The organism is Cupriavidus sp. 2TAF22, from assembly GCF_052115045.1.
GTDB lineage: Bacteria > Pseudomonadota > Gammaproteobacteria > Burkholderiales > Burkholderiaceae > Cupriavidus.
In genome coordinates, this window is the sequence record NZ_JBFRFX010000034.1 from 1 (window position 1) to 81,897 (window position 81,897).

72 protein-coding genes and 3 pseudogenes are annotated in these 81,897 nt (G+C 63.9%); 34 read left to right on the forward strand and 41 right to left on the reverse strand.

Annotation, left to right across the window (positions count from 1 at the left end):
• Together AB4Z48_RS30595 and AB4Z48_RS30600 are read right to left on the reverse strand one after the other, a co-directional pair.
• A pseudogene (locus AB4Z48_RS30595) lies at positions 1-157 on the reverse strand (ABC transporter permease); the annotation flags it as partial.
• Between the two features lie 24 nt (positions 158-181).
• Positions 182-307 carry a hypothetical protein gene (locus AB4Z48_RS30600; RefSeq protein ID WP_269148712.1) on the reverse strand — a complete coding sequence of 42 codons (126 nt, stop codon included), beginning with the start codon at positions 305-307 and terminating at the stop codon, positions 182-184.
• Between the two features lie 380 nt (positions 308-687).
• Between AB4Z48_RS30600 and AB4Z48_RS30605 the strand changes: the two genes are divergently transcribed.
• The 3 genes from AB4Z48_RS30605 (at position 688) to AB4Z48_RS30615 (ending at position 3,077) form a co-directional block, all read left to right on the forward strand.
• Positions 688-1,542 (forward strand): GNAT family N-acetyltransferase, encoded by an 855-nt coding sequence (locus AB4Z48_RS30605; protein WP_441620964.1) that lies wholly within the window; start codon positions 688-690, stop codon positions 1,540-1,542.
• Positions 1,543-1,546: 4 nt separating this feature from the next.
• Positions 1,547-2,485 carry a 2-hydroxyacid dehydrogenase gene (locus AB4Z48_RS30610; protein WP_441620966.1) on the forward strand — a complete coding sequence of 313 codons (939 nt, stop codon included), beginning with the start codon at positions 1,547-1,549 and terminating at the stop codon, positions 2,483-2,485.
• Between the two features lie 97 nt (positions 2,486-2,582).
• A complete protein-coding gene (locus tag AB4Z48_RS30615) occupies positions 2,583-3,077 on the forward strand; it encodes an Lrp/AsnC family transcriptional regulator (RefSeq protein ID WP_013956719.1) in 495 nt (164 codons plus the stop codon).
• Here the strand turns inward: AB4Z48_RS30615 and AB4Z48_RS30620 are convergent.
• The 7 genes and pseudogenes from AB4Z48_RS30620 to AB4Z48_RS30650 form a co-directional block, all read right to left on the reverse strand.
• A complete protein-coding gene (locus AB4Z48_RS30620; protein WP_441621079.1) occupies positions 3,041-3,529 on the reverse strand; it encodes a helix-turn-helix domain-containing protein in 489 nt (162 codons plus the stop codon). The two genes, AB4Z48_RS30615 and AB4Z48_RS30620, sit on opposite strands and share 37 nt — an antisense overlap.
• Before the next feature lie 414 nt (positions 3,530-3,943).
• A pseudogene (locus AB4Z48_RS30625) lies at positions 3,944-4,351 on the reverse strand (hypothetical protein); the annotation flags it as partial.
• Between the two features lie 9 nt (positions 4,352-4,360).
• On the reverse strand, positions 4,361-6,154 hold the full coding sequence (locus AB4Z48_RS30630) for a methyl-accepting chemotaxis protein (protein WP_441621081.1): 1,794 nt from the start codon (positions 6,152-6,154) through the stop codon (positions 4,361-4,363).
• A gap of 1,521 nt (positions 6,155-7,675) precedes the next feature.
• Positions 7,676-7,801, reverse strand: a complete 126-nt coding sequence (locus tag AB4Z48_RS30635; RefSeq protein WP_441620968.1) for a hypothetical protein — start codon at positions 7,799-7,801, stop codon at positions 7,676-7,678.
• Positions 7,802-7,804: 3 nt separating this feature from the next.
• The gene (locus tag AB4Z48_RS30640) at positions 7,805-8,641 is read right to left on the reverse strand and encodes a D-2-hydroxyacid dehydrogenase family protein (RefSeq protein WP_441620970.1); all 837 of its coding nucleotides are present in this window, start codon (positions 8,639-8,641) and stop codon (positions 7,805-7,807) included.
• A 30-nt stretch (positions 8,642-8,671) separates the two neighbouring features.
• Positions 8,672-8,857, reverse strand: a complete 186-nt coding sequence (locus AB4Z48_RS30645; RefSeq protein WP_441620972.1) for a hypothetical protein — start codon at positions 8,855-8,857, stop codon at positions 8,672-8,674.
• Between the two features lie 88 nt (positions 8,858-8,945).
• Entirely contained in the window at positions 8,946-9,575 is a 630-nt protein-coding gene (locus tag AB4Z48_RS30650; protein WP_441620974.1) for an isochorismatase family cysteine hydrolase, read from the reverse strand.
• 133 nt (positions 9,576-9,708) lie between these two features.
• Here AB4Z48_RS30650 and AB4Z48_RS30655 point away from each other — a divergent pair, with 133 nt between their 5' ends.
• Positions 9,709-10,602 (forward strand): LysR substrate-binding domain-containing protein, encoded by an 894-nt coding sequence (locus AB4Z48_RS30655; RefSeq protein ID WP_441620976.1) that lies wholly within the window; start codon positions 9,709-9,711, stop codon positions 10,600-10,602.
• 180 nt (positions 10,603-10,782) lie between these two features.
• Here AB4Z48_RS30655 and AB4Z48_RS30660 read toward each other — a convergent pair whose 3' ends face one another.
• The 3 genes from AB4Z48_RS30660 to AB4Z48_RS30670 form a co-directional block, all read right to left on the reverse strand.
• Entirely contained in the window at positions 10,783-11,169 is a 387-nt protein-coding gene (locus AB4Z48_RS30660) for a tautomerase family protein (RefSeq protein WP_441620978.1), read from the reverse strand.
• 95 nt (positions 11,170-11,264) lie between these two features.
• Complete coding sequence (locus tag AB4Z48_RS30665) at positions 11,265-11,915, reverse strand: nucleoside-diphosphate sugar epimerase (RefSeq protein ID WP_441620980.1); 651 nt, start codon at positions 11,913-11,915, stop codon at positions 11,265-11,267.
• Positions 11,916-12,126: 211 nt separating this feature from the next.
• Complete coding sequence (locus AB4Z48_RS30670) at positions 12,127-13,035, reverse strand: LysR family transcriptional regulator (RefSeq protein ID WP_441620981.1); 909 nt, start codon at positions 13,033-13,035, stop codon at positions 12,127-12,129.
• A gap of 127 nt (positions 13,036-13,162) precedes the next feature.
• Between AB4Z48_RS30670 and AB4Z48_RS30675 the strand changes: the two genes are divergently transcribed.
• The 6 genes and pseudogenes from AB4Z48_RS30675 to AB4Z48_RS30700 all read left to right on the forward strand — a co-directional run.
• Positions 13,163-14,167, forward strand: coding sequence for a Bug family tripartite tricarboxylate transporter substrate binding protein (locus AB4Z48_RS30675; RefSeq protein WP_441620983.1), 1,005 nt, complete (start codon positions 13,163-13,165; stop codon positions 14,165-14,167).
• Positions 14,160-16,256 carry an acetate--CoA ligase family protein gene (locus AB4Z48_RS30680; protein WP_441620985.1) on the forward strand — a complete coding sequence of 699 codons (2,097 nt, stop codon included), beginning with the start codon at positions 14,160-14,162 and terminating at the stop codon, positions 16,254-16,256. Before AB4Z48_RS30675 ends, AB4Z48_RS30680 begins: the two co-directional genes overlap by 8 nt.
• Positions 16,257-16,259: 3 nt before the next feature.
• Entirely contained in the window at positions 16,260-17,030 is a 771-nt protein-coding gene (locus tag AB4Z48_RS30685; RefSeq protein ID WP_441620987.1) for an enoyl-CoA hydratase/isomerase family protein, read from the forward strand.
• Positions 17,027-18,442, forward strand: a complete 1,416-nt coding sequence (locus AB4Z48_RS30690) for an aldehyde dehydrogenase family protein (protein WP_441620988.1) — start codon at positions 17,027-17,029, stop codon at positions 18,440-18,442. The genes AB4Z48_RS30685 and AB4Z48_RS30690 overlap by 4 nt, the downstream gene beginning before the upstream one ends.
• 38 nt (positions 18,443-18,480) lie before the next feature.
• Positions 18,481-19,299, forward strand: a complete 819-nt coding sequence (locus AB4Z48_RS30695; RefSeq protein ID WP_441620990.1) for an enoyl-CoA hydratase — start codon at positions 18,481-18,483, stop codon at positions 19,297-19,299.
• Between the two features lie 68 nt (positions 19,300-19,367).
• A pseudogene (locus AB4Z48_RS30700) lies at positions 19,368-19,538 on the forward strand (helix-turn-helix domain-containing protein); the annotation flags it as partial.
• Between the two features lie 11 nt (positions 19,539-19,549).
• Here the strand turns inward: AB4Z48_RS30700 and AB4Z48_RS30705 are convergent.
• From AB4Z48_RS30705 to AB4Z48_RS30740, 8 genes are all read right to left on the reverse strand, one after another.
• Complete coding sequence (locus AB4Z48_RS30705; RefSeq protein WP_441620992.1) at positions 19,550-20,320, reverse strand: IclR family transcriptional regulator; 771 nt, start codon at positions 20,318-20,320, stop codon at positions 19,550-19,552.
• Positions 20,321-20,407: 87 nt separating this feature from the next.
• Positions 20,408-21,745, reverse strand: a complete 1,338-nt coding sequence (locus AB4Z48_RS30710) for an MFS transporter (RefSeq protein WP_441620993.1) — start codon at positions 21,743-21,745, stop codon at positions 20,408-20,410.
• Positions 21,746-21,818: 73 nt separating this feature from the next.
• Entirely contained in the window at positions 21,819-22,841 is a 1,023-nt protein-coding gene (dmpG, locus tag AB4Z48_RS30715; RefSeq protein WP_441620994.1) for a 4-hydroxy-2-oxovalerate aldolase, read from the reverse strand.
• Between the two features lie 13 nt (positions 22,842-22,854).
• Entirely contained in the window at positions 22,855-23,796 is a 942-nt protein-coding gene (locus AB4Z48_RS30720) for an acetaldehyde dehydrogenase (acetylating) (RefSeq protein WP_441620996.1), read from the reverse strand.
• 665 nt (positions 23,797-24,461) lie between these two features.
• On the reverse strand, positions 24,462-25,823 hold the full coding sequence (locus tag AB4Z48_RS30725) for a sigma-54 interaction domain-containing protein (protein ID WP_441620998.1): 1,362 nt from the start codon (positions 25,821-25,823) through the stop codon (positions 24,462-24,464).
• A 107-nt stretch (positions 25,824-25,930) separates the two neighbouring features.
• The gene (locus AB4Z48_RS30730; protein WP_441621000.1) at positions 25,931-27,544 is read right to left on the reverse strand and encodes an MFS transporter; all 1,614 of its coding nucleotides are present in this window, start codon (positions 27,542-27,544) and stop codon (positions 25,931-25,933) included.
• 41 nt (positions 27,545-27,585) lie between these two features.
• The gene (locus tag AB4Z48_RS30735; RefSeq protein ID WP_441621002.1) at positions 27,586-28,371 is read right to left on the reverse strand and encodes an alpha/beta fold hydrolase; all 786 of its coding nucleotides are present in this window, start codon (positions 28,369-28,371) and stop codon (positions 27,586-27,588) included.
• A gap of 488 nt (positions 28,372-28,859) precedes the next feature.
• Positions 28,860-29,729 carry a LysR substrate-binding domain-containing protein gene (locus tag AB4Z48_RS30740; RefSeq protein ID WP_441621004.1) on the reverse strand — a complete coding sequence of 290 codons (870 nt, stop codon included), beginning with the start codon at positions 29,727-29,729 and terminating at the stop codon, positions 28,860-28,862.
• A 288-nt stretch (positions 29,730-30,017) separates the two neighbouring features.
• Between AB4Z48_RS30740 and AB4Z48_RS30745 the strand changes: the two genes are divergently transcribed.
• Positions 30,018-30,983 (forward strand): Bug family tripartite tricarboxylate transporter substrate binding protein, encoded by a 966-nt coding sequence (locus AB4Z48_RS30745; RefSeq protein ID WP_441621005.1) that lies wholly within the window; start codon positions 30,018-30,020, stop codon positions 30,981-30,983.
• Positions 30,984-31,132: 149 nt separating this feature from the next.
• On the opposite strand, the gene AB4Z48_RS30750 is transcribed toward AB4Z48_RS30745, so the two are convergent.
• Positions 31,133-31,570 (reverse strand): HU family DNA-binding protein, encoded by a 438-nt coding sequence (locus AB4Z48_RS30750; protein WP_441621007.1) that lies wholly within the window; start codon positions 31,568-31,570, stop codon positions 31,133-31,135.
• A 327-nt stretch (positions 31,571-31,897) separates the two neighbouring features.
• Positions 31,898-33,091, reverse strand: coding sequence for an MFS transporter (locus tag AB4Z48_RS30755; protein ID WP_441621009.1), 1,194 nt, complete (start codon positions 33,089-33,091; stop codon positions 31,898-31,900).
• 142 nt (positions 33,092-33,233) lie between these two features.
• On the opposite strand from AB4Z48_RS30755, the gene AB4Z48_RS30760 reads away from it, so the two are divergent.
• Positions 33,234-33,707, forward strand: a complete 474-nt coding sequence (locus tag AB4Z48_RS30760; protein ID WP_441621011.1) for a winged helix-turn-helix transcriptional regulator — start codon at positions 33,234-33,236, stop codon at positions 33,705-33,707.
• 144 nt (positions 33,708-33,851) lie between these two features.
• Here the strand turns inward: AB4Z48_RS30760 and AB4Z48_RS30765 are convergent, their stop codons facing one another.
• Positions 33,852-34,040 (reverse strand): hypothetical protein, encoded by a 189-nt coding sequence (locus AB4Z48_RS30765; protein WP_441621013.1) that lies wholly within the window; start codon positions 34,038-34,040, stop codon positions 33,852-33,854.
• 206 nt (positions 34,041-34,246) lie between these two features.
• Between AB4Z48_RS30765 and fumC the strand changes: the two genes are divergently transcribed.
• Complete coding sequence (gene fumC / locus AB4Z48_RS30770) at positions 34,247-35,647, forward strand: class II fumarate hydratase (RefSeq protein WP_441621015.1); 1,401 nt, start codon at positions 34,247-34,249, stop codon at positions 35,645-35,647.
• Between the two features lie 198 nt (positions 35,648-35,845).
• Here the strand turns inward: fumC and AB4Z48_RS30775 are convergent, their stop codons facing one another.
• From AB4Z48_RS30775 to AB4Z48_RS30785, 3 genes are all read right to left on the reverse strand, one after another.
• On the reverse strand, positions 35,846-36,139 hold the full coding sequence (locus AB4Z48_RS30775; protein WP_441621017.1) for a hypothetical protein: 294 nt from the start codon (positions 36,137-36,139) through the stop codon (positions 35,846-35,848).
• Between the two features lie 84 nt (positions 36,140-36,223).
• Positions 36,224-37,801, reverse strand: a complete 1,578-nt coding sequence (locus tag AB4Z48_RS30780; protein ID WP_441621019.1) for an aldehyde dehydrogenase (NADP(+)) — start codon at positions 37,799-37,801, stop codon at positions 36,224-36,226.
• Complete coding sequence (locus AB4Z48_RS30785) at positions 37,798-38,442, reverse strand: isochorismatase family cysteine hydrolase (RefSeq protein ID WP_441621020.1); 645 nt, start codon at positions 38,440-38,442, stop codon at positions 37,798-37,800. Before AB4Z48_RS30785 ends, AB4Z48_RS30780 begins: the two co-directional genes overlap by 4 nt.
• 224 nt (positions 38,443-38,666) lie before the next feature.
• Here AB4Z48_RS30785 and AB4Z48_RS30790 point away from each other — a divergent pair, with 224 nt between their 5' ends.
• Both AB4Z48_RS30790 and AB4Z48_RS30795 read left to right on the forward strand, forming a co-directional pair.
• Positions 38,667-39,167: a winged helix-turn-helix transcriptional regulator gene (locus tag AB4Z48_RS30790; RefSeq protein WP_441621022.1), complete on the forward strand. Its 501-nt coding sequence runs from the start codon at positions 38,667-38,669 to the stop codon at positions 39,165-39,167.
• A gap of 186 nt (positions 39,168-39,353) precedes the next feature.
• Positions 39,354-39,995, forward strand: coding sequence for a DsbA family oxidoreductase (locus AB4Z48_RS30795; protein WP_441621024.1), 642 nt, complete (start codon positions 39,354-39,356; stop codon positions 39,993-39,995).
• 174 nt (positions 39,996-40,169) lie between these two features.
• Here AB4Z48_RS30795 and AB4Z48_RS30800 read toward each other — a convergent pair whose 3' ends face one another.
• Entirely contained in the window at positions 40,170-40,856 is a 687-nt protein-coding gene (locus tag AB4Z48_RS30800) for an ABC transporter substrate-binding protein (RefSeq protein WP_441621083.1), read from the reverse strand.
• A 327-nt stretch (positions 40,857-41,183) separates the two neighbouring features.
• The gene (locus AB4Z48_RS30805) at positions 41,184-42,707 is read right to left on the reverse strand and encodes a glucan biosynthesis protein G (protein WP_441621085.1); all 1,524 of its coding nucleotides are present in this window, start codon (positions 42,705-42,707) and stop codon (positions 41,184-41,186) included.
• Positions 42,708-42,980: 273 nt separating this feature from the next.
• Between AB4Z48_RS30805 and bglX the strand changes: the two genes are divergently transcribed.
• On the forward strand, positions 42,981-45,269 hold the full coding sequence (gene bglX / locus AB4Z48_RS30810; protein ID WP_441621087.1) for a beta-glucosidase BglX: 2,289 nt from the start codon (positions 42,981-42,983) through the stop codon (positions 45,267-45,269).
• 142 nt (positions 45,270-45,411) lie between these two features.
• Here the strand turns inward: bglX and AB4Z48_RS30815 are convergent, their stop codons facing one another.
• From AB4Z48_RS30815 to acnA, 3 genes are read right to left on the reverse strand one after another with little or no spacing between them, the layout of a single operon-like run.
• Positions 45,412-46,149, reverse strand: coding sequence for an ABC transporter substrate-binding protein (locus AB4Z48_RS30815; RefSeq protein ID WP_441621026.1), 738 nt, complete (start codon positions 46,147-46,149; stop codon positions 45,412-45,414).
• Between the two features lie 18 nt (positions 46,150-46,167).
• Complete coding sequence (locus AB4Z48_RS30820) at positions 46,168-47,064, reverse strand: GntR family transcriptional regulator (protein ID WP_441621028.1); 897 nt, start codon at positions 47,062-47,064, stop codon at positions 46,168-46,170.
• A gap of 28 nt (positions 47,065-47,092) precedes the next feature.
• Positions 47,093-49,729 (reverse strand): aconitate hydratase AcnA, encoded by a 2,637-nt coding sequence (gene acnA, locus AB4Z48_RS30825; RefSeq protein WP_441621030.1) that lies wholly within the window; start codon positions 49,727-49,729, stop codon positions 47,093-47,095.
• A gap of 155 nt (positions 49,730-49,884) precedes the next feature.
• Here acnA and AB4Z48_RS30830 point away from each other — a divergent pair, with 155 nt between their 5' ends.
• Both AB4Z48_RS30830 and AB4Z48_RS30835 read left to right on the forward strand, forming a co-directional pair.
• Complete coding sequence (locus tag AB4Z48_RS30830; protein WP_441621089.1) at positions 49,885-51,036, forward strand: lactonase family protein; 1,152 nt, start codon at positions 49,885-49,887, stop codon at positions 51,034-51,036.
• Between the two features lie 74 nt (positions 51,037-51,110).
• On the forward strand, positions 51,111-52,436 hold the full coding sequence (locus AB4Z48_RS30835; protein WP_441621031.1) for an MFS transporter: 1,326 nt from the start codon (positions 51,111-51,113) through the stop codon (positions 52,434-52,436).
• A 117-nt stretch (positions 52,437-52,553) separates the two neighbouring features.
• On the opposite strand, the gene AB4Z48_RS30840 is transcribed toward AB4Z48_RS30835, so the two are convergent.
• The gene (locus tag AB4Z48_RS30840; RefSeq protein WP_441621033.1) at positions 52,554-53,744 is read right to left on the reverse strand and encodes an MFS transporter; all 1,191 of its coding nucleotides are present in this window, start codon (positions 53,742-53,744) and stop codon (positions 52,554-52,556) included.
• A gap of 185 nt (positions 53,745-53,929) precedes the next feature.
• On the opposite strand from AB4Z48_RS30840, the gene AB4Z48_RS30845 reads away from it, so the two are divergent.
• Positions 53,930-54,904, forward strand: coding sequence for a GlxA family transcriptional regulator (locus AB4Z48_RS30845; RefSeq protein WP_441621035.1), 975 nt, complete (start codon positions 53,930-53,932; stop codon positions 54,902-54,904).
• Between the two features lie 208 nt (positions 54,905-55,112).
• Here AB4Z48_RS30845 and AB4Z48_RS30850 read toward each other — a convergent pair whose 3' ends face one another.
• Positions 55,113-55,940: a hypothetical protein gene (locus AB4Z48_RS30850; RefSeq protein WP_441621037.1), complete on the reverse strand. Its 828-nt coding sequence runs from the start codon at positions 55,938-55,940 to the stop codon at positions 55,113-55,115.
• 263 nt (positions 55,941-56,203) lie between these two features.
• On the opposite strand from AB4Z48_RS30850, the gene AB4Z48_RS30855 reads away from it, so the two are divergent.
• The 10 genes from AB4Z48_RS30855 to AB4Z48_RS30900 all read left to right on the forward strand — a co-directional run bounded on the left by AB4Z48_RS30855 (position 56,204) and on the right by AB4Z48_RS30900 (position 67,036).
• Positions 56,204-57,262, forward strand: a complete 1,059-nt coding sequence (locus tag AB4Z48_RS30855) for a porin (RefSeq protein ID WP_441621039.1) — start codon at positions 56,204-56,206, stop codon at positions 57,260-57,262.
• A gap of 228 nt (positions 57,263-57,490) precedes the next feature.
• The gene (locus AB4Z48_RS30860) at positions 57,491-58,678 is read left to right on the forward strand and encodes an alpha/beta hydrolase (protein ID WP_441621091.1); all 1,188 of its coding nucleotides are present in this window, start codon (positions 57,491-57,493) and stop codon (positions 58,676-58,678) included.
• Between the two features lie 42 nt (positions 58,679-58,720).
• On the forward strand, positions 58,721-60,427 hold the full coding sequence (locus tag AB4Z48_RS30865) for an AMP-binding protein (protein WP_441621041.1): 1,707 nt from the start codon (positions 58,721-58,723) through the stop codon (positions 60,425-60,427).
• 14 nt (positions 60,428-60,441) lie between these two features.
• The gene (locus AB4Z48_RS30870; RefSeq protein ID WP_441621043.1) at positions 60,442-61,317 is read left to right on the forward strand and encodes a VOC family protein; all 876 of its coding nucleotides are present in this window, start codon (positions 60,442-60,444) and stop codon (positions 61,315-61,317) included.
• Positions 61,314-62,474: an FAD-dependent monooxygenase gene (locus AB4Z48_RS30875; RefSeq protein WP_441621045.1), complete on the forward strand. Its 1,161-nt coding sequence runs from the start codon at positions 61,314-61,316 to the stop codon at positions 62,472-62,474. Before AB4Z48_RS30870 ends, AB4Z48_RS30875 begins: the two co-directional genes overlap by 4 nt.
• Positions 62,471-62,920 (forward strand): acyl-CoA thioesterase, encoded by a 450-nt coding sequence (locus AB4Z48_RS30880; RefSeq protein ID WP_441621047.1) that lies wholly within the window; start codon positions 62,471-62,473, stop codon positions 62,918-62,920. The genes AB4Z48_RS30875 and AB4Z48_RS30880 overlap by 4 nt, the downstream gene beginning before the upstream one ends.
• Positions 62,921-62,938: 18 nt before the next feature.
• Entirely contained in the window at positions 62,939-63,697 is a 759-nt protein-coding gene (locus AB4Z48_RS30885; protein ID WP_441621049.1) for a maleate cis-trans isomerase family protein, read from the forward strand.
• Positions 63,698-63,763: 66 nt separating this feature from the next.
• The gene (locus AB4Z48_RS30890) at positions 63,764-65,023 is read left to right on the forward strand and encodes an MFS transporter (RefSeq protein ID WP_441621051.1); all 1,260 of its coding nucleotides are present in this window, start codon (positions 63,764-63,766) and stop codon (positions 65,021-65,023) included.
• A 275-nt stretch (positions 65,024-65,298) separates the two neighbouring features.
• Positions 65,299-65,916, forward strand: a complete 618-nt coding sequence (locus AB4Z48_RS30895; RefSeq protein WP_441621053.1) for a TetR/AcrR family transcriptional regulator — start codon at positions 65,299-65,301, stop codon at positions 65,914-65,916.
• A 154-nt stretch (positions 65,917-66,070) separates the two neighbouring features.
• The gene (locus tag AB4Z48_RS30900; RefSeq protein WP_441621055.1) at positions 66,071-67,036 is read left to right on the forward strand and encodes a Bug family tripartite tricarboxylate transporter substrate binding protein; all 966 of its coding nucleotides are present in this window, start codon (positions 66,071-66,073) and stop codon (positions 67,034-67,036) included.
• 120 nt (positions 67,037-67,156) lie between these two features.
• On the opposite strand, the gene prpR is transcribed toward AB4Z48_RS30900, so the two are convergent.
• Positions 67,157-69,160 carry a propionate catabolism operon regulatory protein PrpR gene (prpR, locus tag AB4Z48_RS30905; protein ID WP_441621057.1) on the reverse strand — a complete coding sequence of 668 codons (2,004 nt, stop codon included), beginning with the start codon at positions 69,158-69,160 and terminating at the stop codon, positions 67,157-67,159.
• A 146-nt stretch (positions 69,161-69,306) separates the two neighbouring features.
• On the opposite strand from prpR, the gene AB4Z48_RS30910 reads away from it, so the two are divergent.
• Both AB4Z48_RS30910 and AB4Z48_RS30915 read left to right on the forward strand, forming a co-directional pair.
• Positions 69,307-70,284 (forward strand): Bug family tripartite tricarboxylate transporter substrate binding protein, encoded by a 978-nt coding sequence (locus AB4Z48_RS30910; protein ID WP_441621059.1) that lies wholly within the window; start codon positions 69,307-69,309, stop codon positions 70,282-70,284.
• A 50-nt stretch (positions 70,285-70,334) separates the two neighbouring features.
• On the forward strand, positions 70,335-71,327 hold the full coding sequence (locus tag AB4Z48_RS30915; protein WP_441621061.1) for a quinone oxidoreductase family protein: 993 nt from the start codon (positions 70,335-70,337) through the stop codon (positions 71,325-71,327).
• 208 nt (positions 71,328-71,535) lie between these two features.
• On the opposite strand, the gene AB4Z48_RS30920 is transcribed toward AB4Z48_RS30915, so the two are convergent.
• From AB4Z48_RS30920 to argH, 3 genes are all read right to left on the reverse strand, one after another.
• Positions 71,536-71,961 (reverse strand): RidA family protein, encoded by a 426-nt coding sequence (locus tag AB4Z48_RS30920; RefSeq protein WP_441621063.1) that lies wholly within the window; start codon positions 71,959-71,961, stop codon positions 71,536-71,538.
• Between the two features lie 204 nt (positions 71,962-72,165).
• Entirely contained in the window at positions 72,166-73,128 is a 963-nt protein-coding gene (locus tag AB4Z48_RS30925) for a Bug family tripartite tricarboxylate transporter substrate binding protein (protein ID WP_441621064.1), read from the reverse strand.
• 19 nt (positions 73,129-73,147) lie between these two features.
• The gene (argH, locus tag AB4Z48_RS30930) at positions 73,148-74,686 is read right to left on the reverse strand and encodes an argininosuccinate lyase (RefSeq protein ID WP_441621066.1); all 1,539 of its coding nucleotides are present in this window, start codon (positions 74,684-74,686) and stop codon (positions 73,148-73,150) included.
• A 171-nt stretch (positions 74,687-74,857) separates the two neighbouring features.
• Between argH and AB4Z48_RS30935 the strand changes: the two genes are divergently transcribed.
• Complete coding sequence (locus AB4Z48_RS30935) at positions 74,858-75,754, forward strand: LysR substrate-binding domain-containing protein (protein ID WP_441621068.1); 897 nt, start codon at positions 74,858-74,860, stop codon at positions 75,752-75,754.
• Between the two features lie 95 nt (positions 75,755-75,849).
• Here AB4Z48_RS30935 and tolA read toward each other — a convergent pair whose 3' ends face one another.
• Together tolA and AB4Z48_RS30945 are read right to left on the reverse strand one after the other, a co-directional pair.
• Complete coding sequence (gene tolA / locus AB4Z48_RS30940) at positions 75,850-76,596, reverse strand: cell envelope integrity protein TolA (protein WP_441621070.1); 747 nt, start codon at positions 76,594-76,596, stop codon at positions 75,850-75,852.
• Between the two features lie 218 nt (positions 76,597-76,814).
• On the reverse strand, positions 76,815-78,149 hold the full coding sequence (locus AB4Z48_RS30945; RefSeq protein WP_441621093.1) for an aminotransferase-like domain-containing protein: 1,335 nt from the start codon (positions 78,147-78,149) through the stop codon (positions 76,815-76,817).
• 94 nt (positions 78,150-78,243) lie between these two features.
• Between AB4Z48_RS30945 and AB4Z48_RS30950 the strand changes: the two genes are divergently transcribed.
• Positions 78,244-78,846, forward strand: a complete 603-nt coding sequence (locus AB4Z48_RS30950) for a DJ-1/PfpI family protein (RefSeq protein WP_441621072.1) — start codon at positions 78,244-78,246, stop codon at positions 78,844-78,846.
• Between the two features lie 82 nt (positions 78,847-78,928).
• Here the strand turns inward: AB4Z48_RS30950 and AB4Z48_RS30955 are convergent, their stop codons facing one another.
• Entirely contained in the window at positions 78,929-79,900 is a 972-nt protein-coding gene (locus AB4Z48_RS30955) for a tripartite tricarboxylate transporter substrate binding protein (protein WP_441621074.1), read from the reverse strand.
• A 109-nt stretch (positions 79,901-80,009) separates the two neighbouring features.
• On the reverse strand, positions 80,010-80,891 hold the full coding sequence (locus tag AB4Z48_RS30960) for a fumarylacetoacetate hydrolase family protein (protein WP_441621075.1): 882 nt from the start codon (positions 80,889-80,891) through the stop codon (positions 80,010-80,012).
• 182 nt (positions 80,892-81,073) lie between these two features.
• Between AB4Z48_RS30960 and AB4Z48_RS30965 the strand changes: the two genes are divergently transcribed.
• A complete protein-coding gene (locus AB4Z48_RS30965) occupies positions 81,074-81,769 on the forward strand; it encodes a FadR/GntR family transcriptional regulator (protein WP_441621077.1) in 696 nt (231 codons plus the stop codon).
• Positions 81,770-81,897 lie beyond the last annotated feature (128 nt).

Below are 81,897 nucleotides of genomic sequence, written 5' to 3' on the forward strand. Positions count from 1 at the left end.
GGCGTCCTGGCCGAGCGGCGTCCTGGCCGAGCTGTTCCTGCGCGGCATCGCCGGGCAATACCGCGGTGATGGCGAAGACGATGGCCGAGACGGCCAGTAGCGAGATCAGCGCCAGACCGATGCGCCGCGCCAGCAGACGCAAGATGAACAGGTTCATGGTGTCTCTCCTTTCCAGTCCGGATCAGGCGGCAAGCCAGATACGGAACCTCTGGATGTCGCGCCGGCTGGCGCCATGGCGCAGGGCGGCTATGACCCGCGTGGATTCAGCAGGGCCGATGAGGCCGTCGAGCGGCTTCTTGTCTGACATGGCAATAGCTCCTGGGGGGCCGGAGTTCGGGGGATCGCGAAAGTGAAAGCGCACGACCATGCGGCGCGGGGCAAGCTCTTGCTTTGGCAGCACGGGCGCGCAATGTGTCATCCCCTGCCATTGAAGCATGTGGGACCGATGGCTTTGTGGGGTATTGCAGGCCGTAGCAGTAAAACCTGCGGTTTCGCGAGGGCGGTTTGGCATTGCCTGCCATGCGCACTGCGTACGTGCATGTGCACCGCAACAATCCTCGGGATTACCCTAGGCGTGGCACTGCATCGGTGCACCATCCGACGTAGCAAATTTTTCCTATCCGGGCCTTGCCTGTTCATCGCATCATCAGGGCTCTCTGGCTTCGTCCGGCGCTGACACTTACTGCAATGAACTCCGCGCAGCTTCCAGCCATCCGCGTGATGGCACAGTCCGATCTGCCCGTCGCGCTTTCGCTTTCCGAAGATGTACGCTGGCCGCACCGCCCCAGCGACTGGAAGCGGCTGTTCCAGATGGGCGAGGGCCGCGTCGCCGAAGTCGGCGGCGCGGTTGTCGGTGTCGGCATGCGCTGGCTATGGGACGAGCGCGGCGCATCGGTCGGACTGCTTATCGTCGCCCCGGCTTTCCGCGAGCGGGGCATTGGCAGCTTGTTGCTGGAGGCGCTGTGTGCCGGCCTGGAAGGCCGCACTGTGCTGCTTCACGCCCCCGGGAAGCTGCATCGCTTCTACGCGCGCATGGGGTTCGAGCGCATCGGTGAGGTGCATCAATACGAGGGTAAAGCGTTGCCCGCACCGTTGATGGCGCTGCCTGAAGGCTGCCGCCTGCGGCCTGGCGGGCGCAATGACCTGCAACTTCTGGTCGGGATGGAGCAGGGGGCCCGCGGTGTTGCACGGCCGTCCCTGATCCAGGCCTGGCTGAGCCAGTCGATCGGCACGGTGGTGATCGATCACGCCGACGGGCCCCGCGGCTTCGCGATCCTGCGGCGCTTTGGCCGCGGCGCGATGGTCGGCCCCGTGGTCGCACCCTGCGCGATGTCGGCCAAGGCCATGATCGCGCACCTGGCCGGCCTGGTGACCGGGCGCGTGCTGCGCCTGGACGTCCACGCCGATGGCGAACTCGAGGACTGGCTCGGCTGCATTGGCCTGGCGCACGTCGCCGACGCGACGGTGCTGGCCCGCGGCACCCCGGCTTCGCCAACAGCACCATTTCTTCCCTTTGCGCTGGCCGACAAGGCCCTCGGATAAAACAATGCATCAAGACACGACATTTCTGTACAAGGCGGATCCCGTGCGCGGCCGGGACTGGGCCAAGGTGTTTGCGCGCGAGGCGCCTGGCATCGATTTCCGCATCTGGCCCGAAATCGGGGATCCCGACAAGGTCCGCTACCTGGCAGCCTGGGAGGCGCCAGACCGCATCGCAGAGCGGTTCCCGAACCTGCAGGTACTCTTTTCGACCGGAGCCGGCATCGACCAGTTCGACCTGGACGCGCTGCCTGCGCACGTACCGCTGGTGCGGATGATCGAGCCCGGCATCGTCGATGGGATGGTGGAGTACGTGGTGTTCTCGGTCCTTGCGCTGCATCGCGACATGCCGGCGTACCGGCGGCAGCAGGCGCAGGAAGCCTGGAAGCCCCTGCAGGTGCGCGCGGCACACGAGTGCCGCGTAGGCGTGCTTGGCCTGGGCTCGCTGGGCCAGGCCGTGCTGGAGCGGCTGCGGCTGTTCGGGTTCGACTGTGCCGGCTGGGCAAGGTCGCCGCACAGCCTGGAAGGGGTTCAGTGCTATGCCGGCCCGCAGACCCTGGACGCGTTCCTGGCCCGCACCGATATCCTGGTTTGCCTGCTGCCACTGACGGATGAAACAAGTGGAGTATTGAGCGCCCGCGTGTTTGACGCCCTGCCACATGGGGCAGGGCTGGTGCATGTCGGGCGCGGGCAGCATCTGAACGATGCCGACCTGCAGGGCGCGCTGGATGCGGGGCAGATCGGCGAGGCCATTCTCGACGTCACGCACCCCGAGCCGCTGCCTGCCGGCCACCCGTTGTGGCGCCACCCCAGGGTATGGCTCACGCCCCATATTGCCAGCATGACGCAGCCGGGCACCGCTGCGCGGGTCGTACTCGACAATCTGCGCCGCCTGCAGCGCGGTGAGCCCCTGATCGGGCTGGTGGACCGTGCGAAAGGATACTGAAAGGCGATGCGAAACCTTACTTTCCGGGCGTGCCCCGATTGCCCCCGCTGAACCATGCGGGGACAATGTGATCCAGTCATTCCAGTCTTGAAAGCCCATGTCCGCCCCCATCAAACTCGACCGACTCGACCTCCGCATCCTTGCCCAGCTGCAAAAGAACGGCCGCATGACAAACGTGGACCTCGCCGATGCCGTGGGTCTTTCTGCAAGCCCGTGCCTGATTCGCGTCAAGCGGCTGGAGCAGGCCGGCTATATCGGCGGATACAGCGCCCAGATCCGGATGGACAAGCTGGGCGATATTCTCACGGTGTTCACCGAGATCACGCTGGAGGACCACCATCGCGAGGACTTTGCGCGCTTCGAGAAGGCAGTGTGCGCGGTGGACGAGATCGTCGAATGCCACCTTGTCAGCGGCGGCTATGACTACCTGCTCAAGTTCATCACCCGTGGAGTCAACCACTACCAGGAACTGATGGAAAGCCTGCTGGAGCGCAATATCGGGATCGAGAAGTACTTCAGCTTCATCGTGATCAAGTCGCCTTTCATCAAGACGCACTATCCGATCGAACGCCTGTTTCCATCGGCAACTTGAGCCCTGGGCATTGGCGGGCTGCGGCCCATATCGGCGGGGAGCGGGGCACTTGCCGTCTGGAACTGCCGTGGCGTCATGCCGCAGGCGCTCTTCAGGCAGCGCGTCAGGTGGCTCTGGTCATAGAAGCCGCACTCGTGCGCCGTCAGCGCTGGAGAGTGGCCGTGCCTGAGCAACCACTGTGCGTGCCGGACGCGCTTCAGGCTGATGTAGCGGTGCGGCGTCATTCCGACCGTCAGCCGGAACACGGTCACGAATCTTCCGACGCTGAGCTGGACCAGGTCGGCAAGCAGCGGCAGTGGCAGCGGTTCGCCCAGATGCTGGTGAATATAGGCCAGTGCGGCGCCCAGGCGGGGATGATCAGGGGCATCCGCAGTGGGGCCTGGGGCGTGCGGTAGAGAGGATGCAACGGTCTTACTCATGCAGTCGAGCATAAGTGCAACGTTGCCGTGCATCACGCTGATCTTGCCGATCTAGTCCATATCGAATTGCAAACTGAGCTGTCCGGAACGCAGAAACTGCGGTACGGGTGTAGCCGGGGCGATCCGGTGATCCTCAATCCGTCGTGCGTGACGGAGCCTTTTAATCTCGCTGCAGTGCTGCGGGAGGATCTTGAATCACTCGCTTGAGCTTCTCGTGGAACGGTACTATGTTGGAGCCATGCTGGAGGGAGAGCGTGCCCAGGGCTGTCGCTTTCCTAAACTGATCTGGCAAGAACTCAAGCAGCGAGGGTATATGGGCAGTCGCGCCTCCGTGCTGAGTTGCGTGGTCCGCCTTCTCTTTCCGCAAGGCAAGGCACCGCTTGTCCAGATACCCGTGCGCACGATGCCGCGATTACTACACTCCGAAAACGTGTCAATTCCAATCAGCAACGCGAGAAACTGCGGCGCGAAGCGCACGAGTTGCGCCGTCGGGTCCCCGCGTCTGCGGCCGCTGATGGCAAGGTTATAGCTGCCATCGCTGCGGCGGGTGATCGACACGCGCGCGGTATGCAGGGCGTCGGGGAGGTGCTCGGCCACCCCGGACACGCGCACGATGGACTGGCGAACGGTTGCTTGGGGAAAGCGAATGCCCAATTGGCGGCAGAACGAGGACTCCCTAGCGCCGCCCGCGAACACCGCGATGCGGGCCTTGATGGTTCCAGCTTCGGTGACGACGTCCTGCCTGCTTCCCAAGGCAATCTCTGCAACAACGTCTTGCGTCGAAGGGTTGGTGACGGCCGCGCGGACTTGCCAGACGGGTCGAACCCACTCGCCGTCGATGAAGATTCTGTCCACGTTAAAGCGTCACTCCACTTTGAACTGACCGATCGCTGATGCCAGAGCATTTGCCTGTTCCTGTAGCGCGGTTGACGCGGCAGCAGACTGCTCCACGAGGGCCGCGTTCTGCTGGACCATCCCGTCCAACTGCATGACAGCGTGATTGACCTCCTGGATGCCTTGCGTCTGCTCGGTGGCCACACGGGCAATTTCAGAAATGCTGGCCTGGACATCTGCTGCATTCGCGACAATCTCTGTCATCGTCGCGCCGGCTTGGCGTACCTGATTTGAACCTGCGGTGACGCTTTCGACGTTGGAGTCGACGAGGTGCTTGATCTCGCGCGCAGCGTGTGCGCTTCGTTGCGCAAGGCTACGGACTTCCTGCGCGACAACGGCGAAACCGCGACCTTGCTCGCCTGCTCGCGCCGCCTCGACCGCAGCATTGAGCGCCAGGAGATTGGTCTGGAAGGCAATGCCGTCAATCACGCCGATGATTGCACCGATACGGTCGGATGCCTCTTCGATTCTTGCCATGGTGCCAACCACATCCGCCACCACCTCGCCGCCCCGTGACGCAATCCTTGTGGCTGCGGTGGATCGTCTATCGGCATCGCGCGCCGCGGCGGCTGATTGGTCCACCATGCCCGAGATCTCGTCCATCGACGCAGCCGTTTGCTGAAGGTTCGCCGCCGCAGACTCAGTGCGCGACGAAAGGTCGAGGCTTGCCGCGGCGATCTCGCTCGCAGCAGCACGAACAAGTTCGCCGCTATCGCGGATGCGCAGCATTACGCTCTGAAGTTTATCGACGAACTGATTGAAAGATCGCGCGATTTTGGCAACTTCATCCCGGCCGTCGGCCGGCAAACGCTGGGTCAGGTCGCCATTGCCAGAGCCGATCGTCGCCATTGCTTGGCATACGTCGCGAAGGCGTCGGAACGCTGTCGTGGTAATGGCTCCCACGATGACGGAGGCAATGCAGACGACGATAACCAGACACGACAGCGAGGCAATCATCAGCGAACGAAGTCCAGCAGTCGCCTCGGACTTGTCTAGCGCAACCACAACCTGCCAATCCGTGCCCGGAACCGGTTGAGCGCGCACGAGCTTTTTCGCTCCATTGACCGCGAGTTCGAACGTGCCTTTGGTCGTTCCTGAAGCACTTGCTGTGATGCGAGCGAAATCCGCGGCAATTTCAGTAGCAGGTTTGAACCTTAGCTTTGGATCCGGATGCGCGATGATGCGGCCGGTGCCATCGATCAGCATGCCGAAACTTGCGGGTGTTGGGCGAATCGATTTGATGCCGTCGACCACGCTGTTTAACGCAATATCGCCAACGACCACAGCCTTCATCACACCGTCGCGCGTCACCGGTACGCCCAAGGCGACGAGCAACGCACCGCTAGTACTGACGTATGGCGTCGCGACCGGTTTGCCGGCTTGCTCGGCGGCGCTGTACCAAGGGCGAGTGGTAGGGTCATAGCTGGACGGGATGTTAGGCCAGTCCGTGAACTTCGCTGTCTTGTTCGGATAGCCGACGCCCACATCCCAGAACCCTCCCGCGGCAGCGATCTGGTAAAGGAAAGGCATCGATTCAGGTGTCAGGACCGCATCCTGAAGCGATGCGATCATGTGGGTTTTGCCGGCGACCCACTCGCCAATGGCCACGGCACGGTTATCCGTGATCGAGGCTAGGTTGCGATCGATGGCCTCGTTGAGGCTGGCCCTCGCGATGAAGTAGTTTGCGAGCGTGCAGCAAACAATCGACAGAGCGACAAGAACGATGCTGGTACAGACAACGCGTGTGCGGATGGACGAGCGCATCATATAGCGAAAAGGTCGGGCGAATATGCCGACAAGATGGTACGTCCGCATGCTGCGCAAATATCACCGACAAATGGCGCGAAACCGCAGATCCCCCGCGTTTTTTTCTCTGCTATAGACGAACTTGCTTCACGGCACGACGGTGCTCAAGCATCGCTTCGATGGGGCGGCAGAAACGGCCATCGGGCGAAACGCTGCAGTCGTTAACAAAGTTCTAAGGAGGGCAGGTACGCGATACGCCAACAAGCGATCGAGTCGCGCGGCATCAAGCGGTTCCGTCTCAATAACGAAGGCCCGGACCGAAATCATGCGGCGCTGGACAAAGGGGAACGGGCGCTGCGAGCGATTCGGTTGGCAGAAGGTGCCCGCATTGCGGAGCGTATCGCCGCATTCAGGCCGAATCGAGCGAGAGGGTAGGATGACCAGGCGATTCGCCTGCGCAATTCCCGCACCAGCGCACTCCGTCCGGAAGCCCAGTCATGTCTGAAACGCGGACCCCATATGGCAAGGTAGATGCCGAGGCGCTGCAAGCGCTTCCGGACAGGTTCGACACGACCGCCATCTTGCGCGTGGTGGATCATCGACGCCATCCGCCCGCGTAGCTGTGATCCGGCCGGCTCGCGCGACGACCTGCTACGCTTGCACGGCATGGCGCACTCGGTCATCAACGGCGCGGCGTTGTCGTGTTCGACCAGCGGCCTGACCAGCTTGACGACTGGATTCTGCAGCTCAAGCACGCCGTGCAAGCCCTACGTCCGTTGGAGGCTCCTCGCCCTGGTGACGATGGCTGACCCAGGCTGGCCGCCCGCCCGTATCGGTCGCTGCTGCTTGCGGCCACGACCCGTGAGCCGCAGTATCGTGGTGAGCGACCGTACAGGTCAGGCTTCCTTTGTGATGTCATCACCGACGTGCGAGAAATTTCTCCATCGCGACGAAGCGACTCGACATGTAAATGGCCGCTGAATTCCTACCATGCCATGCAATTGGGTGCCCCACCGCCCAGGGGTATCGCCACAACGCACCCGTATGCACGATCAAGTTCTGGAGTTCCGCCGGGAACCTTCTCCTGGGGAGAGCCCCCATAGGGGTGTTCGGGGCTGTTTTCTCTCACTACTGCGAGCAGCGCAGGCATGCTTTGGATGTAGAAGTCTTGGCGGGGCAATTACAAGGTGCGTTTATCGCGGCGCCGCATGCTTGCCCCCGAAAAGCATTGTGGCATCTCGATCGGGGTCTTCTACCAATTCGGCGTCAATGCCTTCCTTGCACGCAAAGCGCAACGAGTCAAAATCAATAGCACCGTCGGTAGCCGTCCCCCCTGGGTGTACGCTCGGCGAGCCGCCATTCGTGACAGGTATCACGCACAAGTGGTCGTCATATTTCTGCGCGGTAAAGTAGGTGCCACTACCAGTCCGGCGGCCTTCGGGCTTAGCGCACAGATGCGTCCTTTCCACAGACCGCAACTTGGCGCTCCCAATGACTCTAATCACCAGCCGGAAGCCGAGATGTGACACGCCCCCGCCACTACTCGATGGCGCCGGCCTGGCGATCGAGCCAGTTGACGATATTCGAGACCGAGTCCTGATAGAACGTGTGATAGAGACCCTCTGTCACATAGCCGACATGAGGCGTAGCCAGGACGTTTGGCAAGACTCAGAACGGATGATCGTGCGGGAGTGGCTCATGATCGTAGACATCGATCGCCGCGCCGGCAATCGCCCTGCGACTGAGAGCATCGACCAGATCTTTCTCCACAACGATCGGCCCGCGCGAAGTGTTGACCAGCCGCGCGGTCGGCTTCATCAGCGCGAGCTCTTGTGCGCCAATCATGCCACGCGTGCGCTGGCTGAGAATCAGATGGATCGACACGATATCGGAGGACGAAAACAATGCCTCCTTGGACACGCACTGCGCGCCATGTGCCGCCGCCTTTTCGGACGTCAGGTTCTCGCTCCATGCCAGCAGCCGCATGCCGAACGCACGACCGATCCGGGCCACCTCGGAGCCGATGTTGCCAAGGCCGACGAGACCAAGGGTCTTGCCCGCCAGGTCGCTGCCAATCCCGACCTGCCAGCCGCCATCGCGCAACGACGCGTTCTCTCCCGCAATGTTCCGCATGCTCGCCAGAATCATCGCCCAGGTGAATTCAATCGTGGGCGTGGACGTATAGCCCGTATGGACGACCTCGATCCCGAGTTCCTGCGCTGCATTGGCATCTATCGCGGCGTTCCTCGCCCCGGTGGATGCAATCAGCCTGAGCTTCGGAAGCCGCTCCATCAAGGCGCGTCGGAAGGGCGTGCGTTCCCGCATGACGCATACCACATCAAAATCACGCAGTCGCTCGACGATGATGTCCTCGTCGTCGACGTGGTCGTCAAAGACAACGATCTCCGTCCTCTCCTTCACTGCAGACCAGTCGGCCACCGTGAGGGCCGCGCTCTGGTAATCATCCAGGATGGCAATTTTCTTCTTGGCGGAGGTCGTCGTCATGCCATCTCCAATCAGTCTGGTTCATTTGACTCAAAATGCTCCGGAAAGCACATAACCTGCATTCTGGATCTTGGCCTTCAGGCTAGGCGTCTTCAGCATCTGGGACGCCGTGAAAGTCACTGCCGAGAGCACGGGGCTGTCGAGCCAGTCTTCTACGGCAAGGTCTGCCCATCCAGTCTCATCTAGAGAATCCACCGGATACGATTCTACGATCATGCCAACGACCTCGCGGCGCCGTCGACCACTGCTTGCGATAGATGGGCCGTGCGACCATTTCCGTTGCGGAAGACGATTGCGATGTTGCTCATGTGTTCTCCCCAGTCACGCTACTCAGGAATTCGTCAATGGTCTGCGTCGCGTGTCCGAACGTTGGATAGGACAGCTCAATCGCCGCCCGATGCGCTTGCTCGGTGAAGTCGGCCACGCCATCGCTGAGAAAGGTGACATGGAAGCCGGCTTCAAGCGCATGGCGGCCGGTACCCTCCACGCACGTGTGCGACGTCAGGCCGGCCAGCACCACGTACTCGATGCCATTGGCACGTAGTTGCTCCTCGAGATTCGTGCCAGCGAAGGAGTCGAACATCCGGTGCTGACTGATGATCACTTCGTGCGGTAACGGTTTGAGCGGTGCGTAGAAGTCGGCTCCCGAGGTGCCTTTCCAGAACACCTTGTTGTCGATCCCAAACTGGAATCGTGGATGCACATGTGGCACGTCGTCAAAGCTATGTTCGTCCACGCCGTGTGGTGAAAAGAACACCTTGAGACCCATCTTGCGGCTGCCAGCCAACAGGCGCTGGAGTTTCGCGACGAGGTCGGTCTTCACCAACATGGGCTCGATCATTGGGTGAAGCTTGCCATCGACGGAGAGAAAGTCGTTCAGCACGTCGACCAGGATCAGGGCCGTCGCGTTCTTTGGATAGTTGTGCATGCTCATTACTGCTCCTTCAGAAGGCTTCCGCAAGTGGCTGGCCAGATGGCCTTGGGGCGTCAGCCGTTGATCAAAGTTTGAGGCTTCGGCCTGTGCGTTACTATCCGGCGCAGGTGAACAACAAATATTCGTCCCGCAAATGAGTGACAGGTTTCTGGAACTGAAGGTGTTCATCCGGGCTGCGGAGTCGGGCAGTTTTTCCGTTACTGCGCGTGAGCTTGGGTTGTCCCAGCCATCCGTTTCGCGGATCGTCTCCGAGCTGGAAGAGCGGCTGGGCGTGAGACTCCTTTTGCGCAGCACGCGCAAGATCGTTCCGACCAATTCAGGCACAGTCTTCCTGCAGAAGGCGCGCCAGATCCTGATCGAACTGGAGGAGGCCGAGGCCTCCGCGCGGGACGAAGACAGCCTGCAAGGCGTTCTGCGCATTGCAATGCCATCCATTCTCGCCACTCGCGTAGTTTTGCCAAACCTGGCCCGCTTCGTGCATCCGCATCCGCTGCTGAAGGTGGAACTGTTGACCGCTGACAGCTTGCAAGACTTGGTGGCTGAAGGCGTGGATGTGGCAATACGCTTTGGGCGGCTCAAAGACTCCGACTTTGGCGTCAAGAAGCTGACCACGCTGGACCGGTTGCTGGTAGCCGCGCCAGCCTATCTGGCCGAACACGGTGCGCCGGAGTCTCCCGAAGCTCTGAAGTCCCACGATTTGATCGTTGGCCCCACGAACTCGCTTCGCTGGCCATGGACCTTCACACAAGGTGCCAGCACCGAGACCATCGACGTCGAACCGCGCTACCTGCTTACTTCCACAGAAGCGGCAATCGTGTGCGCTCGTGAAGGATTGGGCATCACGAGGGCCGCAGCGCTGATGTGCCAAGCCGAACTCGCTGCAGGCCAGCTTGTGCCTGTGCTGGCCGACTATACGCTGGCACGAGTGGATGTGAATGCGGTCTATCCGGCCGGAAGGTTTCCCTCGCCAAAAGCGCTATCCTTCGCTGCATTCGCAGCCGAGATTCTGGCCACCAAGCATCAATGACGCGCGATTGCACGGTGTGACGCGTAGCATCAGGCGCGCGACATTCCGGTGCTCAAACTTGCGCCGAGGATACAAGCGATTCAGCCCCGGATTTCCTCGAAGGACCAAAAATTTGTCACTCGCCCAGTGGTAAATTGCCTGTGTCCCGCGCCTTGAAGTACGGGAGATAACGCGGAGTAATTACTTTGGCGCATACTGCATTTCGCCATTCCCGAACGACCAGTTTTCCGGCTCGACCTCGACAAGACTGATCCAGACGTCCTCGATCCGGACGGGCGTCTCCCGGTTGATTCCCTCGGCGACAGCCTTGTAGAATTTCTTCTTTACTTCGGTGGTACGGCCGACATTCCAGGTCACCTGGATGAATACGATATTGGGTGTGTAGCGAATACCCAGGTAGCCATCCAGGGGGTAAACAAGTTCACCATCCGCATGCCGATGGACAATCTGAAACTTGTCGTTCCGTGGCACATTGGCAACGTCGATCATGGCCTGGTAGATGACCTCGCTGATTGTTGGCAAGCGACCTAGGTTCTCATATTCTCGCCAACGCAACTTGCCTGCCATTGTCCCTCGGAAGTCAACGGATCGAGCAGCAGGCCCAGGCCGCCCGCACGCGGATTGATTGCCCGGCCAGCGAAAGCGCCGGGTGTTGCCGCACATTATGTCTTTGGCTGCATGGAACCGGAGGACAGAATGGTCTTGCCCTTGGATGACGGGACGGCGGCCAGCAGCGCCTTTGCAACCGCAGCCGCCTCGATTGGCCGGTAGTTGGCTGGAATCAGGAAGCCAAGCGCGTTGCCGAGTGCGAATCCTATTTCCTCGCCGCGCCGGGTCGGTTGACCGAGAGACTCCCGGTCCCCGACCAGCAGGGACGGACGCGCGATGACCAGCCGTTCGACTGGCATCTGTGTCAACGCTTCCTCCATATCGCCCTTCACGCGGCTATAGAAGACCCTGGAGCCGGCGTCAGCGCCCATCGCACTGACCACGCCGATCCTTCTTGCGCCGGCAGAGAGCGCCGCGCCGGCCACGGCCAGGTTGGCGTCGTAGTCGACCGCGCGGAATGCTTCCTGACTGCCCGCGACCTTGATTGTCGTTCCAAGCGCCAGATACAACTCGTCCGCATGAGGCAACGGCGGCAATGCGGAAAAATCGACGATCCGGTTCGTCAGCTTGGGATGTCGGATCGCCGGCATTCTGCGTACCAGGCTGTGCACCTCCGTCACCGTGTCATCGGCCAGCAGGCCACTCAGAATTTCCCTGCCGACCAAGCCAGTAGCGCCTGCGATGATGACGATTCGGTTTGCCATGGGTAGATACTCCGCGAGGGAACTTGTCGACGGGCCGTTGCCTGCGCGCAGAGACGAAAGGGCTGCCAGGCCAACCGGGTTTCACAAGCGGAGTCTACCTAACAATTCTCTGCATCAGCGGTGCATACGATCAGCAGCGCGAACCCTTGCCGGTCCGCGCTTCTTCGAAATTGGCGTCGCTCTCATCGGGCGGATGCCATGCACAATCGAGCTAGGCAGTACTGCTCCTTGCGACTTCGGGCACCAAGTCATGAAGGCGAGAAAGAACGAGTCGTGCTGCGCGGGACAATGGATGATGGCGCGTGACGCCCATGGCAATGGTCCGCGGCAAGCGCGGTTCGACAATCTCGACTGCGCATAGACGTCCGGCGGCAACTTCGCTATCGACCGCGAGCATCGGAAGTATCGTCAACGCGCCACCCGAAAGCGCAACTTCCTTCATCGTATTCAGCGATTCGACTTCCAGTTGCACATCCAGCGAGATGCCGAGCTGACGTGCGTGCTGGTCGAGAATCGATCGCAGGCCGTTGGGGGCCGGTGGCAGGACAAGCGGGAGTCCAGCGAGCTTGCGGATGGGCACCTTCGGCACGCCGGCGAGCGGATGCCCGGGTGCGCAGATCAGGTAAGTGGCGACCTCCGCAAGCACGTCTTCGCCCTGGCGGGGCCCGGGACCATAGCGGTTGATGACCGCCAGGTCCAGATGGCCCGACTCCAGTTCCTCGTCGAGTTGTCCACTGAAGCCTTCGGCCACGCGCAGCCGGACACCTGGCGCCGTGGCGCGCAGGTCCTCGAACAGCGCCGGTATCAAGCGTGGCGCCATTGACGGCAGCACGCCGATTCTCACCTGCCCGAACGGAACGCCCGCCGCGTCCTTGACCTCGTCGCGCAGCCGTGCCGACTGGGCCAGCAGCAACTGGACATGCGGGAAGATTCGCTGGCCGAATTCCGACAGCACCACGCCCCGGCCGGTTCGTTCGAACAGCCGGTCGCCCCATTCCGCCTCGATCTGGGCAATCGCACGGCTCACCAGTGATTGGGCAATCCCCAGCGAGCGTGCCGCACGTGACAGCGATCCCACTTCGGCCACCAGCGCCACGGTTTCGAGCTGTTTCAGGTTCACACTGGCACTCCATCCAAAAAATGGATATCAGATATCGATGATTATACTCTTTTGAGTTGGCTTAGGACTCCATACACTAAGGACATCCCTCCCTGCAGAGAGGGCTTACGCAACATCTGGAGACAACATGCCGTGCTATTCCGCTGTGCTTCGCGCATTCCGGCGACCGTTATGTGCCTTGCTGTTCGCTGCCATCCCGGCCGCCTTCAGTGCCGCCGCTGCCGCCTCGACCGGATATCCCGCCAAACCGATCCGCCTGGTCGTGCCGTTTCCGGCCGGCGGGCCCACTGACGCGATGGCGCGACTGATCGGCCAGCACCTGTCGCAGCAGCTTGGACAGCCTGTGCTGGTCGATAACCGCGGCGGCGCCGGCGGCACCATCGCCACCGAGGCCGCTGCGCAGGCGGCTTCCGACGGCTATACGCTCTTCTTCTCCACCACCGGCACTATGGCGATCAACCCGTGGCTCTACCGCTCGCTGAAGGTGGACCCCCTCAAGGCGTTCGATGCCGTGGGCTCGGTGGCCTCCACGGTCAACGTACTGGTGGTGTCGAACAACCTGCCGGTCGGCAACATCAAGGAGCTGATCTCGCTGGCAAGGCAGAAGCCGGGCACGCTGACGTTCGGCTCTGCCGGCAATGGCAGCTCCAACCATCTGTCCGGCGAACTGTTCAAGTCGATGGCCGGAATTGATATCGTCCATGTGCCATACAAGGGCTCGGCCGCGGCGTTCACTGATCTGCTTGGCGGACGCATCTCGATGATGTTCGACACGGTGTCGAGCCAGGGGCAGTACATCAACGCGGGCAAGGTCAAAGCGCTAGGCGTGACCGGCGCGACCCGTTCGGAAGCGCTACCCAAGGTGCCGACGATTGCCGAGGCCGGCCTGCCGGGCTTCGACGTGACCATCTGGTTCGGCCTGTCGGCACCGAAAGGAACCACACCAGACGTGATCCGCCGCGTGAACAGCGAACTGCAGGCCGTGCTCGCGCAGGCAGACGTGCAGAAGCAGCTTGCCGCGCTGGGTGCCCGGCCGCTGCCGGGTACGCCCGCGGACTTCTCCAGGCTGATCCAGCATGACGCGGGCAAGTGGGCGCCGGTGGTCAAGGCATCGGGAGCGAGCCTTGACTGAGACCACTGCAACCTTCGACGCCCTGTTCTCGCCGGCCTCGGTGGCCGTGATCGGCGCCTCGGACAACCCCAACAAGGTAGGCGGACGGCCGATCCACTACATGCGCACCTTCGGCTACACGGGCGAGGTGTTTCCGGTCAACCCGGGGCGCGCGGTCATCCAGGGCTATCGCGCGTACCCTGATCTCGGTGCGATCGGCAAGGCGCCGGACGCCGTGGTGATTGCCGTGTCCGGCGATGCCACGCTTGAACAGGTGCGTCAGTGCGGCGCCGCTGGCGTCAAGGCTGCCGTCATCATGGCGTCCGGTTTCGCCGAGACGGGAGAGGCGGGACGCCAGCGGCAGCAGGAACTGGTGGCGGTGGCCAGAGACAGCGGCATGCGGCTGGTGGGGCCGAACGCGCAAGGTACGGCCAACTTCGCCAGCGGAGCGGTGCTCAATTTCTCGACCATGTTCATGGAGGTGGCGCCCCAGGACGGCCCGATCGCGATCATCAGCCAGAGCGGCGCGGCGAGCGTCATGCCCTATGCGTTGCTGCGCCAGGCCGGCTACGGCGTGCGCTACCTGGTAGCGACGGGCAACGACGCCGATCTCGACGCCTGCGCGATGACCGCGGCCGTGGCGGCGGACCCGGAGGTGCGGCTGATCCTGGTCTACCTCGAATCGGTGTCCGACCCTGCTCAGCTTGCCCGCGCGGCGGAGGTGGCCCGAGTGCGTGGCGCGAGCATCGTGGCGATCAAGGCCGGCAACAGCCAGCGCGGTGCCATGGCGGCAGCCTCGCATACCGGTGCGCTGGTCGGCAACGACGCCGCGATCGATGCCTTCCTGGCCCGTCACGGCATCTGGCGTGCGCGCGATATCGGCGAACTGGTCCGCGCGGTGCCGCTGTATTTGCAGCAGCGCGCCCCGGGGCAGGGCCGCACGGTCGTGATGAGTCATAGCGGCGCCGTGGGCGTGATGGCGGCCGACCTGGCCGAACGGCACGATCTGCCGCTGACCGAACTCCAGGCGGCAACGCTGCGCGAACTGGGCGCGATCCTGCCCGAGTTCGGCACGGCCAGCAATCCGCTCGACATGACCGCGGCGCTGCTGGGCAAGGGCGACATGTTCCCGCGCGTGCTCCAGGCGCTGGGCGCCGATCCGCAGGCCGACATGGTGATGGTCGGCATTCCGGTGGCAGGTCCCGGCTACGACGTCGAGGCACTGGCGCGCGACGCCGCCGCCTTCAGCGCGAACCAAGCCAAACCGTTGGTGGCCAGCGCGCCGCAACAGTCGGTCCGCGAGGTCTTTGTGCGACACGGCGTGCCGGCTTTCGTCACTGAAGCCGATGCCATAGCAGCGCTGGCGCAATACGCCGCGCATCATCGGCTGGCCGAGGCGGCACCGGCGACGGCGCCGCTCTGCCCCGACGCACTGCAGCTCGACGGCAGCGGCTTGCAGGATGAAGCCCATAGCCTGGCCTTGCTCGCCGAAGCCGGCGTACCGACCGTGCCGCACTGGCTATGCGACAGCGTGGATGCGGCGGTGACGGCGTTTAACGCGCTCGGCGGGGTGCCTGTGGTGGTCAAGGGCTGCGCGGCGGAGGTCCCGCACAAGAGCGAGCATGGCCTCGTGCACCTTCGAGTCACCGATGCCGCGAGCGTGGCCCGCGCGACGCAGGCCTGCCTCGACACGCTGCAGCGGTTGGGCGTGGCATTGCCACGGGTGGTCGTGGCGGCGATGGTCAAGGGCCAGCATGAGTTCGCGCTGGGCGTCTCGGTCGATCCCGTGTTCGGGCCGCTGGTCATGATCGGGGAGGGAGGCACGCTGCTCGAGCTCCGCAAGGACGTCGTGACACTGCTGGCGCCGTTCACGGCGCAAGACGTCAAGGCGGCCTGCGCGCGGCTGCGCCTGGCACCGCTGTTCGACGGCTATCGCGATATCCCGGCGCTCGACCTGGAGGCGCTGGCGTCGTCGGCGGTCGCGCTCGGCGACTGGGCATTGCGTCACCGGACTGCGCTGGCATCGGTCGACATCAATCCGCTGATGGTGATGGCAGCCGGTGAAGGCGTCATGGCGGTCGATGCCGTGGTGGAACTCAAGGGGAGTTGAAGCATGGAAGCTGTACGTGTCGAACAGGATGACGAGATCGCCATCGTCACGCTACATCGCCCGGCCCGCATGAACGCGGTCAACGACGCCCTGCGCGGCGAGCTGATCGAAGCGCTGGGCCGGCTCAACGCCGATCCGTCCGTGCGCGCCGTCATGCTGACCGGTGCCGGCGAGCGGGCGTTTTGCGCCGGGCAGGACCTCGATGAGGCCGCCACCGTGACCTGGCAGCAGCTCGTGCCTTGGCTGAACCGGCAGCGGGCGATGTACCAGGCTGTCCGCGACCTGGACAAGCCCTGCGTGGCAGCCGTGCGGGGCGTGGCTGCCGGCGCGGGTTTCCAGTTGGCGCTGTGCGCTGACTGGCGCCTGACCACGGCGGATAGCCGCTGGGGACAGCCGGAGGTCAAGGCAGGCCTGGCGAGCATCGTCGGATCCTATCTGATGACGCTGCACGTGGGGCACACGCATAACGTGCAGATGTCGCTGTCGGGCGAACTGGTCAGTGGCCAGCGCGCCTTCGACATTGGCCTGGTGACGGCGCTGTGCGGCGAGACCGAGCTGATGACGCAGGCGCTCGTACAGGCCAGGTCGCTCGCGGCGCTGCCGCCGACCGCCGTGCGCCTGTCCAAACAGCGCTTTCGCGCCATGACGCAGCCGGGTTTCGATGAGGCCTGTGTCGCCGGCATCCGGGCGCAGCTCGAGTGCTATGCCGACGGCGAACCGCAGCGTGTGATGGCAGCGTTCCTCGATCAACGCAAAACAAGGGAGTCGCAGTGAAGCAGTTGACCCAACACTATATCGACGGCGCACGTCGCACGATGCGAGGCGGTGAATCGATCCGCGTCTACGATTCAGCGACCGAAGCCCCGTTGGCCGAGGTCCGTCTCGGCACCGCAGACGATGTGGCCGAAGCAGTGGCGGCGGCCGCGCGGGCACAGCCAAACTGGCAGGCGCTGGGCGCAGCCGGGCGGGCGCCGTATCTGCATGCGCTGGCCGACGCGCTGGAAGGCTGCGCGGCGGAACTCGCCAATGACATCTCGCGCGAAGTCGGCATGCCGCAGAAGCTGTCACGCCGCATCCAGGTGGATGCACCGATCGCGGCGTGGCGCGCCACGGCGGCGCTGGCCGACACATTCGACTTCGTCCGTACGCTCGGCAATTCCCGCGTGACGCTGGCACCGGTTGGCGTGGTGGCCGCCATTACGCCGTGGAACTACCCGTTGCACCAGATCACTGCCAAGCTGGCGCCCGCTTTGCTGGCCGGCTGCACGGCGGTCCTGAAGCCGTCAGAGTTGGCTCCCGCCGTCACGGAACGGCTGATGGCCGCGTGCGAGCAGGCGAAGCTGCCGCCGGGCGTCCTCAATCTCGTGCTGGGTGGCGCGGCGGTCGGTGAGGCGCTGGTCTCGCATCCCGACATCCACATGGTGTCGTTCACCGGCTCCACGGCGGTCGGCCGCAAGGTCGCCGCGCAGGCGGCCGGCGACATGAAGCGCGTGTCGATGGAGCTGGGCGGGAAGTCGGCGGCCGTCGTGCTGCCGGGCGCGGATCTCGCCAGGGCAGTCAAGGCGACGATCAGTTCCTGCTTCCTCAACTCGGGGCAGACCTGCAGCGCCACCACCCGGATGATCGTTGCACGCGAGGACTATCCGCGCTGCCGGCAACTGCTGGCCGAGGCTGCCGCAGCGATGAAGCTCGGCGACCCCGCCGATGGCGAGACCCGGATCGGCCCCTTGCTGTCGGCGCTACAGCGTCAGCGCGTGCATGCGCATATCGCAGAAGCGGAAGAGGCCGGCTTCGACCGGATCTCCGGCGGTGCCGACGCACCCGTGCCAGCGACCGGCTATTTCGTCGCGCCGACCATCTACGGCAACGTCGCGCCAGACAGCCGGCTGGCGCAGGAGGAAGTCTTCGGGCCGGTGCTGGCGGTGCTGTGCTACGACAGCGTCGACGAGGCGATCGCTCTGGCCAACGGCACGCGCTACGGGCTGGCCGCCACGGTCTGGGCTGCCGATGACAGCGCCGGCGAAGCGCTCGCCAACGCGCTGCGGGCGGGCCAGGTGGACGTCAATGGCGCCCGCTTCAACCCCGCGGCACCATTTGGCGGCTTCGGCCTGTCCGGCGTCGGGCGCGAAGGCGGTGCCTATGGGCTGGAAGAGTTCCTGGAGCCGCGATCCGTTCAGCTCCCCTAAGTCACGACATCGACATCGACATCGAAAGGAATCGCACTATGTACAGTCAGGTTACCGTTGCTCGCGCCGGAAAAAGCGAGCGGATCGCCGTGGTCACCATGAACCGGCCGGACAAGCTCAACGCGCTGACCAAGGTCATGGAGGCCGAACTGCGCGACGCCATGGAGGCCGCTGATCGCGACGACAACGTCCGCGTGGTGGTGCTGACCGGCGCCGGCAAGGGCTTCTGCGCCGGCATGGACATCAACGAACTCGAAGTGCTGCCGCCTGGCGACATCCGCGCCGCCCAGTGGATGCGCCCGTTCGACATGAACCGGCGCGCCGACTATCAGACGCGCTATGGCTACTTTCCGGCCATGCGCAAGCCCGTGATCGCGGCGATCAATGGTGCGGCAGCGGGACTGGGGCTGGTGTTCGCGCTGTACAGCGACATGCGCTTCGCCAGCGCCAACGCCGCGTTCAGCACTGCGTTCGCGCGTCGGGGCTTGATTGCCGAGCACGGTATCTCCTGGCTACTGCCACGCGTGGTCGGCCCCGGTCGCGCCGCCGACCTGCTGTACTCGGCGCGAAAGGTGCTGGCTGACGAGGCGCTGCGGATCGGCCTGGTCGACCGTGTGGTCGATGTGGACACGCTCATGGCTACGACGCTCGACTATGCCGACGACTTGGCAGAGAACGTTTCGCCCCGATCTATCCGCGTGATGAAGCGGCAATTGTGGGAGCAACCGTTCCAGTCATTGGCCGAAGCAACTCGGGTTGCCAATGCCGAGATGTTCGAAAGCATCCAGAGCGAGGACTTTACGGAGGGGGTTGCGCATTTCATCGAGCGCAGACCTGCCCGATTTACCGGCCGTTGACCGGTAGTCGTTCCCGCGCCCGACGACACTCGGATGCTCGGTCGATCGAACACCAAGCCTTGCAGACAATGGGGCAGCGGGCGGTTAAGGCGATTCGCGAAGTCCAGACGGCGGGAGACGTGGCTGCGGCCTTTGGTGTCAATCTGCGCAACGTCTATCGCTGGCTGGCCGACTTTGCCAACGGCGGGAAGAAGGCGCCACTGGCCACGGCGATACCCGGCCGCCCACCGAAGATCAGCGCGAGGGCTGCTTACGCCAGCCTGCCGCCAATCCTTTCGCTGATGGATGCCGCGACCCGCCGCACCATTGGAATCAGGGCTCGCAGTTGTGCTTCGTCGGTGTAGTCGGCCGTGCCCGTGACGCTGATGGCCGCCACGGTCTGGCCGCTGGCGTCGCGGATCGGCACCGCCACGCAGCGAATGCTGGGGGCGTCTTCCTCCAGGTCGAAGGCATAGCCGCCCACTGCGTAGCCGCGCATGCCGGCCAGCCACTTGTCGAGTGGGACGTGGACGTTGTTCCGCTGGGCATCGTAGGCGTAGCGCGCACGCCACTTCTCCTCGCTCTCGTCCAGGATCAGGGCCTTGCCCACGCCGGTCGAGCAGACCGGCTTGCGGCCGCCGATGCGGGAATTCACGCTGATCGCGCGCTGTCCGCCGATCTTGTCGAGGTAGATGATCTCGTCGCCGTCGAGCTGGGCGAGGTGGACGGTGTCCTTGGTCTGCTCGGCAAGCTGCTCCATGCCGGCGCGCGCGCTGCGTGTGATGTCCGAGTCGCGGTACGCAGCGAAGCCGAGCTCCAGCAGGCGAGGCCCCAGCCGGTAGCCGCGCCGGGGTTCGAAATTCAGGTAGCGAACCTGCACCAGCGCCGACGCCAGCCGGTGCGTCGTGCTGAACGGCAGCCCGGTGCGATCGGCGATTTCTTGCACGGTCAGGGCGCCGGCCGCGACGGCATCGACGACGTCCAGGCCGCGGAAAAGCGTCTGGCTGGCAAGGGTGCGAGTGGGGGAAGTCGTGTCGGTCATGCCATAAGTGTAACGCCGCCGGACCAGTGGTCGCGGCGGCGTCGGGGGGAACGGCTCAGGAAATTGCGTGGGCAGCTAAAGCCGGGCTCAGTCGTCCAGCAACTGGCCGCTGCGGTCCTTCGTGAAAGCTACGGCGACCAGTGAGACCGCGCCGCACAGGATCACGAACAGGCTCACCGGGATGTAGCTGCCGCCGTAGTACGCCAGCAGGGCCGTGGCGATCAGCGGCATCGGGCCGCCCACGATAGCCGCGCCGACCTGGTAGCCGAGCGAGACGCCGGTGTAGCGCACGTCAGGCGGGAAGCTCTCGGCGAAGAACGTCCCCAGTACCGAACCGTAGATCGGCCAGATCAGCGCGAAGCCGACGATCACCGCCAGCGCGCACAGCCACACCGAGCCCTGGTTCATCAGCCAGAAGAACGGCAGCACGTAGGCCATGGCGGCGACAGTGCCCAGCACGAACATCGTCTTGCGGCCGATGCGGTCCGACAGGCCGCCGTACACCAGCATCATCGGCGAGCCGATGACGGCGGCGGCCAGCACCATGTTCAGGGCATCGACGCGGGCATAGTGCAGGCCCACCAGGTACGACACCGTGAACGTGGCGAACAGGAAGAAGGTCGACGTCTCGACGAACTTGGCGCCGATCACCACCAGCACCGCGCGCCAGTGGTTCGTCACGGTCTCGACCAGTGGCACCTTCCTTTCGGTCTTGCTCGCCATCACGCGCTTGAATGACGGGGTTTCGTCCACGGTGTTGCGGATCCACATGCCGACCAGCACCAGTACGATCGACAGCACGAACGGAATGCGCCAGCCATAGGCATAGAACGCTTCCTCCGAGAAGGCGACGCTCAGGCCCGAGGTGATCAGATTGCCCAGCGCCAGGCCGACCAGTGCGCCGATCTGCGGCACCGCGCCGTAGAAGCCGCGACGCTTGGGCGGCGAATATTCCACCGCCAGCAGCAGGCCGCCGCCCCACTCGCCGCCCAGTGCCAGCCCTTGCAGCAGGCGCAGCAGCGTCAGGATGATGGGCGACCACACGCCGATGCTCTCGTAGGTCGGGGCCAGGCCGATGGCGACGGTGGACACGCCCATGATGCCAAGGGTCATGGCCAGCGTCTTCTTGCGGCCGATGCGGTCGCCGATATGGCTGAAGACGATGCCGCCGATCGGGCGGATCAGGAAGGCGAGCGCGAACGAGGCCAGGGCCAGCAACTGGCTGGTGACAGCGTCGGTCGCGGGAAAGAACAGCTTGCCGAACACCGTGGCCGACATGGTGCCGTACAGGAAATAGTCGTACCACTCGATGGTGCTGCCCACCGCGCTGCCCACCAGCGCGCGGCGGCGGTCGGTCGACGTGATCAGGGACTCCCTGGGTGCAGCCATGCCGCCCACATTGGAGCCGGTTACAGTCTGTCTCATTGTTCGTGTCTCTTTTGTATTGATGCGTTGCGCCCCGTCGGTTGTGCCACCGGGGCGCGGCGGATGCGGCAGGTTATGCCTTGTTCAGCAAGTCCAGTGCGACGTCGACGATCATGTCTTCCTGGCCGCCGACCATGCGGCGCTTGCCCAGTTCGACGAGGATGTCGACCGTCTTGATGCCGTACTTCTTCGCGGCGACTTCCGAGTGGCGCAGGAAGCTGGAGTACACGCCGGCGTAGCCCAGCGCCAGGGTCTCGCGGTCGACTCGTACCGGGCGGTCCTGCAGCGGACGGACCAGTTCGTCGGCGGCGTCCATCAGCGCGTAGAGGTCGGTGCCGTGGTCCCAGCCCATGCGGTCGGCGGCGGCGATGAACACCTCCAGCGGTGCGTTGCCGGCGCCGGCGCCCATGCCGGCCAGGCTGGCGTCGATGCGGTCGCAGCCTTCCTCGACGGCGACGATGGAGTTCGCCACGCCCAGCGACAGGTTGTGGTGCGCGTGCATGCCGGTCGTGGTCGACGGGTCGAGCACGGCCTTCAGGGCGCGGAAGCGGGCGCGCACGTCGTCCATGCCCAGCGCGCCGCCGGAGTCGACCACGTAGATCGTGGTGGCGCCGTAGCTTTCCATCTTCTTGGCCTCGACCGCCAGGTTCTCCGGCGTGGTCATGTGGCTCATCATCAGGAAGCCGACCGTGTCCATGCCAAGTTCACGGGCGCGCTCGATGTGCTGGCGCGAGACGTCGGCCTCGGTGCAGTGCGTGGCCACGCGCACGATGCGCGCGCCGGCCTTGTAGGCGTTGTCCAGGTCGTGGATGGTGCCGATGCCGGGCAGCAGCAGCGTGGCGATCCGCGCGTGCGAGATCTCGCCGGCCACCGCCTCGATCCACTCCAGGTCGGTGTGGGCGCCGAAACCGTAGTTGAAGCTGGAGCCCTGCAGGCCGTCGCCGTGCGCGACCTCGATGGAGTCGACGCGGGCCTTGTCGAGCGCGCGGGCGATGTCCCTGACGTTCTGGATCGAGTACTGGTGGCGGATGGCGTGGCTGCCGTCGCGCAGCGTCACGTCGGAAATGTAGAGCTTCTTGCCGGGGTTGAAAGGCATGGCGGGTGTCTCCTCAAGCGGTCAGAACGGACTGCGCCATGCGCTCGGCGGTGGCCAGCGCGGCGGAGGTCATGATGTCGAGATTGCCGGCGTAGGCAGGCAGGTAGTGGGCGGCGCCCTCGACCTCCAGGAAAACCGAGGTCTTCAGGCCGCTGAACTTGCCGAGGCCGGGGATGTTGAGCGGGGCGCTGGCCGGGATCTCGTCGAACTGGACCTTCTGCTTGAGGCGGTAGCCGGGCACGTACTGCTGCACGGCGGCGGCCATTTCCTCGATGGAGGCTTCCACTTCCACACGGTTGGCGGCGGCGCTCAGCACGTAGACGGTGTCGCGCATGATGAGCGGCGGCTCGGCGGGGTTCAGCACGATAATGGCCTTGCCTTTGGCGGCGCCGCCGATCACCTCGATGGCCCTGGAGGTGGTTTCCGTGAATTCGTCGATGTTGGCGCGCGTGCCGGGACCGGCCGACTTGCTGGAAATCGACGCAACGATCTCGGCGTAGTGCACCTTCGCCACGCGCGACACGGCTGCCACCATCGGGATCGTGGCCTGGCCGCCGCAGGTGACCATGTTGACGTTCAGCGCGTCGAGACAATGCTCCAGGTTCACCACGGGCACGCAGTACGGGCCGATGGCCGCGGGCGTCAGGTCGATCATGCGGATGCCCGGCTTGACTTCGCGCAGGCGGGCGTCGTTCTTCACGTGGGCGCCGGCGCTGGTGGCGTCGAACACGACGTCGATGTCGGCGAATCCCGGCAGCCCGATCAGACCTTCCACGCCCTCATGCGTGGTCGCCACGCCCATGCGGGCGGCGCGCGCCAGGCCGTCGGATGCCGGGTCGATCCCGACCATGGCGCCCATTTCCAGGTGCTTGCCGTGGCGCAGGATCTTGATCATCAGGTCCGTGCCGATGTTGCCCGATCCGATGATCGCGGCCTTGAGTTTCTTCGTTACCAATTGAGCCTCCTTTGGTGCACCGCTGCTGCCTGCCCTTCTTGCGGGTGCCGGGGGTGAGTCAGCCGTGTGCGGATTCGCGCTGTGCGTTGGCGGGTCTGTACTGCGGGCGAAGATTAACCCGCGGCTTCGTAATTATCAACTTATGAGAAACTTTCTTATATGTTGAGAAATTAAAGGTGCGAATAGTGCCCGCGAAGCAGAGGGTCAGCTGAAATAGTGGTACGTAGGACACTCAAACGGAGCGCGGGGCGGGGGCTTTGCGACGGCGGCGGGTAGCGTCGGAGGAGGAAATCATTTCCGCAGGCTTTGCCGCCGGCGGCGCGGTTTGCATCGTTCCCGAATCGGACGCTCTCCAGTCGACAGGCTCGACACCTTCAATGCACGGCCGAGCATCTACAAGCCCGAGTCGATGGCGGTGGGAACTCCCAAAGCAATATCGTGGCCGCCCTCATCACAAGGAATACGTAGAGCGGCTCATGCGCCGGAGACGGTGGCACCACCCTTGGGTCTTCAAGAGCCTGCTTCGTTCAGGCGGGGCGGTGAACCCGCCGACCCCCGCTGCCGCCGGCACCGATTGCTGAAATCCACGCTTGGACTCCTTCGGTCGCCCCGTCACGCCCGTCTGGCTGCGGCCAGCGGCTGGACCGCTTCCGAAGTGCCTTAGGTCACTGCCGAGGGCGGGCTGCCTGTAGTTCCCGATATAGGGACGCACGGCTGATGCCAAGCAACGCTGCAGCCTTGTTACGGTCCTGGCCGCAATGTCGAAGCGCGGTCTGGATCATGGCGTGCTTCTGCCGTTCGAGGTGCGTGTGAAGGTCGAAGGTCGCCACTTCTGTCGCCGATTGAGGGGGGGCCGCGCCCTGAGCGGCGGGGATATCGACTTTCCCGTCAAGGTTGTAGCGAATCAATACCCCTTCTAACTCACGCACATTGCCTGGCCACCGATGCTGCAGCAGTGCTTCCATTACGTCGTCTAGCAAGGGCCTGGGATCCAGGCCGTGCCGCGCAAGGAGCCGTGCATAGATCTGGGTGACCAGTCCCCGCAGATCGCTGCGGTCCCGCAGCGGCGGCAACAAAACACGGAACATGGAGAGCCTGTAGTAGAGATCCGCTCGGAAACGGCCGGTCTCGACAGCTTGCGCAAGGTCGCGGTGGGTGGCGCAGATGATGCGAACGTCGATGTCCAGCGGAGATGTCCCGCCCACGCGTACTATCTGCTGGTGTTGAATGGCACGCAGTAGGCTGGTCTGCAGCGCCATAGGCATGTCGCCGATCTCGTCGAGGAACAGCGTGCCGCCGGAAGCCAGTTCAAACTTGCCCGGCTTTCCGCGACTCGACGCACCAGTGAACGCACCCCCCTCGTAGCCGAACAGTTCCGCGTCGATCAATTGCTCAGGGATCGAGGCGCAGTTGACCCAGACAAAAGGCCGCTGGGCACGATCCGAGCCGCTGTGGATGGCATGCGCGGCAAGCTCCTTGCCGGTGCCGGTCTCTCCTTGCAAGAGGGTCGGAAACGCATGCGAGGATGCCACGCGGATCTGTTGCCGCAATGCGTCCATCTCCGGGCCGGTGCCAAGGATATCGTCAGCCGTATGCTGGGTGGTCCAGCCGCTGCGGGCATTCTGCAGAGCGATGCCTGGCGTAAATGCCAGGGCGTAAGTGCGCTTGAGCAGTTCGTAGTTGGAAAAGAGCGCGAGGCCAACGGCACCGACGATACGCCCCTCATGCAGGACCGGAACCTGCCGGGTGATCAGCTTGCAGCCCCGAACCTGCAGCGGCGCGCCGCCCACCACTTCCTCGCCGCGCGCCACCTTGTGCAGGCGCGTGTGCGGAGAGACCACCTCAGTGATATGCCGTCCAAGAAAATCCGCCTCAGTGCCGCCCAGCAACTTGCAGTAAGGCTCATTGATCAGAACGATCTGTCCTTCGGTATCCACCGCAACGAGGCAGTCAGAGACATGATCGAGCACGAGCTTCAGGAATGACGCCTGGCTGTCACTGTTGCCGGAAAGTTCGGGGAAGGGCATGGCACACTATCTCAATGATGAGACGCCTCGTCTCGCTCTTTAGATTAGGCAGCCATCGGCGGGCAGTCAACAGGAGGCATGCCGACCGCCCGCGCCTTGTCGCCGCGTTAGGCGCGCATGTCGCGCCCGCGCGTCTCTGGCAGCCGCCATGCGCCGATGACGAAACAGACCGCAGCCACGATGACGGTATAAAGCAGGCCGTCAAAGATATCGCCGGTCCGCACCACGACCGCCGTCGCGATGAACGGCGCGAAGCCGCCGATCCAGCCATTGCCAAACTGCAGTGCTACTGATACGCCGCTGTAGCGCACCTGCGTGGGAAACAGTTCGACCAGGCACGCGCCGAGCGGGCCATAGACCATGGTCGCGAGCAGTACCAGAACGAACAGCAGTCCGATCATGCGGGGCGCATCAACGCGCGCCGGATCTGCTTTCAGCGGCATGCCCGCGGCCACCAGGTCAGCCTTGAGCCGAGTCTCATCAAAGCCCGCTGTGAGCTTGCCATTCAGGACGATTTCAAGCGGGCCGTCGCCGGGCTTGGCAACATAGGGCACGGCATTGGCGGAAAGAAAGGCTTTGGCGCGCGTGCACGGCGTGGTCAGCTTGGGATTGAACAGTTGGCCGAGAAAAGACTGCTCCTCCCGGCAATCGCCGCCCTGGACCACCACGCTGGTTCGCTCGCGAAACTCGGCGAGTTGCGGATTCCCATAGGTAGTCAGCCCCTTGAAAATCGGTATGAACAGCAGCGCAGATAACAGGCAGCCTGTCAGCATGATCCACTTGCGGCCAATCCGGTCTGACAGCCGGCCGAATACGACGAAAAACGGTGTGCCTAGCACCAACGCGACGGTCAGGTACAGGTACGCCGACTGGTAGTCAAGCTTGAGCGTCGAGGTCAGGAAGTAGAGACTGTAGAAGTGGCCGGTATACCAGATCACCGCCTGGCCTGCGACGATGCCAAAGATCGCCAGCAAGACTAGCCGCAGGGTCTTGCGATCGCCGAAGATGTCCCGGATCGGATTGCGCGAGGTCTTGCCATGGGCCTTCATTTCGGCAAACACAGGCGACTCATGCAGGCGCAGTCGGATATACAGTGAAACCACCAGCAGTCCGATCGACAGCACGAACGGGATGCGCCAACCCCAGGCCGCGAACGCGGTCTCGGACATGATCTGCCGCAACGCCATGATGATCAACAGTGACATCAGCAGCCCTACGGTTCCCGTGATCTGCAGCCAGCTTGTCATCAGGCCGCGGTCCCTTGCCGTCGAATGCTCGGCAATATAGGTCACCGCGCCGCCAAACTCACCCCCGACCGCCAGGCCCTGCAGAAGCCGCAGCGTGACCAGCGTGGCAGGGGCCAGCCAACCGATGGTCTCATAGGTGGGCAACAATCCGACGGCCGCGGTAGCCAGTCCCATGATCAGCATCGTCACAAGGAAGGTGTATTTGCGGCCAATGGTGTCGCCGAGCTTGCCGAACACAATGGCACCGAACGGGCGCAGCACAAAGCCCGCGCCGAAGGTGGCCAGCGACGCAAGCACCGCCGCGGTTTCGTTGCCCTTGGGGAAAAACAAGCTGCCGAAGAATACGGCGAGGCTTCCATAGATAAAAAAATCGTACCACTCGAATACCGTGCCCAAGGCTGCGGCCAGGACGACCTGGCGCGATTCCCGGGTGTTGACTGCCGACGGCTGCGCGGCGATGGTTCCTGCTGACATGATGGAGCTCCTAAATGGCAGGTATGCGTGAAGAGGGCGCTTCAGCAGGTCTGTTCGGCAAGGAACGCGCCGAGGACGGCATTGAATGCCTGCGGCGCTTCCAGCATCGGGAAGTGGCCGGCGCCTTCAACCATGTGCAGCCTCGCTCCGGGAATGCCTGCAGCGAGTTGCACGGACTCCCGCGGCGGTGTGATGGTGTCTTCGGTCCCGCAGATGACGAGCGTAGGCAATGCGATGCCCGACAGGCGATCGCGCGTATCGCTGCCGTTCAGCGAAACGATTGCCTGACGGGCGACATGCTCAGGTGTCTGCACTACCTCGCCCTTGCCGAAGTCGATGAGTTCGCGGCTGGCCGATGGCGCGAACGACCGCTCGATGACGTTCTGGCTCGCCTTGGCAACGCCGTACACATCGATGGCCTCCAGCACGCGCGCCGCGTCGACGTCTTCGCCCAGGCCATGCGGGGTTGCACCGACCAGAACGAGTCCCCGCAGCAGCGATCCATGCTTGAGCGCGAAGAGCTGCGAAACTGTGCCGCCCATCGACAGTCCCACTAGGACCGCGTCCTTGAGACCCAGCGTGGTGAAAACCGCATGCAGGTCGTCTACGAAAGCTGCCATCGTATAGGCACGCTCACGCGGCGCCGGTGAGATCCCATGGCCGGGCAAGTTGATGCAGACCACCGTGTGGTTCGCCGACAGGTCCTCTGCCTGCGACTTCCAAAACTCACTGGTGGTGGTGAATCCATGACAAAACACCACTGCCGGGCCTTGCCCGGACACCCAAGCACACACATCGCCGATTGCCACGAGTTTCTTCTGGACCATTGCTTGTCACCTCCATTTTGTGCGCATGTTCGGCACGCGCACTATGCGCGGGCCGGCTGCCCAAGGGACTTCGCAATCGGCATGCCACCGCCGTCGGTAATGTTATGTTTTTTGGTAAGCCATTGATTCAATGGTGATTATTTAGTTTTGGAGGCGCCACGTATGAGCCCATACGTGTGCGATGGCAACGCGATTATCCAAGAGCTGCGACTGGATGCGTCTCAAGACCGAGACAAAACTTGCCGGCGCCCGGCGAGCAAGGCCACTTCAGCGACGCGTGCTTGTGTAGGGGCGAGCAGGTTCACTAGACCCGTGCGAGCCCACAGGTGCACTACTGTGTCCAGTTGGTGCTATCGCGTTGAGCTTGGCTTGCGAGTAGGCAGATAGGTCGGCTCCTTTTGCTGGCTTCCCTTCTCATTCTCTATTGCCGACCCGACCCGTTCCAGCGCGCCGCATCCACTGTGCAAGACTGAGGCGACTGCCTGCGCCTAGCCAGAGCCCGCCTCTTCCAGCAACCATTCCTTGAACGCCTGTACCGGTGCATGCTGGGCGCTCTCCTTCCTGTGAACTAGGTAGTACGCTAACTCGCACCCCTGAACGTATTCAAAGGGCTTTATAAGGCGCCCCTCCGCCAGGTCGCGCTCGACCAGCGTTGTTCTGCCAAGTGCGACGCCGTGTCCAGAGATTGCTGCCTGAACCGCCATCGCGGAATCATTGAGTTGAAGGCCGCGGTCGGTATCGACAACATTTCCATACCCCGCGTGGAGTAGCCACGAGCGCCACGAGGGAAAGATGCCGAAGCCAATCATCGACGTGTCATGTATCAAGGCATGATGCTTCAGGTCGCTCGGCTCTCGCAATGCGCTGGGACCCTGTAAAAGGGTTGGGCTGCATACCGGAAAGAACTCGTCGCGCAGCAGAAACGTCGACGTGACATCCGGCGATGCGCCAGCACCATATCGGATGCCGATATCGATCCGTTCGGAGGTGAAATCGACCAAGCGGCCACTGGTCTCGATCCGCAGATCGTAATAAGGATGGCGCCGCTGAAAGCGGTCAACCCGCCACAGGAGCCATTTTTCCGCAAATGCCGGCGGGACCGTCACGGTAAAGATAATGCGTGACTTGCTCGCTTTCAGTCTCTCTACCGCGTTTGAAAGGAGATCGAAGCCGCCTTGAAGGTCTGGCAGCGCAGCACGTGCGGCATCCGTTAATGCCAGTCGCGACGGCCCGGAGCTGGAACGGTGGAACAGTTCAATATCGAATAGCTTTCGAGGCCGCGAATGAGTTGCCCGATCGCCGCGGGCGTCACGTTCAACTCTGCATTCCACCCATCTCTTGAGATGAAGGTTCGACAAGTGAATATCTGCTTGAGCCCATTCCTATAGAATCGGGATCATGTCAAAGAAACGGGCTTCAATGGAGTGGATAGGGCTAGGGCTGATCCCGCCTGACCCTCAGGGACTGCCCAGACTGTCCAGTGCAAGACGTCCACCGTTGCTCTCTGCGAAGTCGCGCAAAGTATGCCGCTCGGTAAAGCATCGGCGGGGTCACGGGGACATGATGGGCTGCCGATTGCCTCCTGTCCCCTTAAGCCTGGTCGCCGTTTTGCCGTTAATACAGCGATGTCCTTGACTCGCGTGACTGTGCAATTCGTATACGGCGCCCTGCTGGCGATGGCGGCGGTGCTCACCGCGCCTGCCTGCGCGTTCGCATTCCCCGATCGCCCCGTGCACCTGGTTGTCCCCTTCAGTCCTGGCGGGACCAGCGACACGATTGCGCGCGTGCTGGCCGACAAACTACAGGACAGGCTAGGCAAGCCAGTTCTGGTGGAGAATCGGCCCGGCGCATCCACCGTGACCGCGGCGGAGCGGGTGGCAAAGGCGCTGCCAGACGGGTACACACTGCTGCTGGCCAGCTCGACGACATTCGCCTTGCTGCCTGCCCTGCGACCTCATCTGGCCATCGCCGCGGAAGGCGCGTGGGCGCCTGTCGGCCTCGTCGCGGAAACGCCGGTCATCTTGTCGGTCAGGACCGGCTCGGATATCCAGTCCTTTGCCGGACTGCTGGCACAAGCGCGCGCCCGGCCGGGCATGGTCACCTATGGCACCACTGGCCCAGGGACGGCGCCACACCTCATCGGCGCCATGATTGCCACTACGTTTCAGCTCGATATGCTGCCCGTCGCTTATCGGGGCAGCACGCAAGTGCTTGCAGACGTCCTGGGCGGGCGGATCGATCTGAGCATTGACCCGGTCGGTACCGCGAGGCGCTATATCGATACGGGCTCGCTGCGACCGCTGGCGACCAGCGCTACGGCACGGCTATCTCAGTATCCGGAAGTCCCCACCTTTGCCGACCTTGGCATAGCGAACCCTTGCGGTTCGTTCTGGTTCGGCGTGGCAGGCCCGCGCGGCATCCCGCAGATGGTGCTGCAACGGCTGCAATCGGAACTGCAGGCGGTGCTGAATGACCCGGATCTGGAGAAGGCGCTCGCCCGGCACTCGATTGCCGTCGTGCGAGGCGATGCGGAGGCCTTCCGCCGGCGGGTCCGCGTCGAGACCGCTCGCTATCGGCAGTTGGCAGAGGACGCCGGGATCGTTATTGAGTAGGTTCTGCTCCGCCGGGAATGGGTAGCCCGATTGGCCCCCGATCACCTTGCTCGCCTTTCGACACGGACCTGGTCGTCGCCACTCGCGCGCATTCCATAAAAAAAGGGCAGCGTGAGCTGCCCCTTCTTGCGTCTGGGAGGTCGCGCTGCTTACAGCGCGGCGTCCTTCAGCTTCTTCATGGCACGGACCTTAACCTTCACGGTTGCCGGCTTGGCTGCGAACCACTGGTCTTCGCCGGTGAACGGGTTCTTGCCGAAGCGCTTCTTCGTCGCCGGTACCTGCGTGGCCACGACCTTCAGGAGGCCCGGCAGGGTGAATTCACCGGCGCCCTTCTTGTGCACGGCGCTCAGGATGGTGGTCTCCAGATGCGCGAGCACGGTCTTGACGGTCTTGGCATCCAGTTCGGTCTGGGCGACCAGGTGGGCCAGCAGACTGGACTTGTTGAACGTGTCCTTCAGCGGCTTGGCAACCGGCGCAGCGGCTGCGGCCTTCTTGGCCGGTGCGGCTACCGTCTTGGCCGGGGCAGCGGCCTTCTTTGCAGCGGGCTTGGCAGGGGTCTTCGCGGTGGGTTTTGCTTTGGTTGCCATGTGGGCAGGATCCTCGGATAAGCGGAAATGGCCGCCGGCGGCGGCTAGGCGAGAATATAGCGAATTTTTCGCATCGTGGGCAGACGTTTGTGTCGTCAGGCCGCCTGTAGCGTGGCGGCAATGCGTTCGCAGGTGCGATTGCCCGAAGGCCCCGGCAGCTCGCCGACGCGCTTCGCGAGAGCGTCCTTCCTGCGAGCAAAGCCGGCGGCAATAGGTGTCGGGCGCAATGCGAGGGCGCATCTCGTCGACTTCGAGATCGATCGCTGCGGGTGCCACACGGCGGATCCCCCCCGGGCTCATGCCTTCCTGCCGGAGAGTTCCACCGCTTCAGCGGGCCGCGACCGGCGGCGCGGCAGGCGTGCCGGCCGGCGCGCGATCGGTTCGCGCGATGCGCCGTTGCGCCCATTCGGCGACGAACAACGCCACCGTGATGAAGACCGCGCCGACCAGGCCGAGGGCGTGACGGTCGAACAAGGTGATGGCGGCCCCGCCGATAAGACCCGACATCGACACGCCGACGTAAATGGCGGCCGAGTTCAGCCCCAGCAGGAGCGGCGCCGCGCTGGGCGTGACGCTGATCAGGCGGTGTTGCTGTGGCACCAGCAGGCCCCAGCCGCACAGGCCCCACACGATGAGGGCGGGCACGGCTGTCACAAGCGAGGCCGAGGTCCATGGCAACAGCACGAAGTCCAGCGCGACGATGGCGATCGCAGCGTTGATGATGCGGCGGCCGCCGAAGCGGTCGGTCAGCCTGCCCGCAGCCAGGTTGCCGGCCGTCGCGGCCACGCCCCAAAGCAACAGCAGCACCGCCAGCACGCGCGCGTCGCCGCCCGTGGCGCGGTCGAAGCTCAAGCCGATATACGTGTAGACCAGGAACAGGCCCGCGTACACCAGCCAGGTGGTCAGAAGCGTCAGCAGCACGCGCGCCTCACCCAGCGGCGCGAGCCGGCGCGCGAGGCTGACGGCCGGCGGCGTCGGGATGTCCGGCAAGCGCCAGGCCACGCCCAGCGCGGCCACCGTGCCGACGGCGGCGACGAACCACATGGTCGCGCGCCAGTCCAGCCAGCCGCCGATGAAGGTGCCCAGCGGCGCGCCCAGCGCCGTCGCGCTGGACAGGCCGGCGATGACGATGGCGAGTGCCCGGCCACGCTGCTCGGGCGGCACCAGCGACGCGCCGGTGGCCGTCGCCGTCGGGCTGAACATGGCTGCGCCCAGGCCAGCCAGCAGCCGGCTCGCCAGCACGAGCTCGATGCCTGGCGCCAGGGCGGTCACGACATTGCCGAGCACGAAGATCGCCAGGCCGGTGAGCAGCAGCCGCTTGCGCGGCCAGTGCGCGGCCGCCGCGGCGATGACCGGTGACAGCAGCGCATAGCTCAGCGCGTAGAGGGTGACCATCTGCCCGGCGAGCGCGACGGACACGCCTAGCGAGGCGGATACCTGCGACAGCACGCCGGCAACGACAAAGCTGTCGGTGCCGATGGCGAACATGCCGCAGGCCAGAACGAGGAGGCGTCTATCCATGGGGAAATCCTTGGCGGCGCGCGGCCGCTTGCAGGCTGTCAGCCTGATAAGTTTTGTGACGAAACTTACGATATCAGGTCAAGTTGCGTCGTGCAACTTTTTTACTTAACATGGCTCCATGTACCGAAAAACCTTTGATGGCATGAACTGTTCGATTGCCCGCGCGCTCGAACAGGTCGGCGAGTGGTGGACTCTGCTCATCGTGCGCGAATGCGCGCTGGGTACGACACGCTTCGACGACTTCCAGGACCACCTGGGCATCGCGCGCAACGTGCTCACCGCGCGATTGAACCGCCTCATCGAGCACGGCGTGCTGGACAAGGTGCTGGCCGAGGGCAGCGAGCGGCGCACCGAATACCGGCTGACGGAAAAGGGCGAGGCGCTCTATCCGGTGCTCATCGCGCTGATGCAATGGGGCGACAAGTGGTGCGGACATGAAGCGCCGCTGCGGCTCGTCGAGCACAGCAGCGGCCTGCCCGTCGAACCGATAGGCCTGCGCGTGGGAGAGCGCATGCTTGGGATACGCGACGTGCGGGTCGAAGCCGGCGAGGGCGCGACGGCGAAGACGGCGGAGACGATCAAGGCCCGCAACCGGGCCATCCTCGGCGTGGAGTGAGCCACTTTCCCCCGGCAGCCGATTGCCGGGGCGCCGGCGCTTGTCTCATGAGTTGCGCCGGGTGGACTTGCCGGATCCGGCCTTGGCCGGTTCCGGGTTCCTGCCGCCGCGTCCAGCCGCCCAGCCGTTCTTCTGCCCAGCCGTTCAGCGGTTCAGCCATTCAGCAATGGCAACGGCAATGTCGTCGCCACCACCAATCCCTCCATGCCTTTCGGGCTGGCTTTCATGGCCGGCTTCCGTCTCCATACGCCTTTCTCGCTTGCGTATCGTCGGCCAGTTGCCGCAGGCGGTCGTTGTCGCCGCGGTGGCGACGAACTTGCCTTGACCTTGCACGGGGCGTGTCGAGAATGGCTTGCGGGACGATCAGCGGATCGTCCATTGATGCGTGGCGACTTACCCCTTTCACCCGTCGGGGTACGCGTGCTAGTGACGGCAACGTGCGCTATCGTTTCACGTTAGCTTGATCTTTGACCGCGAGACGCCATCCCTCGTCCAGAGCGGGAGGGCGTTGGCCTAACCTTGTTTGGGGAGCAACTCAGATGTCCGAATTCCGTTCCGAAACTGACTCGATGGGCGCCATCGACGTCCCCGCAGATCGATACTGGGGCGCGCAGACGCAGCGTTCCACCATCAATTTCCCCATCGGCGTAAGCCGGTTCCGCTGGCAACGGCCGGTCATCCGTGCCCTGGGGATCCTCAAGCGGGCGGCGGCCGAGGCCAATGCCGAGCTGGGCGAGTTGCCCAAGGATCTGGCCAGCCTGATCGTGCGGGCGGCGGACGAAGTCATCGCCGGCAAGCTGGACGATCACTTCCCGCTGGTGGTGTTCCAGACCGGATCCGGCACGCAGTCGAACATGAATGCCAACGAGGTGATCTCGAACCGGGCCATCGAGATTGCCGGCGGCGAGCTGGGCAGCAAGAAGCCGGTGCATTCCAACGACCACGTGAACCGTGGCCAGAGCTCCAACGATACCTTCCCCACGGCAATGCACATCGCGGTGGTGGAGCAGATCTACACCAAGCTGCTGCCGGCGGTGGAAGCCCTGCGGGACACGCTCGCGGCCAAGGCCACGGCGTACAAGGATATCGTCAAGACCGGCCGCACCCACCTCCAGGACGCCACGCCGATCACGCTCGGCCAGGAGATCAGCGCCTGGGTCGCGCAGATCGATTTCGGCCTGAACGCGGTCAAGACCGCGCTGCCAGGCCTGCTGGAACTGGCGATCGGCGGAACGGCCGTGGGGACGGGCCTGAATGCGCATCCGCAGTTCGGCGCGCGCGCGGCGGCCTATATTGCCACGCTGACCGGCCATCCTTTTGTCGATGCGCCCAACAAGTTCTTTGCCCTGTCCGCGCACGATGCGCTGGTGCAGACCTCGGCCGCGCTGCGCACCCTGTCCGGCGGCCTGATGAAGATGGCGAATGACGTGCGCTGGCTGGCATCGGGGCCGCGTTGCGGCATCGGCGAGCTGAATATTCCCGAGAACGAGCCGGGTTCGTCGATCATGCCGGGCAAGGTCAATCCGACCCAGTGCGAAGCGATGACCATGGTCTGTGCGCAGGTGTTCGGCAACGATGCCACGGTGGCGTTCGCCGGCAGCCAGGGCAACTTCCAGCTCAATGTGTACAAGCCGGTGATGGTGCACAACGTGCTGGAAAGCATCGAGCTGATTGCCGACGCAAGCCTGGCCTTCAACGACCATTGCGCGGTCGGCATCGAGCCGAACCTGCCGAAGATCGCGGAGAACCTCGACAAGAACCTGATGCTGGTGACGGCATTGAACCGCCATATCGGTTACGACAAGGCAGCGGCAATCGCCAAGAAGGCGCACAAGGAAGGGCTGACGCTCAAGGCGGCGGCGCTGGCGCTGGGCTATCTGAGCGAGGAAGAATACGCCCGCTGGATCGTGCCCATCGAGATGACGCATCCGAGCGCCTGATACCTCAGGCGCGCCGGATCCGGATCCGGACCCACGGCCCGGCTGCCCGACGTAACGGGCGGGCTGGGCCGCGTTGATGCGCAGCGCAACGACAAGCGCCTCGATCAGCTTGGTTCCGTTCAATTCTTCCGTTCGGTTCAGATCGGAGTCATCCCTGACGTTGGCCAGCGCCTCGGCGGCATCACAACATCCTGTCGATCAAGGCGCAGCCCTGGGGCCGAAGCCCGAATAGGGCTTCAGCGCGATCACCGTGGGCGCTTGCAGGAAACCGGATTTCACCAGCGGAAGGGCGGAGAACGAGCGCTCCAGGCTTTGCGCATCGTCGCTCTCGGCGATGATGCAGGCGCCCCCGTCGCCGCGCAGCCAGATTTGCCTGACGACGCCATCCAGGTAGAGATGGCGGATGACCTCGGACTCGGCTTCGCGCTCCGCGAGGGTGGGGATGTCTTCAGGGATGGGCGAGGTACGGGCAACCAGAACAAGAAACTGCATGGGTATCTCCTGTGTGCGGATCGTTTGCTGCTTGCGAAGTGGCGCCGCCCGCGCCGTTGCGGCGCGGACGGGTGCCGGGCGGGATCAGGCCTTCGACAGTTCGCCGTCGGTCAGCCGCCAGAGGCCGCGCGGGTTGTCGTGCCGGAGCGCCTCCGGCAACAGCTCGTCCGGGAAGCCCTGGTAGCAGACGGGCCGGAGAAATCGTTCGATCGCACTCATGCCAACCGACGTGAACCGGCTATCGGAGGTGGCCGGAAACGGACCGCCGTGAATCGATGCGTAGGAAACCTCCTGCGGATGCGCGAACGCATTGATGACGATGCGGCCGGTGCGGCGTTCGAGGATGGGCAAGAGCCGCGTAGCCAGCGCATGATCGGCGCGCTCGAGATGCATCGTCGCCGAGAGCTGGCCCCGGAACCGCCTGGCGATGGCGATCAGTTGCTCGTCGTCCTTGACGCGCACCAGCAGTGCCGCGGGTCCGAAGACCTCTTCGAGCAATGCCGGCTCGTCGAGCAGGCGCGCGCCGTCCACCTCGAACAGGAATGACTGGCCGTCCCACTCGCCTTCGGGCCCGGCGCCCGCCGCGATCTCTTCTGCGCCTGCGTCGAGCTGACGACCCACGTTCTTGCGGTACGCCATGTTGATGCCTGGCGTGAGCATCGTGCGAGACCGCATCGCCTTGACGCGGGCAATCATCGCCTGCTTCAGTTCGCTGTAGCCCACGCCGTCGATGGCGAGCAGGATTGCGGGCTTCAGGCAAGCCTGGCCCACGTTCACCAGCATGCGTTCGGCAAAGCCGTCGCCAATCTCACCGGCACGCGAGAAGAGCGCGATAGGCAGCACGAACGTGGGATTGACGCTGGTCATCTCGGTGAAGACAGGGATCGGATCCGGACGCTGCTGTGCACGCCGGTATAGCGCCATCCCGCCAGCCTCCGAGCCGGTGAAGGTCACGCCCTTGACGAGCGGATGATCCACCAGCGCTTCGCCGATCGCATTGCCACCGCCGCGCAGCAGGGAGAAGACACCTTCGTGCAGGCCCGAGTCTCTTACGGCCTGCTGGATGACGCGGCCCATGATTTCCGATCCGCCGGGATGCGCGTTGTGTGCCTTCAGGATGACGGGACATCCGGCTGCCAGCGCCGATGCCGTGTCGCCGCCGGCGACCGAGTACGAGATGGGGAAATTGCTTGCCCCGAAGATTGCAATCGGACCGAGGCCGATCTTCTGCATGCGGTGATCCATGCGCGGGCGCGGTTGACGCTCCGGCTGCGCGGGATCGATCGTCGCCTGCCGGAAGCGCCCCTGGCGCACCACCGTCGCAAACTGCCGGAACTGGGTAGCGGCCTTTGCGGCTTCCCCGGCAAGCTGGGCGGCGGGCAGGCCGGTTTCCAGCGCGGTGCGTTCGGCCAGCGCCTGGGCATTGGCGTCGAGTCCGTCGGCAATGCGTTCCAGGAACGCTGCGCGCACCTCCAGGCTTGTGCTGTTGTAGCTGTCGAACGCGTCGTCGGCCAGTTGCGCCGCGCGATTGACTTCATCGAGTCCGCCGAACGCGAAGGCTGGCGCGAACTCGAGATTGCTTGCCGGGTTCAGCGCCTGCATGCTGCCCGCCGTGGCGCCCACTTCCTGCGCGCCGATGAGGAGATTGCCTGTGAGGTTCATGCTGCGTTCTCCTGCGAGGCGACGGGAAGGGCGGTAACCAGTTCGGCGGTGGTCAGGATTTCGTGGGCAAAGGTCGGGCCGTTCAGATGATGCGCGGCATGCATCATTTCCTTGCTGAAAGCAGCCGTGGCATCGCGCACGAGCGTGACGTGATAGCCAAGCTCCATGGCGAAGCGTGCCGTCGACTCGATGCAGGTGTTGGCCAGCAGGCCCACGACGATCACATGCGTGATGCCGTGCTGCTTGAGCTGGAAGTCGAGGTCGGTATTGGCGAACCCGCTCTGGCCCCAGTGTTCCTGGATGACGATGTCACCATCCTGCGGCACGAAGTCCGGATGCCATTCGCCGCCCCACGTGCCCTTGGCGAAAGTGTGGCGCTGCTGGACCAGGCGCTGCGTGGGATTCGGGTGGTCCCAGTTGTCGTAATCGCCTGGCTGCCAGCGCCGATGCGGTACGTAGAACACCTGGATGCCGGCGTCGCGCGCTGTCGCCACGGATGCGCGCAGGTTGTCGAGCAGGCGAACGTCGTCTGCCACGTTCCTGAGCATCGGGAACAGCTTGCCGCCGTCGGATAGGAAATCGTTATACGGATCCACCAGCAGCAGGCCGGTGCGCTCCGCGGGATACACGGGATTAGCCATTTCAGTACTCCATTCAGAAAGCATGTGCGACCGGGGTCGCATTTCGCAGTGGCGCCGGACTGCTTTGTTCGGGATGGGCGACGTCTCGCGCATCGGTACGTCCCAGTATAACTATGAAAATCATAGTGTCAAGAAACACAAGGCTTGCAGCCCGATCAGGGAGCAGATAGCAAGTCCAGGAACTGTGTTACTATGAAATCAATAGTTAGTGTTGGAGGGTGGTCGTGGCACATGCAACGCAGGAGAGGGCGGATACGGTATGCCCGGTGGCGCGCTCGGTAGATGTCGCGGGCGACCGGTGGACGATCCTTGTACTGCGGGAGCTGTACATGGGCGCCACGCGGTTCGAGGAAATTCAGATCCAGACCGGCGCTACGCCACAGATGCTGACTTCGCGGCTCAAGGCGCTTGAAGCGGATGGCATGGTCGAACGCCAGCCGTACAGCGAAAAGCCGTTGCGCCACGAATACCGCCTGACGGACAAGGGGTGGGCGTTCTACCCGGTGATCTACGCGCTACGGGCGTGGGGCGAAACGTGGTGCAAGGACAAGGATGAGGAAGTGGCGATGCATTTCGTGCATCGCGCATGCGGCCACGATGTCGGCCTGGCCAGCGTATGTCCGCACTGCGGCATCCCCGTGGAGCGCAAGGATCTCGTGGCTTCGACCGGCCGTCATTTCGCGGCGGAACGCGAAGCCCGGCGCGTTGCCTTCAAGTTGAAGTAATCGCGCCAGCGCCCGGCGCTGTCGAAGCGTCCTTGACGCTCTAGCGGCCCCGGCCCCGGCGGCGGCGGCTGCGGGCATGCGCGGCGACACGAGCCTGCAAGCATTGGCAATCCGGGCTACTCTCTGCGCTTCCAGCCTTCATATCGGACGGGTCGCGCAGCATGTCCGCCGCCCGCCAGGAAAACCATGAAACAACCGCTCAGAATCGATTTTGTCTCGGATATCGCATGCCCATGGTGCGCTATCGGCCTGTCCTCGCTCCAGCTTGCGCTATCGCGCCTCGGCGACGCCGTCGACGCCGAGATTGTCATGCATCCCTTCGAACTGAATCCGCAGATGGGGCCGGACGGTGAGGACATCGTCGACTATCTCGGCAAGAAGTATGGGCGCACGCAGGCCCAGATCGCCGAGACCCAGGCCACGATCCGCGAGCGTGGCGCCAGCGTCGGCTTTGCCTTTGGCCCGCGTACGCGGGTCTACAACACCTTCGATGCGCACCGCCTGCTGCATTGGGCCGGCATGGAGGGCAGGCAGTTGCCGCTCAAGCTGGCACTGCTGCAGGCTTACCATGGCGAGGGAAAGGATCCAAGCAGCCACGATGTCCTGGTCGAAGCGGCGGAATCGGCAGGACTCGACGCCGCGCAGGCGCGCCACATATTGCAGAGCGGTGACTATGCCGATGAGATTCGGGCCGAAGAACGGGAATACCAGGCAATGGGTATCCAGTCGGTGCCCTCGGTCATTTTCAACAACCGCTACCTGGTGACCGGCGGACAACCCGTGGAAGCCTTCGAGCAAGCCATCCAGCGGATCCTGGCCGAGGCGTAGCCGCGAGATCTCCGCGCCGCAACGGCGGCTCGCCACACCAGGGCTGCCCGCGGGCGGGATGCTGACCGGAATGCGCCGGCCCGATCGGCCCGGTCTTCTGTCTGCTCCGCCGCCTCAAGTGCATTGTCTGCTTCGATGCCGGGATAGCGCATGGCGCTCTGCGCCCGCCTCTATCTACGCCCCCGCACGCGGTGCCACGCCGGCGCCCTCGATGCCGTGGCGTCGCAGCGCATCGGCGACGAAGCCCGAAGCCTTCATGTCTTCGATGAAGCTGCCGAGCCAGGCCCGCGCGGCGCCGCGCCCCTTCGGTACACCCATGGCCTGCTCGATCACCATGAAGCGGCCGGGCAGCAAGCGCACGCCACCAACGCGCCGGGCATCCGCCTCAAGCTGCTGTTTCACGCCGGCGGCAACGTCCAGGCGCTGGGCAAGGAACATGTCGGTGACTGCCGGCGAGGTCGGCGCGCGCACCAGCGTGGCCGCCTTCAGTTCGCGCGTGAGGAACAGATCGTAGGCACTACCGCGGCCCACCACTACCCGGGTTCCCGCGTGGTCCACCTCGTCGTTGCGCTGCAGGGCCGAATCGTTGCGCACAAGGTAGGCGCCTTCGATGATCACGTATGGCGCCGTGTATTCGATATCCGCCGCGCGGACCGGGTCGATCGCAACGAACGCGAGGTCCACTTGCCGGGCCTTGACGGCGTCAACCACGCTGCCTGCCGAAGCAAACGGCACCAGCTCGAGCGCCAGGCCGAGGCGGCGCGCTGCTTCACGCGCGAGATCTACCGATACACCCTGGAGCTCGCCGTTCGCGGCGCGGCTCGCGAGGATCGGATTGCCGAGGTTGATGGCCGCGCGCATTGTTCCGCTGCCGCCCAGTTCGGCGATCGCGCCCGTGCGCGAATCGGCGCCCGCCGGGGCCTGGGAGGCGGCGCACCCGGCCAGGGCCATTGCGGCGGCGGCCGGGCCGAGCCTGCAGATCGAACGTCGGATGCGGTTCATCGGAAGCCCGCCTGCTGGCGAGGTTCGGGAACGACCGGGTTTGTCGTGGCGCAAGCGCCGAAGGCCAGGGGAAATCCGGCCAGCGCCCCGCGAGCGAGGAGTGGAAGGCGGCGTCTGATCATGTTCGTCCCTTGCGTGAGCTTTGGCGACATCTCAATCATGCCACCCCGATGCGCCGCGGCAATCTTATTGCCCCTCGACCGAAAATGGCGGCAGCTGGTAGCTCCACGTCTCGCTCAGCGTCCTGGCGCCAGACACCAGCGCGGCGCGCATCTCCACCGCCTTCTTCGGATCCCTGACCTTGATGCGCAGATTCAGCCGCCAGCCTTTGATGACGGGGTTTGGCTCCAGGACATTGGCCAGCAGCTCGGCGTTGTCGCCAACGCTGACTTGTGCGGCGACCTGCGTGCCGGAGGGAAGGTTTGCGAGGACGGGGCCTTCGAAATCGACGACCAGGCCGGTGCTGCCATCGAGATGGCGGATCAGGTTGGCCTGCGTGATTTCTCCTGCCGAGCGCAGTGTCTGCTTGACCCAGGCCAGATCCTTGTCGAACAGGGCGCGCTCGTTCATGGTCCAGTGCATCGTGTAGTCGGCCTGCAACGGCTGGCCCCTGGGCGGCAACTGGTCCGGCGTCCAGAAGGCGACCATGTTGTCGTTGGTTTCGTCCGGCGAGGGGATTTCCACGAGTTCGACCTTGCCCTTGCCCCAATTGCCCTGCGGTTCGATCCAGGCGCTCGGGCGCAGGTCATAGCGGTCCTTCAGGTCCTCATACGCGGAAAACTCGCGCCCGCGCTGGAGCAGCCCGAAGCCCCTTGGATTGGTCACCTGGAAGGTGCTGATGGCGAGGTTGCGCGGGTTGTTCAGCGGCCGCCACAGCCATTCGCCATTGCCCGCGTGGATGGCGAGACCGTTGGAGTCGTGCAGGGCCGGCCGGAAGTTGTGCGGATCGCGTTGCTGGTTCGGCCCGAACAGGAACATGCTGGTCAATGGCGCCACGCCGAGCTTGGCAACGGCTCCGCGCAGGAAGATACGCGCCTGCACCTTGAGGATCGTGTCCTCGCCCGGGATGAGGTCAAAGCGGTAGGCACCGGTGGCGCGTTGCGAGTCAAGCAGGGCGTAGAACACCAGGTGCTTGTCCTGCGGGTCGGGCCGTGCGATCCAGAACTCGCGGAAGGCCGGAAACTCTTCCGCCACCGGCATCCCGGTGTCGATGGCCAGGCCACGGCTGGACAGGCCGTACACCTGGTTCTTGCCGAGCACCCGGAAATAGCTCGCGCCCAGCACGCTCATGATCTCGTCGAGCTTGCCGGGGCGGTTGATCGGATACAGCACCCGGAAGCCGGCATAGCCAAGGTTGCCGGTTGCGGACGCGTCGAACTTCAGGTCGCTGAAGTCGAACCGCGCCGGGCTGTACTTGATCTCATGGACCGCGCTGCCGACGATCTCGTTGATGCGAACCGGGCTGCTGAACTGCATGCCCTGGTGGTAGAAGCCCAGGCGGAACGGCGTGCCCTGGTCCTTCCACTCCATCGCGTCGGCTCGGGGCTGGATCTTGATGTAGTCGGCAAACTGCATCTGGCTGAACACGGGCGGCAGGTTGCTGACCGGCGCGGCATATGGCGTGTTGGCCAGCGTCCTGGCGCGCAGCGTCACGTCATCCAGGGAGAACGCGCAAGCCTGGGCGCCATACAGCAGCGCCCAGGCGGCCATGAGCGCGCCCAAGGCGGCTTGTTTCCTGGTACGTAACGACACGGCGATGGCGGCAAGAACCACGAAAATCTCCAGAAAATGCAACTTAAGTCATGCTGCCGCGGCACGTGCGGCGAAAGCCGCTGGCGTGGGGGCGGTAAACTGCGGGCACAGTGCAGAAAGATAACGTATTTCGCTTTGCACACCTCCGGAACCGGGGGAAGGCCCCAATCGCGGAGTGGCTGCCTGTCGCGCCGCATGGTCCCGTGGACACTTGGATAACTATTGATGAGAATGCTTTCTTCGCTGGTCCTGCTGGCCAGCCTGGCCTGTTCGTCGGCGCTTGCCGGTCCCGCATCGGATTCCCGCGGCGACAAGGACGCATTGATCGCCGATCTCATGAGCCGGATGACGCTCGAGGAAAAGATTGGCCAGATGCGCCTCATCAGCATCGGCGACGACATGCCGCAGCCCCAGTTGCTCAAGGAGATCGCGGCGGGACGGGTTGGCGGCACCTTCAATTCGGTACGGCGCCAGGACAACCGGCCGATGCAGGACGCGGCGGTCAAGCACAGCCGCCTGAAGATTCCCATCTTCTTTGCGTACGACGTGGTGCACGGGCACCGCACCATATTCCCGATCAGCCTGGGCCTCGCGTCGAGCTGGGATATGGAGGTAGTCGAGCAGGCCGCCCGTATCTCGGCCATCGAAGCCAGCGCGGACAGCCTCGACATGACCTTTGCGCCGATGCTCGATATTTCGCGGGATCCGCGCTGGGGGCGCACCTCAGAAGGATTCGGCGAAGATCCCTATCTCGTCTCGCTGTGCGCCCGGGCCAGCGTCAAGGGGTTGCAGGGAACCTCGCCGGCCAACGCCGACAGCGTGATGGCCGTCATCAAGCACTTCGCGCTATACGGGGCCGTGGAAGGCGGGCGCAACTACAACACGGTCGACATGAGCCCGCTGCGCATGTTCCAGGACTATCTGCCGCCGTACCGGGCCGGCATCGACGCCGGCGCCGGCGGAGTCATGATTGCGCTGAACTCGATCAACGGCGTGCCGGCCACCTCCAACAGGTGGCTGCTGCGGGACCTGTTGCGCAAGAACTGGGGGTTCAAGGGCATCACGGTGAGCGACCACGGGGCAATCGACGAACTGCCGCTGCATGGCGTGGCAAAGGACGGGCGCGAGGCCGCCAGGCTCGCCATCCAGGCCGGCGTCGATATGAGCATGCACGACTCGGCCTACCTGGGGTACCTGCCCGGGCTGGTGAAATCGGGCGAAGTCGCCATGCGCGACGTCGACGATGCGGTGCGCGAGGTGCTAGGCGCCAAGTACGACATGGGCCTGTTCCAGGACCCTTACCGGCGCATCGGTGTCGCGCAACAGGACCCGCCGGACGTCGACGCGGAGAGCCGCCTGCACCGGGCGGCGGCACGCGCCGCCGGGCGCAAGTCGCTGGTGCTGCTCGAGAACCGCGGTGGCACGCTGCCCCTGAAGAAGACCGCCACGGTTGCGGTCGTCGGGCCGCTGGCGGACGCGCCCATCGACATCATGGGGAGCTGGTCGGCGGCAGGCAAGTCCCAGCAATCGGTCACGCTGCTGCAAGGCATGCGCGATGCCGTTGGCGACAAGGGCCGCGTGGTCTATGCCCGCGGCGCGAACGTGACCGACGACGCCGAGGTGGTCGGGTACCTGAACTTCATGAACTGGGACAAGCCGGAGATCGTGCAGGACAAGCGTTCGCCGGGCGACATGATTGCCGAGGCCGTGGCGGCAGCGCGAAGCGCCGATGTGATCGTGGTGGCGGTGGGCGAGTCGCGCGGCATGTCGCACGAGGCGTCGAGCCGCACGAGCCTGTCGTTGCCGGGAAGCCAGGAAATCCTGCTCAAGGCGCTCAGGACGACCGGCAAGCCGCTGGTGGTGGTGCTGATGAACGGCCGCCCGCTGGATCTCAACTGGGAAAAGGCGAATGCCGACGCGCTGCTCGAAACCTGGTACGCCGGCACCGAGGGCGGCCACGCCATCGCCGACGTGCTGTTCGGCGACTACAATCCGGCGGGCAAGCTGCCCATTTCCTTCCCGCGCTCGCTCGGGCAGATTCCGACCTACTACAACCATCCGCGCATCGGGCGCCCGTTCGTGCAAGGCAAGCCAAGGAACTACACCTCCCAATATTTCGAGGAGCCGTCCGGCCCGCTGTACCCGTTCGGCTACGGCCTGAGTTATACGGAATTCAGCATGTCCGACGTCACGCTGTCGAGCCGGACCATGCCACGCAATGGCCGGATCGAGGCCAGCGTGACCGTGAAGAACACCGGGCAGCGCGACGGCGAGGCAGTTGTCCAGCTTTATGTCCAGGATGTCGCGGCCTCCGTGGTCAGGCCGGTGAAGGAGTTGAAGGACTTCCGCAAGCTTGCGCTAAAGGCGGGTGAGGAGCGCGTGGTGCAATTCACCATCGATGAAGAGAAGCTGAAGTTCTTCAACGCGGCACTCGAGTATGTCGTCGAGCCGGGTGATTTCAATGTCCAGATCGGGCTCGACTCGCAAGCGGTGCGGGAACAGCGCTTCGCGCTCCAGTAGCATGCTGGTCCGCCTTGGCGGATCGCCTTCGGGCCTGCGGGACGCCGGTTCCCGCAGGGCAGGGCTTGAGGGATGTCCGCTCTGGCGTGTGGATTCAACCGGTTGAATCCGCACGGCGAAGCGGACGCTCGCGGCGCTTGCCTCAGGAAGGCGATGCCGGTGCGACCGTGGCCCCCTGGATTCCGTGGTGCCGCAACGCGGAAGCCACCATTCCCGAAGCTTTCATCTCTTCGATAAAATCCGCCAGGAAGGTGGCGGCTCGTTCACCGCGCGCCTTCGGAACACCCATGGCCTGGCGGATCACCATGAATCGCTCGCCCAGGAGACGCAACCCGGACAGCCCGGCAATGTCTGCCTCGAGCTGTTGCTTGACGCCGGCGGCCACGTCGAGGTTTTGTTCAAGGAAGGTCTTGACCACGGTGGGCGATGTTGGCGAGCGCACAATCTGCGCGTGCTGCAGTTCACGTGTCAGGTACAGGTCGTACGCACTGCCTTTGCCCACCACCACTTGCGTGCCGGCGCGGTCGACATCGGCATTGGTCCGCACCTCGGAATCATCGCGCACGAGGTAATAGCCCTCGATCAGGACATAGGGAGCAGTGAACGCAATGGCGGCGCCGCGCTTCGGATCGATGGCAAAGAAGCCCACGTCGGCCTGTTGATTCGACACGATATCGACAGACTTCCCCGCGGCGTCGACGACGACAAGCTCCAGCGGCACGCCAAGGCGCTCTGCGAGCGCATGCGCCAGGTCCACCGATACCCCGCCGGCACTCCCGTCGCCAGCACGGTGCGCGAGGATCGGATTGCCGAGATTGATCGAAGCACGCAATACCCCGGTGGGCGCGAAGGCGTCGAGCAGTTGCTTGTCTGCAGTCATGTTGTTCCAGTCGTGAAACTAAGGTTCGAGAATTTCGCTGATCCGGGCCAGCGCGGCAAGGGTGTGGTCAAGGTGTTCGCGCATGGCCTGGGACGCCTCCACGTTGCGTTCCCGCTCCAGCAACTCCAGCAGGTGCAAATGCTGCCTTGCATGCTCCTCATACCGTTCTCGATCACGCATCGAGCGGTAGGACAGGAGCCGGCGCACGCGATTGACGCGCCGGATCGCGTCAATGAAGAACGGGTTGCCCGAGGCCTCGACAAGCGATTCGTGAAAGCGGACGCCACGCTCATGCAGCTGGTCAGCCGTGTCCGTCTCGATGCCGCCGTTGAGCAGGTGGAGTTCTGCCGTGCGCAGCCTTTCGATGGTGCGCGCATCGAGTCGATAGCCAGGTTCGAGCAAGGCGGCCGGTTCGAGCGCCAGCCGCATCCGGTACGACTGGAGCAGCGAGTCAGGCGTGGTCAGCATCGTGGAGAACTCCCAGCCGTAGCCCGGCTTGCGTTCTCCCCAGCCCTCCTGTGCGATGCGTTTGAATACCGTGTTGAGCTGCGTGCTGGTCAGCCCGTAGCGCGTCCTGATGGCTTGCTCCGAGACTTCCGTGGGCAGTGAGCCTTTCAGCAGGTCTTCCGCAATCTGGAAATAGGCGGCACCGACGACGTCGGGCTCCGCCAGGCCCAGTTGCGAAGCAAGCTCCGTAGCCGGCGTGCTTACCGGCTGTGCGAGAAAGAATCCCCGGTTCTTCTCGCGCGTGAGAATGCCTTTCTCGTGCAGCAGCGCAAGCGCTTCGTTGACGGGAGAGCGCGAGACGCGCAGCTTGTCGGCCAGCATTTGTGCCGGAAGGTGAGCGCCGGCAGGCAGCCGCTCCGCCTGGATCAGTTCGACGATCTGCGTCGCGATGGATCTGTCGTGATTCATGATGTCCGAGCCGCCGGGGGAGGGGCAATCATGCCGTGGCAATGGCACCCCCCTGTTGTTCCAGCGTCTTGTGCAAGATCGATGGGATGACGCCACCGCGCCGCAGCAGATCGACTTCAAGCCGGGTTTCCACGGCAGCGGTGGCTTCGAATTCATCCACCATCCCGTCCCGGCGCACAATGCTGACCGGCACCTTGCAGCGTGGCGAGAGGTCTTGCGCAGGCGCGCCGATATGGACCTTGTCCCCAGGCTGGATTGCCAGTGCTTGCGGATCGACGCCCGAAGGCATGCGCAACGGCAGGATGCCCATGCCGATCAGGTTGGAGCGGTGGATTCTCTCGAAGCTTACCGCAATCACTGCCCGGATTCCCAAAAGGCGCTGGCCCTTGGCGGCCCAGTCGCGCGATGAGCCGGTGCCGTAACGTTCCCCGGCAATCAGCACCACCGACTCGCCATCCTGACGGTAACGCTGCGCCACCTCGAAGATCGGCAGGACGTCGCCGCTGGGCACGTGCACGGTATGCGCGGTCGGCGCATCCGGTCGCAGCAGGTTGACCAGCGTCTTGTTGTAGAACGCCGCGCGCATCATGACTTCCCAGTTGCCCCGGCGCGATGCGAAGACGTTCAGGTCGTTCCGGTCATCGCCACGGCTGACCAGAAAGTCGGCCACGAAGCTGTCTTTCGGGATCGCGCTGGCCGGGGAGATATGGTCCGTGGTGATGTCGTCACCGAGCACCAGCAGCGGCCATGCGTCGTAGTCACCGAGCTGGGAGCCCTGGTCGAGCGCGGCAAACGGAGGGCGCCGCAATGCCGTCGATCGTGCGTCCCACGGGTAGCGCGGCGCATCGGCCGATGGCAAGGCTGCCCATGCCGGATTACGCGACGCCATGGCGAACGCGCGCCCGTAGTCGGCAGGGTCGGTACCGTTTGCCAGCAGGGCCGCCACCTCCTCCCGCGTGGGCCACAGGTCCTTGAGGAATACGGAGGTGCCATCGGCTGCGATTTGTACCGGGTCCCGGCTCAGGTCGCGCTCGGCGTCGCCAGCCAGCGCGAACGCCACCACGAGCGGTGGCGACATGATGAAGCCCAGGTTCAGGTCGGGATGAATGCGGCCCGGGAAATTGCGGTTGCCCGACAGCATGGCCACCGGCCACGCCGATCCATTTGCGAGCACGTCGCGGATCCCGGGCGTCAGCGGGCCCGAATTTCCAATGCAGGTGGTGCAGCCGAAGCCGACGATGTCGAAACCCACGGCCGACAGATCGTCGGTCAGGCCGCTGCGTTCCAGGTAGGCAGCCGCGGCGGGCGATCCGGGGGCCAGCGAGGTCTTGATCCAGGGCGCCACCGACAGACCCAGCTTGCGCGCCTTGCGCGCCACCAGGCCGGCGGCCATCAGCAAGGCCGGATCTGAGGTGTTGGTGCAACTCGTGATGGCAGCGATGGCCACCGGGTAGCGGGGCATGTCGGCCTGCCGCTTGCCTTCGAACGGAAACCGCGCCAATGCCGCGGCGGTATCGGTATAGGAGAGCAGGTCCTGCGGCCGCCGGGGGCCGGCAATATGCATGCCGATGCTGGCCAGGTCCACTTCGATCACGCGCGTGTAGCGCGGCGTGGCGTGCGGGTCGAACCACAGTCCGGTGCGTCGCGCGTACTCGCCGGCCAGCGTCACGCTTTGCGCGGGGCGCCCCGTGGCGCGCAGGTAGGCCAGCGTCTGGTCGTCGATCGGGAAGAAGCCGGTGGTGGCCCCGTACTCTGGCGCCATGTTGGCCACCACGGACCGGTCTCCGGCCGTCAGCGTGGCGACACCGGGACCGAAGAACTCGACGAATTCGCCCGACACGCCGATCGCGCGCAGGCGCTGCGTGACCGTCAGCGCAAGGTCGGTGGACAGGACGCCGGGTGCCAGGGCATTGGTGAGTCGCACGCCAATGACATCGGGAATTCGTTGCATGACAGGCATGCCGAACATCACCGTCTGGGCTTCGAGTCCGCCCACCCCCCAGCCCAGTACGCCGATGCCGTTGATCATCGGGGTATGGCTGTCCGTACCGATCAGGGTGTCGGGCACCGCCCAGAGGTTTCCTTCGCGCTGCTGCGTGGCGACCACCGTGGCGAGTTGCTCAAGGTTGATCGTATGCATGATGCCCGTGCCCGGCGGGTGAATGCGCACACCGCGAAGGGCCTTCGATGCCCAGCGCAGGAAGCTGTAGCGCTCGGCATTGCGCTGACTCTCGATCTGCAGGTTCACACCTGCCGCGTCCGGTCGGGCGAACGCCTCGACGGCCAGCGAATGATCGACGGACGAGTCCACCGGCAGCACCGGATTGAGCGCGTTCGGATCCGCACCGGCTTCGGCAAGGGCGTCCCGCATCGCGGCGATGTCGACCAGGGCTGGGGTGCTCGTGGTGTCGTGCATCAAGACCCGGCCCGGCTGGAAGGCGATTTCCGCCTCGCTGGTGCCTGTGTCCAGCCACGCGACGATGGCGGAAATGGCATCTGCGCGCTCTTCGCCATCCATGTTGCGCGCCACGTTCTCCAGCAACAGGCGCAAGACCACGGGTAGCCGTGCCAGCGAGTCGCCCAGCATCGCCGGCAAATCCATGTGGCGATAAGTGATGCCACCAGCGCAAAACTGGCCTTCGACGGGGAGGTAGGTGTTTTCCATGACTGAATATTGCACATGTTTACGTAAAAATGCAATCAAGCGGAAACCCCAATGACCCGCGGACTACAGGAGACAAGCCCTTGAAATCCCTCCCGCTCCGAGCTGTTCCTGCGCTGAATGCCCAGCGCCGCCGCCTGCTTGGCGGGGCGGTCGGCATGTCGGCTGTTTCAGCCCTTGGCCTGTATGCCAGCGCCGCGGATGCCGCCGCGGATGCCGCCGCGCCGGGGAGCCAGACCACATCCAAAGGAAACAACATGTACGCATACGTAGGATCGAGAACCACCCGTGAGCGCGACGCGCGAGGGGAGGGCATCAGCGTCTTCCGCATCGATTCGCTGACGGGGGCGCTGCAACTGACGCAGCTCGTCAAGGATCTCGTCAATCCGTCGTTCCTGGCCCTGAGCGGTAATGGCGAGCGTCTTTACGCGGTTCATGGCGACCTCAGCGACATCAGCGCCTTCGCGGTGGAAAAGGCCACCGGCAAGCTCGAATTCATCAATCGCCAGAGCACCCACGGCAAGAATCCGGTTCACCTCGCGATCGATCCGACAGGCAAGCACGTGGTGGTGTCGAACCATATCGGCGCAAGCCTCGCCGTCCTGCCGCTGCAAGCCGACGGCTCGCTCGGTGAAATGACGCAACTGGTGAAGCTCGACGGCCCGGTCGGCCCGCATCGCGTTGAGCAGAAGCAGGCCAAGCCGCACTTCAATCCGTTCGACCCGAGCGGCCAGTTTGTCGTGGTGCCCGACAAGGGGCTGGACCGTACCTTCACCTTTCGCTTTGCCGACGGCAAGCTCTCGCCGGCCGCGCCGGGTTTTGTCGAATCCCGCGAAACAGCGGGACCGCGCCACATCGCATTCCACCCCAATGGCCGCTTCGGCTATATCGTCAACGAGCTTGACTCGACTGTCACCACATACGCCTATGACGGAAACACCGGCGCATTGAAGCCGCTGCAAATCGCGTCCACCTTGCCCGATACGTTCACGGGCAACAGCCGTGCGTCGGAGATCGAAGTCGATGCGACGGGCCGCTTCGTCTATGCGTCCAACCGCGGCTACGACAGCATCGCCATCTTCCACATCGACCAGGCCACGGGTCATCTCCGCTTTGTCGATGCAGTAGCGTCGCAAGGCCGCACGCCGCGTTTCTTCGCATCGGCACCGGGCGGCCGCTACATGTACGTGCTGAACGAAGACAGCGACTCGATCGTCGCCATGCACATCGACAAGACCAGTGGCCGGCTCAAGCCAACAGGGTTCAGTGTGCAATCCGGCAGCCCCGTCTGCATGATCTTCTCCGCGTAACCGGCATGTCCCGGCCGCACAGCATTCCAGCAACGTCACCAACGCCGGGCAGTTCGAACGCCGGCGCACTCACCATGCCGAATTCCATCACCCTGGACGACGCGGCCATTGTCAGGAAGATTACCTGGCGGATCATCCCGTTCGTCTTCGTTCTCTACATCATTTCGTATCTGGACCGCGCGAACATCGGATATGCCGCGCTGCAGATGAACAGGGAGCTGGCACTGAGCAGCGAAGCGTTTGGCTTTGTGTCGGGCATCTTCTTCATCGGATACTTTCTCTTCGAGGTACCCAGCAATGTGATGCTCAACAAGTTCGGAGCGCGGCGATGGATTGCACGAATCCTGGTGACGTGGGGCGCGGTGGCGGTAGCCACTGCGTTCGTGCAGACCGCGCAACAACTCTACGTCCTGCGTTTCCTGCTCGGCGTTGCCGAAGCGGGCTTCTTTCCCGGCATCATCGTCTACCTGACGCACTGGTTCCGCGCGAAGGAGCTGGCAACGACGGTCGCCTTGTTCACGGCGGCGATTCCGGTGTCCTACATCATCGGCGCGCCGCTAAGCACGTGGATCATGGACAACGTGCACTGGATGCAGTGGAGCGGATGGCGCTGGATGCTGTTGCTGGAGGGCGCGCCGGCAGTCCTCGGTGGCGTGCTCTGCTACCTGTACCTGACCGATCGGCCGGCCGACGCCAGATGGCTGACCGACGCCGAGAAGCAATGGCTCAACGATGAACTCGAACGCGACAGGCAGGCGCGTCCGCAGGCGGTTCACCTGAGCACGATGAAGGTGATGCGCAACCCCAGGGTGCTGTACCTGGCCTTCATCTACTTTGTCTACCAGTGCGGCAGCCTGGGCGTCGGCTACTGGATGCCGCAGATCATCAAGAGCTTCTCGGCGAACCTGACGCATACACAGATCGGCGTCATCGCGATGGTGCCCTACCTGTTCGCCACCATCGTCATGATTTTCTGGTCGCGCAGTTCCGATCGCAGGAACGAACGGCGGCTGCACTCGGCGTTGCCGCTGGCGGTTGCCGCGGCATCGCTGGTCGGGGCAGGGGTGCTGACGGATCCTTACATGGCCATCGCGCTGATCGGCGTGAGCCTGGCCGGCCTCTACGCGTTCAAGTCGCCCTTCTGGGCGCTGCCTACGTTGTTCCTGACACGCTCCACGGCAGCCGTGTCGATCGCGGTGATCAACTCGATCGGCAACCTCGGGGGATTCGCAGGCCCGTTCGCCATCGGCTATATCAAGGGCCAAAGTCACAGCGCCGCCACGGGCCTGCTGTTCCTCGCCAGCCTGCTGGTGGTTGCCTTCCTGATGGCCTTCTTCATCCGGATCGCGGAGGCCCGCTCCACGGAGGATGTTCCCGCGGCGTCTGCCCAGACGCCGTAGTCCCGCCGCCGGCGGTATGCGAATGGCGTGAAGGATCGGGTACGGCCAGCCGCCATCCGGCCGCGCGCCATAAGCGTTGGTTGTGGCGGTGCTTGAGAGCGAGGCGGCGTCGACGAATCAGGCAGGTTCGATCTCGCTACCAGCTGAAGCACGATGCTGCGCACGCGGCCGCGCCATGCAACGATGCGCGGCCGTGGCAAGAACGAATGCCACCGCAATCAACGCGGCCGCGACGAGACTCAGGTACCGCGCGCCTATCGATCGGAGCACTACACCGCCAAGCACGCCCGAGCAGGCAAGTCCGATATAAGTGGCCGTATTGTTCAGGGCAAGCAGCAGCGGCGCCACATGCGGCGACAGTTGCACGAGACGGTGCTGTTGCGGAACGATAAGCCCCCACCCGCATACCCCCCAGACGATCAGCGCAACGATAGCGCCAAGCGCATGCGCAGAGGTCCACGGCAGCACACAGAAATTGATGATGGCGATCCATAGCATCGCATTGATGATGTTGCGGCTCTGGAATCGGTCCACGAGACGGCCGGACATCAGGTTCCCGACCGTCGCGGCGACGCCCCACAACAGGAACATCCCCGCGAGAATGCGTTCATCGCCGTGCGTCACGGCCTCCAGCACCACGCCCGCATACGTGTAGACCATCAGGAACCCGCCGAACGCGAATAAGGAAGTCAGCAAGGTAAGCGCGATGCGCATGTCGCGCACGGGCGCAAGCCGCTCTCGCAACCTGACGGACGCGGGCAGGGGAACGGAGGGCAGCATCGTCCAGACGCCGATCATCGCCACAATCCCGAGCGCCGTGACGAACCAGAGGGTTGTCCTCCAGCTGCCGAATCCGCCGATAAAAGTCCCTATTGGCGAACCGAGCGCCGTGGCTCCCGTGAGGCCCGCCGTTACCGTGGCCAGCGCGCGGCCGCGTTTTTCAGGTGTGGCAATTGCCGAGGCAACGCCCAATGCAGTTGGAGAAAACAGCGCGGCGCCAAATCCTGCCAGGGCCCGGCTCACCAGGACCCAGTGCAAGTCGGTGGCGAGCGCACTGATCGCGTTGCCGACGACAAAAATCCCAAGCGCCGAAACGAGCAGAAGCTTGCGCGGCAAGTCGCCCGCCACGGCTGCCATCACTGGCGCAGCCACCGCATAGGTCAGCGCGTAGAACGTAACCATGAGGCCAGCCAGGCTGACGGATGTATGCAGCGAGGCCGCCACACCTGGAAGGATACCGGCGACGACAAAGTTGTCGGTACCCATTGCGAACATGCCAAGCGCCAGTATCAGTAGTCGACGATCCATACGAAGGTTCTTTGCGAAACGCGGTTGGGGGACGGCCTGCGAGGCGGCGTGTCGCCGCGGAGTTGGTACGCAGTCCCGGCCTCCGGCCCGGCCGGCTTTTTGACTGCCAGTCGATCATAATCGTCGTTGACCGCGTCTCAAATGTCATATATACGTCCAATTCAGGACGTGAAACAGGGTGCCCCATGCACACGATCGGCTTTGTCGTATTCCCGAACTTCTATCTGATGGGCTTGGCGGCAGTCACCGCGTTCGAGCTGGCAAACGTCGTACTCGAAGAGCGGGCGTACGACGTGACAGTTCTGTCGGAGGGGGGAGGACTGGTGTCGTCGTCGGCAGGCATCCGCGTCGAGTCGCAGCCCTTCGGCGATGCCGCATTCGACACAGTCATGTTCGGCTCTGGCGTCGAGATTGACATCGTTTCCGCGGCATTGACTGCATTCGTCAGGCGCTCGCTGAAGACGTCGAGGCGGATCGCGGCGCCGTGCACAGGCGCCTTCATCCTGGCGCAAGCGGGCGTCCTGGATGGCCGGCGCGCGACCACCCATTGGCGGTTCGCACACGATCTGCAGTGCCGCTTTCCGAAGATCGCTGTCGAGGAGGACCAGATTTTCATCGTGGACGGACCGATCTGGACGTCCGCGGGCATGACGGCGACGATCGACATGGCGCTCGCCATGATTGAAAAGGACCATGGCCAGGACGTCTCGCGCACGGTAGCGCGCAAGCTTGTCATCTATCACCGGCGCGCGGGCGGCCAGTCGCAGTTTTCGACATTGCTTGACCTCGACCCGAAGTCCGACAGGATCCAGAAGGCCATCGACTACGCGAACGCCAATTTGCGTAACGCATTGACGGTCGACGAACTTGCCGATGTCGCCGGGCTAAGCCCGCGCCAGTTCAGCCGGGCATTCAGCGCGGAGACCGGTCAATCGCCCGCCAAGGCCGTCGAGCATCTGCGCGTGGAAGCCGCGAGGCTTTTGCTGGAAAAGGGGCGTCTTTCGCTGGACGTGATCGCGCACGAAGTGGGTCTATCCGACCGGGAGCGCATGAGGCGCGCATTCGTGCGCACCATCGGGCAGCCGCCCCAGGCTGTCCGTCGCTTGAGCAGGGACATTCGTGGATCGGTTCTGCACGCCGACCAGGGAGATGCGTACTGAGCGCAACGACGTGCGAATCGCTGCCAGGCCGGCAAAAGACGCTGGCACAGCGGAGAGGACCACCGTCATCGTGCCGCAGGCGGGAGGTCGTGCTTGCAGTGGCGCGGGCGCATGCCGGGATCGGCACGCGTTCCTACGCCGGCTAGCGGTCAATCGACACTTGCAATGCATGAGCTGGAAAGAGCAGGGAGGCAAACCTCCCTGTCCATCAGCCTAACGTCGCACCCTGGGTCGCGCTGGGAACTTCGCTACCCGGCATGGCATCGGGCAGCTCGTGTTGCGGCCCACCCACTTCAGGCTGGACACGCTTTGCCGAGTGGGATACATGGTCCTCGGATTTTCCGGAGACATACTCGCGCCAGACGAGAGGAAGGATGCCGCCGTGACGCCAGTATTCAACTTCCTCGCCGGTATCGAGCCGGATCGTCAATGGCACGTTGATCGTCGTCCCATTGCTGCGATGGATGATCGCCTCTATGCGGCCGGAGATATCGAGGCGGTCCGCCAGCGCGAGGATATCGATCGTCTCGCTCCCGTCGAGCGCGAGCGATTCCGCCGTGGTGCCTGCCTCGAACTGCAAGGGGAGCACGCCCATGCCGACCAGGTTGGTGCGGTGAATCCGCTCGAAGCTTTCGGCGATCACCGCCTTCACGCCGAGCAATGCAACGCCCTTGGCCGCCCAGTCACGCGATGAGCCGCAACCATAGTTCTTGCCGGCAATGATCGCGAGCGGGACATCTCGCTTCAGGTATTCGGTGGCCGCCTCGTAGACGCGCATCTGCGTGCCGTCCGGCATCAGCCTCGTGACGCCGCCTTCCACGCCCGGCACGATGTGGTTGCGCAAGCGGATATTGGCAAACGTCGCACGCACCGCGAGGTCGTGGTTCCCACGGCGTGTCGTGTAGTTATTGAAGTCGCGCTTCTCGATGCCCYTTGCAAGGAGGAAGTCGGCAGCCGGTGTGCCGATGCTGATCGCGCCAGACGGCGAGATATGGTCGGTAGTCACCGAATCACCAAGGATGACCAGGGGCCGCATGCCCTTGATATCCTGAAGGGGCGCTGCGTCTCGCGACAGGTTGTCGAAGTACGGTGGCCTGCGGACATAGGGCGAGAGTTCATGCCACCGTGCGTCTAGGGAATACCATTATTTGACTGGGTATCAAAAATCCCGTAACTTTAATTGTGTGCATATCAATTTCAGTCGTCGGTGGATTCGGAACCGCTGAGTGACGGATAGCGTTGGGCGGCACATCGTGGGCCAACGCTCGGCCACGATCCAAGATCAATTACGGAGGAGAAATGAAACGGAGCCTGGCCATCGCCGGTGCGCTGCTAGCGACCGGTGCGACCGCGCACGCCCAATCGTCTGTCACGCTGTACGGCGTGGCGGATGCGGGCATCGAATATCTGAACCACGTGCCGAATGCTGCAAAACAGAGTTCGAGCCTCGTGCGCATGACGTCGGGCAACATTGCCGGTAGCCGCTGGGGGATGCGTGGTGTCGAGGACCTTGGTGGCGGTCTGAAGGGGATCTTCCTGCTGGAAGGCGGGATGGTGCTCGATTCCGGGGCGGCGGCACAGGGCGGGCGGCTGTTCGGGCGCCGGGCGTATGTCGGGCTCGATACACCGTACGGGCAGGTCACGATGGGGCGGCATCACAACCTGACATTCGACCTGGTCATCGGCTTCGATCCGATGTTCTTCGCGCCCAAGTATTCGTCGTACTCGCACGATACGTGGCTGGCAGGCCGTACCGATAACGCGGTGAAGTACACCGGCAAGTTCGGCGCGCTGACGGCGTCGGCGCTGTACAGCTTCGGCGTGGACTCCACGATTGCGAACGGTTCGGAAGTGCCGGGCAACAGCAGGGTTGGCCGCGAGATGAGCGCGGGGTTCTCGTACGACATGGGCAGATTCCGCCTGGCCGGCGTCTACGACCAGCTCAACGGTACATCCGCTGCCACCGCGGGGCGAACTGAGCGTCGCTATGTAGCCTCGGCCGCAGGCGACTTCGGTCCGGTGTCAGCGTACTTTGGCTATCGGCGTCTGGTCAGCCAGATCCTGTCGTCAATGACGCGTACCGATCTGTTCTGGACGGGGGTGACCTACAACTTCGGCCAGGCATTCGCCTTGACCGGCGCGGTCTACAAGACCAACGACCGCACATCGGCGAAGGACCCGATGTCGATCGTTCTGTCGGCGGACTATCGTTTCTCGAAGCGCACCGATGCCTATCTGTCGACGTCATATACGCTGAACAAGGGCGGTTCCGCACTGGGCGCAAACGGGTATGACGGCTCGGTGATCGCGGGTGCCAACCAGTTTGGCGCCGTGATCGGTTTGCGGCACAACTTCTGAGCCTTGCGTCAACTGGCGCGCCGGCCAGGTCGCGCCTTGAGGCGTGCCGCATCCGTGGCACGCTCTTTTTTCATGAGTCCGGGCAGCCATTCCAAAATTATTTGACAGCATATCAAATAGATACTAGATTATTGAGACGGTAGCATTTACCAAGGAGACAGCGTGACTGAACAAGACAAGCCGCAGGTGACGGCAGGGATGCGAGGCGCATCGTGGGACGCCCGCCTGATGAACCGCTCATATCAGATGGTGCCCTACGCGCTAGGCACGGCCGACGGCCAACGCACGCTTGGCTTCCTGTTCAGCGTGACCGGCAAGGAGAAGACCGTCGTCTCGCTGATGCATCCGCGCGAGATGGCCATCACGCATTACCTCGTGCCGTTCGTTCTCGATGCGGGCTGCGCCTGCTGGGTGCAGGGGCCGCGTTCGATAGGCAACGACTTGCGCCTGGAACACGAGGTCGCGCTGTTCGATGTGGCCGCCGGCATGACGCACCTGCGCGAACTGGGCTACGAGAAACTCGTGATGCTCGGCAACTCTGGCGGCGCCGGGCTCTACACGTTCTACAACCAGCAGGCGCTGACCCCGCGTGAGACGCGCATCGCCCGCACGCCGGGCGGACGACCGACGAATCTGGGCGAACTGCACATGCCGGAGGTCGATGCCTTCATCCTGGTGTCGCCCCATCCGGGCCAGGGCAAGCTGCTGATGAGCAGCATCGATCCGTCCGTCATCGACGAGAGCGATCCGATGCAGACAGACCCCACGCTCGATCCGTTCGCGAAAGCCAATGGCTTCGATGTGGAAACGGGGAAGGGCAGTTATGCGCCCGCGTTCATCGAACGCTACCAGGCTGCGCAAACCGCCCGCGTGGCACGCATCGACGAGCGCGCAAAGGCGATGCTGCGCGCCAAGCACGAAGCACGAAAGAAGATCAAGGCAGGCAGCGCCACGGAGGCCGATCGCCGCCTGGCCGCCCATGCCCCGATCTTCCAGGTCTGGCGTACCGATGCCGACCTGCGGTCGTGGGACATCGCGCTGGACCCGTCGGACCGCAAGACCGGATCGCTATGGGGCAAGGACCCGTTTATATCGAACTGGGGCAGCGTGGGCTTCGGCCGCACCGTGACGCCGGAATCGTGGCTTTCCACATGGTCCGGCCTGTCGTCGAATGCCGCACTGGACAGGACGCTCGGTGCGCTGCATCAGCCGACACTGTTGCTCGAATACACGGGCGACCAGTGCACCTTTCCCGCCGACATCCGCGCGATCTACGACCAGATCCCGGCGCCGCACAAGCGCCACGTCCGCGTGCGCGGCAACCACCACGGCATGGCCCTCAGCCGTGAGGAGGAAGCGGGGCAGCGTATTGCAGGCCGACTCATCGTCGAGTGGCTCCGCGAAACGATGGTTTGAGCCAGATTGCAGGAACAAAGACAAATACAGAGGTAGACAGATATGCTGCAACCCACCCATTTGCGCCCGTCAGTGCTGCTCGACGGCGTGCGCTACCCCGACGAAAGCCGCCTGCGCCAGTACGTGGCGGAAGGCTATCTGACCGGCGAAACGCTGGTTGGCGCCTTCCGCCAGTCATTTCGCGACAATAAGGATCGCCTGGCCCTGGTCGGCCCCGAGGGGGAATTCACATATCAGGCGCTCGACGAGCAGACCGATCGGCTCGGTGCCGCGTTGCTGGCACTCGGACTCAGGCCGCTTGACCGCGCCATCTTCCAGTGCGGCAACAGCAACGAATTGCTGCTGGCCTTCTTCGGCTGCCTGAAGGCCGGCATTATTCCGTTGTGCTCGCTGCAGGCGTTCCGCAAGCTCGAAATCGGCTATCTGGGCAAGCTGTGCGAAGCGCGGCTGCACTTTGTGCAGGGCGATGATCCCAAGTTCGATGATGTGGCCTTTGCCGAGGAAATGCAGGCCGAGGTGCCGAGCCTCAAGATCATCCTGCAGGCCCGGGGGGTACGCCGTGGCCGCGCTGTGTTGCTGGCCGACCTGATCCGCGACATGCCGCTGGCGCGCGCCCGGGAAGTACTGGCCGATGTGAAGCACGAGCCGTTCCAGGCCGCCGTGTTCCAGTTGTCAGGCGGCACCACCGGCGTGCCCAAGATCATCCCGCGCTTCCAGAACGAGTACCTGTACAACATGCGCGCGGTGGCAACGTGCAACGGCTACACCCGCGAAGACGTGCTGTTCTTCCCAACGCCGTACATGCACAACCTCAATATGGGTTGCTTCTTCGGCCCGTTCCTGCTGAGCGGCGCGAAGGTGACGGTGGCGCCCGATATCTCGGATGACACACTGCAGGCGCTGGTCCGCGACTACGAACCGACCTGGTTTGGCGTGGCCGGGCCGATCCTGAACCGCATCGCGCCGGCACTGCTGCGCGGCACGGCCGCCGACAAGGCGCGGCGCAACTTCATCGCGCCCAAGAACGCCGCCAATCTGACGCGTCTGACGGGCTCGCCTACGCACCATATCTTCGGCATGACCGAAGGCGTGATCATGTTCACGCGGCCGGATGATCCGCAGGAGATCCGCGACCAGTCGATCGGCCACCCGGTGTCCGCCGCCGACGAGGTGCGGATCGTGCACCCGGGCACCGAAGACGTCGTCGCCGACGGCGAGCCAGGCGAAGCGCTGTTTCGCGGCCCCTATACGATCGGTGGCTACTACAAGTCCGAACAGGAAGACGTCGCGCGCTTTACCGCCGACGGCTTCTACCGCTCGGGCGACCTGATGTCGTCAAGCGTGGTCGACGGCAAGCGCTATTACTTCTTCCGTGGCCGCATCAAGGATGTGGTGGATCGTGGCGGCGAGAAGATCAACGCTGAAGAGCTCGAGAACGTCATCAACCAGCATCCCGCGATCCTGGCTTGCGCCGTGGTAGGCATGCCCGACAAGGTCTACGGCGAGCGCGTCTGTGCCTTTGTGCAGCTCAAGCCCGCCGCCGCCGCGGCTGGCTTGACGCTGCCGGCGCTGACCGGATACCTGCAGGACGCCGGGCTGGCCAAGTTCAAGTGGCCGGAGCGCCTGGAAATCATCCCGGAGTTTCCACTCACCGCCTCGGGCAAGCTCAGCAAGGTGCTGCTGCGCGACCACATCGTGCAAGTCCTGCAGGCCGAGGCCGCAACAAGCATTGTTCAGCAAGCCAAGTGACGAAGGAAAGTGACATGACCCAATCCACGCAAGCCGCCCAAGCCAACGTGCCCGCTGTCGCGCTGCACGGCGTCCATCACACCGCCAGGCCTACCTGGAAACTGGCCGAGACGGTGCATTTCTACCGCGACCTGCTTGGCCTGCCGCTGGTCCACGCCATCTCGGCCAAGGGCTGGGGCCCGGACAATCATGCCGATTTCCTGCATTTCTTCTTCGATAGCGGCAACGGCAGCACCATCGCCTTCTTCTATTACATCGGCACCGAACGCCCGGACTGGCTGACGGTTCGCGAGCACTATCAGGATCGTGCCACGCACACGGCATGGCGGGTCCGCGATGAGGCCGAACTGCTGCAATGGCGCCAGCGTGTGGAAGCCGTGGGCATTGCGCTGCGCTACCAGATCCGCCACGAGGTCATCGAGTCCATCTACTTCAACGACCCGAACGGCTATCCGATCGAGATCACCTGGCAGGTGCGTGCGTTCAGCGATGCCGACATGCACGATGCCGCGCTGACCATGGATTCGGCCATCGAACTGGAATGCGCACGCGACAAAGGCGCGGCGTTCGCATCGATCGATCCGGTGTGGCAGCGCAAGGCGGAGCGCATCGAGGCGGTGGCGGACAAGGACAAGGCATCGATCTATGTACTCGACGTGCCCGAGTTTGCGCCGCTGATCGACGTGGCGCGCAAGACCGATGGATACCTGGCCACGGCGCTGGGCAACGGCTATGTGCGCATCGACGGCAATCCGACGCTGCAGTTCCGCCGCAAGGAGCTGGGCTTCAAGCCCGCGGTCTGGTACGGCGCGCTGACCGGCGGGCTGGCGGGCCAGATTCGCCAGTTCGACATGGATGCGCTGGTGATTGCTCCGCGAGGCGCGCAATGAAAGTGACCATCATCGGCGGCGGCCCGTCCGGCCTGTTCCTCGCAATTCTGCTCAAGGAGAGAGTGTCGAATGTTGACATCGACGTGTACGAGCAGAACCCCGAAGACGCCACGTTCGGCTTTGGCGTGGTGCTGGCCGATACGGGGTTGTCGAACCTGCGCTCGGCGTCGCCGATTGTCGTGGATCGGCTAGCCAGGATCATGCGGTTCAATGATCAGCATTCGATCGTGTGCCGCGAGCACCCGATCGTCATGAAGAAACCGGGCGCCGGCGGTGGCGCCATTCCCCGGATCAGCCTGCTGTCCGTCCTGCAGCAGCGTGCGCATGAGCTTGGCGTGCGCGTAACGTACAACAAGCGTATTGCCGATTTCGACGCCATCGATGCCGACCTGGTCGTTGGTGCCGACGGCATCAACTCGCAACTGCGCGCGGCCAATGAAGCCGGCTTCGGCACCACGCGTCGCACCCTGACGAACCACTTCGCCTGGTACGGCGTCGAGAAGCCGTTCCCGAGCCCCGCACTGGTGTTCCGCAAGTTCGAGGCCGGCTACTTCGTCGCGCACTACTACCCATACTCGGATTCGATGAGCACGTTCGTGGCCGAGTGCGACCACCAGACCTGGCTGGACTTCGGCATGGAGGCGATGAGCGCGCAAGCCCGGCAGGCACTGTTCGAGAAGGTGTTCGCGCCGGAACTGGCCGGCTACGGCTTGGTGTCGAACAATTCGGTCTGGCGCCAGTTCCCTGTCATCCTCAATGCGAACTGGCATGTCGGCAAGCAGGTGCTGATCGGCGATGCGCTGACGAGCGCGCACTTTTCAATCGGGTCGGGTACGCGCATCGCCATGGAAGATGCGATGGCGCTGGCCGATGCGATCATGGCCCATTCCGATGACGTCCCCGCCGCTTTGCAGCAGTATGAGGCCGTGCGCAAGCCGGAGAAGGCCAAGCTGATCAGCGCGTCCGAGGCGTCGTACAACTGGTACGAGCGCATCCGTGAATGGATGGATCTGCCGACGCCGCACGAGTTCGTGTTCCGCTTCATGACCCGCACGGGCCGCGTGGATGCTGAGCGGCTGCGCGCCCAGTTTCCGGTCCTGATGGCGGAACTCGCCGCCGGCGGTGTGACAGGCAGCACCATCGTGGGACAGCCATGATCAACGCCACGGAGTACGTGCTGAGCGAGAGCCCATTCGTCGTCAGGCGCAAGGTGCGGTGGGGCGACTGCGATCCGGCTGGTGTGGTCTACACGGGCCGGTTCACGGATTACCTGCTGGGCGCGGTAGGGCTCTACACCGCGTACATGGCCGGCGGTGACGGCAGGCTGGGCGAGGTCCACGGCGTGGGCACGCCATGCAAGGCAATCCGTTTCGAGTTCATCGGCACGCTCTGGCCCGATGACGAGATCGACATCGCCTGCACCGTGGAAGCCATTCGCACGAGATCCTTTGATATCCGCTGCGTGGCGCGCCGCCCCGATGGCGCAGCGGTGTTCGATGCCATGTTCTCGCCGATCTGCGTGCGCCTGGACCGGCGCGAAGGCACGCCGATCCCCGATTCCCTGCGCGCGGATCTGAACCGCTTTTATTCTCCCGCCCCCTGAACGTTCCTGGAATTGCCAATGATGAAGTTTCGAATCGGACAAATTGTGCCGAGCTCCAACATCACGATGGAGCGCGAGGTGCCCGCCATCTTCGCCGCCCGCATGCAGGCGCTGCCGGAGCGGTTCAGCTTCCACGCCAGCCGGGTGCGCATGCACCGCGTGGTGGCCGAGGAGTTGGAGAGGATGAACCGCGACATGGGTCGCTGCGCACTGGAGTTGGCCGATGCGCGCGTCGATGTCATGAGCACGGCGTGCCTGGTGGCCACCATGTGCATGGGCATGGGCTATCACCGGCAGGTGATCGAGGAACTGGGCGGGGCGATTGCCGATGCGCCGTATCGCCCGCAGATCATGACATCGGCCGGTGCGCTGGTCGATGAACTGAAGGATTTTGGCGCGCGCCGCATCGCGCTGATGGCGCCTTACAGCGATGCGCTGACCAGGACGGTAGTCGAATACATCGAGCACGAAGGCATCGAGGTCAGGGATGTGATCAATTTTTCGATCCTCGACAACCTGGAAGTCGGCGAGCGTGATCCGCTGCAGTTGCTGGAAGACGTCAAGCGGCTGGACGTGAAGGGCGTGGATACCGTGGTGCTGTCGGCCTGCGTGCAAATGCCGTCGCTGGCGGCCATCGAGCCCGCGCAACAGGCACTGGGCATTCCCGTGACATCCACTGCCATCTGTACGGCGCGGCAGATGATGCGCAAGCTGGGCATCGCGGCTACGGCGCCGGGCGCGGGCGCCTACCTGGGCAGCCAGACCGGCCTGCGCTGATCGCAACATTCCGACAAAGAGGTAGCCGTCCGTATAAGGCGGCACCGCCAACAAGGAGACTACTCCATGCAACCCGTCCCCAACGCGCCGCCTCGCGTGTCTGTCTGGATCTACGTGGGCGTGATTCTTGGCGCCGCGCTCGGCATGATGGCTGGCTATGCACCGCTGTTCAATGCCACTGCCGGTGTCTTCGTCAGGCCACTTGCCGCGGAGTTCGGCTGGGGGCGGTCTCAGGCATCGCTTTCCTACGCGGCTTCGATGTTTGGGCTGGCGATCGTCAGTCCGATTGTTGGCGCGCTGATGGACCGCTTTGGCATCCGTCGCGTGATCGCATGTTCGGCAATCGTGTTCGGTCTGGCAACGGCGGCGATGGCGCTCCAGAACGGCAGCATGCTGATCTGGGTAGCATTGTCCATTGTGGTGGGCGTCTCGGGCGCCGCTACCTCGGTGCTGGGCTACCTGGCCGTGTTGCCACAATGGTTCGACCGGCGACTAGGCCTGGCCTTGGGCATCGCCATGTGCGGGCTCGGCGTGGGCACGGTCATCCTGCCGATCATCGCGCAGTATCTGGTGACGACAGTTGGCTGGCGTATGGCTTATGTAGGCCTTGCGGCTGGCTCGATCGTGTTGTCGCTGCTGGCGTGCGGATTGCTGCGCGAGCGGCTCCGGGCCGGGCACAAGGTGGGGCGGGTGGCAACGCCCGCGCCGGAGGGTGTGCCACTGGCGGCGGCGCTACGCAGCTATCGGCTGTGGGCAATCTGGTGCGTATTCATCTTGAGTTCGGCGGCAACGCTGTCCCTCGGGCCGCATCTGCCATCGTTGTTCGCGGATCGGGGGTTCGATGCGGCAATGGCGGCGCGCAGTGGGTCGACGGTCGGCATCGGCCTGCTGGCGGGGCGCCTGCTGACTGGCCTGTTGATCGATCGCATTCACGCGCCGCTGGTGGCCAGTGTGTTCTTCGTGGGCGGTGCCATCGGCGTATTCCTGCTGCGCGGCTCGAACGACTACAACACACTGCTGATTGCCACGATGCTGATCGGGCTGACGATCGGCGCGGAAGGCGATCTGATCTCCTATCTTGTCCGCTCGTACTTTGGCCTGACATCGTTCGGCTCGCTGTTCGGGATTGCGTTCTCTGGCTACGGGCTTGGCGCCGTGATCGGCCCGATCGGCCTGGGCGCGTGGTTCGACGCACGCGGGAACTACGATCTGCCGTTGCTGATACTGCCCTGCATATTGCTGGTGGCTGCCGCGCTGGTGCTGTCTCTGGGGCGCTACAGGATGGGCAGCCGACATGGAGCCGTGGCGGCTGCCGCATCGGCCTAGGGCGGGGCAATAGCTGGCAGGACGGGCGAACGCGGATAGAATTGGCATACTACCAATTCCGAAGCGGTCCGCTTCGTCCCTCGATCATGCCTGCCGCACGTAAATCGCCAGCAGTCAAGGCTGCCGCACCGCAACCATCCAGTCCGGCACCTCGCCGTCGCGGGCGTCCGCCCAAGACGGAGTCGCCGATCGGTACCGAGCCGATGCTCAGCCGCGTGACGATCCTGCAGCACGCGATCAAATTGACCAAGACGATGCCTCTGGACCAGATTTCCATGGTCCAGCTCGCGAAGGATTTCGGCGTGGCGCCCGGGCTGATCCACTACTACCTGGGCGGGCGGGACCACCTGGTTTCCGGCGTACTGAACGATTACTACCGCCAGCGGATCCAGCGCGTGGCGCCCTTGACCGGCGACTGGCGGGCGGACGTCGAGCACATCGCGCGGCTCAGCTTCCAGGTGGCAGTGGAGAATCCCGGCGTCAGCAACTATGTGGCGTCGCATAACCGGTATCGCCTGTTCCAGGACGTGCAACCGGGCGAGACCGACTACGGCCTGGAATTCTTCAATCGCATGACATCGGCCATCATRCAGGGCGGCTTCACGGCGGAGCAGGTCGCGCTTGGGTATCATTTCCTGGCGCAATACCTTGTCTCGGCCAGCATGGCCGAAGCCTCGCGGCAATTGCCGGCCTACCACCAGGCATTTATCCAGAACAAGCTCGAATCGGTATCGGCCGAGCAATATCCAGGGGCGCGCTTTGTCAGCAAGGCGTTCTCCCATCTCTCCTCGGACACGGCCTTTGAAGAGGGCCTGCGCATTACGCTCGACGGCATCGAAGCCTGGCCGCGCGACGCAAAACCCGCGAAAAAGAAGAGCGCGCGCGCCGCATAGGCGGGGCCATTCTCGTCACTTCGACCCACGCGCGCTCGTAGTGGTTTCTCCTTATTTGATATGCAGTCAATAAAACTACAATCCTGATTTGACTGTGTATCAAATAAGTGCCGGCGCCGGTGGGGTTGCCGGTACGCCAGACGTTGGAGACATCATGAAGCGCCCCTTTATTACACTGGCCATGCTTGCCGGTTCCATCATTGCGCTGCCTGTCGGCGCGAATGCGTATCCGGACAAGATGGTCCGCATTCTCGTCCCTTCCATTGCGGGCAGCGCGCCGGACATCATCGCGCGGCAAATGGCCGAGCGCCTGGCCGCGTCATGGAAGCAGCAGGTGATCGTGGAGAACAAGCCGGGCGGCAACGGCATCGTTGCCATGAGCGCGCTCAAGCAGGCGCCCGCCGACGGTTACACGCTGGTGCTCTTTCATGCGGCGGCCGCCGTGACCACGCCCGTGATGTACAAGGAAGCGAAATTCGATATCCGGCGCGATACCGAAGTGGCGGCAACGCTGGCCTATACGCCGATGATGTTCGTGGCCGGCCCGGGCACGCACTACAAGACGCTGTCCGATGTGCTCAAGGAGGGCAAGGCCCGTCCGGACGATGTGGTGATCGGCAGCCCCACGCGCGGCTCGGTGCCGCACCTGACGGCCGAGATGATGGGGCAGCTGCAGAAGACGAAGTTCCGGCAGGTCAGCTTCAGCGGCACCACGCAGGCCATCCAGGCCGTTGTGAAAGGCGACATCCCGGTCTATGTCGATGGCATCGCGCCACTGGTGCCGCTCGTGCGCGGGGGACGGCTCAAGGCGCTTGCGGTGACATCGGATGCAAGCCTGCCCGGCCTCGACGGCATTCCCCTGGCCAAGGACGTGGCGCCGGGACTGGTCGCCAAGGGCTGGTTCACGGTATTCGCGCCGAAGGGCACGCCGCTGCCTGTGCTCGATCGGATCAATGCTGCCGTGAACCAGAGCCTGACCCAGCAGCCTTTCATCGACCGACTGAAAGACCTCGGCACCTATCCGATGCCGATGTCGCGCGCGGACGGCGCACGGTTCATCGAATCAGAAAAACTCCGCTGGGAAAAAGTCATTGCCGAAGCGGGTGTCAAGCCTGAGTGATCGGGCCTTCTGACTGATTTGTCCCGGAGCCCCCCGATCTGGCCGGGTGATCGGGGGCCACGACGCAACACACTTAAGACCGCGTGGCCACCTTATGCAAGGCAAACTCCTGAGCAATCGCTAATTCTTGAGGAGGCGCCATAGCGTGGAGCGACCAATACCCAGGCGTTTTGCGGCCAGGGTACGGTTTCCTCCACACGCATTGAGAACCTCCTTCACATTGGCGATGGTCATGCCAGAGAGCGTGGTGTCGGGGGGCTCCGGCATGGCGACCAGTGAATCGTAGTAGTACGCATCACGGTCGAGAAGCGCGGCCAGTTGGCTTCCCGGGACTGCCGCGCCGGCTTCGAGACAAGCCATGGCAACACGCTCGGCGAAGTTCTCAAGCTCGCGGACATTACCTGGCCAGGCGTGTTGTCTGGCGACGACCAGGGCGGCAGGCAGGACAGCGTCAAGCAAGTCTGCAAGTTGCACCCGCCGCATCGCGGCACTTACCAGCGCCGTAGTGAGGGAGTCGCGGTCCTCGGGGCGCTCGCACAGTGGTGGCACCTGGACGCGCAGCACGCTAAGGCGATAGAAGAGATCTTTCCGAAAGGCGCCTTCGCGCACGCGCTCCCACAGGTCCCGATGCGTGGCGGCAACGATCCGGACATTGACCTGCATCGTGTCGGTACCGCCGACTCGCGTCACTTCCCGCTCCTGCAAGACGCGCAGCAGCCGCGTTTGCAATAGCGATGGCATCTCCGCCACCTCGTCGAGGAAGACCGTTCCCTCGTTGGCGGCTTCGAACAGGCCTGCTTTGCCGTTTCGCCGCGCGCCGGTGAAGGCGCCTTCCTCGTAGCCAAAGAGTTCCGTCTCCAGCAGCGTCTCAGGCAATGCGCCGCAATTGACCGCCAGGAACGGGTGCCGCCGTCGGCGGCTGGCGTTATGCAGGCCTTGGGCAAGCAGTTCCTTGCCGACGCCGGTTGGCCCTGTGATGAGGACCGTAGCATCGCTGCGCTCGGCCGCAACTCGGCAACGGGTGATGGTGGCGGCCATGGCTGGCGAGGCGCCTACGATGTCCTCAAGTTTGTACCTGGCTGTTTGCGAGTGCGTGTACCGATGCGTTCGAAGCCGGTTAAAGGCCTTCTCGACGCGTGTCGGCTGGCGCAGGGTCAGTACCGCCCCAACGCGCGCATTCCCTTCGTACAGCGGCGCCCGGTCAACGATTACCGTGCGTCCGTCGATCTCCTCGACGGCGCCGCTGTCATGCTCGCCATCTGACAGGGCGCGTCCTGGGCGCAAGGCAGGGAATGGTAGCGAGAGCGTTTTCCCGGTAGATGGGATGAGGGGACTGCCAAGTAATTTCTCCGCTGCGGGATTGGCCGCGATCAGCCGGCCGGCAGCATCCAGCGCGACAACGCCATCGCCAAGGTGGTAAAGGACGCTGTTCAGCAGCGAATACCGCGAGCGCTCGACTGCCTTCGCGTTCGCCAGGGCGATCGCGTCTTCCAGTGCAAGCCGCACCGAGTCGACCGAATAGAGGAACACCCCCGCCATGCCCGCCGCGGCTGCCGCCTGCATCACTACGCCCGCGCCCACGACCACGCGCGTGTCCAGGCGCCGCAGCTCGTCGATCACGTTGCGGACGTCCGGGGCGGACTCGTACGACCGAAATGCAATTGGCAATGCAAACACTTCCGCAAACTTCGCCATGTCATCACCGGCATCGCGGTGGAGCACCACGGCGATGCGTTCGGAGATTGCCCTGGCCCGGACGATGGCGGCCATCACATCATGGCCGCCGACGCGTACGGAGACCACCGGAATCGACAAGTGGCTGCGCAGGAATTCCGCATTTGCTCCGGCTGAGACCACGACGTCGCACGGCGCCGCTTCCTGCCGACGCTGAATCTCGGCGAGCGCCTCTTCAAAATGGGCGTCGACCACGCTCACTTGCGCGCGCGCGTGAAGCGCCGCACCCACGTCGCGGATGTGCTCCGCGAGTTGGTAGGCGCTTACGCCAATGATCACGGGGCGGCGTGGCTTTGGGGGTTCTTCCATGAGGAGCGTCGGGTGGCGTAACTGGTGGTGCCAGTTTAGCGTTTCATTCGTTCGTTTCAAAGTGAAACGATAGCGTTCCAATGTGAATCTGTTCTTTTGTTGTCCTGGTGACCCGGAGACTAAATTTTCCGTTAATAATCAATCGCTTACGCTACGCCTGGTTTCGCTCCGGCATGTGGCATGGTCATTGCGCTTATGGAGTCACCTACGAACCAGCAGGAAAACCTATGAATCGCAGAGACTTCAACCGCATTGCCTTGACCTTGCTCGGCGCCGCCCCACTAGCGGTGGCGCGCGCCGGCGAGCGCTATCCCGTGAAGCCGATTTCCCTTGTCGTCGCCTACAGCGCCGGCGGAAGCGCGGATTTGCGGGCACGCCAGGTGGGCCGCTTCATGAGCACTGCCCTGGCGCAACCGGTCGTGGTGGAAAACCGGCCCGGCGGCGCGGGAAACATCGGTACGCAATACGTGGCACGGGCGAGGCCCGATGGCTACGTGCTTGGCATCGGCAACCTTGGCCCGTTGAGTGTCAATCCTTCGCTGTTTGCCAACCTCTCGTTCGATCCGGCCAGGGACCTGACAATGATCGCGCTGATTGAGCGCGGCCCGCTGCTGTTGCTGGTGAGGCCGGATTCGCCGTACAGAACGGTGGCCGACTTGATACGGTCCGCCAAGGCCAGCGCCACCGGCCTGTCTTATGGTTCCAGCGGAGCGGGCGGCGCGCATCATCTTTCCGGCGAATTGCTGAAATCCATGACTGGCACCAACCTGGTACATATCCCCTATAAGGGCGGCGCCGGCGCGATGGTCGACCTGTTGGGCGGCCGCCTTGATTTCCTGTTCGAGCCGATGTACTCGGCGCTGCCGGCAACGCGTATGGGCAAGGTGCGCTCTCTAGCGATTACCAGCAAGGGGCGTTCGCCATTGCTGCCGGACGTCCCAGCCTTGAATGAGGCAGGCGTCCCCGGATTTCAGGTGGAGAACTGGCAGGGGCTGGTTGGCCCCGCCGGCTTGCCGACGTCCATGGTCCAGATTCTCAACAAGACCGTCAATCAAGCGCTCGAGGACCGCGAGATTCGACCCCTCCTGTTATCCCAGGGCAATGAGCCAGGCGGGGGGACACCAGAGGCATTTGCAGCCTACGTCAAGGCCGAGAGAAGCCGCTGGCAACAACTGATCCGCTCCAGCGGCATCGAACCGAGCTGACTTACCTGGACATCGCTTTTCTATACATACAACCAACTTCCGAGAACAAAATGAAAGCCATCATGATCGAGAGCTATGGCGGCCCCGAAGTCCTGCAACGCCGGGAAATACCGGCACCGGAGCCCGGCCCCGGCGACATCGTTGTGAAAGTCGCCTACGCCGGCATCAACTTCATGGACGTGCATACGCGCCAGGGCAAATATGCGATGTCGACGACCTACCCAGTGCGGCTCCCATGCACCTTGGGTATGGAAGGAGCCGGCGAGGTGGTCCATGTAGGTAGCGAAGTAAGCCGCTTCGCGCCCGGCGACCGGGTGGCTTGGTGCATCGCATGGGGCAGCTATGCCGAGTACGCTCGGGTGCCGGCGGGGCTCGCGGTCCGGTTGCCCGACGACATCGCCTACGATCAGGCGGCGGCCAGTCTCTTCCAGGGCAGCACCGCCCACTATCTGCTCAACGAGGTGGCCAGGCTGCATGCCGGGCAGGCCTGCCTGGTGCACGCCGCCTCGGGCAACATCGGACAGTTGCTCGTACAGATGGGCAAGGCCGCCGGCGTTACTGTCTTTGCGACGGGCAGCTCGCCGGAAAAGTGTGCCGTGGCGCGTCGCCTCGGCGCCGATCACGCCATGCTCTACGACCACGGCCGATTCGCCGACGCAATACGCGAAGCCACGCGGGGCCATGGTGTTGATGTGGTATTCGACTCGGTCGGGAAAGCGACACTGCGCGACAGCTTCCGCGCCACGCGCAAGCGCGGGCTGGTGATCAACTACGGCAACGTTTCCGGATCGGTGGACGATCTGGACCCCATGGAACTGGGGGAAAGCGGCTCTTTGTTCCTGACCCGGCCTCGATTGGCAGACCATATGTCCGATCCCGAGACGGTACAGCGACGCGCGGATGACATCTTCGCGGCGCTCGCCTCGAAGCAGCTCCATATGCCCATCGCGAAGCGCTATGGCTTTGCCGATGTGGAGCAGGCACATGCGATGATCGAGCAACGGCAGCAGATCGGGAAGTCCGTATTATCGATTGCCGCTTAGAAGCGGCACGGGGAGGGGGGCTCAATGAGCGCCCCCGAAGGACACCAGACTTCGATACACCAGCCGAACGATTCCACGAATCCGTTGCGTTGACCGGTTGAATCCGCGGGTCGATCCGGCCATCCGCGGGTGCGCTGCCGGCTGGCCAGGACCGGCCGGCAAGCGACGCGCGCCTGCTGAGGCCGCTCGGCTCTTGCCACGCAAGTCTTCAACAGTTGGCGGACAGTCCTGCCGCTGCCGCATCTCGCTTCACTGCCACGCACTTGATTTCGACAAGCAGGCCGGGATGCGCAAGCTCTGAGACACCGATGGCGGTCCATGCGCACGTCCCGCGTGGAAACACCTGATTCTTCACCTCGCGGAAGAGCGGCATGTGCTGACGCATCTGCACATGGTACGTCGTCATATCGACAACGTCCTCGAAAGTACAACCGGCCGCTTCCAGCAGTACGCGCAGGTTTTCCCAGCAAGCGAGGAATTGCGCTTCAGGATCGGCAATCACTTCAAGGTCTGCAGTACGCCCGACCTGTCCGGCGCAGTAAACGGTAGAGCCGACCTTGAGCGCGGGCGCGTAGCCAGCGCGCTCGATGATTGGTTGCAGTGTCGGCGGTACGAGAACGTCACGGTCTGTCATCTGGTATTTCTGTCTGGAGAGTGGAGTAACTCGTGGGATCGGCCAGTGCCGCGAAATGGGTTGTCTGGGCTGCTTCCCCGGTGCGATCGACGAAGCCCGGTCTTTGACCGGGCTGCACGCCGCCTTTGTCTGAGCCGCAGATTCCAACGGCGTCCGGATCGTCGAGATGCCCGGGGGGTACTCTCTGGCAATAACTCGGTACCGTCAGTCCAGTTGAATGTTGGCGCGCTTGATCACCTCGGTCCAACGCTTGTTGTCCTCGGCGATCACCTTGTTCAGGTCTTCGCCGGTGCCATAGAACGGCCGCGCCCCCTGGGCTGTGAGCTGGCTGACCATTGCCGGTTCGGTGGCGACGGACCTGACGGTGTCTTGCAGCTTCCTGATGACCTCCGCGCTGGTTCCGGCGGGCGCCATCAGCGCTGACCACGACTCCGTTTCCGCGTCCTTGATGCCAAGTTCACCGAAGGTCGGCACATCGGGGATTGCCGCATTTCTTTGCCGGCTGGCCACGCCGAGCAGCCGGATTTTCCCCGACTTCACATACGGTTGCAGGCCTGGAAGATTCGCAAAGAGAATCTGAATCTGGCCCCCAAGGAGATCGGCCGTTGCCGGCCCGGCACCCTTGTATGGCACGTGCGTGAACCTGACGCCCGTGCGCAGCATGAAAAGCTCACCGATCATGTGGTTGACGGACCCTTGGCCTGCCGACCCCATATTGAGTTTTCCAGGATTGGCCTTCGCATACTGGATTAGCTCGGCCATGCTCTTCGCTGGCGTGTTCGCCGAGACGGCCAGCACGTTTGGTACCGTAGCGAAGAGCGCGATCGGCGCAAGGTCCTTCGACGGGGAAAACGTCAGGTTCTTCGATAGCAGCGGCTGGATGACCTGATTGCCCATCGTTGCATACAGAAGCGTGTACCCGTCGGCGCGCGCCTTGGCGACGAACGCCGCGCCGATGGCGCCGCCAGCGCCTGGCTTGTTATCGACGATGGCCGGTTGCCCCAGCACCTGGGACATGCGGGTCGCCAGCAGCCGCGCGGTGAGGTTCACGGTCCCGCCAGGAGCGAAGGGCACGACGAGGTCGATCGGCTTGTCGGGATACCCCTGCGCGCCGGCGACAGAGCAGCACCCCATGGCAGCAACCAGCACTGCGGTGAACTTGAACATGGTTGTCTCCTCTCGAACGTCAGATCGCCTGCGCCCGGGCCAGCGGCGCGTGGTCAGGCGTGACAAGCGCCCGGGTACGCTGCTCCAGCAATGCGGATGCCTCGCGAATCCGTTTGTCGGTGGCCTCCAGGGTGTCGGCGCGCATGCCGAGCGCGAGTCGCTGTGCATCGAGCCGCTCGAGCACGCCTTGTGGCGCGGGCGCACCGTACGACTGGCGTCCATTGACATTGCAGATCGGATCCAGGCATTTTGCAACGTCCTCCGCCGAAAGCGCTGCCGGTCGTCCGACCTGCTGTTCTGCCGCGGCATCGATCATCGCTGGCGTGATCGCGGTGGCCGGCAGGCCATCGTCGAGTGCGCGCCGCACCACGGCGCCGATGATGTGATGGGCATCGCGGAACGAAAGATCGGCCTTCCTGACAAGCAGGTCGGCGAGATCGGTCACCGTGGAGAAATCGGCCGCCGCACGCGACGCCATGCGCTCACGATCGGGCTGCACGTCCTGCACAAGCAGCTTCATCAGTTCAAGACATTTCTGCGCTTCTTCGCAGCTCTCCCAGCAGGTTCGCGTGCTTTCGCGGCTGCTGTCGCCGGAATGCGTGAAGTGCGAGGACTTCACCGTCGTCAGCGCGGCCGAGGTGAGCCCGATCAGATGCGCGGTCTTGCCGCGCAGGTACTCGAGCACGACCGGATTCTTCTTTTGCGGCATGATGCTTGACGTCCCCGCGATGCTATCCGGAAACACCAGGAAGCCGAATTCGGGCGTCGACCAGATATAGAAATCCTGCACCATCCGGCTGCACGTAATCATCATGATCGAGAGCGTTGCGCTCAGCTCCAGGGCAAAGTCTCGTGACGCTACGCTGTCCAGCGCGTTGCCGAGCGGCCGGCTGAAGCCAAGCAAGGTGCTGGTCAGGGTGCGATCGATCGGGAACGACGTACCGGCGAGTGCACACGCCCCCATCGGGCAGCCGTCTAGGGTTTCCAGCACATGCAACAACCGGTCGATGTCCCGGGACCATGCCTCGACCAGCGCCGAGAAGTAATAGCCATACGTGATCGGCTGGGCGGCCTGCATGTGGGTATAGCCTGGCATGACATGGCTGGCGTACCGGGCCGCCTGGTTCAGCGCGGCATCGCATAGCTCTATAAGCGCAGCGCAAATCCGGATCACAAAGCCGCGCGCGCGAATCCTGTCATTGGTCGCGCCAATATCGTTGCGGCTCCGTGCCGTATGCAGGCGGCCACCGAGATTCTGGCCGACAAGCCGGATCAGGTGCGCTTCGTAATTGAAATAGGCGTCTTCTCTCGCCGCATCGAGCTCAACGGCCTCGGGACCATCCTGCTGCATTTTCAATAATGCATTGGCAAGTGCTGCCGTCGTGGTTTTGTCGAGAATGTCCTGCTGGTCCAGCATGGCCAGGTGAGCGAGGTTGATCTGTGTAAGTACATCGAAATTCTTGGTGAAGAATTCTCGCGTGGTGCGGGGCTGGAAAATGTACTGGATAACCTCCTTCGCGGGAGGTTGTTTGAGGCGGCGGCTGACTTTGGATTCCATTTTCACACTCTCTTGAAATAAACCTGTATCGAGTTTGGTTTCCAGGGACCTATACGTCAAATCAGCGTTTCGTAGCTTCCTATACAATTCCGATATGGGTTGCGGGGCTGGCACCCCGGCGCGGCGCAGCACGGCGCGTGTCACAATCCGGTCCTTTCTGGAGCCCGGACAATGAACTTCAAGCAGATCGAAGCGTTTCGTGCCGTGATGATGTCGCGTTCCATGACCACGGCGGCGGGGCTCTTGCATACGTCGCAACCCAATATCAGTCGCTGGATTGCATTGTTGGAGCGCAAGGTGGGCTTTGAACTGTTCCAGCGCATCGGCACCAAGCTCATTCCCACCGCCGAGGCGGAGGCATTTTATGCGGACGTCGAGCGTGCCTTTATTGGCCTGGAGTCTCTTGACGAAAGCGCGAATTCCATACGGCGCAGGGGTACCGGATTGCTCCGCGTCGGCGCCGTGGGCTCCATTGCTGAAAGCGTGCTGCCGGACGCCATTGCTGTTTTCCGGCGGGATTTTCCCGATATCCCGGTTCTGCTCAATATGGGGCGATCGGACGTGGTGGCAAAATGGACCGCGACGGGGTTTTGCGATATTGGATTCTGCTCTGTCCCTACCGAATTACCCAGTCTGCACTATGAAGAAATCAATGCTGCGCAAGGAATATGCATCGTTCCCGGTTCACATCGGCTGGCGACAAGAGCCGTTCTGGATCCCGCCGATTTCGAAGGGGAGCACTTTATTTCGCTGCCGACGGAAAGCGCGAACCGGCGCGAGATCGACCGGCATTTCCCGACGGGATCCAGGGTGCTCGCCATCGAAACGCCCTACGCCACAACCATCTGCAAAATGGTCAGCAAGGGACTCGGCGTGTCGATCGTAAGTCCGATCGTGAGCCGTGCGCTGGGTCTCGCCGACGCGTGCGAGGTTCCATTCTCGGGCGAGGTGATGTTCCGCAGCTTCGCAGTCACGTCCGACCATTTCCCGCTCAACTTCCTGGCAGGCCGGATTGTGGAATGCGTACGCAATACCTTTGATGCGTTCAATTCGCAAAACCGTGCGTAGAGGCGCGCCTTGCGGCATGGAGATGCTGCAGTGTCATGCGCAAGGACAGGAAGCGGCCGCCAACTCGACCGAAGGCTGACCTTGGCTTGCGCTGCCTATTCCTTCGGCTGGAAGTAGATGTTGATGTCGGGAGGCGCCACGCCGTTTTCGTCGCGAGGCAGGGGATCGGATCGCTCCACCGCGCGCAGCACCGCGTTGTCCCAGCCGACATTCCCGCTGGACTTGGCGAGGCGTACCGACAGCAGCGAGCCGTCTGCGGCCAGATGCACCGCGACCACCGCGGTCGGGTTGCCGGCCACCTCTTCGGTGTAGATGATGTTCGGCAAGATGCGGCGCCGCACCCGGTCCGCATAGCCTGGCGAGGCGGTGCCACCCCTGCCGGCGCCGTTGCCGGCGCGGCCGCCCACACCGTCAGTAGCGGGGGCGGGGGCGCTGTTGGCCATTGCCTGCAGGCGTGCCAGTTCGCTCAGCCGCTGCTGCTTTGCGGCCGCCTGGCGCTCGGCCTCGCGCGCCTTGTGGTCGCGCTGCTCAGCCTGCCTGGCTGCTTCGGCCGCCGCGGCTGCCTGGCGGCGCTTGCGCGCCTGCAAGGCGATGTCGGCGTTTTCCTCCGGCTTCACCACCGGCTGGGGTGGCTCCCGCTTCGGCTGGATCACGGGCTGGGTCGAGACGTCGGGTTCCGCGTCCCACAACTCGGCTTCCACGCCGGCCGGGGTCCGGCTTTGCCAGTGGACCGCGTAGTAGAGCAGTGTGCCCAGCAGCACGTGCATGAACAGAGCCAGCAGGAAACATTTCAGTGTTCCCCGCTCCTGTGGCATTTGATAGGGATAGGCGATGGACTCCATGACGCGCGGCGGGAAACAGGCGGCCGGTCTTCGGTGCGGTCGATTTAAGACGGAAGGGCGACAATCGGAAGCGCAATGCCCCAGGCGCTTGCCTCCAACCGCCCATCACCCGGTTTGAGTATAGGTGCCGAAGGCCTCACGTCAATTGACGAGCGGCCGCTGCAACCCGCCACCGGTTTCGGGGAAAGACGCAGGCATGCCGGCCGCCATCCAGGTTTTCAGTAAAACTGCTCGCCGATCACCCGCCGGACGGTCTGCAAACCACTCCGCAGACTGTCCAGCCCGACCGAGCCGACCGCCAGGCGGAGGGCGTGCGGCACATGCTGCGACGTGGCAAAGGGCTCGGCCGTCGACACGGAGACCCCGTCGCGCATCAGCGCCGCCGCGACCCGGTCGGCGCGGATCTCTTCCGGCAAAGGAAGCCAGGCGAAGTAAGACGCAGGGTGGCGCACGCACGCCATCCCGGCGAGGGCGTCGCCGACCACCGCCTGTCGCTGCACGGCGTCGCGCCGTTTCTCTGCTTCAAGGCGCGCGACCGTACCGTCGTCCAGCCAGGCGCAGGCGATCGCCGTCGTCACACCGGGTGTGCTCCAGGTCGTGGCTCGGATCGCCCGTTCAAGTTTCGGCACCCATGCGTGCGGTGCGACGACGAACCCCACGCGCAGCCCGGTCGCCACGCTCTTGGAAAAGCCGGAGACATAGACCGTCGTCTCCGGCGCGAGCGCAGCCAGCGGTGGCGGCGGGTCGTCGGCCAGAAAGGCGTAGGCACCGTCCTCGATGATGAGCAAGCCGTGCCGCCGCGCGATCGCGGCCAGGCGGCGGCGCCGACTCTCGCTCGTCACCCAGCCCAGTGGGTTGTGCAAGGTTGGCATTGTGTAGACGGCCCGGACCCGGCGGCGCGAGCACAGGTGCTCCAGCGCGTCCAGGTCCGGCCCCTGTCCGGCTGCCGGCACGGGCGCCAGCTCCAGCCGTTGTGCCTCGGCGAGAACCTTGAATCCCGGATAGGTCAATGCATCGACCGCGACCACGTCGCCCGGCTGAAGCAGCGCCATGACAGTCACCGCCAGGCCGTGCTGTGCGCCGTCCACGAGCAGCACCGTGGACGCGTCGGCCGTCAGCCCGCGCGCTGCGAGGTGCCGGGCGACGCACGCGCGTTCGTGTATCCGGCCACCATGGGGTGCATAGCGCAGCATGGCCTCCAGGTCACCGCCAGCGGCAAGCTGGCGCAAGGCGCTGCGCAGCAGATCCGCCTGCCCGGGTAGCGACGGATAATTGAAGTTCAGGTCCACCAGACCCGCCGCCACGGCTTGCTGATCGATGGCCCGGCCGGGGGGGAGGGCGATCTCGCGAACGAAAGTGCCGCGCCCGACCTCGCCGCTAACGAGCCCCATCGCCTCGAGTTCGGCATACACGCGCGACGCCGTCACCAGCGCCAGGCCGTGGCGCTCGGCCAGGCGCCGATGCGTGGGCAGGCGGGTGCCGGGCCGCAGCCGTCCCGTGCGGATCTCGGCGGCGAGTCCATCGACCAGTTGCTTGTATCGGGATCCAGCCATCGCGCAATGTATCCATGACAATTTTTTGATTGTATTCCTTGTCTCGCCTACGATGGGCGCGTCTCCTTCCACGATCTCGCCACCTTGGACCGCCATGCACATCGCAATCCTTACCTTCGACGGCTTTAATGAACTGGATTCCTTTATCGCTCTGGGCATCCTCAACGGAATCAAGAAGCGTGACTGGCGCGTGACCCTCTGCTGCCCGAAGCCGGAAGTCACGTCCATGAACGGCGTTACCGTTCGTGCCCAATCCTTGCTCGACGACGCTCCGCTTGCCGATGCCGTCGTCATCGGCAGCGGGATGCAGACACGCGAGGTCGTCGGCAATTCGGAGCTGATGGGGCGCCTGGCGCTTGATCCTGGTCGCCAGCTGATTGCGGCCCAGTGCTCCGGCACGTTGATTCTGGCCAGGCTCGGCCTCCTGGGGAGCGTGCCGGCGTGCACGGACCTGACCACCAAGCCGTGGGTGCAAGAAGCCGGCGTGGAAGTTCTGAACCAGCCCTTCTACGCGCACGGTAACGTCGCTACCGCGGGTGGCTGCCTTGCCTCGTCATACCTGGCTGCCTGGATCATCGCCCGCGCCGAAGGGCCAGAGGCCGCTGCGGCGGCGCTTCACTACGTCGCCCCCGTGGGCGAAAAGGAAGCCTACGTTGCCAACGCGCTCAAGAACATCGCGCCGTACCTGCCACAGTGACGCATCGCATGGAAAAGCTCGTGCCCTGGAGCGGGCCAGGACACCGCAGAGGGCAGGGGCGCCGCAGCGCGCCCCGCACTGCCTACTCCACCTTCCCGATCTTCCGCACGGCCGTGGCGATCTTGCCGGCATCCTTGTCCCAATACGCCTGGAACTGGGGCGAATCCATATAAAGGACCGGCGAACCGGCGTTCTGGATGACCGAATTGACCTTGGGATCGGCGGCCGCGATACGCGCGGCGTCGCGCAGGCGCTTGATGACCGGATCGGGGGTGCCGGCGGGCACGAACAGGCCCGACCACTGCGCGAACTCGACGTTGTGGCCCAGTTCCATCAGGCTGGGTACATCGGGGAGCGCGGCGAGCCGGTTGTTGCCCCACTGGGCCAGTGCGCGCAGCTTGCCGCCCTTGATGAACTGGAGGACCGAGGAGGGGCCGGTCGAGACGGCATCCACCTGGCCGCCCATCAGGGCAACCACCGCCGGGCCGGCACCCGTGTAAGGTACGTGGAGCATGCTAAGGCCAGCCTGGTCGGCCAGCATGGCCATCGGCACATGCATGGTGCCGTAGTTGCCGGACGAGCCGTAGCTATAGCGGCCGGGATGCGACTTCACGTCGGTGATGAAGTCCTTCGCGGTCTGCCATGGGCTGTCCGCGCGTACCACCAGCACGGTGGGATCGGCCGTGAAGCGCGCAATGGGTTTGAGCTGATCGAGCTGAAACAGCGGCTTGCGCCCGATGACCTTGTCCGCCTCCGGAATCATGGAGATGGACGACAGTGCCATCAGGACCGTGTAGCCATCCGGGGCTGCCTTGGCGACGTAGCCCATGCCGATGCCGCCGCCGGCGCCGCCCCGGTTGTCCACCACCACCGGTTGGTGAAGTTCGCGCGAGAGCGCTTCCGCGACCGGCCGAGCCACCGCGTCCGCCACGCCGCCGGGCGCGAAGGGTACCACCATGGTGATTGGCCGCGCGGGCCATGAATCCTGAGCCGAAACCGCTGACGCGGCCAGGACCAGCGTCGCTCCTGAGATGCAGAGCCATTTGTTGTTCATCTTGTCTCCTGCCGTCCCCGGCGTGGGCAGCCCGCGTCGTCTGGATTGCGCAGGTCTGCCAGGCTTTGTTTTTTGTCACCCGACGCGCACTGCGCTGCCGGGGCTGCCCTCAGACAACGCGATTGGTCAGGGTGCCGATGCCCTCGATGCTCACTTCCATCACGTCGCCTGCTTGCAGGAACCTGGGCGGCTTGAAGCCCAGGCCGACGCCCGCCGGCGTACCGGTCGCGATCACATCGCCGGGGTGCAGTTCCATGGCCGCGGACAGCGTTTGGATCAGCGTCGGGATGTCGAAGATCAGGTCGGCGGTATTGGCGTCCTGGCGCAGTTCGCCGTTCACGCGGCACTGGATCTTCAGATTGGCGCCATCGACGGCATCCGCCGTGACGATCCACGGTCCCATCGGGCAGAAGGTGTCGATGGACTTGCCGAGGAACCACTGGCGGTGCTGTTGCTGCAGGTCACGTGCGGTCACATCGTTGACGATGGTGTAGCCAAAGACGTGCTGCCAGGCATTCGCCTTCGAGATCGCCTTGCCGCGCTTGCCGATGACGATGGCAAGTTCCGCCTCGTAGTCCAGCTGCGAGGTGATCTGGCGATGGGCATCGACGGCCTCGCCGTCGGCGATGATGGCAGTTGGTGCCTTGGTGAAAATCACAGGAAAGGGCGGGGCATGTTCCCCATCCTTGGACGACGAGTCGAAGCCTGACTGCTGGAACTCCCTGGCGTGCTCGTGGTAATTCTTGCCGACGCAAAAGACATTGCGCCGGGGACTCAGCGGAGCGAGCAGCTTCGTTCCATCGAGTGTTTTCCAGGCGGCATCCGCGGGCGGACTGGCCAGCCTGGCGCCGTCGACAAACTTGCCGATCAGCGATTCCATGTCGCCCTCATGGGCGACGCCATCGCTGAAGGTCTGGCAGTAGCTCTTGCCATCGGTGGAGATCGCGACGACGCGCGGGCCGGTGGCAGTCTGGATGCGGGCTAGCTTCATAAATTGGGCCTAATTGGGTTGTTTTTGAGTCCATAACAACCCAATTAAACGCCAAGGTTTTCCGGCAGTCAATGCAGTTTTGATAAAACTCAGGCCGCTGCAATGCCCCGGCCGCCAACCCAAATTGGCCCAATTTAGTCCAGTGCGATAGAATGCTGGCCAGTTACAGGGTGGAAACAGGGATGACGCAACTTGTCGAGGAAGACGGTATCCAGGGCGCGCTGGCTCTCAAGAACCAGATTCTGGAGAACCTCCGGAGCGGACGGTGGATCGCCGGGCAGAAACTGCCGACCGAACGAAGGCTTAGCGAGACGTTCCAGATCGGGCGCTCCACCGTACGTCGCGTGATCGCACAGTTGAAGGAGAAGGGTCTCTTGCGCCAGAGCGTAGGTAGCGGAACCTATGTGGCCGACGATATCCAGGAGACGATCGGCGTCGAGCGTGCCGCAACCACGACCAACGTCAGCCCGGCAGACCTGATGGAGGCGCGCCTGGTCTTCGAGCCCGCCCTGGTGGAGTTAATCGTGCGCAACGCCACCGCGGTGGACTTCGCCGAGATGGAGCGGTGCTGCGACGAAGCTGAGGCCGCCACCAGCCTGGAACTGTTCGAGTATTGGGACGGCGCGCTGCACCGGCAGATTGCCGCCGCCGCGCACAACAACTTCGTGCTGGACGTATTCGAATCGATGAATCGCGTCAGGGCAACGGGCGAGTGGGGTGCGATGAAGCGCAAGAGTGTCACGCCCGAGCGGCGGGCGGCCTACCAGATCGAGCATCGCACCATCGTCAGGGCGCTCAAGGACAGGGATATCGAGCAAGCACGCGAAGCGACATTGGCACACCTCGCGCATGTGAGGAAGAACCTTCTGGGTTACTAGTACAACATCCCGTAAATAGATTTAATAATTATCAGGCTGTAGGTACGGCTCCAGGAGCGTGACGACCACCTGGGCCATCTCGTCGAGCGAGCCTGCGCCTGGCAACGGCTCCCAACGCCCACTATGGT

What these genes read in the sequence shown, in the direction of transcription:
- AB4Z48_RS30600 (WP_269148712.1), bottom strand. Translation starts at nt 307, where the DNA reads ATGTCAGACAAGAAGCCGCTCGACGGCCTCATCGGCCCTGCTGAATCC.
- AB4Z48_RS30605 (WP_441620964.1), top strand. Translation starts at nt 688, where the DNA reads ATGAACTCCGCGCAGCTTCCAGCCATCCGCGTGATGGCACAGTCCGAT.
- AB4Z48_RS30610 (WP_441620966.1), top strand. Translation starts at nt 1,547, where the DNA reads ATGCATCAAGACACGACATTTCTGTACAAGGCGGATCCCGTGCGCGGC.
- AB4Z48_RS30615 (WP_013956719.1), top strand. Translation starts at nt 2,583, where the DNA reads ATGTCCGCCCCCATCAAACTCGACCGACTCGACCTCCGCATCCTTGCC.
- AB4Z48_RS30620 (WP_441621079.1), bottom strand. Translation starts at nt 3,529, where the DNA reads ATGCACGGCAACGTTGCACTTATGCTCGACTGCATGAGTAAGACCGTT.
- AB4Z48_RS30630 (WP_441621081.1), bottom strand. Translation starts at nt 6,154, where the DNA reads ATGCGCTCGTCCATCCGCACACGCGTTGTCTGTACCAGCATCGTTCTT.
- AB4Z48_RS30640 (WP_441620970.1), bottom strand. Translation starts at nt 8,641, where the DNA reads ATGACGACGACCTCCGCCAAGAAGAAAATTGCCATCCTGGATGATTAC.
- AB4Z48_RS30645 (WP_441620972.1), bottom strand. Translation starts at nt 8,857, where the DNA reads ATGATCGTAGAATCGTATCCGGTGGATTCTCTAGATGAGACTGGATGG.
- AB4Z48_RS30650 (WP_441620974.1), bottom strand. Translation starts at nt 9,575, where the DNA reads ATGAGCATGCACAACTATCCAAAGAACGCGACGGCCCTGATCCTGGTC.
- AB4Z48_RS30655 (WP_441620976.1), top strand. Translation starts at nt 9,709, where the DNA reads ATGAGTGACAGGTTTCTGGAACTGAAGGTGTTCATCCGGGCTGCGGAG.
- AB4Z48_RS30660 (WP_441620978.1), bottom strand. Translation starts at nt 11,169, where the DNA reads ATGGCAGGCAAGTTGCGTTGGCGAGAATATGAGAACCTAGGTCGCTTG.
- AB4Z48_RS30665 (WP_441620980.1), bottom strand. Translation starts at nt 11,915, where the DNA reads ATGGCAAACCGAATCGTCATCATCGCAGGCGCTACTGGCTTGGTCGGC.
- AB4Z48_RS30675 (WP_441620983.1), top strand. Translation starts at nt 13,163, where the DNA reads ATGCCGTGCTATTCCGCTGTGCTTCGCGCATTCCGGCGACCGTTATGT.
- AB4Z48_RS30685 (WP_441620987.1), top strand. Translation starts at nt 16,260, where the DNA reads ATGGAAGCTGTACGTGTCGAACAGGATGACGAGATCGCCATCGTCACG.
- AB4Z48_RS30695 (WP_441620990.1), top strand. Translation starts at nt 18,481, where the DNA reads ATGTACAGTCAGGTTACCGTTGCTCGCGCCGGAAAAAGCGAGCGGATC.
- AB4Z48_RS30705 (WP_441620992.1), bottom strand. Translation starts at nt 20,320, where the DNA reads ATGACCGACACGACTTCCCCCACTCGCACCCTTGCCAGCCAGACGCTT.
- AB4Z48_RS30710 (WP_441620993.1), bottom strand. Translation starts at nt 21,745, where the DNA reads ATGAGACAGACTGTAACCGGCTCCAATGTGGGCGGCATGGCTGCACCC.
- dmpG (WP_441620994.1), bottom strand. Translation starts at nt 22,841, where the DNA reads ATGCCTTTCAACCCCGGCAAGAAGCTCTACATTTCCGACGTGACGCTG.
- AB4Z48_RS30725 (WP_441620998.1), bottom strand. Translation starts at nt 25,823, where the DNA reads ATGCCCTTCCCCGAACTTTCCGGCAACAGTGACAGCCAGGCGTCATTC.
- AB4Z48_RS30730 (WP_441621000.1), bottom strand. Translation starts at nt 27,544, where the DNA reads ATGTCAGCAGGAACCATCGCCGCGCAGCCGTCGGCAGTCAACACCCGG.
- AB4Z48_RS30735 (WP_441621002.1), bottom strand. Translation starts at nt 28,371, where the DNA reads ATGGTCCAGAAGAAACTCGTGGCAATCGGCGATGTGTGTGCTTGGGTG.
- AB4Z48_RS30750 (WP_441621007.1), bottom strand. Translation starts at nt 31,570, where the DNA reads ATGGCAACCAAAGCAAAACCCACCGCGAAGACCCCTGCCAAGCCCGCT.
- AB4Z48_RS30755 (WP_441621009.1), bottom strand. Translation starts at nt 33,091, where the DNA reads ATGGATAGACGCCTCCTCGTTCTGGCCTGCGGCATGTTCGCCATCGGC.
- AB4Z48_RS30760 (WP_441621011.1), top strand. Translation starts at nt 33,234, where the DNA reads ATGAACTGTTCGATTGCCCGCGCGCTCGAACAGGTCGGCGAGTGGTGG.
- fumC (WP_441621015.1), top strand. Translation starts at nt 34,247, where the DNA reads ATGTCCGAATTCCGTTCCGAAACTGACTCGATGGGCGCCATCGACGTC.
- AB4Z48_RS30775 (WP_441621017.1), bottom strand. Translation starts at nt 36,139, where the DNA reads ATGCAGTTTCTTGTTCTGGTTGCCCGTACCTCGCCCATCCCTGAAGAC.
- AB4Z48_RS30780 (WP_441621019.1), bottom strand. Translation starts at nt 37,801, where the DNA reads ATGAACCTCACAGGCAATCTCCTCATCGGCGCGCAGGAAGTGGGCGCC.
- AB4Z48_RS30785 (WP_441621020.1), bottom strand. Translation starts at nt 38,442, where the DNA reads ATGGCTAATCCCGTGTATCCCGCGGAGCGCACCGGCCTGCTGCTGGTG.
- AB4Z48_RS30795 (WP_441621024.1), top strand. Translation starts at nt 39,354, where the DNA reads ATGAAACAACCGCTCAGAATCGATTTTGTCTCGGATATCGCATGCCCA.
- AB4Z48_RS30800 (WP_441621083.1), bottom strand. Translation starts at nt 40,856, where the DNA reads ATGCGCGCGGCCATCAACCTCGGCAATCCGATCCTCGCGAGCCGCGCC.
- AB4Z48_RS30805 (WP_441621085.1), bottom strand. Translation starts at nt 42,707, where the DNA reads ATGGCCGCCTGGGCGCTGCTGTATGGCGCCCAGGCTTGCGCGTTCTCC.
- bglX (WP_441621087.1), top strand. Translation starts at nt 42,981, where the DNA reads ATGCTTTCTTCGCTGGTCCTGCTGGCCAGCCTGGCCTGTTCGTCGGCG.
- AB4Z48_RS30815 (WP_441621026.1), bottom strand. Translation starts at nt 46,149, where the DNA reads ATGACTGCAGACAAGCAACTGCTCGACGCCTTCGCGCCCACCGGGGTA.
- AB4Z48_RS30820 (WP_441621028.1), bottom strand. Translation starts at nt 47,064, where the DNA reads ATGAATCACGACAGATCCATCGCGACGCAGATCGTCGAACTGATCCAG.
- acnA (WP_441621030.1), bottom strand. Translation starts at nt 49,729, where the DNA reads ATGGAAAACACCTACCTCCCCGTCGAAGGCCAGTTTTGCGCTGGTGGC.
- AB4Z48_RS30830 (WP_441621089.1), top strand. Translation starts at nt 49,885, where the DNA reads ATGTCGGCTGTTTCAGCCCTTGGCCTGTATGCCAGCGCCGCGGATGCC.
- AB4Z48_RS30835 (WP_441621031.1), top strand. Translation starts at nt 51,111, where the DNA reads ATGCCGAATTCCATCACCCTGGACGACGCGGCCATTGTCAGGAAGATT.
- AB4Z48_RS30840 (WP_441621033.1), bottom strand. Translation starts at nt 53,744, where the DNA reads ATGGATCGTCGACTACTGATACTGGCGCTTGGCATGTTCGCAATGGGT.
- AB4Z48_RS30845 (WP_441621035.1), top strand. Translation starts at nt 53,930, where the DNA reads ATGCACACGATCGGCTTTGTCGTATTCCCGAACTTCTATCTGATGGGC.
- AB4Z48_RS30855 (WP_441621039.1), top strand. Translation starts at nt 56,204, where the DNA reads ATGAAACGGAGCCTGGCCATCGCCGGTGCGCTGCTAGCGACCGGTGCG.
- AB4Z48_RS30860 (WP_441621091.1), top strand. Translation starts at nt 57,491, where the DNA reads ATGAACCGCTCATATCAGATGGTGCCCTACGCGCTAGGCACGGCCGAC.
- AB4Z48_RS30865 (WP_441621041.1), top strand. Translation starts at nt 58,721, where the DNA reads ATGCTGCAACCCACCCATTTGCGCCCGTCAGTGCTGCTCGACGGCGTG.
- AB4Z48_RS30870 (WP_441621043.1), top strand. Translation starts at nt 60,442, where the DNA reads ATGACCCAATCCACGCAAGCCGCCCAAGCCAACGTGCCCGCTGTCGCG.
- AB4Z48_RS30875 (WP_441621045.1), top strand. Translation starts at nt 61,314, where the DNA reads ATGAAAGTGACCATCATCGGCGGCGGCCCGTCCGGCCTGTTCCTCGCA.
- AB4Z48_RS30880 (WP_441621047.1), top strand. Translation starts at nt 62,471, where the DNA reads ATGATCAACGCCACGGAGTACGTGCTGAGCGAGAGCCCATTCGTCGTC.
- AB4Z48_RS30885 (WP_441621049.1), top strand. Translation starts at nt 62,939, where the DNA reads ATGATGAAGTTTCGAATCGGACAAATTGTGCCGAGCTCCAACATCACG.
- AB4Z48_RS30890 (WP_441621051.1), top strand. Translation starts at nt 63,764, where the DNA reads ATGCAACCCGTCCCCAACGCGCCGCCTCGCGTGTCTGTCTGGATCTAC.
- AB4Z48_RS30900 (WP_441621055.1), top strand. Translation starts at nt 66,071, where the DNA reads ATGAAGCGCCCCTTTATTACACTGGCCATGCTTGCCGGTTCCATCATT.
- AB4Z48_RS30910 (WP_441621059.1), top strand. Translation starts at nt 69,307, where the DNA reads ATGAATCGCAGAGACTTCAACCGCATTGCCTTGACCTTGCTCGGCGCC.
- AB4Z48_RS30915 (WP_441621061.1), top strand. Translation starts at nt 70,335, where the DNA reads ATGAAAGCCATCATGATCGAGAGCTATGGCGGCCCCGAAGTCCTGCAA.
- AB4Z48_RS30920 (WP_441621063.1), bottom strand. Translation starts at nt 71,961, where the DNA reads ATGACAGACCGTGACGTTCTCGTACCGCCGACACTGCAACCAATCATC.
- AB4Z48_RS30925 (WP_441621064.1), bottom strand. Translation starts at nt 73,128, where the DNA reads ATGTTCAAGTTCACCGCAGTGCTGGTTGCTGCCATGGGGTGCTGCTCT.
- argH (WP_441621066.1), bottom strand. Translation starts at nt 74,686, where the DNA reads ATGGAATCCAAAGTCAGCCGCCGCCTCAAACAACCTCCCGCGAAGGAG.
- AB4Z48_RS30935 (WP_441621068.1), top strand. Translation starts at nt 74,858, where the DNA reads ATGAACTTCAAGCAGATCGAAGCGTTTCGTGCCGTGATGATGTCGCGT.
- tolA (WP_441621070.1), bottom strand. Translation starts at nt 76,596, where the DNA reads ATGGAGTCCATCGCCTATCCCTATCAAATGCCACAGGAGCGGGGAACA.
- AB4Z48_RS30945 (WP_441621093.1), bottom strand. Translation starts at nt 78,149, where the DNA reads ATGGCTGGATCCCGATACAAGCAACTGGTCGATGGACTCGCCGCCGAG.
- AB4Z48_RS30950 (WP_441621072.1), top strand. Translation starts at nt 78,244, where the DNA reads ATGCACATCGCAATCCTTACCTTCGACGGCTTTAATGAACTGGATTCC.
- AB4Z48_RS30955 (WP_441621074.1), bottom strand. Translation starts at nt 79,900, where the DNA reads ATGAACAACAAATGGCTCTGCATCTCAGGAGCGACGCTGGTCCTGGCC.
- AB4Z48_RS30960 (WP_441621075.1), bottom strand. Translation starts at nt 80,891, where the DNA reads ATGAAGCTAGCCCGCATCCAGACTGCCACCGGCCCGCGCGTCGTCGCG.
- AB4Z48_RS30965 (WP_441621077.1), top strand. Translation starts at nt 81,074, where the DNA reads ATGACGCAACTTGTCGAGGAAGACGGTATCCAGGGCGCGCTGGCTCTC.